This is a genomic window from Capnocytophaga felis (assembly GCF_009684755.1).
GTDB lineage: Bacteria > Bacteroidota > Bacteroidia > Flavobacteriales > Flavobacteriaceae > Capnocytophaga > Capnocytophaga felis.
In genome coordinates this window covers 230,687-346,029 of record NZ_BLBC01000005.1, presented here as the reverse complement: position 1 = coordinate 346,029, position 115,343 = coordinate 230,687, and the positions used below count along the sequence as shown (strand labels likewise).

Sequence of the window (115,343 nt, the reverse complement as noted above, 5' to 3'; positions counted from 1 at the left end):
AATAAGTGATTGAAGATACATTGTGGCAGAAAAATCAAAAATATTTCCCTTTTTGAGGTTTTGGGTTAAATTCTCTAATTTTTCTTTTTGAAAAGGACTTAATTCAATGGTGTAAATTCCTTCCTTAACATAATCAAACGGGATTCCAAGGTTAAAATGGATATATAAATGTAATAATGAATGCATCGCAATGAGCTGCTCATTTTCGTCTTCATCTACACGTTTGCCCTCAACTTCCTCATCATATATGTTTCCCTTTTTCTTTGAGAAGAAACACGAAAAATAAGGTGTGTTAGGTGAAATGATATAAAGCGTATCGGGAGACATTACGTACTCTTTTTGGTCATAACCAATGATTCCGCCGTAATTTTTATTCCAATAAATTCTCCAATAAGGAAAAGCCATATCTGTTGTGTCCCATTTTCTTAATTGCCAATATCGGCAGCACCATAGCTTCAATCGGACAGAGGTAAAAACCTGTTCCACTTTTGAAGGGTCGCCACGTTGAGTCAAATTTTCCTTTCCCATTTTGAAAAAATGTTTAAAACAGATACAAAAATACAAAAATTATTCATTTTTCAATCAATTAGTTTTGAATAATTTTGTTCCATAATTCAAAATATACTTTAATGGAGACACATCAACTACCTAAATCTGTACAAAAAGAGATAGCTAAAGTAAGTGAAGTAGCACAATATTTGTGGCAACGCGAATGGGCTGAACGCAATGCAGGAAACATTTCAATAAACCTGACAGAGCATTTCTCTCCATCCGATTTTGATTATTTAACCAGTTATGTTTCGTGCAGGCAACTTCCTTTAGAGGCTGCTAACCAAACGTATTTCATAACAGGAACAGGCTGCTACTTGCGTTCGCTTATTAATAACATTGAGGAGGCGTCTTGCATCATTCACGTTAATGGTTCTGCTTCAGGATATGCAATTATCTGGGGAGGAAAAAGCAAGCCTTTTGCACCAACAAGCGAATTAATTTCACACATAAAGATTCACTGCTTTAATCAGAAATTTAAACCTACCTACAAGGCTGTTTTACATACACATACCATTGAATTAATCGTGCTAAGTCATCATCAGCTTTTCCAAGATGAAGCCAAATTCAATCATTCACTTTGGAAACTTTGTCCTGAAATACGCGTGTTTGTTCCCAATGGAGTTCATTGCTGTCCGTACGCTTTGTCCGGAACGGAGGCTTTAGCTGATATTACTATCGAAGGTCTTAAAAATCACGATGTTATTTTATGGGAAAAACACGGAGCTCTTGCTACAGGTGAAGATGTTGTAAAAGCTTTTGACTTTTTGGATGTTGCCAACAAAGGAGCCAAAATGTTATTGATGGCTTGGGCAGCCGGCTTTGAACCTCAAGGAATGAGTGATGAGCAATTAAATGAATTAGAAGTAAATTTTTTAAAGAAATAATTACCGAAAAAGGAACTTTTTCATAACCAAACCAAATTACCAACAACCAAAATTAAAATTAATTGATGAATCCGTTAGCTATCATTTTTGATTGTGGAGCAACTAACGTTCGGGTAGTGGCGATTAATATGCAGGGTGAAATCGAAGCCTTGCAGTCCTACCCGAACCAAACGGAGACGGATCCTAATTTCCCCGAAGGGCGGATTTGGGATTTCGATGCCATCTGGAACAAGCTGCTTCGAGCTTGTAAATCAGTAACAAGCCAAATTGATTCTAATCGTATTGTAGGAGTAACTACCACTACTTTCGGCGTTGATGGGGCTTTTGTTGATGCAGAAGGAAAATTATTATATCCCGTCATATCGTGGCAATGTCCCAGAACAATACCCATTTTGGATAATATAACTAAGTATCTTTCAGTAGATGAGTTATATACTGAATCGGGAGTGTTTCCGTATAACTTCAATACCATAAATAAGCTGATTTGGTTCAAGGAAAATCGTCCTGAAATAATTGACCAAGCCGAAGTATTTCTATTTATGCCTTCGCTTCTGAATATGAGACTTACGGGAGCTAAGTGTAACGACAATACAATGATGGGAACTTCAATGCTAACCAATGTGGCAAGTCAAAATTTTTCAGAAAAGATTTTTGAAAAGTTGCAGATTTCTCCGAATATTTTTGGGAAAATAGGAGCCTCGGGAGATGTGGTAGGAAAGGTAACTTCTTCTGCTTCAAAAGAAACTGGGCTTCCTGAGGGAACTCCGGTGTATCTCGCCGGACACGACACGCAGTTTGCTATCATTGGGTCAGGAGCGGATATTAACCAACCTGTATTGAGTTCGGGTACTTGGGAAATTTTGATGACTCGAAGTGAAAAAGCCACTTCTACTCCTCGTGAGTTAGATTTAGGAATTACTACTGAATTTGATGCCGAAAAAGGGAAATATAACATCGGAGTTAATTATATTGCTTCGGGAATGCTTGAGTGGATAAAACGAAATTTCTACGGAAGTTTATCTGGTTCAGAGTGTTATGAAACAATGATTCGCGAAGCCTCACAAATTCCTCAAGGAGCTGAAGGAGTGAAACTAAATCCTGATTTTTACGCTACACAAGGTGCTTCTGGCGGAAGTATCGAAGGACTCACTTTGCATACTACTCGCGGGCATATTTACCGAGCAGCATTGGAAGCCTTAGCTTTCAAATTGAAAGGGGCTTTGAATTCTGTTGAAAAAGCAGGTGATTTTAAAGCTGAATCTATCATTTGTGTAGGAGGAGGTTCAAAAAATGCTTTGTGGAATCAAATTCGTGCCGATATTTGTGGTGTTCCTGTTAAAGTTATTGAACAGAAAGAAACTACCGTTCTCGGGGCATCTTTCTATGTGTTTACTTCAGCAGGATTTTTTAAATCTATAAAAGAAGCTCAACAAACTATAAAGGAGAGTAACATTTTTTATCCTCAAAATACTTTTTAGTAGTTGAGGGCTGGTTACATCATCTAAAGATTGTATTTCCATATAGTTTAATAATTGCAGAGATAACCAACGATTTAAAATAAGCTAAAAGATAAATGAGAAAGGCACTGTTATTACCATTAGTTTTGATATTAAGTGTTTCGTGCTCCGTTTCTAAGCAGGCATTTGTCCATCCCAATAATTGGAAACTTGTTTGGGAAGATGATTTCGACAGAAAAGATATTTTTGCAACAGGAGTTTGGTCTAAAATTCCGCGTGGAACATCGGATTGGAATAATACGATGAGTCTGCACGAATCGCTCTTTGAAATAAAAGATGGTAATCTCATTCTTTTAGGAAAGCCCAATGATATTGATGTTAGCGATTCGTCAGAGTATGTTACGGGAGGCGTATATACCAAACACGGAAAATATTTTGAATACGGAAGGCTTGAAATTCGCTGTAAATTAGAAGCCTTGCAAGGTGCTTGGCCTGCCATTTGGATGCTTCCTAAAGAAGGGAAGTGGCCTCACGGAGGTGAAATTGATATTATGGAACGACTTAATTTTGATGCCTTTGCTTATCAAACTGTGCATACCCAATATACACAAACTCATAAGGACAATCCGCCACATTACGGCACGGCTCCCATTTATCCTGATACGTATAACGTTTATGCTGTGGAAATTTATCCTGACCAATTGCGGTTTTACATTAATGAGCATTTCACTTTCGCATATCCCCGCATTGAGGGGAATGAAGAGCAATTCCCTTTTGGGAAACCTTTTTATTTGCTGATAGATATGCAACTTGGGGGTAGTTGGGTAGGAGCTGTACCTCACTTTACCCAACCTGTGCGTATGTATGTGGATTGGGTACGCTATTATCGGGCTGCAAAATAGATTAGTAATGAGATAACAATAAAAAATATACTTGATAATATGAAAGAACGATTAATAGGGCGTTTGCCCAAAATTGGAATCCGTCCGGTGATTGACGGGCGTGAGCGTGGTGTACGTGAATCACTTGAAGTACAAACAATGAAAATGGCACAGGCTGCTGCCAAACTTATTGAAGAGAATTTACGTTTCCCAAATGGGCAAAAAGTGGAATGCGTCATTGCTGATACTACCATAGGGGGCGTTGCTGAGGCTGCAATGTGTGCCGATAAATTTCAACGGGAAGGCGTGGGCGTGTCGCTAACTGTAACGCCTTGCTGGTGTTACGGGACAGAAGTTATGGATACTGACCCACTTATCCCGAAAGCTGTTTGGGGCTTCAACGGAACGGAACGTCCTGGAGCTGTGTATCTTGCTGCTGCATTGGCGGGTTATTCTCAAAAAGGATTGCCTGCATTCGGGATTTACGGGCACGAAGTACAAGATGCAAACGATACTTCCATTCCCGAAGACGTACAGGAAAAAATTCTTCGGTTTGCCAAAGCGGGAATTGCCGTGGCGTATATGAAAGGAAAATCGTATCTGTCACTTGGATATTCTTCAATGGGAATTGCAGGTTCAATGGTGGATATTCATTTCCTGCAAGATTATTTCGGAATCCGAACAGAGTTTGTTGATATGATTGAAATTTTACGTCGTATTGATGAAGGGATTTTCGACCAAGAGGAATACAAAAAAGCAATGGAATGGACAAAAAAACATTGCAAAGAAGGTATCGATATTAACAAACCTCACAACAAAATTGATAATAAACGTAAGGAATACGAATGGGAAATGGTTGTGAAAATGACCATTATTATTCGTGATATGATGATTGGTAATCCTAAATTGAAAGAAATGGGCTTCGGAGAGGAATCACACGGACGAAATGCCATTGTTTCAGGTTTCCAAGGACAACGCCAATGGACGGATTATTTACCAAATGGTGATTTTGCAGAGGCTATTCTCAATTCGTCTTTCGATTGGAATGGCATCCGTCAGGCTTTTGTGGTAGCAACAGAAAATGATTGTCTTAATGGGATTTCAATGCTTTTCGGACATTTATTAACCGGAACGGCACAAATATTCTCAGATGTTCGTACTTATTGGAGTCCTGAGTCGGTGGAACGCGTAACGGGTAAAAAACTAACAGGAAAAGCCAAAGACGGGATTATTCACCTTATCAATTCAGGTTCAACTACATTAGATGCAACGGGCAGAATGCTTACTTCTGAAGGTAAAAATACAATGAAACCTTATTGGGAAGTAACAGAGAAAGATGTTCAGGCTTGCTTGGAAAATACACTTTGGCCTCAAGCTGACCACGAATATTTCCGTGGAGGGGGCTACTCATCACAGTTTAAAACCGTTGGAGAGATGCCGGTAACGATGTGCCGACTCAATTTGATAAAAGGAATTGGACCTGTGTTGCAAATTGCCGAAGGCTGGACGGTGGATATTCCTGATGAAATTCATAAAGTACTTGATGAACGCACCAACCAAACGTGGCCTACAACTTGGTTTGTTCCTCGTTTAGACCCTGCTAAGGATAACTTTAAAGATGTGTATTCTGTAATGGCGTATTGGGGAGCAAATCACGGAGCTATCTGCTACGGACACATCGGTGCGGATTTAATCACTTTGGCGTCAATGCTTCGTATCCCGATTCAGATGCATAATATTGCCGATAAAGATATTTTCCGTCCGTCAGCGTGGAGTGGCTTTGGAATGGACAAAGAAGGTTCGGACTATCGTGCCTGCCAAACTTACGGAGCGCTATATAAATAGATGAAATACGAAACCTTGTCAGAGTGAAAAAGCTTTGATAAGGTTTTTTATTTTTTGATATTCAATGGGTTTTCTTGTTGTTAAAGGCAAAACCTTAAAATAAAATCGGATATAGGAAAAGTAATTCGAAAGTAATAGATTGTATTTAAAAATATTTCGGAAGAATTAAGTGTTAAATTTTTTGAAAAATAGATTTTGTTTTTGTAGATTTGTGCAATTTTAAAATTATTTGGTTTTCAAATTTTTTAGAGTTGATAGTGATAAGTGAATTAAATCATAATTATTTAAAAATTTAATGTAAAAAATGTTTGTGAAAATATCTATTTTTAACATTTTGAGAGAGTGAATCAATATTATAGAACTATATTAACAACAATTTTTAAAATAACCAAAGTATGTTTAAACAATTATTTGCAACATTTGTGCTGATGCTCTTGGCGTTGCCACTGTCAGCACAGGTAAAGGTAACTGGAAAGGTTACCGATGAAAACAACAGTCCGCTGCCTGGTGCTAGCATCGTGGTAAAAGGGACTACAAGCGGAGTGAGTTCCGATTTCGATGGAAACTATGAAATCCAAGCCAAACAAGGCGATGTACTCGAAGTCTCGTTCATTGGCTTTCAAACCCAAACCAAAAAAGTAACGGGGGGGGGTAAATCATTAATTATCAACTTCTTACTAAAAGAAGACGCCCAACAACTCGATGATGTGGTAGTGGTTGGGTACGGAACACAGAAAAAAGAAAACTTAACAGGGGCAGTGGCTACTGTTGATGCCAAAGTTCTCTCTGACCGTCCTATTACAAAACTCTCTGAAGGACTTCAAGGGGCTGTTGGTAATTTGAATATAACTACAGGAACAGGGGGAGGAGAACCTAACGCTAACAAAAACATAAATATTCGCGGATACACAGGACTTGGGCGAACTGATGGTCCACTTGTTGTAATTGATGGAGTGCAAGGCGGTGATCTCAATACAATTAACCCAAATGATGTGGAAAGTATTTCCGTTGTAAAAGATGCAGCAGCAGCAGCTGTATATGGTTCTTCTGCACCTAACGGTGTAATCATCATCAAAACAAAACAAGGACGTAAGGGAACAAAAACGACTTTTTCTTATTCCAATAATTTTGGGTATGCTCAACCTATTGGAGTTCCTAAAATGCTGAACTCTCTTGATTTTGCTAATTTCTATAATGAAGCTGCTGCCAATGCGGGTCGTTCCCCTCTTTTTACAGATGAAGTTATTGATCGAGTTAAAGCCTATCAAGCAGGCACATTCCCTTATGAAACTGTTAAGCAGCCAGGTGAAAACAAATGGAGTGAGTGGATGGGGGCCAATGCCAATAATGATTGGTTTAAAATCTTATTAAAAGACATTTCATTATCTTCACAACATACGATGAGTGTAAATGGCGGTACTGAAGCAACAACATATTATGTAGGGATAGGAGTAAATAAAAAAGATGGACTTTTCCGTTATGGAAAAGATACCTTTACACGTTATAATCTGAGGACTAACATCACGACCGATGCTACTAGTTGGCTTACTTTTGGAGTGCGTTTGGCATATGCTCGTGAAAATTTTGATCGTCCTAATCGAGGTGGAAATTTAACTGGAAATAACTGGTTTCACCAAATTCCTAGAAAATTTCCAACAGTGCCTCTTTACTTACCTAATGGAGAATATTCACAACACAGTAATATTCCTTATATGGAGAATAGTCGCTTTGAGGAAATTTGGGATAAACCAACTCTGACAGGAGAGATTATTCTCAAACCTTTCAAGGGATTTTCTACAACGGTCAACTACACTTATACTGGATCTTTTGGTAATAACTTTAATCATTGGGGGACTATTTACGAAACGCTTCCTGATGGACAGAAAAGAGCTATGGAACATACCTCTATCAACTCTTTCAGTCGTTATTTCGAACGAAGGGAAGACCATACTTTTAATGCTTTTGCTAATTATGATTTTAGTTTGAGTAAACACGATTTTAAATTACTGGTTGGTTTCGTGGGAGAACGCTCTTCTTTTTTAGGAGCATCTGCTGCTAATAATAATTTGTATTCCGATTCTTTTCCATCGTTAAGTCTTACTTACGGGGCTTCTCCTTCGATATCTGATGAAATTCGTCATTTGGTAAGTGCAGGAATTTTTGGGCGTGTCAATTATAGTTATGATGATCGTTATTTATTAGAAATAGTAGGTCGCTATGATGGCTCGTCTAAATTTTTGGCAGATAGTCGTTGGCGTTTTTATCCTGGTTTTTCTGCTGGTTGGAATGTCCATAGAGAAAGCTTCTGGCCAGAAAGTGATATCGTTACCTCTTTGAAAATTAGAGGTTCTTACGGAAGTTTGGGCGATCAATCACTTTCAATTTATGAAAATAACTGGTATAAGAGAACATATCCTTTTTATCCTGATTTGGGAACCAGATCTCCTTCTGGAAGTAATTACCTTTTTGCAGGTGGGCGTGAAGCATATATAACGCTTCCAGGATTGGTTGATCCTACGCTTACTTGGGTTACTACCAATACAATTGATTTTGGTTTTGATGCTTCTTTATTCAAAAATCGTTTGTCAGTTGAGTTTGATTGGTATCGTAAAAACGTAAAAGATTACATAGGTCCCGCTGCTTTGCTTCCTAATACATTAGGAACGGGTGTACCACAGACCAATAGTGTTGGTTTCCGTACTGATGGTTGGGAGCTTACTTTAAATTGGAGAGATAGAATTGGTGAAGATTTTACTTATGGAGCAAAATTTGTATTGAGTGATTATCAAGGAATTGTTACCGAATATCCCAATGAAAAAAAATTTATAAACACTTGGTATGTGGGACAAAAAATGGGAGATATATGGGGTTATGAAACAGATCGTTATTTTACAGATGCAGCTGATGTAGCTACTTCTCCTGATCAAAGCAAAATACGTAAAAATTGGGGTGCAGGCGATATAAAATACAAAGACCTCAATGGTGATGGAAAAATTGATTGGGGACAAAACACTCTTGATGACTCAGGTGATAAGAGAGTCATAGGAAATAATACACCACGTTATAATTATAGTCTTTTGTTAGATGGTAGATATAAAAATTTTGATTTTAGTATTTTCTTACAAGGTGTTGGTAAGCGTGATGCTTGGGTAGGAAGTAACTACTTTTGGGGAATTACGGGTAGTGAGTGGCAGAGTTCTCCTTTTACAATACATTTAGAGGACCGTTGGACACCCAATACTCCTGATGGATATTTTCCTAAGTTTTATATGGATGGTAATATGGATAAAAATACTCAAGTGCAAACCAAATATTTGCAAGATGCAAGTTATTTGCGTATTAAAAACTTACAAATAGGATATTCTTTACCTAATGAGGTAATAGAAAAATTGAAAATGAGTAAATTTAGATTGTTTATAGGAGTAGATAATTTATATACATATTCACCAATGAAAAAACATTCGGTATTGGATCCGGAGTTATCTATCAACGATGCAAAGATTTATCCACTTCAACGAACTTACTCTGTTGGACTTAACTTAGAATTTTAATAGCTTAAAAGAATTTGAAATGAAAAATATATGTAAAATAATGATGTTGAGTGCAGTATTCGGTGTTTTTTCTGCCTGCCAGTTAGATGAAACCCCCAAAGATCATATTAGTGATGCTGATTTTTGGAAATCTGCTAATGATATGCGTTTGTATGTGAATAATTTTTATAATAATTATTTACCAAGTGATATTCAGACGTATTTTTCCGTTGGTCCTTATACTAAGGACGCTGACGAAGGTAGTGATAATATGATTAAAGTAGATTATGACCGAGATATTCTTAACGGAGAGCGAACTCTTCCTGCGAGTGATGGTAATTGGAGTTGGGGTAGTATCCGAAATGTAAACTATTTTTTAGGGAACTATCAAAAAGCTACTGTGAATTTTGATAGTTATAAAAAATATGTAGGTGAAGCTTATTTTTTTAAATCAATGCTTTATTTTTCTATGTTGAAAAAATATGGTGATTTGCCTTGGTACGAAAAAGCACTAACCACTCAAGATAAAGATGAACTTTATAAGGAAAGGGAGTCTCGTTATGAAATAGCTCATAAAATTATAGCAGATTTAAACAAAGCTATCGAATATCTTCCTACCAAAGCTGAAGGTGAAGCTTTTCGTATTAACAAAGAAATTGCACAGTTGTTAAAAGCTCGTATAGCTTTATATGAAGGAACTTGGGAGAAATACCATGCAGGTACCGTTTTTGGTGTAGCAGGCAAAGATGGTTCTGACTTCTTGAAGTTGGCTGCCGATGCCGCCGATGCTGTTATTAATTCAGGGGCTTATTCGCTTGATAATGTGGGAGTAGAAAATGGATATTGGTTATTGTTTAATCAAACAGATTATACATCAAGTAAAGAAGTTATGCTTTGGCGAAAATATAGTCCTTCTGATGGGCTTTATACTTTTTGGTCAAGATATTCACGACTCGGACTTGGAAAAGGATTTACCAAAAGTTTGATAGATAGCTATCTTTGTACAGATGGTAAGCCCATTTCAAGTAGCAACCTTTATAAGGGAGATATGAATTTGGTTAATGTAGTAACTAACAGAGACCCTCGTTTAAACCAAACAATGCAAGTGAATGATGATAAGCATTTTATCACACACAATTCGACTCCTCCCAATAAGTTTAAATATCCTGCTTTTTATGGACCTAATGAAGATAAATGCGTAACAGGGTATCAATTATACAAAGGGCATAATACAGATCAAACGCAACAAGAAATAGGAAAAGGTTCAGTGGGTTATATTTATTTCCGTTATGCAGAAGCCTTATTGATAAGTGCAGAAGCCAAAGCTGAACTGGGGACAATTACCCAATCAGATGTTGATAACACTATCAACAAATTAAGAAAACGTGTAGGGATGCCTGATTTAAATTTGAATGCCATTGACAAGGATACTAATTGGCAGTTCCCAACACTTTCTCCCATTATAAATGAAGTGCGTCGTGAGCGTCGTGTAGAATTAGCTATCGAAGGATATCGACACGACGATATTTGGAGATGGGCTGCTGCCGACGAACTTATCGTAGGCTGGAAGCCTAAGGGAGCTAAAAAATCTCAGTTTCAGTCTTTCATTAATGCAGATTTCACTCAACAAATCTACAATGCTTTATTAGAAGATGCGGATGGATATATAGATCCTTACCAAAAAACGCTACCTTCTGGGTATCAATTTAAATTAGGTAGAGACTACTTATTGCCTATTCCTACAGATCAGATAACATTAAATCCAAAACTGAAACAAAACCCAGGTTGGTAATAATTAATTTTTTAGCAAATAGATTTTTATTGATACAAAAAGGGGATTAGCAAAAGCTAATCCCCTTTTTGTATTGAAAATCTGAAGAACGCTATACTTAAAAAAGAATCTTTTCGAAATGCTTTGATTCGTTGTTATTATACCGTACAGAAACTTTAAATCATCTCAATATGTTCAAGCGGTTAATTTCTAATGTTTGTGTTAATGTTTTATTAACTGAGAATTATCTCTGTGGAGCCTATTGAAGCCTGTTTACAATTCTTAAAAGAATTTTGATTAATTCCGAAAGTTTTCTCTTTGAAAATTCTTTAAAAAAATGTAATTTTACGGCATATAAAATAAAACCAACCAAATGAAACCAAAAATATTAGAAAAAAAGTACATACTCCCCTTTGTACTAATAACGAGTTTATTTGCTCTTTGGGGATTTGCCAATGACATTACCAACCCTATGGTGGCAGCTTTTCAGACCGTGATGGAAATTCCTGTTAGCAAAGCCGCTTTAGTTCAGTTTGCCTTTTATGGAGGCTACGGAACAATGGCAATTCCTGCTGCCATTTTTGCACAGAAGTACAGCTACAAAAAGGGCATCTTGCTGGGGTTGTTACTCTATGCGGTAGGGGCATTGCTATTTTATCCTGCAGCACAATGGCAAGAATTTTCATTTTTCCTAATCTCACTTTATATTTTGACTTTCGGTCTTGCCTTTTTGGAAACTACGGCGAATCCTTACATTCTCTCAATGGGAAGCGAAATCACTGCCACCCGAAGGCTTAATTTGGCTCAGGCATTCAACCCAATGGGGTCTTTATTGGGAATGTTCGTGGCATCAAACTTTGTACTTTCTAACTTAGAATCGGACAAAAGAGACACAGCAGGAAATCTCATCTTCTCACAACTGCCAGAAGCTGAAAAACTTACCATAAAAACGCACGATTTGGGTATTATCAGTCAGCCATATATCCTTCTCGGAGGTTTTGTTCTGCTGATATTCATTATCATTGCTTTGACTAAAATGCCTCGAACACAAGGGAATATCAAAGAAAAACTCGACTTTTCAGGCAGTTTAAAACGGTTAGCTAAAAATAAAATTTATCGTGAAGGCGTTGTTGCACAAGTTTTTTATGTGGCAGCTCAAATTATGTGTTGGACGTTTATCATTCAATACGCAGAAAATATTGGGCTTAGTAAAGCTACTGCACAGCGGTACAATATATTGGCAATGGCAATTTTTCTTTCCTCTCGCTTTGTCAGCACATTTTTAATGAAATATGTAAAAGCTTCTATGATGCTTACTCTTTTTGCCGTTGGAGGGTTTGTTTCTATTTTAGGTGTTATTTTTATTGATGGAATGTTAGGCTTATATTGCCTAATTCTCACATCAGGATTTATGTCACTGATGTTCCCTACGATTTACGGTTTAGCTCTTGAAAAAACAGGTAAAGACACCGGATTGGGAGCTGCGGGCTTGGTTATGGCTATTGTGGGAGGAGCGTTAATGCCTCCTTTGCAAGGGAGTATTATTGATTTGGAAAGAATTGGAAATTTTGCGGCTGTGAATGTCTCTTTTGTGCTTCCGTTGTTGTGTTTTCTGATAATCGGAATTTACGGATTTCGAGTGTATTGCAGTGAAAAAGTAAGTTCATAATACTTTTAATTGTTTTTAAAGGTAAAATCTCTATGGAATTTTTTTCGTAGAGATTTTTTCATTTTTCAAGAAGTTGTTGTTTCTCTAATCCTTTCTTGCATAGCAAATTGTATTAATGAGAAAATAATTTGTCTTTTGCCTTAAAATCATTATTTTTGCCTTCTATTCATCAAAACAAAGAAAATTTATGGTTCGTTTGCAAATTGTTTTAGGATTTATTTTTTCGTTTATGGTTTCTTCGTTGTATTCGCAAGTAACTATTAATCAGGAAAATAATATTTCTGAATTGATGGAACTAAAAAAAGAAGTTGCTAAGAATGAAAGTGCTTATCAGATACAAATTTATAACGGAAACATCGCAGGAGCTAACGAGGCTTTGGCAAAGGTCAAGGAACAGTTAAAACAATATCCTTCTCAGTTAATTTTTGAAACTCCAAATTACAAAATCCGAATTGGAAGTTTCAGAACTCGTCTTGAGGCTGAAAAACATTTAGTTGAAGTAAAAAAAGTATATCCGGCTGCTTTTGTGATGGCTCCTAAAAAGTAGTTTCGGAGTGAAAATGTGAGGGATTGGCTATGTTTAAGAAAAATTCGCTTCGGTTACGTATCTTCTTGAGTATGACCTTTTTGATATTGATTGCTTTCGCTACGATTGCTGTGGTAATGATTCTTCAATATCAAAAGCAGGCGGTTGAGTATCACGATGAGCGGTTGATAGACAAAGAAAGCCAAATAAAAACACAAATTCACTATGTTCTTTCACAGACTACATATCCGGTTGAAACTTCATATATTTCATTGATTTTCAGGGAATCGATATATAATATTGCCAATATTTTAAATGTAAATTTTGATTTATACGACTTGAACGGAAATCTTCTGAAAAGTTCGCGTGCGGTACTTGGCGATAATAAAGACACTTTGAAAATTTCAAAGGATATTTTACAGAAACTCGCAACGGATATTGATAAGCGTTTTTCGGAACATAAAGAATTGGAGGGCAGAGGTTACCAAACTTCCTATGGTTATGTGAATGACTTGCAATTCAAGCCAATAGCCATCTTAAACATTCCTTATTTTGAGAATGATACATTTAACGAAAGGGCTTTGGAAGGGTCTTTGTATAATCTTTCTATGGTGTATTTTTCGTTGTTGGTTTTGGCATTGATTTTGGCATATTTTATTTCTTCTTACATAACTAAGTCATTGAAAACCATAGAGAAAAGACTTGAACGAACTCGGCTTTTGGAACGAAATGAAAAAATTATACTAAAATCACCAAGCACCGAAATAGGGCAGTTAGTAGGAGCTTATAATAGTATGATTGACGAAATTGAAAATAGTAAAGTGCTGTTAGCCAAGTCGGAACGAGAACAAGCGTGGCGAGATATGGCAAAGCAAGTGGCTCACGAAATTAAAAATCCACTTACTCCAATGCGGCTTTCACTACAAAGCTTTCAACGGAAATTCGGAAAGCAACCCGAAAATAGTGAAGAAGTAAACGAATTTTGTGAATCAATGATTCAACAGATTGATATTCTGAGTAATATATCAACTGCTTTTTCCGCTCTAACCAATATGCCGGACAAAAATGATGAATACTTTAATATCATCCCGATTGTTAAACGAACGCTGGATATTTTTGATTCTAAGTATATTACGTTTAATTGTGAAGAAAAAGAAATCATTGTTTTGTTTGATAAAGACCAAATGGGGCGTGTTGTAACTAATTTAGTGAAAAATGCTTTACAAGCTACTGAAGGTCAGTTTGATAGAAATATTTTGGTTTCTTTAAGCAAATCAAATAATTTTGTTGAATTATCCGTAAGTGATAACGGAGTTGGTATTTCTGCCGAAAATATGGACAAAATTTTTGAACCCAAATTTACTACAAAATCTACGGGAAGTGGTTTGGGGCTTGCAATGGTAAAAAGCATCGTTTCGTCCTACAACGGAACAATTTCCCTGACTTCCAAAGAAGGGGAGGGAAGTACATTCACCGTCCGATTGAAAAGTGAGGAAAGTTAAAGATTTTTTCTATTGCATTGATTTTCTGTAAGATTTCCACCATCTTTCGGGAATAATTCCTTGAGTAGCCTCGACATATTCTTTTTGATTGCAAGGCATTAATCCCAAAGGTAAATGATTCTGATGTCCTGAAAATTTATCGCTTCCGGGTTTCATCCACCAACGTCCAGTGGCATTGCTTTTGAAAAATTCAATTTGAACATCATCAATCGGGACGATATATTTTGTGTAATTGTCGTCATTTACAATGGGTAATTCTTTGATTCTGAAGTTGTATCCTTCATTGAAGTACCAAATCATTTCAGCTACTAATTCTGAGGCTAATTCTGTTTGTGGAATATCAAAAATTCCGTAAACTTGCACGTTGTTACTAATGCCTACATAACGAGAAATGGTACAAATTTCACGATTCGAAAAGCCATTTACATAGCCCGTTTCACTATTAATATCACGAGCCTGAACGCTTGTCATATCCACGCTTACAAGGTCTGCATCACGTGTTGCAGGTTCTATTGACGGGAGGTCGTTCACCACATTTCCTAATCGGTGAGCATCAAAACACATTTTGTCAAGCAAATCTAACTCTTCCTGTGCTACATAGTACGATTGATATCCTAAATTGGTGAAATCAAATAAGTTATTTGGAGTTTCGGTTAAAATTCTACTAAAATAAGAATTTTCGGAAAATAGTTCTTCCTCATCGTTGAAATCAAATTTGGCATCAACGCTTACCAAATTTACCATTTGCTCCAAATCGTCAAAACTTCGGTACAAAGCATACGTTAGGTGTTGTTCTCCTCCGACTACAATTGAGGTAATTCCTTTTTTTGTAAGATGACTAACCATCTCTTTTATAGCGAAATATGTGTCTTTTTCCGATGGGCTTTCTATCAAATTTCCTAAATCTGCCATTGTAAAATTCCAATTTCCCATATAAAGTGAATACAATTTTTTCCGAAAATCTGTCATTTTTCGGGTTGGACTTTCAATGCAGAAAAAAGCGACTTTTACTCCTTCCAAATCAGGTAATCCATCTTCCATAAGATGTTTTTTTATCTGAAAACCAATCTGTTGTTGTTTGTATACTTGCGAAGCGATTGAATCTGATATGGGTTGTAAATAAAATAATGGCATCTTTGTTAAAAAATTAATTATCAGCTATATTTTGAAAATCATTTTTGATAGAAATTAATAAAAGCCTGAAAATACGTGTTTTTCAAAATCAGACTAAGCCACAAAGTTACATTTTATTTTCAATTCGATTATAAATATCACAAAAAATAAATACTTTTGCTTTTGATAGAATTTAAAATTATGTATTGATGAAATCTATTCAAGATATCCGAAAAGATTTTCCTATATTGGAACGCAAAGTAAATGGTAAACCTCTAATATATTTTGATAATGCGGCTACTTCACAAACTCCTGTGCAAGTGATAGATAGCGTTGTGCATTACTATTCTTTTTTGAATGCTAATATTCATCGGGGAGTGCATACTCTTAGTCAAGAAGCAACTGATGCTTATGAAAAGGCTCGCATCAAATTGCAAAAGCATTTCAATGCAAAAAAGTCATCTGAAATTATTTTTACTTCCGGAGCTACACAAGCTATCAATTTGGTAGCCAATGGATATGCTTTAATTTTGAAAGAAGGAGATGAGATTATTGTTTCGGCATCGGAGCATCACAGCAATATTGTTCCGTGGCAGTTTACTTGTGAGAGAAGCGGAGCAACTTTGAAAGTCATTCCGATGGATAAAAAAGGCATTTTAGACCTTGAAGCATTTAATAAATTATTGAGTAATCGAACAAAATTAGTATGTGTACAGCACGTTTCCAATGCGTTAGGGAATATTCATCCTATTGAAATTATCATTAAAAAAGCTCACGAAAAAGGTGCTGTGGTATTGGTAGACGGAGCTCAATCTGCTCCACATATTCAAACTGATGTTCAGGCTCTTGATGTTGATTTTTATGTCGTATCTGCTCATAAAATGTATGGTACTACAGGAGTGGGAGCTCTTTATGGTAAGGAAGAATTATTAAGCAAACTTCCTCCGTATCAAGGTGGGGGAGAAATGATTAAAGAGGTTAAGTTTGAAGGCTCTACTTATGCCGATTTGCCACATAAATTTGAAGCAGGAACGCCTAATATTTGCGGAGGAATTGCTTTCGGGAGTGCGATAGATTATATTCACGAACTTGGAATTGAAAATATAGCAAATTATGAGCACAAATTGTTGGAATATGCCACCCAAAAGCTAAAAATGATTGATGGAATTGAAATTTACGGAAACGACGACCTTTCCAAACGAACAGCAGTTATTTCATTCAATTTGAAAGGAATACATCCGTATGATGTAGGCACGATTTTGGATAAATTAGGAATTGCTGTCAGAACGGGGCATCATTGTGCACAACCCATTATGGAGTTTTACAACATTCCGGGAACCGTTCGAGTGAGCTTTGCGGTCTATAATACTTTCGAGGAAATAGACATTTTCATTGAAGGACTCAAAAAAGCTCAAATGATGTTACAATAATACGAACAGAATCTCATATTTTTCTGAAAATAAAGACTTTAAAAATGAAAAATTTCCTTTTTTTTGTATTTCTTATATTGTTTCTATCTTGTAAAAATAATTCTTCAAAAACAAAAACAGATGCGATTGAAGCAGAAAAAATGCCTGAGTCAGAAAATATTTCTTTAACAGAAATTTCTGATAATGAAAATATTATTTCTGAAGAAGAAAAAATTGAGTCGCCTCACAGCGATTTTGTGAATATCAAAAGTCTGTCAAGTGATTTTATTTTAGACATCAAGTATGCTACAGAAGATAATTTTTTGAATCAAGCCGTGTATGATTGTCCTGAATGTTATTTGCGTAAAGCCACAGCAGAGGCTTTAGTTGCTGCAAATGAGGAGTTTAAATCTTTGGGTTTTCGGCTCAAATTATTTGATTGTTATCGTCCACTTTCGGTACAGAAAAAAATGTGGACAATTTTGCCAGGAACACATTACGTGGCGAATCCCGCAAAAGGTTCAAAACACAATCGAGGAGCTGCGGTGGATGTAACTCTGGTCGATGTAAATGGAAATGAGCTGGATATGGGAACTCCTTTTGATTTCTTTGGAAAAGAAGCTCATCATACTTACACAAATTTGCCAGAAGAAGTGCTGAAAAATCGGAAGTTGTTGAAAGATATTTTGCATAAGCATAATTTCAAATCAATTTATTCCGAGTGGTGGCATTATGAGTTTCGTCCTGAAATGAACTCAAAAGTAGAAGATTTTGTTTGGGAATGCCAGTAACTTCATTTCCTAATAAAAAATTAAAAGTCTTTTTTTTTCAAAAGAAAAACAGTAATTTCGTAGCTTGATAAGAGATTTTCATAAAAACGAAAAATGAAAAAATATACACAATATTTTACTTTAGTCTTTGTAATTCAGTTGTTTATTTTTGGGTGTACTCCTAATGCAAACACGTATTACAACCGACAAATGCAACCCATCGTTACGAAATACAATGTACTTTTCAATGGAGAAGAGGCTTTTGATTTAGGCTTGAAGGAGCTTCAAGAACAATATCAGGATAATTTCAGTGAGATTCTGCCTGTGGAGCCTATCAAAATGTCAGGAAAAATTCAATTAGATGGTATTGAAAATCCGAATTTTGAACGAGCAGAGGAAAAAGCTATCAAAACAATTCAGTTGCATTCAATGGTTTTTAAGGGAGTTCAGCGAAATTATAAAATTGATGATGCGTACGTACTGTTAGGAAAAGCTCGTTACTACAACGAACGCTTTCTTCCTGCCTTAGAGGCTTTTAATCATCTACTTACAAACTACGGAAAAAGTGAGCGTATCCCTGAAGCCGCGATTTGGACTCAAAAAACAAACCTTCGGTTAGGGAAAGATAAAATCGCAATAGAAAAACTTCACGAATTGCTATCTGTTGAAAAATTACGCAAGAATGACAAAGCAGAAGCCTATGCAACATTAGGGCAAGCATACATTAATCAGGAAATGTATCCTAATGCGGCTGAAGCTCTTTATCTGGCAGGAAAATACACTAAAAATAATCTCCTCAGAGGAAGATATTATTTCATTGCTGCTCAACTTTATGAGAAGCAAAAACAACGAGATTCGGCAGTGGTTGCTTATGAAAAAGTGATTGGTTTGAATTGGAAAATTTCACGAAAATTGTGGATGGAAGCCCAAGCAGGAAAAGCTCGTAATAAAGATTTTTCGCCCGAAGAGAAAAGTGAATATTTGAAATATTTGACAAAATTAGAAAAACGCTATGAACATAAAGATTTATTAGATGTTCTCTACTTCACACACGCTTCACTTATTGAGGAAAACAGCAAGGCAACTGCTGCCGATTTCTATCGTAAATCTTTGAAAAATAACAAAGAAAATAATCCTCTTAAAGCAAAAACACACGAACGATTGGCAGAAATTTTCTTTGAGCAGAAAGATTATACGGGAGCGTATCATCACCTGGACAGTACTTTGGCTTACATTCCGGAACATACCTTTGAGCGTCTTTATATTGAACGAAAAAAAGAAAATTTAGCTAAAATTACGGAACTGGAATATACTGTAAAACAAAACGATAGCATCATAAGAATCGCGAAATTACCAAAAGAAGAACAATTAAATTTCTTTCAAAAGCATATTGATTCTCTGCAAAAAGCAGTAGAACAAAAACAACTTGTGTCCTCATCAAATGACTTAGGTTCAGGTTTTTATGTTCAAAATATGCCTGAACAACAAGGAGGAAAGTTTTATTTTTACAATCCAATGGCGATAGCTTACGGAAAACAACAATTTCAGCAATATTGGGGAAATCGTGCTTTGGAGGACAATTGGCGTTGGTCTTCAAAAGAAAAAAATGTAGTTGTACAATCTTCAGAAGTTACTGAAAATGAAGAGAATATTTCTGACAGAAATTCTTTAACAGCTGAATTTTTCATCGAAAAGTTACCAAAATCAGAAGAGGAAATAATACGATTGGAAAAAGATAGAAATCAGGCTTTGTATCAATTAGGAGTTCTGTATAGGTCTAAATTTGGTGATGATGAATTAGCAATCAATCGTTTGGAGAAATTATTGAAAGTTAATCCTGATGCTAATCTGGAAGTAGCCGCACTGTATGAATTGTACAAAAATTATATTGATTCGGATAATTCAAAATCGGAAGATTTTAAGAATCAATTGCTTAATAAATTTCCGGAATCGGATTATGCAAGCATTTTGAAGGGGAACATATCTTCGCAACAACAGAAAGACCAAAAAGCTCAGGAACTTTTAGAAGCCCTTACCGCTGAATTTGAAAGTGGAAAAATTGCAGAAACATTGCATCGTTTGGAAGAGAATAGGCTTTCTTTTCACGAAACGGCTGTCGCTCCTAAATTGGAAATGTTGAAGGCTGATGCCGTTGCCCGCTTGTATGGGATTGAGTCGTATCGTCAAGTACTTGAGCAAATTACGATGAATTATCCTGAAACAGAGGAAAGTAAGCTAGCTAAAGAATTACTGGAAAAATTAAGTAATACAGAGAAGGAAGAGTTTGTTTCTGATGAAAAAACAAAGTCTTGGAAGGTGGTTATCGCCGGTACTTCTGCGGAAAATCGGCAAGAAATCAGAGTTCAGCTTGTTGAGAAGTTGGCTACGATTTCAGATAAAATTTCTGTGTCAGAAGATATTTATAATTCTGATGAAACTTGGCTCGTTGTTCACGGACTTCAAAATCGAAATACAGCAGAAAGCATTATTGAAAAACTACAAGAAATTCAAACAAATCATAAGTTTACTAACTTCGTCATCGCAACTGAAAATTATCGTTTAGTGCAAATTAAAAAGAACAAAGAAAAATATTTTGAGTACGAAAATAGTTTAAAAAAATAGAAATTCTGTATTGAAAAAGAAAAAGGCTATCGTTTAGGATAGCCTTTTTTATCATACCAAAAACTGAAACAAATCAGGTTTGTTGTTAAGGTAATCGCCGTAGAAATTGTGTTTTTTCATTCGGTCGATAAGAGGTTTTAGGTCGGATTCGTGTTTTAGTTCGATACCCACCACGGCAGGTCCGTTTTCACGATTATGCTTTTTGGAATATTCAAAATAAGTAATATCATCGGTTTTACCGAGTATTTCTGCCACAAATTCTTTCAATGCACCGGCACGTTGCGGAAAACGCACGATAAAATAATGCTTCAAATTGGCGTAAAGCAAGGCACGTTCTTTAATTTCTGCCGTTCGGGTAATGTCGTTATTGCTTCCGCTGATAACACAAACCACATTTTTACCTTTGATTTTCTCTTTATAAAAATCCAAAGCTGAAATAGCCAACGCTCCGGCAGGTTCCACCACAATGGCATCACGGTTGTATAAATCCAAAATGGTTTGGCAAACCTTGCCTTCGGGTACTAATACGATATCATCAAGAAATTGTCGGCAAATTGCAAAATTCAAATCCCCAACTTTTTTAACCGATGCTCCATCTACAAACTTGTCAATTTCAGTGAGTTCTACAGGTTTTCCTGCCTTTAAGGCTTCTTGCATTGACGGAGCTCCCAAAGGCTCAACCCCGATGATTTTCGTTTGGGGCGAAAGAGTTTTAAACATTGCCGAAAGCCCCGCCGAAAGTCCGCCACCACCTATGGGAACAAACACATAATCTACTGAGTTTTTAGCTTGATCTAATATTTCCAGCCCGATAGTTGACTGTCCTTCAATGACTTTTTCATCATCGAAGGGAGGCACGAAAGTCTTTTCGTTTTCTTTGGCAAATTGTATCGCTGCATAGTTTGAATCGTCAAAGGTGTCGCCTTGCAGAATGATATTAACATTCTCTTCTCCAAACATTTGCACTTGTTCTATCTTCTGCTGTGGGGTGGTTACGGGCATATAAATATCGCATTTGATGCCCAACATTCGGCAGGAAAGCGCCACTCCTTGTGCGTGATTTCCGGCACTTGCACAGACGATGCCTTTCTGCTTGTCGGTTTCCGATAAAGAACTGATTTTGTTGTAAGCTCCTCGTATTTTATAGGAACGAACCTGCTGTAAATCTTCTCTTTTCAGAAAGACCTCAGCTTCAAATAATTTGCTGAGTCGCATACTCTGCGAAAGTGGCGTAGTGGTTATCACGGATTTTATCCGCAACATTGCTTTTTGTACTTCTTGAACTTGTGGTATGTATGTCGTTACTTCCATATTTTCCATTTTGTTTATAGATTATTTTCCTAATTTGGTCGTGTTATAAAAAGTATGATGGAAGTTCTGATTGTCAGGCTGAACGAAGTCGAAGCCCTGTAATGATAAGGCTTCGACTTCGCTCAGCCTGACAGAAATACTCTCTTTGTTAAAAGTATTATACTTTTTGCAGCACTTCCCCTAATTTTATGTTTTAAAAAACTTAAAATCAAGAATATCATTTGATAAAAGTTACTATTTTATCCGTTTCATATCCGTCATATAAGCGCGCAAACGCTCTCCGATGATTTCTATCGGATGGTTTTGCAGAGCTTTGTTTATGGCTATCAATTCCGAATTATCCACTTTATTGGACGCTGAAAAATCGCGACCGATGATTTCCTTTTCCAACGTATTGATATAATCGGAAAGTAACGGACGACACGCATTATCAAAGAGATAATTCCCGTATTCAGCAGTGTCGGAAATGGTTTTGTTCATTTCGTACAATTTTTTGCGTGCAACGGTATTGGCTATAAGCGGTAGTTCGTGGAGCGATTCGTAATAAGCTGATTCTTCCTTCACTCCTGATTCGGTCATCACCTCAAAAGCTAATTCTACTCCCGCCTTTACGATGGCAACCAAAAGCGTTCCGTGGTCAAAATACGTCTGTTCCTCAATGGTTTTTGCGGTGGCAGGCGTTTGCTCGAAATCGGTTTGAGCGGTTTGGTTACGCCACAAAAGGAGATTTTTATCGTCATTTGCCCAATCTTCCATCATCGTTTTTGAAAAATGCCCGCTCAAAATATCGTCCATATGTTTTTCAAAAAGCGGACGCATCATTTGTTTAAGTTCTTCGGCTATGGCAAAAGCTCTAATTTTGGCAGGATTCGACAAGCGATTCATCATATGGGTAATTCCGCCGTGTTTCAGAGCTTCGGTGATGGTTTCCCAGCCGTATTGAATCAGTTTTGAAGCATACTCGGGAGTAATTCCTTCTCGTTTCATCTTGTTGAAAGCCAGCACAGAACCCGTTTGAAGCAATCCGCAGAGCATTGTTTGTTCGCCCATAAGGTCAGATTTTACTTCGGCAACGAACGATGAACGAAGCACGCCCGCAGTGTGGCTACCCAAAGCCACGGCGTAGGCTTTTGCCCACTCGAAACCTTTGCCTTCGGGGTCATTTTCAGGATGAACAGCAATTAAAGTTGGTACGCCAAATCCTCTTTTGTATTCTTCGCGAACTTCCGAACCCGGCGACTTGGGAGCGATCATAATTACGGTAATATCTTTGCGTATTTCGATGCCTTCTTCTACAATGTTAAATCCGTGTGAGTACGAGAGCGTTGCTCCCTGCTTCATCAAAGGCATAATGTTGTTAATCACGGAAGTATGTTGTTTGTCGGGAGTCAAATTACACACCAAATCCGCTGTGGGAATAAGCTCCTCAAAAGTGCCTACCTTGAAGCCGTTGGCTGTTGTGTTGGTGTACGAAGGGCGTTTTTGGGCAATGGCACACTCACGCAAAGCGTAGGAAACGTCCAAACCCGAATCACGCATATTTAATCCTTGGTTAAGTCCCTGAGCACCAGCTCCTACAATTACGATTTTCTTCCCTTTTAGTGCTTCCCCTCCTTGGCTGAAATCATTTTTCTGTAATAGTTCGCAAACGCCTAATTGTGCTAACTTCTCTCTGAAATTCAATGTATTAAAATAATTTTTCATTTTTTGTTCTGATTTAATTTAAAGATTTATATGGATTGTGTTCTTAAAAATATGAAGATATAGCTAACTTTATATAATTTGCCCTTTACTTCTGTTCTTTTGTCTTGAAACAAAAGAACCAAAAATTCAAGACTTTGGATACTCCGCTAAAAATCAATTCATTTTCGCTGAAAATCTCCAAACTTGCTCTCTTCGGTCGCTTCGAACAGTGGATATTTTCTACGCTTCATTCATTGATTTTCTTAACGCTTCGTCTCCAAGGTCGTAAACTTACTCTTGAAAAAACTGTTTTTCTCACATCATACTTTTTGAATTATCTCTACTATTTTTGGTTATCTACTTCATATTTGTTGAGCAAGGGCGATACGTTCATCTCTGCTTTGGAAACGGCAATACGAGCCGAGCCCGAAAATTGCATTATTCCGTAAGGTTTGAGTTCTTTGTAAAGCTGTTCGATGCTCTCTCGCGTACCTGTTTTCGATATGACATAAAAATCCTTATAAACTGCCGCTATGGTCGCGTTATTTCGCTGAATGATAGTTTGTACGGGAGCTTGTTCGTCAAAAAGTGATGTGGGCGACATTTTGAAAAGTGAATTTTCCAGCGAGATGATTTCTTCATCGGTGTGGTAAAATACCTTTATGATTTCGATTTGTTTTTCAATCTGTTTTACAATATGTTCTACCCATTTTTGTGTGGTGTGGGTTACGATAATCATTCGGAAAACATTGTCGATTTCGGATTTCGATACGTTAATGCTTTCCATATCAATGTGTCTTCTGAGGAAAATTCCCGTTACTCTGTTGAGCAGTCCGAGTTGATTTTCCGAATATATAGTGATGGTATATGTTTTTTGTTCCATATTTTACATTTTTACGTTTGAGGTTTAGAGTTTCAGGTTCAATGTTTAAAGTTTAGTTTCATTATTTATTTGAAACTTTGGTGATGTAAAAAGTATGATGTCTTATAAAACACGTGTTTTTGTCAGGCTGAGCGAAGTCGAAGCCTTATCATTACAGGGCTTCGACTTCGCTCAGCCTGACAATCAGAACTACCATCATACTTTTTATAACACGACCGAAACTTTGTTCGTTGTTCATTGTTCATTGATTTTTTATCGCAATCGTACTTCCGAAACCGAAGCCCCTGTAGGCACCATCGGAAAAACGTTGTTTTCTTTTTCGACACGAACTTCCAAGAAATACGCCTTGTCGGAGGCAAGCATTTCTTTGACCGCCTCTTCCAAATCTTTCCGTTGGGTAACCAATCGCGACTCAATGTGATAGCCTTCTGCAATTTTAATAAAATCAGGATTTACCATTTCGGTGGAAGCATAACGACGGTCAAAAAATAGCTCTTGCCACTGACGAACCATTCCTAAAAATTCGTTGTTTAAAACCACTATTTTCACGGAGATTTGCGATTGGAATATCGTACCGAGTTCCTGAATGGTCATCTGAAAACCGCCATCGCCGATGATTGCAACTACTTGTTTTTGAGGAACTCCAACTTTTGCCCCGATAGCCGCCGGCAAGGCAAAACCCATCGTTCCCAAACCTCCCGAAGTGATTTTACTACGAGTGTTTTTGAATTTGGCATAACGACAAGCCATCATTTGATGTTGCCCCACATCCGAAACGATAACAGCTTCTTCTTCTGAATGTTTGTTTATCAATTTGAGTACTTCTCCCATTGTAAGTCCTTCTTTTTCAGGATACAATTCGTTTTTGATGACTGTTTCATATTCTTCTTTATCGTATTTTTTAAATTCATCTCGCCAATGTGTATATTTTTTCTCTTCAATTAAAGGAATGATTTTCTGCAAGGCTTCTTTTACATCTGCCAAAACGGCAACATCGGTTTTTACGTTTTTGTCTATTTCGGCAGGGTCAATATCAAAATGTATGATTTTCGCTTGTTTGGCATATCTATTCAAATCGCCTGTAACACGGTCGTCAAAACGCATTCCGAGAGCGATAAGCACATCGCAGGCATTAGTAAGCATATTCGGAGCATAATTACCGTGCATTCCCACCATCCCGACGTAATTCGGGTGATTGGTAGGCAAGGCTGAGAGTCCCAAAATAGTTGTCGCTGCCGGAATATCTGCCTTTTCCAAAAAGGTTTTCAATTCATTTTCAGCTTGACCTAAAATGATTCCTTGTCCGAAAATTACATACGGTTTTTGTGCTTTATTGATGATTCGTGCTGCTTCTTCAATTTTAGTTGGGTCAATTTCAGGAATAGGTTTGTAGCTTCTTATTCCGTTACATTTTTTATAGTTGAAATGAGCAACTTGGTCAAACTGAGCACTTTTTACAATGTCGATAAGTACCGGTCCGGGTCTTCCGGAACGAGCTATATGGAAGGCTTTGGCAATTACCTCAGGTATTTCTTCTACTTCGGTGATTTGATAATTCCACTTGGTTACGGGCGTTGAAATCCCGATGATGTCCGTTTCTTGGAAGGCATCGGTTCCTAATAAGTGTTTGGCGACCTGTCCGGTAATACACACCAATGGCGTGGAATCGATTTGGGCATCGGCAATTCCGGTGATGATATTGGTAGCTCCCGGTCCGGAAGTTGCGAAAACCACCCCAACTCTTCCCGTAGCACGAGCGTAACCTTGTGCTGCGTGAATAGCTCCTTGCTCGTGGCGAGTGAGAATGTGCCTCAACTGATTTTGGTATTTGTAAAGTTCGTCATAAACGGGCATTATGGCACCGCCCGGATATCCGAAAGCCAAATCGACCCCTTCGGCTAATAAACATTTGATTAAAACTTCTGCTCCTGTCATCATATTTTACGTTTTAATTTTGATTCTATTTTGCGTTTTTCTGTTCAAAAAACCATTTTTGTTGTGTTATTTCCCTGACTAATTCCTCTTCTGTTGGTAAATAGTGAACATATTTTGTGGCAAATAACTGTGGATTTTGATGTAAAACAGAATATCTTGCCACCACACCATCGGTTTCTGTACAAAGTAAAAGCCCTATGGTTGGGTTATCGTTTTCTTGTCTTTTCAAATCGTCATACATTCTGACATACATATCCAACTGACCAATATCCTGATGTGTTAATTTGTTGGTTTTCAATTCTACAATAACAAAACATTTCAGAATGTAATTGTAAAATACTAAATCGATATAAAAATCGGAAGTTTCGGTTTTTATATGTTGTTGGCGGGCTACAAAAGCAAAACCTTTACCGAGTTCCAACATAAATTCTTGTAAATCATCAATCAAGGCTTTTTCTAACTCCATTTCGGTATAACTTTTTCCTACCGGAAGTTTCAAAAATTCCAATACTGTCGGGCTTTTTATAAATTCCTCAAATTGAAGATGTTTTGTGCTGTTTTGCATTTCCTCTTGTACTTCCGTTTTATTGGAACTCGCCAACAATCTATCATAATATAAGGTAGAAATGTTTCTGTCGAGGGTTCGTACAGACCACATATTTTCGGCAGCTTCGCTCAGGTAGTACATTCGTGCTTTTTCGTTAGAAACTTTTAAAACACGCTGAAAATGAGACCAACTCAATTGTGCGAACAGTGTTCGCACTTTTTGTTCGTCGGGGAAATACAGATAGAATTGCCTGATTTCCCACAGCGTTCTCTTGCTATATCCCTTTCCAAATTCTCGGGTAAGTTCCTCCGAGATGGTTTTGATAATTTCTTTTCCGTATTCGGCTCGGTTTTCACCATTTTGTTCTTCTTGCACAATTCGTCTGCCAATTTGCCAATAGGCTTCAACCATTGCCGAGTTGATAGCTGCATAAGCTCGTTGCCTTGCCTGTGATAGAATATTTTTTATTTCAGTGATGTAAGTCATTGTTTTACAGTTTTAATTTAGAATTCATCAGTAACACAACCTTGCGAGGCAGAACTCACCGTACGGGCATATTTGTAAAGCACGCCTCGCTTGGCAGTATCTTTTAGTGGTTTAGGAACGAAATGAGCTCGCCTTTGGGCTAATTCTTCTTCGGTAAGATGTACGTCAATGGTATTTTTTACCGCATCAATGGTAATCAAATCACCATCTTGTACCAATGCAATGTTTCCTCCGTTTTGTGCTTCGGGCGAAATATGCCCCACTACAAACCCGTGTGAACCGCCTGAAAAACGTCCGTCAGTGATGAGTGCCACTTTTTTACCTAAACCTGCTCCCATAATAGCAGAAGTGGGTTTTAACATTTCGGGCATTCCGGGACCTCCTTTCGGACCTTCATAACAAATCACCACGACTGTTCCTTCGGTTACTTCGCCTTTGGCAATTCCTTCATTAGCAAGGAATTCGCCTTCGTAAACTTTGGCCTTGCCCGTGAAGGAAAGTCCTTCTTTACCCGTGATTTTTGCCACAGCTCCTTCGGTGGCTAAATTTCCGTACAATATGCGGATGTGCCCCGTTTGCTTTATCGGTTTTTCGATTGGATGAATAATATCTTGATTTTCAGAAAGTGATGGAACTTCGGCAAGATTTTCGGCTATGGTTTTTCCGGTAACTGTCAGGCAATCACCGTGTAAAAATCCTTTTTCGAGCAGATATTTCATCACGGCAGGAATTCCGCCAATGTAGTGCAAATCCTCCATAACGTATTTTCCACTTGGTTTAAGGTCGGCTATGAAAGGAGTTTGCTCGCTCCATTGTGCGAAGTCGTTGATGGTCAGCGGAATTTGAGCTGCCTTTGCAATGGCTAAAAAATGTAGCACCGCATTGGTAGAACCACCCAAGGCTACGACTAATCGGAAAGCGTTTTCGATGGATTTTTTAGTAACAATGTCGGAAGGTTTGATGTCGTTTTCTTGCAGATAGCGTAGTGTTTTACCTACTTTGAGGCATTCCTGCTTTTTAGCATCGCCCGAGGCAGGCGTTGAAGAATTGTAAGGCAGACTCATTCCCAAAGCTTCAATTGCCGATGCCATTGTGTTGGCCGTGTACATTCCGCCACAAGCTCCTTCACCCGGACACGCCTTATGGATGACTTCTCGGTATTCGTTTTCGTCGATAGTGCCTGCAACTTTCTGTCCCCAAGCCTCAAAAGCAGAGACAACGTCTAACTTTTTGCCATTATGACAACCCGCGGCGATAGTTCCGCCATAAACCAATATGGAAGGACGATTCAGTCTGAGCATTGCCATCAAAGCTCCGGGCATATTTTTGTCGCAACCCACCACAGTAACCAAGGCATCGTAACACATTGCCTGCATTACCGTTTCAACCGAATCGGCAATAATATCTCTCGAGACCAACGAGTAACGCATTCCGTAGGTGCCCATTGAAATTCCGTCCGAAACTCCTATGGTGTTAAAAATCAACCCCACTGAACCGGATTGCTGTACGCCCTCCTTAATTTTCAAAGCTAAATTATTTAGATGCATATTGCAGGGATTTCCCTCATAACCCGTACTTGCGATGCCTACTAACGGTTTTTTTAGGTCGTCATCGGTCAGCCCTAAGGCGTGTAGCATTGCTTGTGCTGCGGGTTGCGTGTCGTCTTGTGTAACTTGCTTACTGTATTTGTTTAATTCCATATTTTAATGATGATTTCTAAATCAAATTTTTAAAAATAAAAAAACCTGCATCGGTTTATTTGATGCAGGTTTTTTTATTTCATTTACAGATATAAAGCCTCGCATCAATAGGTACTATTGATAATAATAAGGCTAATAATATTGTAAAAAAATATTCTTGTCATTTTTTGAATTTTCTGAGTGACAAAAGTAATAAAATATATTAAAACTCCAAATATTGTTGAAAATAAATTTTGAAAAGAATTGATTTTTTGCGTTTATCTTTTTTGAAACTTTTGAAAAATAATGGAAAGCGATTAGTATCTTTTTAGAATTTCCTAATGAGAAAAATAATTTAATAAAGTTATTGATTATAAGTGGTTTAAAAATAAAAAAATCGCAACACTTTCATTATAAAAGTATTACGATTTTTTGACGTACTCGGAGCGGGACAAGACACCCATATTTTGACCTTTTTCGTATTCTCTTTAAAATCAGTATTATTATTCTGTAATTCAATTTGTTGTGCTGAAATGAATTGTTACAAATAATACAAAATAATACAATAGAGTTGAAAGAAAAACAAAAAATGTTGGGAAAATGTTGGGAAAGATTTTTGAGAACTTGACAAGTTCAATAGGAACTATTACTTTTGTATCGTTTTAGAAAAGTAATATTATGCCGTCCGTTACATTTTTGGTCAAAAGTAAGACCAACCCTGCAACCATATACGTACGTTTGAGTGTTCAACGTGGAAAAGACTACATCAAAAAAACGGGATTTCTTATTAACCCCGACCAATGGAGTGCCAAAAAGAAAGAACCCAAACCCACAAGCCCCGAAAATAAAAACCTCGCAACCGACCTCAGCACTTTAAAACTATTCATTGAAAACAGTCTAAACCAAGCCCAGCAACAAGGCGACCCGATTAACGCCGATTGGTTACAAACGCAAATAGATATTTTTTTTAAACGAATAGACGACCCTAACAACGGGCAAAGTGCATTTATCCTTGACCTTATCGACTACATCATACAAACTGCACCCACACGCAAAAACGGGCGGGGTACGTTGGGACTTTCACAAAGTAGGGTTAAATCATATCAAACATTAAAAACCATTTTTACAACCTATCAAACCAAAACCCGAAAGCATTACAAGGCAAAGGATATTGATTTAAAGTTTGAACGCCTTTTTTTGGATTGGTTAATGAATGATAGACAGCATAAAGATAGTTACGCACTCAAACTAATGGACAACCTCAAAGCCGTTTGCAACGAGGCAAAAACATTAGGTATTGAGACAAGCCCGCAACTTCCGAAGTTAGCCAAAGGCACGCCCGAAAAAGAATTACCCATATACCTCAACCCTCAGGAACTTCAACAGATAAGAGACTGTAAAATAACAAGTTTGCAACTTCACAACGCCCGCAAGTGGTTGTTATTGGGTTGCCACTTAGGGCAACGAGGAAACGACCTTTTAAAAATAGACCATTCCGACTATGCTTATTTGGACAACGGCACGCCCGCCGTTACCATACGACAACAAAAGACGGGTAAAATAGTCATTGTACCAATCATTGAGGGGCTTAATTCCGAAATATTGGAAATCAAAAAAACAGGAATGCCACACCCCGTAAGCATTCAACGGCTTAACGAATATATCAAAGAAGTATGCAAGTTGGCGGGCATCAATACTCCAACGACACACACAAGGTCGGTACTGATTGACCGGAACGGAAACCCAATAGAGAAAGACGATAAAGGGAATTATGAAGACAAAGGCAACAAACGAACCGTAAAAGTAACCCTACCAAAATACGAGTTTATAACCTCGCACGTATGTAGGCGGTCGTTTGCTACCAACCTATACGGAAAGTTACCCACTACGATAATTAAGAACATTACGGGGCATTCTACCGAAGCAATGCTACTAAAATACATCGGAAAGAACGAAGCCGAAACCGCCCTCCAAATGGTCGATTTCCTAACCTCCAAACCCGAACTAATACAAGAACTGAATAAATTAAATATTAAATAGTTATGAGTAAATATATCGAAATAGACAACCTTAAAAACCGCCTTAATGAGTTGCGAGCCTTACAAAGTGAAAAAGTTGTAAAAGCCCTTGAAATAGAATATACTTACGAAAGCAATAAGATTGAAGGTAACACTTTAACCCTCCAGGAAACCGCCCTTGTCATTGAAAAAGGTTTGACCGTTGGAGGCAAAACCCTAAACGAACATTTAGAAGCAATAAACCACACCCACGCAATAGCATTTATCAAAGATATTGCAAAGGGTAACGAACCGATAACCGAACGCCTGATAACGGAAATACACGCCCTTATTTTGAAAGGCATAAACGACCGCAACGCAGGACGTTATAGAAGTGTACTCGTATTGATTTCAGGAGCAAAGCACGTACCCCCGCAACCCTTTGCCGTGCCGTTGGAAATGGAAAAACTTATGCAGTGGTACGACCTCAACAAAGACACTTTACACCCTATCGAGTTAGCCTCCGAAATGCACGAACGATTAGTAACCATACACCCATTTATTGACGGCAACGGACGCACTTCGAGGCTTTTAATGAATTTGATACTGTTGCGGTCGGGTTATCCTATTGCGATACTCAAAGGCGACACGGAAAGCCGTTTGAAGTATTACAGTGCTTTGGAAACCGCCCAAGTAGAGAACGACAAACGCCCCTTTATTGACCTGATTGCGGATAACGTAAGGCAAACCATCGAACGTATTATAAAGATTGTTGAGGGTTGAGGTATTGCGTAACCATTGCGTAACCATGTTTATACAAAAACGGCATTTCGTATAAATGAAAGAGTAAATGACTACATAAATGCAACATTAACGGGGTTTCTGTTACGGAAACCCCTTAAAAACCCGCCCTATGGTAAACATAGGACGTGAAAACCAATAAGTTAAGAGTAAACCCTTTGAAAATAATAATGTTTTAGAAAAGTTGAGGTATGGAAATTTTCAATAAGTTGAATACAGAATACATTTTGACTGCATATGAAATAACGAAAATAGCAAAAGAATATACAAACAACTATGACCAAGAAATGGTAATAGACCTTATTCAAAGTTTGAAAGATGAAATTCGCATAATGCAGGAATATTTTATATACTATTTTTTTGAAGAATTGAAAAAATGTAAAAATCAAGAAATTACAATGTATTGCAATGATTTTGCCATTCCTATTGCCATCGAGGATTTCGACCCTGAAAAAGAAGATTTTTATTATGGTAGTCAAACAGAAGTTAAAGATTTTTACACATACATTCAAAAGGCGGCGGATATAGAAAATCAAGGAATAGCAAGTGTAGTATCAGTGGTTTCAGGAGATATAAGTGACAAGTATGGGGAAAGATTTGATTTAACAGAATTGGAGTGCAAAATTCGTACTATGAGTGAGGTAAAATTCATAGGTAATGAAATTTTTGAAATTAATTATTATAATCTATTAGAAAAACTAATATCAGTTAAAACGAATTTTGAACCGCAACCTGCCCCCGTTGTTCCTGAACATCAATTACTCCCTAATTTTACGGAGCAAACGAATAATTCCGAACTGCAGCCTGACTTTTCGGAAGATACCGAACCCAAAGAAAAACTAATTTTACTTAATGAATTGGGGGTTATTGACTTTTTGAAAAGCAAAGCCCCGTTTAATACCTCAACCAACGCAATGGCAACGGCGTTAAGTGGTATTTTGGGAATTAAACAAAAAACGTTACAATCATATTTAAACCCAATGTTTAGCCCAAACGCAGGGCAACGAAACAACCCTTATGAAAATAAAGGGCTTGTTCAAAAAGTCCAACAAAAGTTAATTTCAATAGGCTACGAGGTTAAAAAATAACTTATTATCAAAACTTTACTGCATAAGACTTTCAGAAGTACCCAACTTTTGGAAGTCTTTTTTGTATCCGTTTTATTCGTTATTCACTTTTTTAGGTACTACCTAATTTTTACCTAATTTCTATTTGCACCATAAACAAATAATTTTTTTATGGAAGCAATACAATTTATTCAAATCACACCGCAAGAACTCAAAGAACAATTTTCAGAAGTGGTACAAACTCAAATCAACGAACTCAAAAAACATTTTCAGCCCAAAGCCCCAACGGAGTATTTAACCCGCCGTGAAGTGGCTAACTTGTTAGGCGTGAACCTTACCACCCTGAACAATTGGACACGCAAAGGCATACTAAAATCATACGGAATTGGCGGGCGGGTATATTACAAACGCCACGAGGTAGAAAACGCCGTTATTGAACTCAAAAACTAATGAATTATGAAAACAAACGTAGTAATGAAAAGTGCCGACCGCAATTTATTCGGCGTGATTATCAAGCAAAATACAAAGAACGGACAAAGCCTATCCGTTACCGACCTGATGAAAGCCTATCAAACTGCAAGATTTGAGTACGGGTGGTCTAATAGACAGGTAGAAGATATAGTAAAAACCAAACCTTTTCAAGAAAGGGTATATCATCTTTTAAATGAGAGAGGTGTCATAAAAATGAATATAATCAGTTTTATGCAATTCATTGAAAAATAGGGTGTTATAAAAACATTGAAAGGTTTAGGAGTTTGGAAAACCACAGGGCGGGGCGAAAACAAATCTACCTACGCCGACCCTTATATATGGGTGCTTTTAGCAATGGAATTAAACCCTTTGATTTATGCAAAGGTGGTAATTTGGCTAACCGACAGCCTTATTTTTAACCGCATATTGGCGGGGTCGGAATTTGCCCCGATGAATAGAGCCATTGCAACGATTATCAATGAGCCTAATTATGCTTTATACAGCCGTGAAATCAATAATAACGTATTCGGACGGCACGAAAAAGGCATAAGAGACACCGCAACCCGCACGCAACTACAACGAATTTCAGATATTGAAAAGTTTGTAACGCAAGCCATTGAACAAAAATTGATAACCTCCGAAAGTCAGTTATTAAAAGTTATTGGGGGATACAGCAAAACATAAAAAAAGAGGGCAAAAGCCCCCAAGTGTTTTAGAAAAGTTTTTGTGCGTACGAACGTGGCAAAGATACGGAAAAAAGTATAAAGTTTAAAGTTTCAAACCTTAAACGTTGAACCTCAAATAGTAAACATTAAAAACATATCAATATGGAAACATTAAACGGAGCAAACATACATCAGTTTGCCAAAATCGAAACATCAGACAAGTACAAAGAAGTAACGCACTTTGAAAAGATACACCAAACCGCAAATAGTCGGTACATTTTGGACTTTGCTAATATATCCGTACAACGAAATTTCAACAAGTCGGAAAATGTTGCCTTTTGGTACAAACCCGCACCCCGCAAACCCGACGGCACACGTGCCAAATGGGGCGAAGTACTGACGGGGCTTTTCAGAACCGCACACCCGCAAATATATTACGGGGATATATCGAGCAAAGACCATTACGGACGTTACAAAAAACATACGTTGTTATTTTTTGTATTCAATACCGACCGCACCAAATTAGCAATAGTAGAGTATCCGAATTATTACCCGATGGACGTAACGTTAGCAATTGCTATGATTTCAGTCGAAATAAAAAGATACTTCGGTTTGCAGTAGTTTAAAGTTAAAACCTTGAAAATATGGTAGATTTTATAAAAATATCCGTATCATACCCCGATAACGACAAACTGCATCGGATTTTGACAAGTGGAGCATTCCTATACGTGGAGCAGGAAACCGACCCATATACGGGCGAAGTAGTGAAAGAAGTGTACAAATACCACAATATGCGATTAAAGCCCTATAATGGGGGTTTTATCCTCAAAGGTAGTATTCATAAACTACATAACGAACTTATCGGAAATACACGTCCTGAGTGGACGGCAAAGTACAACGGCTTCAACGGAGACCGTTTTACACTTTCGGAAGTAGAGAATGTTATTAAACACCTTTGCAAGTTATTGAATGTCCAGGCGGGCGGTTGCGTGCTTCAAAATATTGAAATAGGACTAAACAATGTTATTCCGTTTAGTGCTTTTGATTTTTTGCAAGGCATTCAAGCACACCGCAATAACTTTGCCCCAACTATCAAACACGGACGCAATTACTTCGAGTTCGGATATAGTCAATACTATTTGAAACTATACAACAAAGGCAAACAGTATGGGTTATATGATGAAGTGGTAAGGGTTGAGGTTAAAGTAATAAAAATGCAAAAACTGCATAACGCAGGAGTACCCATACACACACTGGCAGACCTCAGCACTGACAACCTGGAAAAAGCCTTTGAAGTACTTACATCGGAATTTGAAAAAGTGGTTAATATTGATAATTCACTGCGGGCAAACGAACTTACGGAAAAAGATTTGATACGATTAAACGAACTGCGAAACCCCGCATTTTGGCAAAAAATGACCCGTGTACAAGTACAACGAGCAAAGGAGTTTTTAGAGGAATTAAACACGACTTTTTCGGACAATCAAAAGGGGCAAATTATACGAAAAATGCACCACGAAAAAGAGGCGATTTTTAACAATAAAATCACTCCGAAATGTTACAAAATTACCGACCCTGAAAATACAAACAAAAATGGGGTTATGTTACAAAATTACCCTTTAAGTAAACGGGAAGATTGTAACATCGAAAATTTAGACCTTGAAAAAATGGAAGTTTTAAGTTCTGAAAAAATGAGTTTGGAAGATGAAGAAAAAAGGGATAAAAAAACATTGATTTTTGAGGACAAAGAAAGCAAAAAAAACGAGGTAGAAAATTTGCCAAAAAACGGGGTTGAAAAAGTGAAAAAAACTTGTCCTGTTACGGGGGTTGAATTGACCCACGAAAATGAGGGGGCGAAGTACATCCGGACGGCAACTTTTTTGTATTTGAAAGAACACGACCCCGAAAGATATATTTTGCTTTGTTCGTACCTTTTGCCTCGAACAGGTTATAAACCCGTTCGGGAAAAAAATATCATAATGCACTTGTGTAAGCAAGTCCGGAATTTATACAACAACCCGAACAGAGGCAAAAAGTCGAAAAAACCGCCTTTGCAGAAATATTTCAAAAACCAACTTGAGTTGTTTTGAAATTTCAAGAACCAAAAACAAAGTTTCACTCAAAAAAGAGTAAAACTCTACAAAACGCCTCCAAACGAACACAAAGGGCGTTTTTTTGTGTTTTTGCCGTTGAGGTTATAAACACCCACCCGAAGCAAAGAAACCCCGAAAAAACAGCCCCTAACATTGGGTTTTAAACATTGACCCTTAGAAAATGATTTTTAACAGGTAAAAACCGCACAAAAACACATCAGATATACAAACCTACTTAAACACAAATAAAGTTAAAAAAAAACACCTAAAAACCGCCTTAAATTCGATGTTTAAAGTTTTTGGTATTCCATAAAATTATGAAAAACCCCATCAGTTACTACTTTACCGCCCCCCAAAAGACAAAAAGCAAGCAATCAAAAACCAAGTAAAAACCAACCGATAACCTAAAATTGTCGAAAAATTACCGACTATTGAAAGTAAGAAAAAAACTACATTTTTCATTGTTAGTTTGACATAAATACCTTACCTTTGCAAAATGATAATTTTTTAGTTTTAATCAATGAGAAAAGAATTAGGAAAATTATTACTTGATATAGTGAAGTATGTAGTTACGGCGGTTATAGTTTCGGATATTTTTACAGAGGTTGAAGGTTTGGAACTGTACATAACCGCAAGCATAACAACAACTATACTACTTATTTTTGGTCTGTTACTTGTGAAAGACCCAAAAGAAGAGAAAACGCAAAAAAATAAACCTAAAAAACGAAAATAGATATGAGTGGAGCAATTTATATGATGATTTATATATCAGTGGTTGCGGTGGTGGGTTATTTTTACTTTTACATTCGTGATAAAAAACAAAAATATACACACGACAATGAATAAGATAGCCCGCACAAAATTGAACTGGGACAAAATAGCAAAATTACCCACCGCCGACCAGTTATTAACTCAAAAATACGGGGAGGAGGGGACACCCACCCGCAAGGAGTTTACCGCCAAAGCAAAGGCGTGGTATTTTGCTGAACTTCTGAAAGAGGAACGCAAACAACTGAAAATAACACAAAGAGAATTAGCCGAAAAGATAGGCAAAAAACGGGAATACATCGCAAGCCTTGAACGTGGAGAAACCGATATGCAATTATCAACCTTTATCAGTATTGCAGAGGCGTTGGGGTTGAAGTTCGGGCTAATGTATCAGTAAATCAAAGGGGGCTAATTCAGTCCCTTTTTTATTTCTGAAAATGCACAAATTGCATAAAAAACCGATAAAAAGAGTTTTTTTTGAACCTTTGCAATGTTTCTAAAACTGAAAATATGAAAAGAACCGCAACAAAAACCTTTAAATGTCCCTTTATCGGGGCGTTTTTTATTTAAGTTTTTGTTTATCAGTCTTAAAGTGCGGATACAAAAAATAAAAGCACAAAAAAAAACATTGAGCAGATTACATTAAAAAAGTAACGTAGTGGTAAGTCTTAAAAACCTTTGCGTTTGAACTTTCAATAATATTCAATACCACCCACCATACAGAAGCAAAATATTTTACTTCGGGAATTATCTAATATATCTAATACGGAAAGTCCAAAAAAGACCCCTCAAACCACCCCAAAAAAACACCTGACAAAATGACTTTTTCCGAATTGTTGGGAAAATGTTGGGAAAAATGGAAATAAAAAAATCGCAACACTTTTATTATAAAAGTATTACGATTTTTTCGTGTACTCGGAGCGGGACTTGAACCCGCACAGGCATTGCTGCCCACTGGATTTTAAGTCCAGCGTGTCTACCGATTCCACCATCCGAGCCTTTTTTGCTGGCACAAAAAAGAGCGAAAAACGGGGTTCGAACCCGCGACCTCAACCTTGGCAAGGTTGCGCTCTACCAGCTGAGCTATTTTCGCATAAAATGTTTTTATTAAATGCAATCCTTATCGTATTGCGAGTGCAAAGATAAAAACATTTTTTTACTTGGCAAATATTTTTCTTCCTTTTTGTAAAATATTTTTCTTCCTGAAAAGTATTCTACATTCTTTCAGGAACTTGTATGCCCAACATAGCAAAAGCAGAAGCAATAATCTCACTTATTTTTTTACAAAGCGACACCCGAAACTCTCTTTTTGCTTCATTTTCTTCTCCTAAAATGGATACATTTTGATAGAAAGAATTGAAATCTTTTACCAAATCATATACATAATTGGCGATGATTGCAGGGCTATATGAGTCTGCTGCATTTTGCACCACTTCGGGGAAAAGTCCCATATTTTTAAGTAAGGTTTTCTCCTTTGGATGTAGTTCTGAAATCAATTCACTATCTGATTTTGAAACTCCTATTTCATTGTATTTGCGTAAGATAGATTTTATTCGAGCATAAGTGTATTGCACAAACGGACCAGTATTTCCTTGGAAATCAATCGATTCTTTTGGGTCAAAAAGAATGCGTTTTTTCGGGTCAACTTTCAAAATGTAGTATTTCAAAGCTCCCAAACCGATGGTGTGATATAATTTCCTTTTCTGATTTTCATCGTACCCGTCTAATTTTCCTAATTCTTGCGAAATTTCCTCAGCAGTTTGCTCCATTTCGACAATTAAATCGTCAGCATCGACCACCGTTCCTTCGCGGCTTTTCATTTTTCCGCTCGGCAAATCCACCATTCCGTAGCTTAAATGATACAGGTTTTCGGCCCAATCGTAGCCTAATTTTTTCAGAATTAAAAACAAAACTTTAAAATGATAATCTTGCTCATTTCCAACGGTATATACCATTCCTTTTACATCGGGATAGTCCTTAACTCGCTGAATTGCCGTACCAATATCTTGGGTCATATACACGGAAGTTCCGTCGGAGCGAAGTACTAATTTCTCATCCAATCCGTCGGCGGTTAAATCGCACCAAACCGACCCGTCTTCCTTCTTGAAAAAAACGCCTTTCTGCAAGCCTTCCTCAACGATGTCTTTTCCTAACAGATATGTGTTGCTTTCGTAATAATACGAATCGAAATCAACGCCTAAGTTTTTGTAAGTAGTTGAAAATCCGTCGTAAACCCATTGATTCATTGTTTTCCAAAGCGAAATAACTTGCTCGTCGCCGGCTTCCCATTTTCGGAGCATTTCTTGGGCTTCCAAAAATATGGGGGCTTGTTTTTCAGCTTCTTCTTTGGTTTTTCCTTCGGAAATAAGTTGCTCTATTTCAGATTTATACGCTTTGTCAAAAGCTACGTAATAATTCCCGACAAGTTTGTCGCCTTTTAATCCCGAATTTTCAGGCGTTTCGCCATTGCCAAACTTCTGCCAAGCAATCATTGATTTACAGATGTGAATCCCTCTATCGTTGATTATCTGAGTTTTATATACTTTATGTCCGGCTGCTTTTAAGATTTCAGCTACCGAATATCCCAACAAATTATTGCGGATATGCCCCAAATGTAACGGTTTGTTGGTGTTGGGTGAAGAATATTCGACCATTATCGTTTTTTTGGAATTCGGCTGAGCCAATCCAAAACGGCTTTCTTTCTCTATATTTTTCAGAAAATCAATGTAATACGAATCAGAAATTACTAAATTTAAAAATCCTTTTACTACGTTGAATCCGCTGACTTCTGCCACATTTTCTTGTAAAAAAGTCCCGATTTGCTGCCCGATTTGCTCCGGATTTCCCTTAATCTGACGTAACATTGGGAAAATCACAACCGTAACATCGCCTTCAAATTCTTTTTTAGTTTGCTGTAATTCAACGTTTTCAAGTTGAACGCCAAAAATTTGCTCAACTGCCTTTTGTGTATGTTGTTTTAGTATTTCTTGTAAATTCTGCATATCTGAAATATTTTTCATTATAGCCCGCAAAGATACATAATTTCCAAACGAATTTCTACCTTAAGCGTTTTTTATGAATGAAATAATTTTCTATTTTTGATTTTGAGGAGATGGTAATATATTGTAAATTAGTTTGTTAAAAATCTTCTTTTATAACATCTTCATATTCATACCAAAATTCTTCAAATTTGGACATTTTCTCATATAAAAACTCCATCGTTTCTCGCCAAGTATCCTTATTGTGAATGTTTACGTTTTCTTTTTGTACGTAAATGCGGCTGATTTCCTTCTTGTTATCCAAAAAATAACAATCCTCAAATATGGCATCAGGTAGATATTCTTCAAGAAGAATACTTTTTAAAGAAATTAGTTTTTCGTAATATAAAATTCTGTTACTTAATATGTTGTCTTCAATGTCTAAAGATACGATGGCTTTTTTTGTGTCAAAATAGAATTTAAAGCTAAAATCTTTTATTTTAGTGTTGTATAGCACCCATTTGCGAGGGAAAGATTTACCAAAAGAAATCCAGAAATCTTCACGCAATTTTTTTGCTTCTGCTTTGCTGTACATAAAAATTTAAAAAATATTTTTCGGGGTTTAGAACTTAACGTTTAATGCTTTTTGTTGTAGTTTTTCGTCTTTAATGAATTCAAAAATATATTGATTTTCAGTTTTGTAGAATATACCGTGATTGCCGTATTCGTCTTCTGCGAGATAAACATTAGGCAAAGAAGTTTGTTTTATTTTCAGAATTATTTTCGGAGTGTTATCAATTAACTGGAAGCCTAAGTTGTTGGGCTGAGCATACAACATTGTTACGTCATTAGATTTAGATTCCATCTTGCTTTCAGTTATGGTTTTTGCGGAAGAAATTGATAGAGTAGGAGTTTCGTGTTTGTGATTTTGCTTAAAAGTAGCCAATTTGTTTCCTGCAGAAAAAGCATCTCGAAGGGCTTCTTGATAAGCTTTTTTAAATTCTTTCTCCCTGCTTTTTCCTATTTCAGAAACAAAAACTTGTTTTCCTTTACAATCAGTTAGGGTTAATTGAAGTTTTGTAATGAACATTCCTGATGTATTTAAAATATTTGCTTTTAAATAGTTACAAGGATTTTGTGTGATTTCCTCAGGCGTTTCATTTTCAAAAAAGACTTTGAAATTTTCTTTTTCAAGAAGAAATTTTGTTAAGCTATTTAATTGAAAATCATCTGCTTTCTTTTGAAATTCAAATTGATTAGGGAGTATAACAAAAATATCGGTATTTTGCCCGAATCCTAAAAAGGGAAAAAATGCCATTAACAAATAAAAATAAGTTCTCATAAATTTGATGATATTTGAAAAATTTAGAGCAAAAATAAAAAATAATAATTTTCTTTCAAAAAAGTAATGCGAATTTTGATACTTAAAATCAGAAAAAGTGAATTTTAATTGAGAATATTGCATATTTGAGGAGCTTATAGGCTTATCAATTGCAAGATTTTAAAAAAAAACATATTTTTGCAATGAGATTGAGTAAGTGAATCGTGTTTTTATAAAAATATTATTTTTCGTCTTAGGACTGGTTGCCTGCAACAAAAAAGGAAATTCTGTTAAGGGCGACGTACTGTTATTTCCTGAAAATACACAAGTTATCTATCGGGTTAATCACAAAAATAATTTTTTAAGTGCTATTGAAAACAACGAATTTTGGAAAGAAAACAATCCTAAACCATTACGTTCTTACGAAACAAAATTGTTAAGAAGTCTTCCTACAGACCATAATATATGGGTTGCTTTTACCGCTTATAAAAATTTTTTCGCCATCACTAAAAAAGAAGAATCGGATACACTGAGCATTTGGAAAAATGCAAACACAACAATCCAAAAACAATCACAATTTGGCAAAGAATGGTATTACACGGTTGTAGATAACAGATTGATAATTAGTAATTCGTCAGAAATTGATTCATTTTTTAAAACGGAAGTTGAAGCTCAGGAAAAGTCTGAAAAACAAGCTGTCTTGGAGCAACTTCAAAAGATTGCCACAACTGATTGCAGTGCCAATTTATTTATGCAGAAAGAGCAAGCGAATCAGTTTTTTTCTCCTTTTTTCAAAACTGATATTACAAAACCATTCAAATATTGGCTTGCATTGGATTTGTTTTTGGAGGAAAACGATTTGAGATTCAGCGGAATGGCAGTTGCTCAAAACGATTACAAAGCAGATGTGTTATTGGAGGCAAAACCTCACGAAAGCAATCCTGCCGAAATAGTACCTTCGCACATTTTAGGAATGACTTCTTATTCCTTTGAAGATGCAGGAAAAATATTTCTTCCTGATTCGGTTAGTGCTTCTTTCCAAAAAACACTCAACGGATTGGTTTTTGCACAAACTATTGACGGAAAATTTGCGGCTGCTTCGTCTTTTGATGTAGATGAAACTTTACTACAACTGCCCATTTTATCTGAAGAACCACAAAGAGAATTTCCTGTTTATGAGTTAAATAAAGATTCTTCATTGGACTTTTTCGGCGTTTTTGAACCTAATTTTAAACCGAAATATGTTTCTGTACACAATGATTATTTGGTTTTTTCAAAAACAAAAGAAGTTCTTAGCTCGGTTATGAACGATATTGAACGAAAAAATACGCTTTCTGAAAATAAATCGTACGAATTGTTAGAAAAAAACACAGCCTCAAATATGAGTTTGACACGTGTTGCAAATTTGTACAATAGCAGTGAATTTCGTGAGAAATATCCTCAAATTGCTCAAAATTATCGTTGGGCTGTTTTTCAGCAAACTTGTCAGAATGAGTATTATATGTTTAATTTTGTGAGTAAAAAACAAACAAAAACTTCTATTACAGATAAGATTAAAGAACGTTTTCAATTTGCATTGGACGCAGATATGATTACTCCTCCTGCCATATTGCTCAATCACAGGACAAAACGCAGAGAAATTGCTGTTCAAGATGAAAACTATGACCTCTATCTGATTGGAAACAATGGGAGTTTGTTGTGGAAAAAGAGGTTAGATGGTAAGATACAAAGTCCTATTTATCAGGTAGATTTGTTTAAAAATGGCTTTTTACAGATGGCTTTTACAACGGAACATTCTATTTGGGTGGTGGACAGAAATGGAAACAATGTGGCTCCTTTTCCTAAAAAATATAAAGGTAAAATAACTCCGCTTGAAGTGTTTGATTATGATAAGAATAGAGAATACAGATTCCTCTTTGCAGAAGGGAAAATATTACATATGTTGGATAAAAAAGGCAATGTTGTAGGCGGCTTTTTAAGGAAGAATACCGATGCAGCTCCGCTGTTTACTCCGAAACATTACCGAGCAGGAGATAAAGATTTTTTAGTTTATCTGTCTGATAATGGGAAGTTTAACGTTCTGCATCGCAATGGTGAAATTCGCATACCGATTCAGGGAAAATACGATTTTTCAAATAATCCGCCATTATTTTTTGATAATCGATTTTTGTTTTCAACCCAAGACGGAAACCTCACTCGCATAGACTTAAACGGAAATATAGTTAAAACGGAAAGGAATTGGGATAGAAATCATTATCTGATTGGAAATCAATATACAACATCGTTTCTTTCAGGAAATACATTATCAATAGGAAGTGTAAAAATTCAGATTCCCGATGCAAGATATGATAAACAGAAACTTTTTCGGGTGCGAGGTGTGAATTATGTTTCGGCAAACGATGTTCAAAATCAGAAAGTTTACTTGTGGAATGAGCAAGGAAAACTTATGCAAGATTTTCCTTTAGAAGGAGTTTCTCCGATGGATATGGATGTTGATTTGGATAAATCTATTTGGGTTGTTTTTGGGCTGACCAAAAATCGGGTAAGTGTATATGAAATGAAGGAGTTGAAATAATTTGCTGATTTTAAGTTTTTTAAATAGAAGTTGTTATGTCTCGAATTTTAGCGATAGATTATGGAAGTAAGCGTTGTGGAATTGCTGTAACAGACCCGTTGCGTATTATTGCCTCAGGGCTGACTACGGTTGCAACAACGGAATTGATTGTTTTTCTGAAAAAATACATCTCTGAAGAAAATGTAACAGAAATAGTTGTGGGGCAACCTAAACGAATGAATAATGAATCTTCTGATATTGAGATGGAAATTCAAAAAAAAATAGAACTTCTTGAGAAAGAATTTCCTGAAATAACAATCGTTCGTGAAGATGAACGATTTACTTCTAAAATGGCATTCCAATCGATGATTGATAGCGGATTGAAGAAAAAACAACGCCAAAATAAAGCCCTAATCGACGAAATTAGTGCAACTTTGATTTTACAAAATTATATGAGTAGAAAGTAGGTTGTCAGTTTTTTTATTATTTTTGCCAATTGTTTATAAAAAATGGTTACAATGAAAAACTTTGTAGAAGAACTTCGTTGGAGAGGAATGATTCAGGATATAATGCCTGAAACAGAGCAACATTTATTGGAAGGAATTCGTTCAGCGTATGTTGGGATTGACCCCACAGCCGATTCATTACATATTGGACATCTGGTGGGAGTGATGATTCTCAGGCATTTCCAAAACTGTGGGCATAAACCTTACGCTTTGGTTGGAGGAGCCACAGGAATGATAGGCGACCCTTCCGGAAAATCAGTTGAAAGAAACTTGCTCACAGAAGAAGTTTTGGCTCACAACATCGAAGGAATCAAAAAACAATTAGCTAAATTCTTGGATTTTGAAAGTAAAGAACCTAATAAAGCAGAGCTTGTGAATAATTACGATTGGATGAAAAATTTCTCATTTTTGTCCTTTATTCGTGATATTGGCAAACATATTACAGTGAATTATATGATGGCGAAGGATTCTGTGAAAAAACGTTTCGACCCGAATGAAAATACGGACGGAATGTCGTTTACTGAATTCTCATATCAATTGATTCAAGGTTATGACTTTTTGCATCTTTTCCGAGAGAAAAACTGCACGCTTCAAATGGGAGGTTCTGACCAATGGGGAAATATCACCACGGGAACTGAAATGATTCGCAGAATTGCAGGAGGGAAAGCTTTTGCAATGACTTGCCCGCTTATCACTAAAGCAGACGGAACAAAATTCGGGAAATCCGAAGGCGGAAATATTTGGCTCGACCCGAAGAAAACATCGCCGTATAAGTTTTATCAATATTGGATAAATACTTCCGATGAGGACGCTGAGCGATATATTAAAATCTTCACGATGCTTCCCAAAGAAGAAATTGAACGTTTGACAGCAGAACATAAACAAGCTCCTCATTTACGAGTGTTGCAAAGTAAGCTGGCTGAGGAAATTACAGTTTTGGTTCACGGAAAAGAAGAATTGGAAAAGGCAATTCAAGCATCGAAAATTTTGTTTGGAAATTCAACATCAGATGACTTGAAAAAATTGGATGAACAGACTTTTCTTGATGTTTTCGATGGAGTTCCTCAAGCTGAGCTTTCTCGTGCAGATATCGAAAAAGGATTGGATATGATAGCCATACTTTCTGCTAAAACTGAATTTATAAAAAGTAATTCCGAGGCTCGCAGGGCATTGAAAGAAAATTCAATTTCAGTAAATAAAGAAAAAGTATCGGAAGATTACACAGTTACAGAAAAAGATTTGATAAACAATCAGTTTGTTTTGCTTCAAAGAGGTAAGAAAAATTATTTTGTAGTCAGAATAACATAAATAAGAATAATAAAAGCCACGAATTGAAAATTCAGTTCGTGGTTTGTTTTTTTTAATAAATAAAAAAATAACACGATGTCAAACTCTTGGAAAACAGCGATTGTAGGAACATTAATCCATTTGTTTTTAGGCACAGTTTATGCTTGGAGTTTTTTTCAAGTTCCAATAATGGAAAACACAAACTGGAACAATACCGAGACCACAATGGCGTTTAGCTTAACAATTTTGACATTAGGAATTACGGCTTCTTGGGCAGGACGAAAATTGGGAGTTTATAAGCCACAGAAACTGACAATCGCAGGAGGAATTTTATTCGGATTGGGGTATATTTTAGCTTCGTATGCTTTGGAAAGTGTAAATTTATGGCTGTTTTATCTTTGTTTTGGACTGATAGGAGGATGTGGCTTGGGACTTGCGTATGTAACTCCGGTTGCTGTGGTTAGCCGATGGTTCAATAAAAATCAAGGGTTGGCAACAGGAATGGTGGTGATGGGTTTCGGATTGGGAGCTTTTATGATGTCCAAAATATTAGCTCCGCTTTTTTTTGAACTAACGGAACAAAATGTGGCTTTGAGTTTTCGATATTCAGGAATTTTGTTTTTAGCGGTGATTCCTTTATTGGGAATGTTTTTAAAGTTTCCTCCTCAAACTGAAGTGGTTTGTGCGGAGAAAGAAATTCCTGAGTCAGAAAGTTCGAGTAAAAAAACGATTCTGATATGGTTGATTTTTACATTGAACATTATCGTAGGAATGATTTTTTTATCTTTTCAATCACCTCTTCTTCAGGAGCTTATTCAAAAAGAAAGACAGGTTGATAAAGAATCTTTAATGCAAGCGGGGGCAACTTTAATTGCTGTAAGTGCATTTTTTAACGGAATTGGACGCCTTGTTTGGGCAAGTTTGTCGGATAAAATAGGGCGTATCAACACTTTCAGAATGCTCATCGGGTTTGAAATAGGATGTTTCATTTTGCTGATTTTTTCTCAGAATGTGATTTTGTTTTCCGAATTGGTTTGCTTAGTACTTCTCTGTTACGGAGGAGGTTTTGGGATATTACCTTCTCTTGTTAAAGATGAATTTGGAAAAGCCAAAATGGCTAAGATGTATGGAAAAATGCTGACGGGTTGGGGAGTTGGAGGTTTAGTGGGAACACTAACCACTGCTTTCTTGAAAGATACATTTAATGAAAATGCAGGCGTTTACGTGTTTGTAACGGGGCTTGCGGTTTCGGTTGTAGCTTTTTTGTTGAGTTTTTTGATAAAATCGAAAAGATAGATTAAAAATAAAAAACCCTCAAATTTTGAGGGTTTTTATTGTTACTTCTGTTAGTCTAATCTGACGAAATTACCATTTAAATCGAAAATCAAATCTCTTTTGAAGCCTACAAGCTCTACTTCATAGGAAGTAGCTTTCTTCTCAATGCTGTTGAAAGCGTATCTTGAGTAGTTTGCTTGTACATATCTTGTTATTGCAGCAGGAATGAATCCTGTTGGAATGGATTGTCTGTCAGGAGCATCAACATTAATCCAATTGCCATTTAAGTCAAAATCAATATCAACGCCATTAGCCAAGTCGTATTCTACTTTGTTAGATTCTACTTCAATTTTTTTCACAGCAATCGAAGGGAAATAAGTAGCTAAGAAATTATTAGCATTTGTTTGAACCACTTGAGGAACTGTTCCTATGATGGTTGTGTTTCCTATTCCAGCATTTCCATTTCCTCCGTTGTTATTGTTTGCTCCGATAGGCTGTCCGTTAGCATCGAAATGAACATCATTTTTGATTCCTACAAGCTCTACTTCATAACCTGTAACAGTTTTTTCAATCCCATTGATAGCATTGTTAGGATAAATTGTTTTTAAGTGATTAAGAATACTTTGAGGAATAAAAGCTGTGTTTGATAAAGCTTGTCCGTCGCGAGCATCAACATTAATCCAATTACCATTTAAGTCAAAATCAATATCAACGCCATTAGCCAAGTCATAATCTACTTTGTTAGATTCTACTTCAATTTTGATAACCGCAATCGAAGAGAAATAAGCAGCCAAGAAATTATTGGCATTTGTTTGAACCACTTGAGGAACAGTTCCTATAATGGTAGTGTTGCTTGTTCCGGTACTTCCGTTTCCTCCGTTGTTATTGTTTGCTCCGATAGGCTGTCCGTTAGCATCAAAATGGATATCATCTTTGATTCCTACAAGTTCCACCTCGTAACCTGTTCTTTTCTTCTCAATGCTGTTGATGGCATTGTTAGGATATGTTTTTGTTACGTGGGTAATGATGCTTTGAGGAATGAACTCCATTGAAGTAACTAAAGCAGATAAATTCTGTCCGTCACGTGCATCAACTTTAGTCCAATTTCCATTTGCATCAAAGTCAACTTCCACTCCGTTGGATAAATCAACAGAGTACGTTCCATTGCTCTCATTTTCTGTTCTGACAACATTAGCATTGCTGAAATATTTGCTAACGAATGACTGTGCCGTAGCTGGCAAGTTATTGTAAGGGATTACATCATCCTTGTCGCAAGAAAAAGCCATCAGAGACGTTGCAAGAGCAACAATAGCCAATTTTGAAAAAAGTTTTCTCATAATTATGTAAGATTTAATTTTTTTAATTTTAGTTTTCTATTATTTTTTAAGTCCGGTAAAATTTCCGTTTTTGTCAAAAGTTAGTTCTTGAGCCAAGCCTACAAGCTCTACTTCATAGCCGGTTACCGTTTTTTCAATACTATTGATGCCATTTTTTGGATAGTTTTGGGCTATGTATGAAGTGATTGCGTTGGGAATGAACGACGTGTCGGCAAGTGTTTGTCCATCAGCGGCACTTACGCTTGTCCAGTTTCCTTGTGCATCAAAATCAACCTCTGTTCCGTTTGTAAAACGAACGTCATAGCTTCCATCATTGTCTTTTACAGTCTGAGAAACTTTCAGCCCGGAAAAATGTTTGCTGATAAACGCTTGTCCTACGTTAGGAACGTCATTGATTCCTACTACTTTATCATCACTTCCACCGCAAGAAACCAAAAACGATACCAAGGCAAATATGTACAATATATTTTTTTTCATAACTTTCAAATGTTTAAGATTTAATCATCAATTCTTAAGAATTTTCCAGCACGGTTGAAATCTAAATCAAGTCCATTAGAAAGTTCTATCTCATATCCGTTTTTACGTTTTTTTATTTCTTTCACAAAAGTATTTGGGAAATTTTTCTGTACGTATTGAGCTATTCCAGCAGGGATAATTTTGGCAGGAATTTCATTTGTTCTTGATTTAACTTCTTCCCAATCTCCATTTGAGTAAAACTCCACTTCCGAACCATCATTGAAAATAACTGTGTATTCTTTTTTCGATAAATAATCAGCGTCCACCCAAACAGAAGCAATGTCTCCTTCTGAAAAATGTTCTTTAATAAAAGATTGTGCTTTTGCTGGTAATTGATTGAAGGATATGAATTTATCATTTTGTGCAGATGCAAAAGTTACGCTAAATAAAGCAACTAATAATGTCCCGATTTTTTTGAATGTTCTCATATAATAAAAATATTTATTTGTTTACAGAGGCAAAAGTATATCCGGATTTGGGAAAGATTTAGGAATGCAAATAAATGTAAGAAAAAAAAATAATTTTTTAAAAGATAAATGAAAAAAAGCACTTTTGAGAAAAAGTGCTTTTTTGTTCAGAAAGAGGAATTTTAGTTCGTAAATAACAACTCACGATATTTTGTTAGTGTCCAAAGCTCGTCATCTACCATTGTTTCCAATTTATCACAATGATAACGAATCTCATCAAAATAAGGTTTTACTTTATTACAATAAGCATTGGCTTTTTCCTCTGCGGTTGTTAGTTTGTTTGCCTGTTTTCGGGCTTCAATCATAGCATCTACTTTACTGTGAATCATTTTAATATGATTTGAAATGCGTTTGATTAGCTCTATTTGTTCATCGGCAACTCCTTGATAATCATTTCCGAAGATTTCCTTTAAGCCCTTCACGTTTTCAATAAGTGTATTTTGATATCTCACTGCGGTTGGAACTACGTGATTTCGAGCAATATCTCCTATTAAGCGACCTTCGATTTGAATGTTTTTTTTGTATTCTTCCAATTCAATTTCATAGCGAGCTTCAATCTCAACTCGGCTCATTACTTTCATTTCTTCAAACAGAGCGATGGCTTTTTCCGAAATATTGGCCTTCAGGGCTTCAGGAGTGGTTTTATTATTGCTTAATCCTCTTTCTGCGGCTTCTTTTTCCCAGGCTTCGCTGTATCCGTCGCCTTCAAAACGAATTTTTTTCGATTGTTTGATGTATTCACGCAACGCATTGAAAATCGCTTCGTCTTTTTTAAGTCCTTTATTTTCAATTAAATAATCTACTTCTTTTTTAAATTCGATAAGTTGTTTGGCAACAATTGTATTTATGACTGCCATTGGTTTTCCACAGTTTGCTTTGGAACCTACGGCACGAAATTCAAATTTATTTCCGGTAAAGGCAAATGATGACGTTCGGTTTCTGTCGGTATTATCCAAAAATAAATCAGGAATTTTTCCTACAACGTTGAGTTTTAGTTCTGTTTTTTCTTCTGGAGAAAGTTTTCCTTTAGAAACATCTTCCAATTCATCTAAAACTTTGGTTAGTTGTTCGCCAATAAAGACGGAAACAATAGCAGGAGGAGCTTCATTTGCTCCCAAACGATGGTCATTACTTGCCGAAGCCACTGAAGCTCTGAGTAATTCTTCATATTCACAAACGGCTTTTATCGTACAGATGAAAAAGGTCAAAAACTGTAAATTTTTCATTGGAGTTTTCCCTGGAGCGAGCAAATTTACGCCGGTATCAGTGGCTAATGACCAGTTATTGTGCTTACCTGAACCATTTACGCCGGCAAAAGGTTTTTCGTGGAAAAGAACTACAAAGTCGTGACGTTCAGCAACTTTGTTCATAACGTCCATCAATAATGAATTTTGGTCAACAGCTAAGTTGGCTTCTTCAAAGATGGGAGCCAATTCAAACTGATTGGGAGCAACTTCATTATGTCTTGTTTTTGCAGGGATTCCCAAAAGCAAGCATTCGTGCTCTAAATCACGCATATAGCTCAGTACGCGGTCAGGAATTGAACCGAAATAATGGTCGTCCAGTTGTTGCCCTTTGGCAGCTTGTTGTCCTAAAAGTGTACGTCCGGCAAGTACGAGGTCGGGGCGTGTATTTGCTAAGGCTTTATCTACTAAAAAGTATTCCTGCTCCCAACCCAAAGTAGGAGTTACTTTCGTTACATTTTTATCGAAATATTTAGCTACTTCTGTTGCGGCTTGGTCAATGGCAGTCATTGCTTTTAGTAGAGGAGTTTTATTGTCGAGAGCTTCTCCTGTGTATGAAATGAAAATCGTTGGAATACAAAGAGTTGTTCCATAAACGAAAGGCGGAGAAGTTGGGTCCCAAGCAGTATAACCACGAGCTTCAAAAGTGTTTCGGATTCCTCCATTCGGGAAACTTGATGCGTCCGATTCTTGCTGAACCAATTGCCCGCCACCAAATTTTTCAATGGCTTTGTCTCTTCCTACAGGTTCAAAAAAAGCATCGTGTTTTTCAGCAGTTGTTCCTGTTAATGGTTGAAACCAATGTGTGTAATGTGTTGCTCCTTTTGAAATTGCCCAATCACGCATTGCAGCAGCTACTTGGTCAGCCACTTTGCGATCAATTTTTATTCCGTAATGAATTGAGTTCATCACGCTTTCAAAGGCTTCACTGGTCATATACCTACGCATAGCCTCTTCGTTGAACACATTTTTTCCGAAAAGTTCGGAACGTTTTCCTTTTTCTGTTATTACTACTGGTTTTCTTGAACCGACTTCTTTTAAAGCATTAAATCTTAAATTAGGCATAAGTGTGTGTTTTTATAGGGGCAAATGTAAAAATAATATAATAAATTGCAATGAATGCCCTGTGAAAAAGATGGGGTTGAATTGAAAATTTATGGTTTTGTTCACAATTGCACTGTAAAATGGATTTCCTTATTAAAAATTTTTAGTGCATATATAAATGTAAAAGGTGTTTTCTTTACTGCAAAAGAACATAGCATTATGATATATTTTTTGCCTTTGTAAAATATTGTTGTACTTTTGTGATTCAAAACAAATAAAATATAGGCAATATGTTGCAACTTACTTTTGTTAGAGAAAATAAAGAAAAGGTTTTAAGCGGACTTAAAAAACGAAATTTCAAAGATTTACATATCATTGATGAAGTTGTTGAGTTGGATGAGAAGCGAAGGGCTACACAGGCTGAATTGGATAGTGTTTTGGCAGAATCTAACGTCATTTCTAAAGAAATTGGAGAGTTGTTTAAATCAGGGAAAGCATCTGAGGCTAATGCTTTGAAAGAGAAAACAGCAGAGTTAAAAAGTAAATCAAAAAATCTATCCGATTTATTAGCTGAAATTTCGGAGAATTTAAACGGATTGCTATATCGTATCCCGAATATTCCTAATGATTTAGTTCCTTTTGGGACATCCGAAACGGATAATGAGGTAGTTTTTGAAGCCGGTGAAGTTCCAAATTTGAGCGAAAATGCTTTGCCTCATTGGGAGTTAGCCAAAAAATATGACATCATTGATTTTGAGTTAGGAGTGAAAATTACCGGTGCCGGATTTCCGGTATATAAAGGAAAAGGAGCTAAGTTGCAACGTGCTTTAATCACTTATTTTTTAGATAAAAATACAGAAGCAGGCTATCAAGAATTTCAAGTGCCACACGTTGTGAATGAAGCTTCAGGTTTTGGAACCGGGCAACTTCCTGATAAAGAGGGGCAAATGTATCACGTAGGGTTAGACGATTTATATCTGATACCCACTGCCGAAGTACCTGTAACTAACTTTTTCAGAGATACGCTACTTTCAGAAAGTGATTTCCCGATTTGTTGTACGGCGTACACACCTTGTTTCCGCAGAGAAGCAGGCAGTTATGGAGCTCACGTACGCGGGTTAAATCGTTTGCATCAGTTTGATAAAGTGGAAATTGTGCGTGTGGAACACCCTGATAATTCGTATAAAGCACTGGATACGATGGTAGAACACGTAAAATCCATTTTGAACGAACTAAAATTACCATATCGTATTTTACGGCTTTGCGGAGGTGATTTAGGTTTTACTTCGGCATTGACCTATGATTTTGAAGTTTATTCTACGGCTCAACAAAAGTGGTTGGAAATCAGTTCGGTATCTAACTTTGAGACTTATCAAGCTAATCGATTAAAATTGCGTTACAAAGATGCCGACGGAAAAAATAAACTGGCTCATACCCTTAACGGAAGTTCATTGGCGTTGCCTCGCGTTTTAGCCGGAATTTTGGAAAATTATCAAACCGAAGATGCTATCGTAATTCCGGAAGTGTTGCGTAAGTACACCGGATTTGATAAAATAGAACTTAAAAAATAGCATTAATTTTTCATTGGTGGGAAAGCCTGAAGTTGATTTAAAAAAGTCAATTTCAGGTTTTTAATTTTTGTTCGATTCAAAAAAAGTTATTTAAAAACATTTCATAAAGTATTTTTTATTAAATTCGCACTCTTAAAATAATCTCGATTCTTTGAAAAAAGGGAGATTGTTCAATTACAGTGAATTAGAAGTTAGAAGAAAATGAAATTTAAAGAGTACAAAAACTTGGATTTATCCAAAGTGGCGGAAGAAATTTTAGCCTTTTGGAAGGAAGAAAATATATTTGAAAAAAGCATCAAAACGCGTGAGGGTGAGGAGTCTTTTGTGTTTTTTGAAGGACCGCCGTCAGCCAATGGGCTTCCGGGTATTCACCACGTGATGGCACGTGCCATTAAGGATATTTTCTGTCGTTATAAAACTCAAAAAGGATTTCTGGTAAACCGAAAAGCAGGCTGGGACACGCACGGACTTCCTGTGGAGCTTGGCGTGGAAAAAGAATTGGGCATCACCAAAGAAGATATCGGGAAGAAAATTTCGGTGGAAGACTACAACAAGGCTTGTAAAGAAGCCGTAATGCGTTATACCAACATTTGGAACGACCTTACCGAAAAAATGGGCTATTGGGTAGATATGGAAAATCCGTATATTACCTACAAATCCAAATATATGGAGTCGGTGTGGTGGCTTCTCAAACAGATTTACGACCAAGGACTTCTGTACAAAGGCTACACCATTCAGCCTTATTCCCCAAAAGCGGGGACGGGACTTTCATCGCACGAACTCAATCAGCCAGGGTGCTACCGTGATGTTTCCGATACTACGATTGTGGCTCAATTCCGTGTGAAAACTTTTTCATATCAGCTTGTAAATCAATTCAAAGATTTAGGTAGAAATGTGTTTGTGTTGGCTTGGACGACAACTCCTTGGACACTTCCGTCAAATACGGCTTTGGCTGTGGGTAAAAACATTGATTATGTGTTGGTTAAAACTTTTAATCAATACACTTACGAGCCGATTTATGTGATTTTAGCAAAAGATTTAGTATCAAAACAATTCGGAAGCAAATTTGCCGAAGGCGAAAATTCTGAAATATTTAACCGAATCGAGCAAAAATACAACGAAATCCCTGATAGAGAAGACGCTCTGGATATTATCAATGTGGCGATTGTGCAAACCAGCGAAATGAAACACGCCAAAATTCCGTATCAAATCATAGCCGAATTTAAAGGCTCGGATTTGGAAGGAACTACCTACGAGCAACTGATTCCGTGGTTTTTACCTGCTGAAAATCCTGAAAATGCGTTCCGCGTGATTACAGGCGACTTCGTAACCACCGAAGACGGAACCGGAATTGTACATATCGCTCCTACTTTTGGTGCTGATGACGCTCGTGTGGCAAAAGAAAACGGAATCCCGCCAATGCTCATCAAAGATGAAAATGATAACCTTGTGCCATTGGTAGATTTGCAAGGGAAATTCGTAAAGGGTGAAAATGTTCCTGAAATTTTCGGCGGAAAATATATCAAAAACGAATATTATGATAATCCTAATGAAGCTCCCGAAAAAAATTGGGATGTGGAATTGGTGATTCTGTTAAAAACTGAAAATAAGGCATTTAAGGTTGAAAAATACGTCCACAGCTATCCGCATTGTTGGCGTACTGATAAGCCCGTGTTGTACTATCCGCTTGATTCGTGGTTTATCAAAATTACCGATGTAAAAGACCGCCTTTTTGAGCTGAATAAAAACATCAATTGGAAACCGAAAGCCACCGGCGAAGGGCGTTTCGGAAATTGGTTACAGAATGCCAACGATTGGAATTTGTCGCGTTCCCGTTATTGGGGAATTCCGCTTCCGATTTGGCGTACCGAAGACAAAAAAGAAGAAATTATCATTGGTTCTGTGGAAGAGTTAAAGGCTGAAATTCAGAAGTCTATCGCCGCAGGATTGATGAGCGAAGATACGTTTGCCGATTTTCAAGTAGGAAATATGTCCGATGAAAATTACGAGAAAATTGACCTGCATAAAAATGTAGTAGATAAAATCGTTTTGGTTTCAGCTTCGGGCAAACCGATGAAACGTGAAAGTGATTTGATTGACGTTTGGTTCGATTCGGGAGCGATGCCGTACGCACAATGGCACTATCCGTTCGAAAACAAAGAAATGGTGGAAAATACTTGGAAAACAGCCGATTTCATTGCCGAAGGAGTTGATCAAACACGCGGTTGGTTCTATACTTTACACGCCATTGCTGGATTGGTTTTCGATGGAATTTCATACAAAAATGTGGTTTCCAACGGATTAGTATTAGATAAAAACGGACAAAAAATGTCCAAACGTTTAGGAAATGCCATCGATCCGTTCACCACTTTGGAAGAATACGGAGCCGATGCCACTCGCTGGTATATGATTTCCAATGCCAATCCGTGGGATAACTTAAAATTTGATTTAGAAGGAGTTGCCGAAGTGAGACGTAAATTCTTCGGAACGCTTTACAATACATACTCGTTCTTTGCTTTGTATGCCAACACGGACGGATTTACTCACCAAGAAGATGAAATTCCGTTGGCGGAACGTCCTGAAATTGACCGCTGGATTCTGTCAGAATTACACACGCTTATCCAAAAAGTTGATGAAGCGTTTGCCGAGTATGAGCCTACGCGTGCCACTCGTTTGATTTCGGATTTCGTGCAAGAGCATTTGAGCAATTGGTACGTACGTTTGTCGCGTCGTCGTTTTTGGAAAGGCGAATACGAGGCGGACAAGATTTCGGCATATCAAACGCTGTACGCTTGCCTTGTGAATGTTGCCAAATTGATGGCTCCCGTAGCTCCGTTCTATGCTGATAAATTGTACAGAGATTTGATGGCAGGAACTGGGTGGGAATCCGTTGAAAGTGTGCATCTTACCGAATTTCCGAAAGCTAATACATTGCTTATCAACAAGGAGTTGGAAAGCAAAATGGAAAAGGCTCAAAACATTTCGTCATTGGTGCTTTCACTTCGTAAAAAGGAAATGATAAAGGTGCGTCAGCCGTTGCAAAAAATAATGATTCCGATTATGAGTGAAGTGGAAAAAGCCGAAATTGAGGCAGTTGCCGACCTTATCAAATCGGAAGTAAACGTAAAAGAAATCGAGCTTTTGGAAGATGCATCAGGCGTTTTGGTGAAGCAAATTAAGCCGAATTTCAAAACCTTAGGTCCTCGTTATGGTAAGGATATGAAATTGGTTGTTGCTGCCATTCAGCAGTTTACGCAAGAAGATATTCAAACCATTGAAAAAAATGGTGAAATTATTGTGAAATTAGCAGAAAAAGACGTACCTTTAAGCATTGAAGATGTCGAAATCACAACGCAAGACATTGAAGGTTGGCTGGTGGCAAGTTCCGGAGGTTTGTTGGTGGCATTGGATATTCACATCACGGATGAACTTAAAAAAGAGGGAATTGCTCGTGAGTTGGTAAACCGAATTCAAAATATCCGTAAGGACAGCGGTTTTGAAATTACGGATAAAATCAATATTCGTTTGCAAAGTGATAAAGCCTTGGAAGAAGCCGTTTCGGCGAATTTGCAATATATTAAAAATGAAACGCTTACCAATGAACTTTTCTTTGTGGAAAACCTTTCAAGCGAACTGATTGAATTTGATGGTGTTACAACGAAAATTATAGTGGAGAAGGCGTAAAATGAGTGTAGGGTAAGTTTTCTTTTAAAAATCAATTTGATTGTATTTTTAAATTTAAACAAAAAATTATTGAAAGACTTGAAAATTGGGAATTTGTTGATTACCAAAAAACACTTTTAGATTTGGTGTTTGGTAGTTTTTTGACCGGAGTGTTGTTGGGGCTTTTGTTTATGCGAAATCGGTACATTTTCTGATTTTTTTGATTCCAGCGGTTTTGATTTGGAGTATTATTTTTCTGAAATTGGGAAAACATATCAAAAATGTTTAACGACACAAAAAGAAATAATTATGGAAGAAAACGTTAGAGTTCGATATTCCGATAAGGAATTAGAGGAGTTTAAGGCTCTTATCGAAGAAAAAATTAAAAAAGCTCAAGCAGATTTGGAACTTCTCAAAAGTGCATATATGAATAGTGCAACAAATGGGACAGAAGATACTTCGCCTACTTTTAAGGCTTTTGAGGAAGGTTCAAAAGTGACAAGTAAAGAAGAAAACACAACTTTGGCAATCCGTCAAGAGAAGTTTATTCGTGACTTGAAAAACGCACTCATCCGAATAGAGAATAAAACTTATGGAGTTTGCAGAGTAACAGGTAAATTGATTGATAAACGACGTTTGCTTGCTGTTCCTCATACTACTTTGAGCATTGAAGCAAAAAACTTACAATAATTTCAAAGAAAAGTCAGATAGAATTGAGTTATTTCTCAGTTTTATCTGACTTATTTGCAAAAAATTAATCCTCGATTTCTACCAAAATGGGGCAGTGGTCGCTGTGTTTTGCTTCAGGAAGAATCAAAGCACGTTGCAGTCGGTTTTCGAGAGGTTGTGCTACTAAGTTGTAATCAATACGCCACCCTTTGTTATTGTTTCGGGCATTGGCTCGATAGCTCCACCACGAGTAATTGTGAGGTTCTTTGTTGAAATGACGAAAGCTGTCAATGAATCCACTTTTCATAAAATTGTCCAGCCATTCACGTTCTACGGGCAGAAAACCAGAAACATTCGCATTTCTTATAGGATCGTGAATATCAATGGCTTTATGACATATGTTGTAATCTCCGCATATGATTAAATTTGGGTATGATTTCTTTAATGAATCAATATACTTTTGAAAATCAGCCATAAAGGTTAGCTTGAAATCTAATCGGTCAATATTTGTTCCTGATGGTAAGTAAAGGCTCATCACGGAAACTGTTTCAAAATCGGCACGGAGTATGCGTCCTTCAATATCCATATAATTAATGCCGCTTCCTATCTCAACGTGATTGGGTTTAATTTTTGATAGTATTGCAACTCCGCTATATCCTTTTTTTTCAGCACTATGCCAGTATTGATATTTATAGCCCAACTCTTCAAAGGCTGTTTTTTCAATTTGTGATTCTAAAGCTTTGATTTCTTGTAAGCAAAGTACATCAGGATTGGCACTTTTTAACCACTCTATGAGTCCTTTGGTCATTGCGGCACGTACACCATTTACATTGTAAGATATGATTTTCATCAGAGATTTGTTTTTGATAATTATTTTTGGGGAGGCAAATGTAATATATTTTAATTAATAAGATATGATGCTTATGAAAAATAAAAAAGGAAGGTCAATGCCTTCCTTCTCTATTTTTTGTGTTTTTTCTTAGTAGAACAAACTAAGACTTTCTTTTATCTCAGCCGAATTTTTAAGAGCATTCAAAACTTCTTCTGAAGCACGCCCTAATTTCAGTCCTTCTAATGTTTTTACGTATGAGTTATAGCTATCAATAGCAGGAGCTTTTGCGGTAGAAGTTACCTCAATTACGTACACTCCATTTTCTCCTTCAATTGGTTTTGAAATCTGACCTTGTTTCAAAGCGAAAGCCGTACCTACAACTTTTGGCTCGCGTCCTTCACCGATGATTGTAGGGTTGTTCATTGATAATCCCGTAGCTGTTTTCACTTCACCTTTGTTTGCAGAAGCGATGGCATCCAATGAACTTCCTTTAGCTTTTCCTGCAAGGATTTCAGCTTTTTTCTGACGGATTAAGATTGGTTTTACAAAAGGAGCAGCGTCCTGAACTGAGCTAATTCCTTTTTCGCCTTTTTTGGTAAGTTGAGCAACAATGTAGTTTCCTCCTGATGTAAATTTACGAATATCACCAACTTTGCTCTCTTTCTGGAAGACCCATTGCACAATGGCACGATTATTTCCCAAACCGATGATATATTCATCATTTTGTTTAAGATTATCCGCACGAAGTACAGATAAATCCGATTTTTTTGCAACTTCTCCAAAGTTTTTAGCATCAGCCAAAGCGTCGATTTCAAATTTTGAAACCTTTGAGAATAACTCATTTAATGTAGCTTCCGAAGGCTCAATTTTGCGTGTGATGGTTGCAATTTGAACGGCATCGGTTTTTTCTGTAATTTTTACAATATGAACGCCAAAGTCTGTTTCAACTATGCCGATATGCCCTGTTGGATTTGAGAAAACAAATTCTTCAAAAGGCTTAACCATTCTTCCTTTCGTGAAGAATCCTAAATCACCACTACTATAAGCAGCTCCGGGCTCTTCGGAATTTTCTCTTGCTAATGCAGCAAAATCAGCATTGGGAGCTTGTGCAAGGGCTAATATTTCTTTGGCCTTAGCTTGTGCTTCCTCTTTGGTGCGAGTAACGTTCTGATTTGCAGCTTGGCTTCCTGTGTAAGGAATCAAAATATGACTTGCTTTTACAGCTCCGTTAGTTTCTTTGGCAAGCATACGTGATAGTTTTAGGCTACCTCCGTCTTCATATGGTCCGAAAACTTTTCCTACAGGAAGTGTAAACAGAGTGTCGGCATAGCCAATAGGCAATTGATTTTTTGTTACAAACAAAGAATCATAAGGAGTATCAGAATGCTTATCTACAAACTCACGAATATTAATTGTTTTTGCAAAACCTGCAATTGTGTCATTTGAATTGGTTTGGCTGTTGAAAACAATTTCAGGAGAAAGTAGTTTATTTAAAGTCTCTTTACTTTCTTGAATATCAGCCTCTGAAGCTTTTTCGTTTACAACGATGTATTGGATGTTGCGGAAAGCTTCTTGCTTGAATTGTTTTTCGTGTTTGTTGATGTATGATTTTATTTCACTGTCGCTTACGGTAATTGTGCTGTCAGGAATTGAGCTATATTGCAGGGCAACAAACTTGATGTCAGTTTTATCTTGCTCTTGATGGTAAGCAATTTCTGCTTCGGCATTAGTAACTCCTAATCCTCCACGAATCAGACTAAAGTACATTTGTTGTTTTGCTCCTTCAATAAGAGCTTCTTCCTGCATTTTCCATTGTTGATAAGCTTGCGGATTGCTTGCTTTCAGGGTAGCTAAGTAGCTGATGAATTTTGAGGGGTCAAAAACACCAAACTCATTTGCAAATTCTTGATTTTGAGCTAATGGGCTTTTTGATAGAATTGAAATGATTTGGTCTTTTTCAACACTCAAACCTAATTTTTCAAATTGTTGTTTTAAAAGAATGTTACGAACGTTCTGTTCCCAAACATATTTCGCGGCTTCAATGGTGCTTGCTTGTCCGTTTGAATTTTGAATAGTAGCTTCTACTTGGTAGCGGAAAGCATCAATGGAAACATCTTCTCCGTTAACGGTTCCTACTTCTGTAGGGTGCGAATTGCTGAACCTTCCCGAACCAATGAAGTCAGAAATTACAAAAGCAAATAATGCCAACCCGATAATTACGATGAGGAATACTGTACGGTTTCTAATTTTTTCAAGAACTGCCATCTTTCGTTATCTAATTTTTAGTATTGTTAATTTAGTCGGCGAAAGTAATACTTTCTGAGCAATAATAAAAATATCTTTTAAAGATTTTTTAAAAAAGGATTTTCTTAACTTCCTTGACTAAAGTGAAATTCGTTTGTTTTAAGAGTAGGATTAGCCGAATTATAACCTTTGTTTAGTTACAAAATGCTACTTAAAGCGAAGTTTCGATTTTAAATTTTAAATAATTCCTAAAAAGCAAAGCTAACAAAGGTGTTTTATAAGTCGTTTTTTATATATTTGCCTTTTTAAATTCTAATTTTTTTATGAAAAGATTTACAGTTATTGTTTTTATTTTAGTAGGATTTGGCATAGTTCAGGCTCAAAATGCAAGTGTTGAAAAAGATCTTATAGGTGTTCAAGCCGGGTTATTCGGAGCAAATGTTTACAATGAACATAAGCTTTCTGATGCGGTCGCTTTGCGTTCGCAATTGAGCTTACACGGAGGTTTTTGGACAGGAACAATGTATGAAAAGACAGGCTTTTTGCTAATTCCTGCTGCTTCACTTGAAGGTAAATGGTATTACGGATTAAATCGTCGTGTGAAAAAAGGAAAAAACATCAAAAATAATAGCGGAAACTATTTTTCACTTCGTGCTGAATATTTCCCTAATTGGTTTATCATCTCCAATTATAATGATTTATCCAATGATTATAACTCTATTAGCATAATGCCCACTTTCGGTATTCGTCGTAGCTTTGCCAGAAATTTCAATTATGAATTTAACGTTGGATATGGATATTCGCAAACACTCGGGAAAAATCCCAATAGCAAAGGAGGTGCTTTTTCATTGAGTTTCAAAATAGGATATGATTTCTTTAAACGATAAAATAAAACTAAAAAATATAAAATATGAATAAAAAACAACATTCTAAAGTTTGGAATGAAATTAAGGCTAACGACTCTTGGTCGATGTTTAAGATAATGGGTGATTTTGTAAAAGGTTATGAAAAGCTAAGTGAAATAGGTCCGTGTGTGTCAATTTTTGGCTCGGCACGTACCAAACCCGATAGCAAATATTATAATCTGGCTGTGGAAATTTCAGAAAAAATCGTGGAATCGGGCTTTGGTGTAATTACAGGAGGCGGACCCGGTATTATGGAAGCCGGAAATAAAGGAGCCCGTCAGGGGAATGGTTCGTCAGTTGGGCTGAATATCGATTTGCCTTTCGAGCAACACGATAATCCGTATATTGACAGAGATAAAAATTTAAACTTCGATTACTTTTTTGCTCGTAAAGTAATGTTTGTCAAATATTCACAGGCGTTTGTTGTGATGCCTGGTGGGTTTGGAACGATGGACGAGCTTTTTGAAGCCATCACACTTATCCAAACGCAAAAGATTGATAAATTCCCAATTATTTTGGTGGGAAGTGAATTCTGGCAAGGATTAATTGATTGGTGCCAAAAAACACTTTTAGAGGAATTCCAAAACATTTCTCCTGAGGATATGTTCCTTTTCAAAATTGTTGATACGGCAGATGAAGTTATTGATATTATCGAAAAATTCTATTTGAAATACAATTTAAGACCTAATTTTTAGTAAATTCTATGAAATCAAAATTACCAATTTCAGCAATTGTAGGCACAGTCTCTGTGGTGGTTATCATTATTGTAGTGATGATGTTTGGTTTGCCAATCTATAACGTATGGCAACAAGAAATGGCAGGAAAAGCCGAAATGGCAAAAGCCGAACAAAACCGAAAAATTCTTATCGAAGAAGCCAAAGCTCGATTGGAAGCCGAAAAACTTAACGCTCAAGCCGAAATTGAGAGAGCAAGAGGTATGGCAGAGGCAATGAAAATCGAAAACGGAACGCTTAACTCGGTGTATAATCAGTATTTATTTATCCGAACGCTCGAAAAATTGGCAGACAAAGGCAATCTTCCGCAGATAATTTATATGCCTTCGGAAGGATTAGTTCCCGTGATGGAAGTCTCTAAAAACAAAACAGAATAAGGCATCAATCGGGTAAAATAATGTCGTAACTAAATAGTCAAACCTCTGCTTGCGTTGTTTGGAGTGGTAACTATTTAGTCATAATTACCTAAGGATTGCAGAAAAATGCAATCATTTAGTTAAAGGTTTCTTCAGAAAGAAGATGTAAATAACTTTTTAGTCGTTAGCTTCTGCAAGGTGAAGCTGTTAATGACTAAAAAATCAGGAGGTGATGTAAAAAGTATGATGTCTTAAAAAAGAAATTTTTTTGTCAGGCTGAGCGAAGTCGAAGCCTTATCATTACAGGGTTTCGACTTCGCTCAGCCTGACAATCAGAATTACCATCAGAACTACCATCATACTTTTTACAACACCACCAAAAATCATAAGTCGAATTACTCAAAATTTATATACAATGAAACGATTATTAACAATAGTACGTGTTTCCGAATTGGCAGATATAGCTCATCGTTTGGTAGGGCTTTTTCATCAGGAAAATGATTTACAAACAGATGCTTTTTTGAAAAATCTGTTTACGAAAATTGATACACAGGCTACGGCACTTTCGGTGGCTATCAAAAAAGAAGTTGCCGTTTCCAAATTGGAAGAAGCGGACAATCTGCGTGACGAAACGATTATGAATTTAAGTAACATATTGCTGGGGTATCGCTCGATGCGTTCGCCTGAAATCCGTGAAAATGCCGAAAAACTATATGCTGTTTTTGAGCGTTATGGGACGAAAATCACACGTGAAAACTATTCGAGTGAATCGGCACATATCGAATCGCTTTTACGAGATTTTTCCGCTGCCGAATTGCAGGAAGCTATCGGAAAACTTTTGGGAGTATCCGATACGATAGAGGAGCTTCGCACCCGTCAAACGGCTTTTCATACCGAGCGAATGGCGTACGAAAAATCCCTTTCCGAACAAGAATTCGACGAGTCGGCAACAGCACTGAAAAAACCTTTATTGGGGCTTATCAATGCAAAATTGATTAGTTATCTGGCTGCTTTACAGGAAGAAAGTACTTACGCTAACTTCGCAAAGGTGGTTTCACAAGTAATTGATGATGCCAATGTAACCATCAATCGGCGAGGGAAAAAGTAGCTTTTTGTACTTAATTACAGGTATGGGTAACCTGTTCATACTGAAAAATATAAAAAATAAATCAATGACGATACAAATGATGAAATACGTAAAACTTTTACTTTTACTCTGCTCGGTTTCGCTTTACGGGCAACAGGGCGGAATGTGGATTCCTTCGCTTTTGGAAGGAATGAACGAAAAAGAAATGCAATCGTTGGGAATGAAAATGTCGGCTGCCGATATTTACAGCGTCAATCATTCCTCTTTGAAAGATGCCGTACCGCACTTTGACGGGGGTTGTACTTCCGAAGTCATTTCTCCAAAAGGATTGCTCCTTACCAATCATCACTGCGGATATGGCGAAATTCAGTCGCATTCCTCTGTGGAAAACGATTATTTGGCTCACGGCTTTTGGGCAAAAACGCTGGAAGAAGAGTTGCCTAATCCTGGTGTAACTGCAACGTTTATCGTTCGTATTGAGGACGTTACTTCTGCCGTATTAAAAAGCACAGAAGGTGTTGCAGCTGAGGACGAAAAAGCCAAAATCATTGAAAAAAACATTGCTGAGTTGGTGAAAAATTCACCCAAAGAAGCGTGGCAGGAAAACCGCGTACGAGCTTTTTACAACGGAAACCAATATATTTTGTTCGTGGTGGAAAACTTCAAAGATGTGCGTTTGGTGGGAACTCCGCCGTCTTCCATCGGAAAATTTGGCTCAGATACAGATAATTGGGTATGGCCACGACATACGGGAGACTTTGCTCTTTTCCGCATCTATGCCGACAAAAATAATCGTCCTGCCGAGTATTCCAAAGACAACGTACCTTACACGCCCAAGCATTATTTCCCAATTTCGTTAGACGGAATTTCGCAAGACGACTTTACGATGGTTTTCGGATATCCGGGGCGTACGCAAGAATACCTTCCGGCGGTTGCCGTACAGCAAATCGTTGAGGTTTTGAATCCTGCTAAAATCGGGATTCGTGATGTGGTACTAAAAGTACAGGACGGATATATGCGTAAAGACCAAGCCATTAAGATTAAATATGCTTCCAAATACGCCCGCGTGGCAAACTATTGGAAAAAATGGATTGGCGAAAGTCAGGGACTGAAAAAATCCGATGCAGTGGCATTAAAGCAAAAGCAGGAAGAGCGTTTCAAAAGCAACGTTCAAAAGGGTGGAAAACAAGCAGAATACGGGCATTTGCTTTCGGACTTTTCTAAAAAATATAAAGAAGTTGAGCCGTACGCTTTAGCGAATGATTTATTCAGTGAATTTATGTTGCGAAACATTGATTTGCTTACCAACGGCTATCGCATTTGGCAATTACAAAACATTCTGCAAAGTCGTGGCGAGCAATCTTTTAATGACAGAAAGAAAAACTTGCAATCAACCTTCAAAGGCGTATTCAAAGATTATGAAAAAGCCGTGGATAAAGATGTGTTTGAAAAAGCCGTGGTGTTCTATGCTGAAAATATGCCGAAACAATTTCTGACAGAAAATTTGCAAAACTTCAACGCAAAAACGCTGGCGGAAAATCTTTATGAAAATTCATTATTAGCTACCGAAGCGGGCGTGGAAAAACTACTGGCAGCTTCACCCGAAACGTTTGCCGAACTTATTAAAAACGATGTAGGTATGCAGTTTGTTTCCGAGTTGATAAATAGTTTTGCTAAAGAGGTTGCTCCAACCTATGGGCGTTTGAATGCGGATATTGAGGCTTTGCAACGTACGTATATGAAAGCCATTTTAGAGTTTTCAAAACCTGAGGATAGAATTTTCCCTGATGCAAATAGTACATTGCGTGTTACTTACGGAAAAGTAAAAGGGTACGCTCCTGCCGATGCCGTGTATTACAGCCCTGTAACCTATTTGGAAGGCGTGATGGAAAAATACGTTCCTGGCGACTACGAATTTGACGTTCCGCAGAAATTACGTGACTTGTATGAGAAGAAAGATTTTGGAGCTTACGCTGACAAAAACGGCAAAATGCCTGTTTGTTTCATTGCTACGAACCACACCACAGGCGGAAATTCGGGAAGCCCTGCCATCGATGCACACGGAAACCTTATCGGTTTAAACTTCGACCGCGTGTGGGAAGGCACAATGAGCGATATTCATTACGACCCTGAAATCTGTCGTAATATTATGGTGGATATTCGCTACGTATTGTTCATCATTGACAAATACGCCGGAGCCAAACGCCTCATTGATGAGATGAAGCTCGTCCATCCGAAGAAAAATGCGTCTTCATCCAAAAAATCAAAAAGAAAACGCAGGTAAAATATAAATACGTTTTACATCAGGAGGCGTTCGCATTAATCAATGCGAACGCCCTCGTTGTTTAACAGAGGCACTCGCACATAAGGAAACAATTCTCTAAATTTCAAACATCTAAAAGTTAATGAGAAGTTAAATTACTTTGATTGTCAGATAAAATATCCGTATTTTTGTAGGTGAGGAATTAATCTTTTCACAAATACTTTGAGCCTATGAAACAGCACCAATTATCTTTTGAAGACATACTTACTTAGAGTATCTTTTAACTGAATCACACATTAAATCCTTCATAATAAAAGCAGGTTCAGGTTATTTCTTCTATAATCTAAAACTTCACAAATATGAAAAAAATATTTTTTTATTTATGCATCTCATTATTCACCTTAATAGGTTGTAATAATAAGGAAGAAACCCCTACTAAGCAGAAAGATAAAGAAGCTACAAAGGAAAGAATTCGTAACATCTTAATTAGCAATGGTGTTGATGAAAGTAGCATACATTTCTTCGATGCTACGGAGGCAGACAAAAAGAACGCTATTGTTATATCTTCTCTTGAAGAATTTGAACAAATGATGAAAGAGGGTAGAAAGCGGGATTCTATTTCAAGAAAAGAATACAACGAATTTTTAAAGAGAAGAAAAGCAGACTCCATCAATAGGAATAATCAAAAAAAATCTCAATAATAAAGGATTAGAAAAAGAAATTCTGCTTCTTTGATAGATTTTTTGAAATATATTACATTCGATATTACAACGAGAGTTCTCAAATTAACTAATGTGATAACTCTCGTTTCTCGTTAAAAACACTTGTCCAAAAAGTAATAAATTGTAACTTTGCAGAGTTTTATTTATTATCGAAAAATATATCACAAATTATGAAACTTAATAAATATATCGACCACACACTTTTGAAAGCTACGGCTACTGTTTCCGAAATTGAAAACCTTTGTGCAGAAGCCGTGAAGTATGATTTTTTTTCCGTTTGTGTAAATAGCGGATATGTGTCTTACGCAAAAGAATTTCTGAAAGGAACAGAAATAAAGGTATGTAGTGTTGTCGGTTTTCCGCTTGGGGCAATGAGTACGGCTGCAAAAGTGTTTGAAACTGAACGAGCTATTGCCGATGGAGCTGACGAAATTGATATGGTAATCAATGTAGGTTGGTTGCAATCGGGCGAGGTTGAGAAAGTGCGTGAGGAAATAGCTCTTATTAAAAAAGCTTGTGGGAATAAAGTGTTGAAAGTCATTTTAGAAACTTGTTATTTGACTGACGATGAAAAACGTTTGGCTTGTGAGCTTTCAGTAAAAGCAGGTGCTGATTTTGTAAAAACTTCCACCGGATTTGGCTCAGGCGGAGCAACTATTTCCGATGTCCAACTTATGAAAGAAGCTGTAAATGGGAATGCAAAAATAAAAGCTTCCGGTGGCGTTCGTGATTTTCAAACTGCAAAACAATACATTGATTTGGGAGTAGAACGCATTGGGACTTCTAACGGAATTGCCATTGTAACAGGAGGAAAAGGTGAGGGATATTAATCTGATATTGTTATAAATATGATAATTTGGAAAATTGTTTTATGATGTCCGAATTATCATATTCTTGTTTTTTAATGATAAAATAGGGATGAATACAGTAGATGTCATATTGCTGATTTTTTTAGGATTTGGCTTAATTCGAGGTCTTTGGAGAGGAGTGATTGTTGAGCTGGCTTCACTGCTTGCTATCATTTTGGGCATCTATGGGGCAATTCACTTTTCGTTTTACATAGCCGGAATTTTGAATCAATATTTTTCGTTGGATAAATCTACAACAGAAGCCCTTTCGTTTGCCTTTACATTGATATTGATTATGTTAGCTGTGATGCTATTGGCTAAATTCCTTACCACGCTGGCAGAATCGGTATCTTTGGGATTTTTAAATCGACTTGCAGGAGGAATTTTCGGAGTTTTAAAGATAGCCGTTATTGCAGGGACATTGTTTTTGGTTCTTGAGAAAACGTGGCAAATAACAAAGTGGATACCGGAAGAAACACTTCTAAATTCAAAGCTATATGAGCCTATAAAAGCTATAGGGAATCTTTTCTATGCAAATGTTTTCTAAAAAATATGTAAATATATTGATGAGTTTTGTTAAAAATGGTGAAAATGAATTTTTGTGAAGTTATATTTAACAATATCTTTTGATATATACTGAGTGAATTGTATATCTTTGCGACGATTTTTTATTAGAAATAAAGTGATTGTCTTAAAAAAATGACGTAGAGGAACAACTTTGTTAATGAAAGTTTAATGACGAAAAGGAAAAGAGGCAAGTTTATTATACATTGAAAAGAAAAACAAACAGATTTTTGGGAAAGTAATGTTGTAAGGGAGGAGAATCAGATGAACTTTTGGGACAAAATCGCCAAAACCGAGAATCAAAATTATTGTCTTTAATTTACTACTGTGAGCAGTTCTGCAAAAAGTGATTGTGTATCACAAAAAATTACAAATTTCTTTCCTTGAATTATATTCAATTTTAAAAATCTATCTTTGTGTGAAAAGATAAAGAAAGTTTTTTCTGCTTTTTGATGTATTTTCAATAAAGAATTGAGCTATAATTGATTGTTTTTAAATATAAAAGAATGAAAGAAACAGATATTATAATCATAGGAGCAGGTCCCACGGGGCTTTTTGCCGTTTTTGAGGCGGGATTACTCAGATTAAAATGCCATCTGATTGATACATTACCACAACCCGGAGGGCAATTGGCTGAATTATATCCTAAAAAACCGATTTTTGATATTCCGGGATACCCAAGCGTGGGAGCAGGAGAACTCGTTGATAATTTGATGGAACAAATCAAACAATTTCAACCTGAATTTACGCTTTCGGAAACCGCCGAGCATATAGACAAACTTGATGATGGCACCTTTATCGTAACAACCAATAAAGGTACTCAAATCAAAGGAAAAGCAGTAGCCATCGCAGGCGGATTGGGTACATTTGAGCCACGAAAACCTGAACTTCAGAATATTGCTGATTATGAAGAAAAAGGAGTTGAGTATTTTGTAAGAAATCCGGAGCAATACGCAGGAAAACGTGTGGTAATTGCAGGGGGAGGAGATTCAGCTTTGGATTGGAGTATTTATCTTGCAAATATAGCGAAATCAGTAACTTTGGTTCATCGTCGAAACGAATTTCGTGGAGCTTTGGATTCCGTAGAAAAAGTAAAAGAACTTAAAAATGAAGGAAAAATCAATCTGATTACTCCTTGTGAAGTTATTGAAATAAAAGGAAATGGAAAGGTAGAATCACTCATTTTAGAAAAAGAGGGAGTTCGACAAGAAGTAGAAACAGACTATTTCATTCCATTGTTTGGGCTTACGCCGAAATTAGGACCCATCGCCGATTGGGGGCTTGAAATTGAAAAGAATGCAATTAAAGTGAATAATGCACTTGACTATCAGACAAATATAGAAGGAATTTACGCCATCGGAGATATTAATACATATCCGGGCAAATTGAAATTAATTCTTTGCGGATTTCACGAAGCAACATTGATGTGTCAAAGCATTTACAATCGGTTAAATCCGGGAAAAAAATATGTTCTGAAATATACAACAGTAGCGGGAGTTGATGGTTTTGACGGAAGCCGTAAGGAAGCTGAAAAAGCTGTGGTAAAATCAATAGAATGAGATATTTAAAAAGCATATAGAGTACTAACGAAAGATTAATGATGATGAGAGAAATAAATAAATTTTACTTATTCCTACTGTTCACAATAAGTATAACTACGCTACAAGCTCAAACAGATACAATAAGTCCTAAAAGATTGTCAATCAAAGGAAAAGTTAAAAAAATTGAAGATTTTTCCTATTTTTTGGAGGCGAATCCGAAGGGAAAGAGAACCATCGATGGGAAAAGATATAATATCTATCCTTTTGTTGAAGATTGGAACATTGAGAAAAACGAATCAAAGTACACAAAAACTAACGTTTCATACGAATTTGACAGAACAGGAAAGAACACGAATTCAGTTAGTTATTATGCAGAAGGGAATCCTTTCGGAAAAGTTGAGTTTCTGTATGATTCTACAGGAAAGTTGGTTAAAAGCCAAACTAATTTCAACGTTTCTGACGGAAATTTTGTCGTTAATAAGCAGTACACCTATGATGAGAAAAAACGTTTGGTGCAGATTGAAGAACACGAGGGAAGTCAGTTGCTAAAAACGGTTGTTTTTACCTATGATGATTTAGGAAATTGCATAGGAAAAAGCAAGAAAACAGGTAAACCTATATTTTCTGAAGAACAGTTTCACGACGCTGAAAATCAAACTGTTGATTTGGAGAATCAACCTCGTATTGAATATACGAAAAACGAAACATTCAAGTATAACAAGCACAGAAAGGTTACTTTCTCGGAGGAGTCTTTTCCTGAGCGTCAGGTGTTCTTACGTACAGAAAATCAGTACAATAGACAAAATAAATTGGTTAAAGCTAAATTTGTAAACCAAGAAAACGAAGAAACGGTCTGCTCTTATGAATACGATAAAAACGGAAAGCTCGTACGTACAGTTTGCTCAGCCGAGGACAACCCTGATGTTTACTTGGAAATGACCATTCTTTACAAACCTTCCGGTAAGGTGGAAACCATAAAAAGCAAAACAGGTGTAATTTCGAAAAAAATATTCAGTGAAAACGGTTTGCTGGAACTCCACAGAACTCCGGAATTTGACCATCAGTACAAATATTCTTTCGACAAAAAAGGGAATTGGAAAGAAGCTGTACTTTACGAAAATGGAACTCCTTCTAAAATTAGAATCCGAAAAATTGAATACTATTAAAAATGAATGATATTAGCCTGAAAATAACGGATCGTGATGGTGTACTGTACGAGTTGAAAGCTCCCACAGATATGAATATGAACCTGATGGAAGTAATGAAAGCCTACGAAATTGCTCAAGATGGGGAAATTGGCGTTTGTGGCGGTATGGCAATGTGTGCTTCGTGTCAGTGTTATGTACAAAATGATGTGCCTCTACCTGAGAAATCTGATGAAGAAGAGGCGATGCTTTTTGAGGCATATCACGTGAAAGAAAACAGCAGGTTAGGCTGTCAAATCCCTATTACGGAAGAAATTAACGGTTTGGAAGTCATCTTGGCTCCATATCCATAGAAAGTAATATTTTACGATATAATACAAGCTCAAAACTCAAAGAAATTTTTGGATTTTGAGCTTTAAATTTTTTGATTTATGTTTGATGTGTTAATCATCGGAGGTGGTGCAGCAGGTTTTTTTACAGCAATTAATTGTGCTGAGAAAAATCCTCTTTTAAGAATAGGTATCATTGAGAAAGGAAAAGATGTACTTACCAAAGTAAAAATTTCAGGAGGGGGACGTTGCAATTTAACCCACGCCGAGTTTATTCCTCAAAACTTAGTAAAAAACTACCCGAGAGGAGAGAAGGAGCTGCTAAGCCCATTCCATCGATTTATGTGTGGCGATACAATAGAGTGGTTTGAAAACAGAGGCGTACATTTAAAGACAGAACCTGACGGACGCATTTTTCCTGCTTCAAACAGCTCACAAACAATTATTGATTGCTTCATACGACTATCAAAACAATTTAAAATAGAATTATTAACCTCCCAAAATGTAACTCGGTTTTTCCGGTCGGAAAACGGTTGGGAAGTATCAACAAACGCCCGAACTTTCTTTACCAAAAAATTGGTTATAACTACCGGAAGCAATCCGAAAATTTGGAAATTATTAGCAGAATTGGGACATACCATTGTGCCTCCGGTTCCCTCTTTGTTTACATTTAACACCTCGGACTTATTTATAAAAGATTTGGCGGGAATTGCAGTTATGTCGCAAGTTATGCTTCGAGATAATGAAGGGAAGTCCTTGAAAATTAAAAGTATAGCCCCTTTGCTAATTACTCATTGGGGATTTAGTGGTCCTGCCGTATTAAAACTTTCAGCGTGGGGAGCAAGGATTTTGGCAGAAAGAAATTATCAGTGCATCTTGGAGGTAAATTGGCTGGTTAATGACTCAGAAGAAATTCATACGGAAGAAGTCATTTCTTTATTACAGAAGATAAAACAAAATCAACCTCGAAAAATGTTACAAAACACGAGCATATTTAATCTTCCTAAACGGTTGTGGAATAGATTGTTAGAAAAGGGAGGGGTGAACCCAAACGAACTTTGGTCAGAGGTAAGTAAGGCTCAAATTCGTCATTTGGCACAGGCACTGACATCTTCTCAATTCAAAATAGAGGGAAAATCAACTTTTAAGGAAGAATTTGTTATTGCAGGAGGAGTTTCTCTATCTGAAATCAATTTTAAAACTTTTGAAAGTAAATTATTAAAAGATTTGTACTTGGCAGGAGAAGTTATTGATGTTGATGCCATTACAGGAGGATTCAATTTCCAAAATGCGTGGACAGGAGGATATTTAATAGCTCAAGCCATCGTGGATAAATTAAATACAAAATAAAAAAAACAGCCCAATATATTTTAAAAATTAGGGCTGTTTTTCATCATTCAACTATGAAAACAAAATTTATTTTGCTATGTTCACGGCTCTTGTTTCTCGAATAACCGTAATCTTAACTTGTCCCGGATAGGTCATATCCGTTTGTATTTTTTGTGAAAGATTGAATGAAAGTTCAGCAGCTTTATCGTCACTAACTTTTTCACTTTCAACGATTACACGTAACTCACGACCTGCTTGAATAGCATAGGCTTTTTTAACTCCTTGGAAAGAAAAAGCTGCATCTTCCAAGTCTTTTAAACGCTGAATGTATGAATCTAACACTTGGCGTCTGGCTCCAGGTCTAGCTCCGCTGATGGCGTCGCAAACTTGCACAATAGGCGAGAGGAGTGAGGTCATTTCAATCTCATCGTGGTGAGCTCCAATAGCGTTGCAAACTTCAGGTTTTTCCCCGAATTTTTCTGCCCATTCCATACCTAATATTGCGTGAGGTACTTCAGTTTCAACTTGTGGCACTTTCCCGATGTCGTGCAGTAATCCCGCACGTTTTGCTAATTTTACGTTTAACCCTAATTCAGCTGCCATTAATCCGCATAATTTTGAAACTTCACGTGAATGCTGGAGCAAATTTTGACCATACGAAGAACGATATTTCATACGTCCAACGCATTTGACCAATTCCGGATGCAGTCCGTGAATTCCTAAATCAATTACGGTACGTTTACCGATTTCTACGATTTCATCTTCGATTTGTTTGGTCGTTTTTTCTACAACCTCTTCAATACGAGCAGGATGGATACGTCCGTCCGTAACCAGTTTATGCAATGAAAGCCTTGCAATTTCTCTGCGAACAGCATCAAAGCAAGATAAAATAATTGCTTCAGGAGTGTCATCTACAATAATTTCAACTCCGGTAGCAGCTTCCAAAGCACGAATGTTTCGCCCTTCACGCCCAATGATACGCCCTTTGATGTCGTCGGACTCCAAGTTGAAAACAGAAACACAATTGTCAATCGCTTCTTCTGTTCCTATTCTTTGTATTGTGTTGATAATTATCTTTTTAGCTTCTTGTCGGGCGGTTAATTTAGCCTCTTCAATGGTACTTTGAATGTAAGCCATTGCATCAGCCTGTGCTTCACTTTTTAGTGAATCTGTGAGCTGTGTTTTTGCTTCCTCTGCTGAAAGTCCAGAGATTAGCTCTAATTGTTTTACTTGATTTTTATGTAAACGCTCAATTTCCTCTTGCTTTTTATCAATGTTTTGTAGGCGTTGGTCAGCTTCTTTGTTTTTGTTTTCTAAATCTTCTTTAAGACGCTTGTTTTGAGCTAATTCGTTGGAAACTTGTGATTCTTTATCACGAATACGTTTTTCGGCTTCCGCCATTTTTTTGTCTTTACTCGCAATTACTTTTTCGTGTTCAGACTTCAATTCCAAAAATTTCTCTTTTGCTTGTAAAATCTTATCTTTTTTGATGTTTTCTGCCTCATTTTTTGCGTCTTTTAGCAGTGTACTTGCTTCTGTTTGAGCATTCGTGATGATTTTCGAGGCGTTTTTCTTTTCTAAAACTTTTGCGATTGCAAACCCAATAACTAATCCGAAAATGGTTGCAACTACAATTCCTAATATAAGTGTCGTCATTTGTTAATAAAATTATATATAAAAAAAGCCTACATTGATAAGAGTTTTGTAAACTCCTAAAACAGGTTTAGGGCTACTGAGTTGGTCAAGTATCCGTTCTGGGACGGCTCGCTTTAACAACTCCACTTACCCTTTATTAAGTTGTAAATGTTGAGTTTACCAAAAAGTGCAATCAATGTAGGCAGTAATTTTGCTATTCTAAAGAACTTATTTTGTTTAAATGATAGAATCTATCATTTTATTAATATTTTCTAATTTTTCTTTAATTGTTAAATCTTGATTACTTTCATCAATTTTAGCTTGTTCAATTTGTGTAGCTAAAACGATGGTACACATAGCCAAAGCATCTCTTTTATCTTTCAATTCATAGTTTCGTTCAAAATTATGAATCATTTCATTAATTTCCTTCGCAGCCTTTCTGAATCCCTCTTCCTGCTGTGGTTCTATGACCAATGGATAAACTCTATCAGCGATGGAAAGCTTTATTTTCAAGGTATTATCCATTTTTGAATTTTATTTTGAAAGTTGAGCGATGCAAGCGTCAATTTCCCGAATTAAAGCGTTTATTTTTAATTTTGCTTTTGTTTTATTCTCATTACTGCCAAGAATACTATTTGCGATTTTTGCGGCTTCGTTTTTTTCTTTCCAAACCAAAACTTCTTTCTCTAAAATTTTTTTTTCCTGAGTTAGTGTTTCAATAGTTTGGATAAGTTTCTGGTTTTCAGATTTTAATTTATCTACTTTCCCTTTCAAAGAAGTCGCCTTTTCCTCAAGTAACTCCACCAAATTGCTGATATTACTCATTGCAAATTCTTTAATATTCTCTGGTTTGCAAAGTTAAAACAGAAATATGTAAAAAGCAATTTTTTAACAAACTAATTATTTTTTTGAAGTTTTATCACGAATCAATAGAGTTTTTACTTTTCAAGTAATTGCATAATATTTAAGGCTTTATCTACCGAAGTAATTCGCTCAAAGATTAACAACAACCTAAGCCCGTTGCGGGTTTCTTTTTCCTGCATTTTGCATCGGTCGGGGAAGTGTTGTACGAATTGCAATACCTTATGAAAACGTGGACTTTGGTAAAACGGACTTTGTTGGTCGGAAATAAAATAGCCTGTCATTTTTCCGTTTTTCATCACTAACTTTTCGATGCCCATTTTGGTCGCAATCCATTTTAGGCGTACGCTATTGAGTAAATCAACGGCTTGCGAAGGCAGTTGCCCGAAGCGGTCAATCAGATTCGTTTCGTAAGTTAATAAATCGGTTTCCGAAGTGATGTTACTCAGTTCATTATAAAGGTTTAAGCGTTCGGCAACTCGGTTTATGTATGTGTCGGGGAACAAAAGTTCAAAATCACTGTCGATATGCGTATCACTTAGGTACGATTTGTCTTCTTCTTTGGTTTGATACAAGTCGGAAAATTCGTTTTCTTTCAGTTCTACGATGGCTTCTTGCAGAATTTTCTGATAGGTTTCAAACCCGATTTCGTTGATGAATCCGCTTTGTTCGCCACCGAGAAGGTCGCCCGCCCCGCGTATTTCCAAATCCTTCATCGCGATGTTAAAACCACTTCCCAAATCGGAAAATTGAGCAATGGCTTGTATGCGTTTTCGGGCATCGTCCGACATTGCCACAAACGGAGGTGTGATAAAATAACAAAACGCTTTTTTGTTGCTTCGTCCTACACGTCCACGTATTTGATGCAGGTCAGACAAACCAAAATTATGAGCGTTATTGATGAAAATCGTATTGGCGTTAGGCACGTCCAAACCACTTTCGATAATAGTTGTAGCTACCAACACGTCATAAGCTCCGTCCATAAAGGCGAGCATCGTTTCTTCGAGCTTTTTGCCGTCCATTTGTCCGTGTCCGACAGCAATTTTGGCATCGGGGACGAGCCTTTGCAACATTCCCGCTACTTCACGGATATTTTCAACCCGATTGTTGATGAAAAATACTTGTCCGCCTCGTTGAATTTCGTACAAAACGGCATCGCGGATAATTTCTTCATTAAAATGGATAACCTGACTGTCAATCGGGTAACGGTTTGGCGGAGGCGTGTTAATGACCGATAAATCTCTGGCTGCCATCAGGCTGAATTGCAACGTACGCGGAATTGGCGTTGCGGTAAGCGTCAGAACGTCAAGGTTTTCTTTCAATATTTTGAGTTTGTCTTTCACGCCCACACCAAATTTTTGTTCCTCATCAACAATTAGAAGTCCTAAATCTTTGTATTTAACGTTTTCGTTTACAATTTGATGCGTTCCGATGATGATATCAAGCGAACCTTTGGCAAGTTCCTCCAAAATATTTTTTTTCTCTTTCGCTGTGCGGAAACGATTTAAGTAATCAATCCGAACGGGGAAATCTTTCATTCGGTTGCTAAATGTCTGATAGTGTTGAAATGCCAAAATGGTAGTCGGCACAAGCACAGCTACTTGTTTGCCGTTATCAACTGCTTTGAAGGCAGCCCGAATGGCAACTTCCGTCTTTCCGAAACCAACATCGCCACATACGAGCCTATCCATCGGTTTTTGACTTTCCATATCGGCTTTTACTTCGGCAGTAGCTTTGCTTTGGTCGGGCGTGTCTTCGTACAGAAACGATGCTTCCAATTCGTTTTGCATATAACTGTCGTGAGCAAAGGCAAAACCGCTGGCTTCCTTCCGCTTGGCGTAAAGCTGAATGAGGTTAAAGGCGATTTCTTTTACTTTGGCTTTAGTCTTCTGTTTCAAGGCTTTCCACGCTCCCGAACCCAATTTGTAAATCTTTGGTGGTTTGCCGTCTTTGCCGTTGTACTTGGTGATTTTGTGTAGGGAATGGATGCTTACAAAAAGTACATCGCGGTCGCCATAAATGAGTTTGATGGCTTCTTGCATTTTGCCCTCTACTTCAATTTTTTGCAAGCCGGCGAATTTCCCGATGCCGTGGTCGATGTGTGTAACGTAGTCGCCAACAGTGAGTTGAGTAAGTTCTTTGAGCGTAATGGCTTGCTTTTTGGCATATCCGTTTTTCAGGTGAAATTTATGATATCGTTCAAAAATCTGATGGTCGGTAAAGACGTTGATTTTATTGCCCGAATCCACAAAACCGCTGTGGAGCGATAAAATGGCGGTCTGATAATATACTTTTTGTTCCATTTCCTTAAAGATATCGTCAAAACGTTTGGCTTGTTGCTCGGTGGAACAAATAATATAGTTAGTGAAACCTTCTTCGTGCTTTTCGTTCAAATAAGCGATGAGAAGCTCAAACTGTTTGTTAAAAGCGGGTTGCGGACTGGTTCTGAATGTGATGATTTCGGACGGAAACAATGAATTTGCCCCTGAAAATAAACTTTGGAAGGTTTTTATCTGCTCGGTTAGGGTTGAACTTTGGCAAAAAAGCATTTCCGGAGCAAGATGTTTGACTTCTTTTGACATTTTATCGTAAATATCGACTGCTTTTTGAAATAAACGGTCAATCTTTGCCTGAAAAGCGTCAATATCTTTGCCTATGAAAAGCGTTTCTTTTGAGATATATTCGAGAAATGACTGGCGGACTTCTTCACTCTCTTTATTTTCCACATTCGGAATGATAGTAATTTGAGAAAGCTGCCGTGTAGAAAGCTGAGTTTCCACGTCAAAGGTTCGGAGGCTTTCAACTTCATTTCCGAATAATTCAATACGGTAAGGCTCGTTATTGGAGAATGAAAACACGTCCACAATACCGCCACGTACGGAAAATTCTCCGGGTTCGGTAACGAAATCGGTTCGGTTAAAATTGTATGTGAAAAGCATTTCGTTGAGAAAATCCAGGGGCAGAACATCTCCTTTTTTGATTTTTAATGTGTTCTTTTCGAGTTGTTTGCGTGTGATTACTTTCTCAAAAAGAGCTTCGGGATAACTCACTACAATCAAGGGCGTTTGCTGTGAGCCTAATCTGTTTAACACTTCGGCACGAAGCAACACATTGGCGTTATCCGTGTCCTCAATTTGATACGGGCGTCGGTAACTGTCGGGGAAGAAAATTACGTTTTCATCGCCTAACAAACTTTCCAAATCGTTCAAAAAATAAGCTGCTTCTTCTTTATCGGAAAGCATCACGAACAAATTTCGGTTTGTGTTTTGATAAAGATTGGCAATGATAAAGGATAACGAAGCTCCTGCCAAATGATTAATAGTTAAACAGCGTTCGCCTTTTTCTATTTTTGAAAGTAATTGAATGTATGATGTATTCTCAGAAATTTTTTGAAGAATGGGATTCGTTTTCACAAAAATTTTTCTGCAAAATTACTATTTATTTTGGGAATGAACCAAAGTGAAATCGGTTTTTTATTTGAAAAAAGATGAAGAAGGAAAAAATATTTTGAAATTTCTACATTGATTTTTCTTAGGATTAAGCTCGCTTTTGAAAGAGCTAAAAACTAACAAATTAAAAAAGAATGGTTTCTTTTTTTTGCAGTTCGCGTTTTTTTCTTAACTTAGCCGAAACAAATAGTAACGTAAAAGAAAATGTTTATAGCTTTTGCGTTGTATCATCAAACTTAAATAATTAATTACAATGGGAAAAGGATTTTTTAAAGTGCCGAAAGCCGTAAATGAGCCGGTAAAATCATATGCGAAGGGAACGCCCGAACGAGAGGCTGTTCTCAAAGCGTATAAAGAGTTATGGAATAGTACTATAGATGTTCCTCTGTATATTGGAGCGGAACAAATCAGAACCGGTAAAACCAAAAATATGACTGCCCCGCACAATCATAAACACGTGGTAGGTACATATCATCTTGCGGAGAAACAACACGTGGAGAAGGCAATCGCAACTGCGTTGGAGGCTCGCAAAAAATGGGCGGCTCTTTCTTGGCAAGAGCGGGCTTCTATCTTTTTGAAAGCAGCCGAACTCATCGCGGGACCTTACCGAGCAAAAATCAATGCCGCAACTATGATTGCTCAATCAAAAACCGTACATCAGGCTGAAATCGACTCGGCTTGTGAATTGATTGATTTCCTTCGTTTTAACGTGGAATTTATGACGAATATCTACAATGACCAACCTATCTCCACAGATGGCGTTTGGAATCGGGTGGAATATCGTCCGTTGGAAGGATTCGTTTATGCAGTTACGCCGTTTAACTTTACGGCAATTTCAGGTAATCTTCCGGCAAGTGCTGCCCTAATGGGGAACGTAGTTGTCTGGAAACCAAGTAACGCCCAAGTATTTTCGGCAAACGTAATTATGCAAATTTTCAAAGAAGCCGGACTTCCTGATGGGGTAATCAACTTCATCAATGGCGACGCTGCAATGATTACCGAAACGCTTCTTGCCAGCCCTGATTTCGCCGGAATTCATTTCACCGGGTCAACAGGTGTTTTTCAAGATATTTGGAAAAAAATAGGCAATAACATTCACAATTATAAGACCTATCCAAAAATTGTAGGCGAAACCGGAGGAAAAGATTTCATCGTAGCACATCCGTCGGCTATTTCCAAGCAAGTAGCAACGGCAATCACACGCGGAGCATTCGAGTTTCAAGGACAAAAATGTTCGGCAGCATCAAGGGTATATCTTCCCAAATCGAAAGCCGATGAAATTTTAAATTTTGTGAAAGAAGATGTACTTTCTTTCAAGATGGGAACTCCGGAGAATATGGAAAATTTCATTACTGCGGTAATCAATGAAAATTCCTTTGATAAATTGGCAAAATATATCGACCAAGCAAAAAAAGACACCGATGCCGAGATTTTTGTTGGGGGCGGTTATGATAAATCGGAAGGATATTTTATTGAACCTACGGTTATTGTAACTACAAATCCGAAATATACAACTATGGAAACGGAGCTTTTCGGTCCGGTGGTAACAGTATATGTATATGACGATAACAAATGGGAAAAAACACTCAAATTAGTAGATGAAACTTCGGAATATGCACTTACAGGTGCTGTTTTCTCGCAAGACAGATACGCTCTTAGTCAAGCAATAAAGGCGTTGGAAAATGCGGCGGGGAACTTCTATATTAATGACAAGCCAACCGGAGCTGTGGTAGGGCAGCAGCCTTTTGGTGGAGCTCGTGCTTCGGGGACAAATGACAAAGCAGGTTCAGCTCAGAACTTATTGCGTTGGGTTTCACCTCGATTGATTAAAGAAACTTTTGTTCCGCCTGTGGATTACCGCTATCCATTTTTAGGTTAGTCAGTTTGCAAATAAATAAATCTTTGCCAAAACGCATTTGGCAAAGATTTATATCAAAAAAGATACAATACAACTTTAAAAATCATCTTCACGAAACAGAAAATAGCGTACAAAACTTCAAAAGACTATTTCTTGTTATAAAAATAGCAGAAATGAAATATAAAATCATTTTCTCGGATTGAGAAATGATAAAATAAATTTGATTGATGAAATCTCAATCTGAGAAAAGGTAAAAAGAAATAAAAATATATTTTTTCAGTATGAGATTTTGTAAACTGAAATACATTTGTGATTTCTCGATTTGAGAAATTGTAAAATAGATTCAGTTTCTGGTTTCTCAACTTGATATGACTTGTTTTAGATATTTTTCATCTTATTTTTAATCATAATTATTATCAAAATTATAGTAAAGATTATAAATCATCTTAAAAATATATTTTCATAATTATTATTGTTTGTTTCTTGATGTGAGATGACAATAATTCAACTAAAAAACTTACTTTTTAAAAAAATATATAACTATGAAAAATCTTAAATTGACAACCATTCATCTTTCCGGATTAAAGAATACGGAATTTGCCCAATTATTAGTGCGTTTTTTTGAGGATTTTGAAAAATCGGGATTGGATTTGGAAACAGATGAGGATTTCAAACGATTGTTTGAGCTTATCAAAACCAAAAAACCTACCTTTGATGAAGCTATTGACCAAGTTAGAGGTAGCGAAGAGTCCTATAAAATTAAAAAAGCCGATAAAGAAAGAGATAATTTGCTTAAATCACTTCGTTCGGCTACAAATGCTTATAAGTATTCAAACAATCAAAAAGAAAAAGATGCTTTTGCAACCGTTAGTTTGCTTCTTTCAGAATATAAGAACGTAGAAAATGACGGATATGAACAAGCTACTTATCGTTTGTCAAATCTCACCGAGCGATTGCAAAATGAAGAATATAAGGAAGCTGTTAAGGAATTATCTTTGGGTAAATTTGTTGCAAATCTGGCTGAAGCTAATAGAAAATTTAATGAAGTATTTTCTATTCGCTCTTCCAAAGCAATACAAAAACCATCTTACAATGTGAAAGAGCTTAGAAAAGAGCTTACCAATATTTATAAAGATTTAGCGGACTATACTTTTATTTTGGCTCGTATCCGTAATGATGATTTCTTCACAAAAGCACTCGGGGTTATTAATAACGGACGTAAATACTTTGCAGATACAATCATAGCTCGGCGTAATGCTGCTAAAATGACCTCAAAAAAGGATAAAAATAAGCCCGAATCATAATAAAAGAATCTATTTTAAATCGAAATTTGATTTTATCTAATTCTTTTAAAGGCTTTAATAAGTGAATTTTAGGTATATGATTTTTATTTAATCATTTCACATCACTTATTAAGGCTTTTTTATATTATTTAAGTTTGAATGTTTTTGATTATCGTCAGTTCGAGTGCATTTTATCGAAGTGCACGCAGATAAAATGTGTATCGAGAACTATTAATCCTAAATCGATTTGTTTCACTGTGTTTAAAAAATAATTTGGGATAATGAGAATTAAAAATATCTATTTTAGATTATATTTTATTAAAGTGAAATATAGATAAAATGTGTATTGAGAACTATTACTCCTCGATACGATTTGTTCCACTTTGTTGCACAAATCACTCGGAGTGACGGGTATAGAAAAAATTTAATTTTTATATAAATCAATCTTGAAAATGATTTTGTATGGTTAAATAAAAATATATTTACTTTATCATAAAATGTTTTACCTTTTACATTTACAAGAGAAGATTTTTTCAAGTAGGAATAAGGCAAACTAAAAAGAAATCATTTTTTCTCAAAAAGGAAAATAGTAAAATAAAACCTACTTCTTAAGATTGGAAGTAGGTTTTTGTTTATTTTATTGGTAATGATTGTTTCTCGACAGAAGATTTCTTCAATCGTATGATTTTGAGCAATTAATTTCCTATGTTTTTGATGATATCAATGTTTATTTCCGCAGAAAGTTTTCCGGCTTCAACAACGAACTTTTCGTAGGAAGAGGCATTCCCTTCGCCGGCTTTATCGGAAATGGCTCGAAGCATAATAAACGGAGTTTTTAGCAAATAGCAAGTCTGTGCGATGGCTGCAGCTTCCATTTCAACTGCTTTGGCTTCGGGGAAGGTATTTTCAATTTGTTGTAGGCGTTTGGGGTCGGAAATAAAGGAATCTCCGCTTACTACCAGTCCGCAATGTAATTGATTACTGTGTTTTTCGGCTACGGATTTGGCTAACTGAAACCATTTATCGTCAGGAAAGTATGCGGCTGGCATCTGTGCTTGTTGCCCGATTTCATATCCGAATGCGGTAACATCAACATCGTGATGGCGAACCTCGTTTGCCAAAATAATATCGTGAACGGAAGATGTTCCCAATCCGCCTGCAGTTCCGGTATTGATAATCATATCAGGGTGGAAGTGTTCAATGAGTAAAGTTGTTCCCACAGAAGCACTTACCTTTCCTATTCCCGAAAGAAGCACTACAACGGATACGCCGTGTATTTTCCCCTCGTGAAACGCAAACGAACCGATTGTGGTGGTTTTAATATCGTTTAATTCTTTCTTTAACGTGTTTATTTCGAGCTCCATCGCTCCTATGATACCGATTTTCATTTTTGATTGAGGATATTTTGGGCTGAGATTTAATCGTTTAGTTCTTGAAATCCTTTTGTCATAAATGTTTTGACCTTATTGTTTTCGTTGTAAACCAACAGCACGTTTAGTTCGGGGTGATGCTCTAAAAAGGACTTTGTTTTTTCCAACCCCAGCACCATAAACATTGTAGCGTAGCCGTCTGCATACATAGCCGAGCTTGTTATTACTGTGGCACTTAATAAGTTGCTTTGTTTTGCCAGTCCGGTTTTAGGGTTGATGGAATGCACGAATTTTTCGCCCGTCAGGCTGTCAGTCCATATTTTTCGATAGTTTCCTGAGGTTGCCAGTCCTTGGTTTTCAAATTTCACGGTAGTAATCAGGTCTCTTTTTTCTGAAGGGAGGGTAGGGTCTTCAATGCCGATAGTCCATTTTTTATTTTCGATGGTGTTTTTGCCACTGAGGAATAATTCTCCGCCAACTTCCACGATAAAATTGTGAATGTTTTTGGCTTTTAGAAAATCGGCGATTACATCTACGGTGTATCCTTGGGCAATGGCATTGAAATCAAAGAAGATGGCAGGATTTTCTTTCTCAATGTATTTTTCTTCGGTTAATCTCACTTTGTGAAAACCTACAAAGTTTTTCAGGCTGTCGATTTCTTTTTGAGAAAGCTTGTTTTGAGTTTTGTTCTTCCCGAATCCCCAAGCGTTTACCAGTATTCCTACCGTAGGGTCGAATAATCCTTCGCTTTCTTGCCATATTTTTTGAGAAGCCAGGAAAACTTTTTCAAAATGCGAGTCTATTTTTACTTTTTCACCCTGATTAATCTTTGAAATAATCGATTCAGGACGATAGGTGGACATTGACATATCAATAACTTCCAAAATGGAATCAATGGCGGGCTTTAGATTTTCGTCGCTGTTGGAAATGTATTTAATTCCGTACGTGCTTCCTTGTGCTTCTCCTTTGATAATAAGTGTTTTGTCTTTTTTTGAAGTGCAAGAAAGTAAAACAGTCAGAATTACAAAGAAAAGTATTTTTTTTATTCCAAAAATAGATGTTTTCATTAAAAAATTTCTAAAAGTCCTTTGAAATTCACTTGATAAGGTTTGTTTTTGTAAATGGGAAATTCCTCATTCTCAATATTGGTAAGTCCCACACCAGCAAAATAAGCTTTAGCATTGTGCGTTTGAGCGTGTTTCTTGACAATTTGCATCAGAGCGGGGTCGTATGCATCGGGGTCATCTCCGTAAGGAATAGCCCGCACAATGATGAAATGTTTCTGATTTTTTTTATCCACACAAACAAACTGCGGATCTTTCTTTAATTGGCTGTTTACCAGAAGAAATTCCCAATGTAACTCATCGCGTAAAGCTGTTCCTACAATATTCATTGCCAAGTTGTGTAGTTCCTGACCAGTCAATGGAATCGCCGACATTTTTATACGTTTTTAGCTATTTGGTTCAATCCGAAAACAATTAATTTTTCAACTGCTTGTTTAGTATCTTTAGTGAAAGTTCCGTTAGTTCGATTGGCGATGATTACATTTAGGGAAACCGCTTGATGTCCTAACAACTTTGATAAGCCGTAAATTGCGGAAGTTTCCATTTCTAAATTTGTCATTCTGAAGTTATTATGTTTGAAATTGTGTAGTTTGTCATTCAATTCAGAATCTTGTACAGCCAACCGAAGTACACGTCCCTGCGGACCATAAAAACCGGGAGCCGTTCCTGTAATACCTTCAAAAACTTCAGAAGTGAGTAGTTTTTTCTTCAATGTTTCGCCACAAGCCACAATGTACGGACGCCCTTTATGTTCGTTCCAATTAGTGTGTTTTATGAAAGCATCTTCAATTTCTTTTTCTGTAACCTGATGAATATCACAATATGAGTGTAGCATATTGTCCATTCCCAATCCGTGAGACGAAAGTACAAAGCTATCAACCGGAATATCAGCCTGTAATGAGCCCGAAGTTCCAAAACGGATGAAATTCAACGAAGTAAGTTCTTTCTTAGGTTGTCGCGTTTCTAAATCAATATTGAAAAGTGCATCTAATTCGTTGATAACGATGTCAATATTATCAGGACCAATTCCCGTAGAAATCACCGTTAGGCGTTTTCCTTTGTAAGTTCCTGTATGTGTGCAGAATTCTCTTTTTTGTACTTGATGTTCAATTGTATCAAAATGAGAACTAATGCGTGCCACTCTATTCTGGTCGCCAACCAAAATGATGGTCGTTGCTACTTGTTCGGGTTTTAAATTCAGATGATAAATGCTTCCGTCAGGATTTAAAATCAATTCAGACTCTCGAATCATATTTTGTTGTATTAATGATGTTATTTGATTTTGAGATAAATAGGCTATAATTTCAGGATTTTATTCGACGTGTCGTAATATAAGAAATTATATTTTAAACTACCTCCTAAGTATTCATTTTCGTTGCGTAAAACGGAATACATATTTGTTTCGTTTTTCAAAACGCTCTCTCCTTGAAGATTGATTTTTAGAGGATTTAATGAAGAAAACAAAGGTTTAAGTTTTTCTATAATTCCTTCATATTGCATTGCAGAGTAACCAAAGTTAGGCTGAATTTTAACCAAATGGTTGATGAATAAATTTTTATCTCCTTTAAAGTCAATAGATTTTTTAAGTGTTTCGTTTTCAATGATATTCAGACCGTTTTTTACGGAAGGAAATCTTTTCAAATGAATTTCAAGAATTGAAGGAAGTGCCGTAAGATTGGTTTGTGTGTTTTTGATGTAATTTTCTAATTGTAAAGGAGATTCACTACAATAAAGTTGCCAAATATAATCAGCATATTCAACGTCATCTTGGTTGAAGAAAACCCGATTTTCGTATTTTGTTTTCAGTTCTTTTTGTGTTGGTTTGCTATTTGTGTGATTTATCCACGAGATTTGTATGTTTTTTCGGTATTTTTTTAACCAACTCATTATGGCAATCATATTTATTTGGCTTTGTAAGCTTTCATCAAACCACAAAACTGCTTCATCTTGTGTTTTTTGATTGCATAAATTCCGATATTCTTTCAGTACACTCTCAATAAAAGAAGATTTTCCGGTTTTGTACTCATTTTTGAAGAAATTGTAACGATTTTTCCAAAAATTCTCACTACCAACATCTGTAGAAGTTCTTCCTTCGCAAAGCATTTCATTCCAAGTAATTACTTCTGAATTTGTATCCATTTTTTTTAGTACTTCAGAAGCATTTTTGTTCCCTATAATGTGTAGTACTTTTCGCATAATCGTGATTTTTTTAGTTTATACGCATTGGCAAACCTACGAAAAAAAATAATTGGTTGGTCAAAATTTTATGCTTTTTAGCATTGTTAAATTTTTATTGATGAAAAATTTTTAAGGTCTTCTTAGTAAAGAAATTTTTCTTAATGTTTTTATTATTAGTGTTTTATGGTGATTTCTCTAACTGAGTTCAGAATGAATTATTGTGCCAATGATTTTTTATTTGTTAATGAGATAAAACTTATAAAATTGATTGGAAAACATAAAATTTTATTAAAAAAATGATATTTGTTATCAAAAGTTGTATATTTGTCCTGTTTTAATTGAGGAAAAAATCTATGGAAAAATTTGGTGACGTAATTGATGTAAATACTCCCGTTCTTATTTGTTTTTTTGCAGATTGGCACGAGGCTTCAATGCATATGAATGCCGTTTTGAGAGAGATTCTTTCAATAATGGGTAATCGTGTGAAAGTTGTTAAAATAGATGTAGATAAAAATAAAGAACTTACAAAGGCGCTGAAAGTGAACGGGTTGCCTACACTTATCATTTATAACAAAAGAGAACTCGTTTGGCGAGGAGAAGGCTTTCACGATAGTGATATAATTTCCTTAGAGTTGAGTAAATACATAAATTAGATTGCAAATTTCCAAATCCTTGAAAAAGCAAAATATAAAGTACAACAGCCGTTATTGGTTGTTTTTTTTTTGCCTTTTCAACTTAATTTTCTAATTTTGCATACTGAAGAATAATTTTCTTTGACTCTAACAATCAAATATTTAAATTAGTTGAATCTTCAAATATTATGAGTAATACAATTACAGCTACCAATTTTAGTTTTCCTGGTCAAAAGTCAGTGTATAAAGGAAAAGTGCGCGAGGTTTATCATCTTGAAAATGACCTTTTAGTGATGATTGCTACTGACCGCCTTTCGGCTTTTGATGTGATTATGCCTAAGGGAATTCCGTATAAAGGTCAGATTTTAAATCAGATAGCAACCAAGTTTATGCAACAAACTGAGGATATTGTCCCCAATTGGCTTATCGCAACTCCCGATCCCAATGTGGCAATAGGACATCTGTGTGAACCGTTCAAAGTGGAAATGGTAATCCGAGGTTACTTGGCAGGGCACGCAGCACGTGAGTACCAAGCTGGAAAGCGAAAACTTTGCGGTGTGTCTCTTCCTGAAGGAATGAAAGAAAATGATGTTTTTCCACATCCGATTATCACACCTGCTACCAAAGCTGATTGTGGGCAACACGATGAAGACATTTCAAAGGAAGATATCATCGCAAAAGGAATTGTGAGTGCTGAGGATTATGAAGTTTTGGAAAAATACACATACGCACTTTTTGCACGAGGAACAGAAATTGCAGCTAAACGAGGGCTTATTTTGGTTGATACCAAATACGAATTCGGAAAAACAAAAGATGGAAAAATTGTATTGATTGACGAGATTCACACCCCCGATTCTTCCCGATATTTTTATAAAGAAGGCTACGAGGAGCGTCAGCGAAAAGGTGAACCACAAAGACAGCTTTCAAAAGAATTTGTTCGTCAGTGGCTTATTTCCAACGGATTTCAAGGAAAAGAAGGACAACAAGTTCCTGAAATGAGTAATGAATATATAAACACTGTATCAGAACGTTACATTGAACTTTATGAAAATATAATGGGAGAAAAATTTGTTAAAGCCAATATTTCAAACATTGAAAAACGTATTTATGATAATGTGATGAATTATTTGAAAAAGTAGTAATTTATAAGAGAATAAAATTAATTGAAAGCTCAATACTTGAAGTAATACACTTCAGGTTTTGGGCTTTATTTTTAGAAAAATGAAAACAAGAGTAACAGAAATTTTCAACATAAAATATCCTATTATTCAAGGAGGAATGGTTTGGGCGAGTGGCTGGCGATTGGTGTCAGCGGTTAGTAATGCTGGAGGTTTGGGATTGCTTGGAGCGGGTTCAATGTATCCGGAAATACTTCGGGAACACATCCAAAAATGTAGAAAAGCAACCGACAAATCTTTCGGGGTAAACATCCCGATTATGTATCCTGACATCGATAAATTGATGGAAATCATTATTGAGGAAGGGGTGAAAATTGTTTTTACTTCGGCAGGAAATCCTGAAATTTGGACATCGGTACTTCAAAAAGAAGGAATAAAAGTTGCACACGTGGTAAGTAGTTCAAAATTTGCATTGAAAGCTCAAAATGCAGGTGTTGATGCCATCGTGGCGGAAGGATTTGAAGCCGGAGGACATAACGGACGTGAGGAGACCACAACTATGACACTTATTCCTTCGGTGAAACGGCATAGTAACGTTCCGCTTATTGCTGCGGGAGGTATTGGCACGGGTAGGGGAATGCTTGCTGCAATGGCTCTCGGAGCCGACGGGGTGCAAATTGGTTCTCGTTTTGTTGCAACCGATGAGGCTTCTTCCCATATCAATTTCAAACAACGTGTTTTGGAGGCAGACGAAGGAGATACAATTCTTACTTTGAAAGAATTAGCTCCCGTTCGTTTGTTGAAGAATCCGTTTTATGAACAAGTTTTGGAACTTTATCGCAAGGGAGAGGCTTCCGCTGAGAATATCAAGAAACTTTTAGGAAAAGGACGCACTAAAAAAGGAATGTTTGAAGGTGATTTGACGGAAGGCGAGCTTGAAATCGGTCAGATTGCTTCTGTGATTGATAAAATACAACCTGTTTCGGAGGTTTTTCAGGAAATCATAGATGAATATAACGTTGCTTTATCGGGATTGAATCAACTCGGAAAGCTTAACATTTAAAAACGTTTTGTATTTTAGATTGTTTTCTAAAAAAAATATCTGTACCTTTGGAACTCAGATTATACCGTTTTTTAATTTAAAATCACTTAAAAGATAAGATATATGAGTTTTCCAACCGATTTAGAAATCGCACAAAATGCGAAGATGCAACACATTAAAGACGTTGCCAAAAAACTGAACATCAACGAAGACGATTTGGAGCAATACGGCAAATACAAAGCTAAATTGCCGCTCACGCTCATCGACAAGGAGAAAATCAAGAAAAACAAACTGATTTTAGTTACCGCCATCACGCCCACACCTGCGGGAGAAGGTAAAACAACCGTAAGTATCGGGCTTACCGAAGGGCTCAACAAAATCGGGAAGCAAGCCGTGGCGGTTTTACGCGAACCCAGCTTAGGTCCTGTTTTCGGGATTAAAGGCGGAGCCGCGGGCGGAGGCTACTCGCAAGTAGTTCCGATGGAGGACATCAATTTACACTTCACCGGAGACTTTTCTGCTATTGAAAAAGCCAATAACCTGCTTGCCGCTGTTATCGATAACAACATCCAAAGCAAAACGCATTCCATCGGGATTGACCCACGCACCGTTGTTTGGAAACGCGTGATGGATATGAACGACCGTGCTCTACGCCAAATCGTTATCGGGCTTGGCGGAAGTGCAAACGGCATTCCCCGAGAGGACGGATTCAACATCACGCCCGCTTCCGAGATTATGGCAATCCTTTGTCTGTCAGAAAACTTCTCGGACTTGAAACGCCGTATCGGAAACATTTACGTCGGAAAGAAATTCGATGGTTCCCCCGTTTTCGCTCGTGATTTAAATGTAGTGGGAGCGATGGCTTTGCTCTTGAAAGATGCCATCAAGCCCAATTTAGTTCAGACTTTGGAGAATAATCCTGCCATTTTACACGGCGGACCTTTCGCCAGCATCGCACAAGGGACGAACACAGTTTTGGCAACGAAGATGGGAATGTCGCTCAGTGAATACACCATTACGGAAGCCGGTTTCGGAGCCGATTTAGGGGCTGAAAAGTTCTTGGACATTAAGTGCGTTTCTGCGGGAATTGCCCCCAACGCTGCGGTAATCGTTGCCACAGTGCGTGCATTGCGTCACCACGGAGGTGCCGTGAAGGAGGAATACAATATCCCAAGCCTCGAAAAGGTGAAAAAGGGCATCGGGAATTTAGAAAAGCACATCGAAAACGTGCAGAAGTTCGGCTTGAAGGCTGTCGTGGCAATCAATAATTTCCCCAATGATAGCGAAGAAGAAATCAAGTTCATTCAGGAAGTGTGTCAGCAAAAAGGCGTTAAAGCCATCGTTTCCAAAGGATTTGCACAAGGTGGCGAAGGAACAAAAGAGCTTGCCCAAGCTGTGGTAGAAATTGCCGAAAGTGGAGAAAGCAACTTCAAACCGTTGTATGACCACGCCATTTCCATTGAAGAGAAAATCGAAACGATTGCCAAAGAAATTTACGGAGCAAGTAGCGTGAATTATACTTCAAAGGCTCGTACCCAGCTGAAAAACATTAACAAACTTGGTTTCGACAAGATGCCTGTCTGTATGGTAAAAACGCCAAAATCATTAAGTGATGATGACAAGAAGTTGGCACGTCCTACCGGTTTTGAAGTAACGGTACGCGAGTTCGAGTTTGCTTCGGGTGCAGGTTTTGTCATTCCTATTTTGGGAGATACGATGCGTATGCCGGGCTTGCCAAGCGTTCCCGCTGCCGAAGGAATGGATATTGATGATAATGGCGTTATTACCGGACTTTCTTAAAAGAAGCATTACAAAATGGGTAAGAGGGATTAGCAATTAGTAGTTAGTGAATAATCTTTAGTAATTAGTGATTAGAAAACGGGAAACATTTCTCTCTTACTAAAGAAACTGACTTTTGTTTTAATCCTTATTCCTTATTTCGTAAGAGATATAAAAATAACATTCGTTAATTAGTTAATTATAAGTTAATTGATTAGCGAATGTTTTTTTTATTTTATAAATTTGCCTATCGATAGTTCCTAAATCATAGTCAATACTAAAAATAGTAAAAACCTAAAAGTTATGACCACGAAGAAATTTGCCAAATATTTGGAAAAACAATGCAAAGGAATAATTAATTTTTCCTTAGAGCCCATCTTTGAGGAATATATCGCCAATGTAAACGGCAAACGTGTAGGCGTGGTTTACAAAGAGAAATTCTATGTGATGTATGCTCCTGTTTTTGATAAATTCAAGAAAATAATGCCTGATGCAGTTCCTGTTAATCCGTTTGGGTGGGCATATTACAATCTTGTTGAGATAGAAAACCTTGAAAATACAGAAAAACTGAAAGAAATAGTGTTGGCTGTTTATGATGATATGTATTTTAATAAGGAATTTGTTGCAGATATTTCATCTTATTTTCATAGTTATCAAAACTATCCTGATGTAATTAAGCATATATATGATAGTCATATTACTTTCCTTCGTTTCTGTTATGACAAAGGATTATTGAAGATAAACTGGGTTGATGGAGAGAATAGAATTTTAAAATTTCACTTTAACAATAATGATTTAACTGAAGACGGACATAAAATATTTCTTGATTTATATAGAAAATGGCTGAAATATAATGAAAAAAATGATGAAAGGTCTGAAATCAGGGGTAAAGATGTAAAAATATTGGAGAAATATTATCAGGAATTGATATAAAATACTATTTTCAATATAGAATATAGTGAAAAATATATTGACTAAGTCTTGGGGAAGCTTTCCCGAGTGATGGGAAAGATAAGAAATGCTTTGGGAGAGATGGATTATGTATTAGGAAATATTTACTAAAGAATGGGAAAGATAGAAAAAGCTTAAGGAAAGATGATTTTTAAAGAAAGTTATCTTGAATATATAGAAAGTTATTTAAATTTATTGTATAATCATTAAAATTATTTGTTATGCCGAAATCGTATGCTGAAAAAATGGCACAACTTAAAGTGCTGATTGACGGATTAAGAGAATCAAAAGATTCCCTACCTGCGGGAATTACAGAAGAAGCTATTAACGAGTTGGAAAACTTACGAAATGAAGTGGAACGCCTCAATAGTGAGCAAGAAAGTTTAAAGGCTGAACTGAAAAAGAAGACCGAAGAATCCAAACAAAAGATGAAAGATATGGATGAACGTTCGTCCAAGATGCGAAAACGTATAAAAATTGATTACGAACAATCTTTATGGCGTAAATACGGAATAGATGATAAGAGATAGTTAATGGTCAATCTGAAAACATTAAAAATCCAAGATTATGAAGGAATTATAATCTTGGATTTTTCTTTTTTCTATATCGACTGAAACAATAAGGAGCATTTCCTATTGTTTTTTCAGAATGACAACTTAAAACTGAAAGTAGATAAAAGGATGTAAATCTGCCGAATAGGCTTGGTAACAAATGATAACCACAACGATGGCAATAGCTCCTTTTACGGCGAGATGACTTTCGGAAAAGATATGCTCTACTTCATCTTTCCATCGCTGAGGAAGCCAATGGGCGATGTATCCGATAAGCATAACAAAGAAAACATCTTGATAGTGTACCAGTACTTTCCAAGCGGAATCCCATCCCATATTATTATTCACTTGGTCGAACCATTGGGCGATAGATTCCATATCTTTGCCACGAAAGAAAATTCGTGTGAAGGTAATGAATGCAAAAGTGAAAAGTATTTTCCAAGCTGTGGCAAGCCAATGTGAGGATTTTTCATAAGGACTTATCTTTCTCCAATACTTGTAAACGAGAATTCCCACTCCGTTTAATCCTCCCCAGATAACGAACTTCCACGAGGCACCGTGCCAAAGCCCCCCGATGAGCATCGTTAGCATTATGTTGATGTTGGTAACCACGTGGCGTTCTATGCTTCGGCTTATGTACATCAATCCCGAAACGACGATGAGAATGAGTCCCACCAAAAGCGTGAAGTAAAGGTTATTGGCGGCAATGACAACTCCTACGATAAAGATTAACGAGATGATGACCGTCCCGACCGAACTGCTGCGGTTGCCTCCCAAAGGAATGTAAAGATAATCTTTCAGCCAAGTGGAAAGAGAAATGTGCCAGCGTTTCCAGAAATCGCCGCAGTTGATAGCTTTGTAAGGTGAGTTGAAGTTGATAGGAAGCTCAAAGCCCATAAGCAAAGCCAAGCCGATAGCGATATCGGTGTAGCCGGCAAAGTCTCCGTAAATTTGCAGAGAGTAACCGATTAAAGCCATCACGTTGGAGAATCCGGAGAACATAGCCGGATTATCGAAGACTTGGTCTAAGAAATGCATCGCTATGAAATCGGCAAAAATCATCTTCTTTATAAGTCCTTTCAGAATCATAAAGGTTCCTTTGTTGAAGGCTTTGGTTGTAACTTCAGTTTTTTTGATGATTTGAGGTACAAAATTCTCTGCACGAACTATCGGACCGGCAACTAATTGTGGAAAAAAGCTTACGTAAAATCCAAAATCAAGAATGGATTTAAGCGGAGCTGTTTTTCTACGATAAATATCAACCGTGTAACTTATCGTCTGGAATGTGTAAAATGAAATACCAACCGGGAGAATAATCGTATCCGCTCGGAAATATCCCTGCGAATCAAATCCGTTTGCCCAATACGCCAAGTAATTAAACACCTGATGATTTCCATTAAAAAGAGCGTTGTAGGTATCTGTAAAAAAGTAAGCATATTTAAAATAAGCCAAAACGCTTAGATTAATAATGACGCTGACAGTTACCGCAATCTTTCGTTTATGTTGCTGCGTTTGTTGGTAAATATAATTTCCTAAAAGGAAATCTGTAATGGTACTGAAAAGAAGCAGAAGGATAAACAATCCGCTTGCCTTGTAATAAAAATAAATACTCGCAAAGAGCAGGAAAAGATTCCTAAGACGTTTTCTTGGATAAATGAAAGCAAATACAGTATATACAATAGCAAAGAATATCCAAAAATCAATTCGGACAAAATTCAACGGACTTTTTTCATCAAAAGAAAAGAAATTTGTAAGAAAATCCATACTTATTTAATTGCCATTATATCGTTATGCAGATGCTGGAAGAATAATTCTGAGATGATTTGCGTTCCTTTTGGTTTTAAATGCACATAGTCAGAGGCAGCCATTCCTTTTTCCACCCAAGCTACCATTGAGTTTTCGCCTCCCATTGCTTCGTAAATGCTCCAGAAAGCAACGCCGTGTTTGACGCATTGATTTTTCATTTCCTCATTGAGCTTGATTAGAAAGGGATAAGTAATCATCTTTCCGTTTTCGGAAGTGGACATATCGCCCGGACCTATGACAATCACGCTGGCATTGGGGTTGCTTCGTTTTACCCATTTGATGTTCTGCATTAACGAACGGACGTAATCGGTAATTTGTTTTTCTTGTGAGATATATGGTACGGTGTTCCCTCCGAACTGAAAAATGAAGATGTCGGGCTTTCGTTCAACAGACATTTGTCGGAAGTTTTCGTGATTAAGCCTTGTGAAAATCCTTCCCGCTTCGCCTCGCATCGCAACATTATCCATACGTACGCCTTTTGCCTCATCGAGCGTGATGCCGTAGAAGTCGGGGCTTGTAACGCCTTCGAGTTCCACTTTGATTTCCTTCGGAGTTTGGTTGAAATCCAGTTTGAAGTTGTGATAATTGCCATCTGTTTTCAAGAAATCTTCTTTTAAAAGTTTTCCATCTTGATAGACGGTTATCTTTGTGGGGCGGGAACAATTCCCGTAGTGTAATCCGAATTTCGTAAACTTCCGCAAACGATTATAAGCCGTTGAGGAAGGTTTAACGGTAAAAGAGGCTTTTTTCACGGTGATGGTGTCAGAAGGATTATAATCCGTGAAACGTGAAAGCGTGGCATAAAGACCATACTTTTGATGTGGGACTTTTTTCCTTTTGAATCGGTCAAATGACGCATATCTGAGCCAATTAGAACTTGCCTGAATGTTTACACTATTTTGAGTATATGCAACTTTAATGGGGATAAATCCGGGTCCGCCACCTCCAAAGAGAGCTTGAAAACGATTGCGGACATATACGGTAATGCGGTCGCCTTCTATCTGAGAGTCTCCGTAATGAATAATTTGGCAATTAGGTTGTTGCAGCTTTTCTTTTAATTGAGATATAAATTCCGTAGCGTTTTCCGGATAGTAAATCTTTCCTTCCAAATCGTTCTCTAACGTGAAATTTTCCTTTTCATTGGAAGAAGCAATCGAATCTGTTTTCGCCGGAGGAGTTTTCTCTTTTTCCTGTTTCTTTTTTGTAACTTCCTCAATAATTTGATTGGCTTTCGAGTTTTTGGGAGAGTTATCCTTTAATAAAATATCGGATGTCGGGTATTTTATCATTGTGTTTCCCAATACAATCCCTTCCTTAACAGCACCTTGCGAGGTTTTATATTGCCCGCTTAGGAAAGTAACTGCAAAAAGTGCCAACAACACACCAATAAAGAAGATGGCTATTTTCTTAGGATTCATTCTTTTTTCTAATTTTTGAAACTGCGAAGGTACATTTTTTTAGTTATTTACAAAATTTTTGATGGATGGAAAAGAATATAAGGTGTTTGTAAGGAATTTGTACAACGCCCAAACCCTAAACAAGGTAGAAGCAATTGTTTTTGAGTAATCCGCATTAATGAATAATGAATTATCCCATTAATTCTTCCCATTCCAGCATTAATTTCTCTAATTCTTTTTTCTTTAACTCATAACTTTTATAAAAATCATCATTTTGGACTTCTTGCCCCATTTGGAGATTCATTTGTTCCAATTCGTTTTCAACGTCGGTAATCAGATTTTCAATTTTGTTAATCTTGTTTTGTATTGTTTTCTGTTGTTTTTGTTGCTCGAAAGACAGTTTTTCTTTCTTTTCCACGTTTTTTACCTCTGGGGAGATGTCTTTATTTTGTTCAATCTCTCGGAAATTTTCAGCGGCTCTCTGTTCCAAATAAAAATCAATGTCGCCCAAATATTCTTTGATGTTTTTATTTTTGAATTCGTACACTTTGTTTGTTAATCCTTGTAGAAAATCACGGTCGTGGGAAACGATAATGAGTGTTCCTTCAAAGTTTTGTAGTGCTTTTTTCAGAACATTTTTTGATTTGATATCCAAATGGTTAGTAGGCTCGTCCATTACCAGAACGTTAAAGTCCGAAAGTAACATTTTAGCCAAAGCCAAGCGATTGCGTTCCCCTCCTGAAAGTACTTTTACTTTTTTTTCCACATCGTCGCCCCGAAATAAAAAAGAACCTAAAATGTCCCTGATATTCATTCGGTTACTGTCATTAGCTGCGTGGAACATTGTATCAACTACGCTCATCTCTCCATCCAAATATGTTGCTTGATTTTGAGCGAAATAACCTAACTGAACATTGTGCCCCAATTTGATGTTTCCTTCAAAAGGAATTTCACCGATAATCATTTTGGCTAATGTTGTTTTTCCTTGTCCGTTTTGTCCTACAAAAGCAATTTTGCTTCCTCTTTCTATCAGTAAATTAATGTTTTGCAAAACTTCCTTTTCTCCATAACTTTTGTAGGCGTTTTCGATTTCCAAAACTACTTTGCCCGGAGTAACCGAAACGGGAAAACGAACGTTCATCACGGCATTGTCTTCCTCATCAACTTCAATGCGTTCTATTTTGTCTAATTTTTTGATAAGTGATTGAGCCATTGAAGCTTTTGTTGCTTTTGCTCGAAATTTTTCAATGAGTTTTTCTGTTTGCTGAATTTTCTTTTCTTGATTTTTCTGTGAAGCCAATTGCTGTTCACGAATTTCCTGACGAAGCTCCAAAAATTTGGAATAAGGTTTGGGGTAATCGTAAATTTTTCCAACAGAAATTTCAATGGTTCTGTTCGTTACATTATCCAAAAACATTTTATCGTGCGATACGATAACCACAGCTCCTGCATATGTTGTTAAAAATTGTTCCAGCCAAATGATGGATTCAATGTCCAAATGGTTGGTAGGTTCGTCAAGTAACAGAATATCATTGTTTTGCAGAAGTAATTTTGCCAGTTCAATTCGCATTCGCCAACCTCCTGAAAAAGTATCAGTTTGTTTTTGAAAATCTGAACGTTGAAAACCAAGTCCGAGCAATACTTTTTCCGTATTTCCTTGATATTGATAGCCTCCGATAATATCGTAACGATGTGTAATTTCGCTGAGTTTATCAATTAAATTATGATACGATTCGCTTTCGTAATCTGTTCGGAGTTCCATTTCACTATGGATTTCGTCCATTTGGTTTTCCAAACATTTTATTTCCTGAAAAGCTTGGTAGGCTTCTTCCAAAATAGTTCTTCCGTTTTCAAAATCAATATCTTGCTTTAAAAAACCGATGTTTACCTCCTTATCTGTGGCAATAGTTCCTGAGTCGGGTTTGAGTTCCTTTGCCAAGAGTTTCAACATTGTAGATTTTCCGGCTCCGTTTTTTCCGATGAGTCCCACGCGGTCGCCCGCATTAAGCATAAAAGCGACATTTTCAAACAAAAACTCTCCCTGAAATGAAACAGATAAATCGTGTACGTTCAGCATATATTGATTTTAATGAAAAAAAAATTCAGCGGGTGCAAAGATAGTCATTAAACTCAAATAAAAGAAAAGTGATGAGAAAAAATATCTCATTTTTAACTCTTTACTATTTTATCTTCATCTAAATAAATTAAATATTTGCCGATAACCTCCCAGCCTAAATCGGAAAGGATGTTGGCGTAGGTTTGCATTTGTAAATGATGCTTTTCGTTGGGTTTTCCTGTTTTATAATCAATAATTACAGCTTGTTTGTTTATCGGATTGAATGCAATTCGGTCAGGGCGGAAGAATTTTCCTGATTTATCAATGAATTCTTTTTCAATGAAGTACGTATAATTTTCAGAAAAGAATGCACTAATTTTTTCATCTTGTATTAATTTTAAAAGTTGTTGCAGAACAATTTTATACTGCTCATCGGTGAGCAGACCTTCTGCCAAAGCATTTTTTAGGACGGGTTCCAAATCAGATTGATAAACAACTTTTGCAAGAAGCTCGTGCATTAAGTTTCCTTTCTCAATAGATTCTTTTCGGGAAGTATCCCAAAGCAGTGAAGCTCCTGTAGCAATTTTATAATTAGGCGTTGCCCAACCTTTTTGAAAATAAATCAATCTTTCTGTGGCTGATGTTTGTTTTTTGTCCTTCACAGGAAAAACAGGACTTCCGAATTCGTATTTTAAGTAATCATCATTCCATTGTCCTTTCTCTTCGATAAAACTTTTAAAAAGAGAACCGTATGTTTCAGATTTTGTATCGGATTCTGTGTTTTTCTTTTCAGCAGTTTTTGGTAAAGATGTGATTACATATAAAAAAGATTCCGGACGTGTCATCGCCACGTAAAGAACGTTAATTTGGTCTAATAAATGTTGCTCGTGATGCTGACGAATAATTTCTTCTGCTTTCGGCTCGAAATTTACAAGAGATTTATTTGTTTCTACCAAAAGAGTATCAAATCCGCTGAAATCTTTCTTTGAAACAGGATACCAAATTGTTTCGTTACGCGATTCGATGAGTTTACTATCTGCGAAAGCATAAATAATAACGGGAGCCGACAAACCTTTACTTTTATGAACGGTCATTATGGTAATCGCATTCAAACCTTCCGGCAGACTTATGCTTAACTTTTCTTTCTCTTCTTCCCAAAATGTTAAGAATTCCGATAATCCACCCTTGTGTGTATTTTTGAAATCAAATATCAAATCCAGAAAATGCGTGAGGTAAGCATCTGATTTTCTTGATAAATCAAAACAATTTATAAGCAAAGTAACTCCTTCATACAAGGAATGTGAATGAAACTCATTTGCAGAAAAATTATGGTCGGCAAAAAAAGTTTCAACAGGCTCATTCATATATTTTGTAATGAAATTATGCACCTGCTCAATGCTTTTAAGTCCTGCATACTCAAAAAGCATCTTAACCTTAAGTTCCTGACTATTTTTATTATGCAATAAATGCAACAACGAGATTAAAAATTGTATGGAAACGATGTTCTTGAGCAATAATGAATCAGGAGAAATGATATTCTTTCCTTTTGAAGACAAGAAAGAAGCAACCGCAGAGCCTTCTCTGTTTGTGCGAACCAAAATGGTAATATCTTTATCTTCTGCTCCCGATTTGTTGGCGTGATTGATTGTTTCAAAAATTGCGTTGCAGTACGTTATTTCTCTTTCGGTGAAAATATCAAAAATACTACTTTCGTCAGAGGTATTTTCTTCAAAATCTTCTGCCGGGTCGGTTGCTTTCAAATCTACAAACTGAATGCTTAAATATCCTTCCGGCAAAAGTTTATTTCGTTTTGTTTCAGGATAATTCTGCATTGCATTTAAGTACAACTCTCTGTATTTTTCCGATTGAAACTTGTTTGCAATGAAACTAAAGAAATGATTGTTGAAATTGATAATAGTTTCAAGGCTTCGGTAATTATCTTCCAAATTTATGGTTTGCCCTTTGATGAAAAAAGGATTTTCTTCATTGGAATATAAGCTCATAAATTGTTCTGCCTTTCCGCCACGCCATCGGTAGATGGATTGTTTCGCATCTCCCACCAACAATAAACTTCCTTTTTGTTTTGCGATGCTTTCACTTTGCACGGCATTTAAAATAAGCGGAATAAGGTTTTTCCATTGCAAAACGGAAGTATCTTGAAACTCGTCAATGAAATAATGCCTGTAACGTTCACCGATGCGTTCGTATATGAACGGAACAGGCTGAGAAGCGATTTCGCCGGAAATAACCTCATTAAATTCCCAAATCGGTAAAATATTTTCTTCGTCTTTTATGAGTTCTATTTCATTTTGAATACGATTGAGCAAGGCTAAAGGCACAACAAATCGAAGTGCATTTTTTGAGAAGTTAAACAGACCAAAGGCTTCCTTAACAGATAAAAAATAAGAGAAAATCTGTGGCTGAAGGCTGTCAATTAAATCTGTATCCAAAAATTTTGCATTAGTTTTGGCGTATAAAGGTTCTGTGGCTAATTTTTCTTGCCAGGCAGCTCCCCAAGGAAGTTCTCGTTCCGGATTTTCATTAAGTTTTTCAAAAAAATTATATACGTAACTGCCTTTAAAAGCAGATTTATCCAAATTATTTTCATCTAACAGATTTAAAAATGAAGCGGCTGTTTCTTTTATTGTTGCAACCGATTCATTTTTTTTCTTGAATAAATTCTTTTTTAAGGCTTTGAAATCTTCTAAATCTTTCTTCTTTAAATTGCTGAGTTCCCAATGATGATTTTCATTAGTAAGCATACCAGCTACTCGAAAAAGTTCTCCGGCAATATCCCAGTTTTTATCTTCTTTTATCTTATCGTTTGAAAATTCTGTAAGTAAATTTGTTAATTCATCATCAGTTCCTGCCAGATTTAGTAAGTTATCAACTGCACGTTGCAATAATGTTTTGGCATCTAACTGAACTTCAAAAAATTGATTCAGGTGCAAATCAAAAGCAAAGCTGCGAATTAGTTGGTGATTAAAACCGTCGATGGTACTGATATTAAAAGAAGCATAATTGTGCAGAATGTGTTTAAGTACGTCTTCCGAACGCATTTTCAGCTCCATTGGTGCAAGTTTCAGCTCTTTACAAAGTTCTTCAAACATTGCATCGGGTTCAGAAAGGCTTTTTTCATCTGAAAATAGTGTGAGATATTCTATAATTCTGTTTTTCATTTCAAAAACAGCCTTGTTTGTGAAGGTTATCGCCAATAAATTTCTGAATAAATCAGGATTTTTGCTCGATAAGATGATTTTCAAGTATGATTTGGCAAGACTGTACGTCTTCCCGGAACCCGCAGAAGCATTATAAATGGTATAAGAAGATGAAGATTGCATACTAAAATTTTGGTGCTAAAATACGAAAAAAGCATTGATAAATAAAATTATTTGCTTTAGCTTATCAATGATTTACAATGTTTTATTTTTTAAAAATATCGATTCTACAGATGTTTATAGCAAAAAAGTAAATTGATTTGTGTGTGTTTGCAAAACTTGTAAAAAATAAATTTTTTAAGTCGGATTGTTTGCAATCTTCCGTAAATAAAAATTTTTGAAGAAAGACGCTTTGCAATCTTGCATAAAAAAAAACTTTTTTAAAGAGGATTGTCTGTAATCTTGTTTCAAAAACTTTTTTTAATGACAGACGCTCTGCAATCTTAGTATAAAAAAATATTTTAATAAAGGATTGCAAACATTCCTAATTTGAATTTCATAAAATTATGTTTTAGGCAGACGTGTAATTCTTAAAATATTGTCAATTAACAAAATAAATCTTGAAATGGCTCGTTTTTTGCTGTATGTAAATTACATAATTATAAACTTAATCGATATGGAAAAATTAGTAAAAATCAAAAACATTTATTTAACAAGGTTGAATAATGCACAGTATTTACACTTTATGATTGAAGTGGAAAAGTTAGTTAGAACCGCTACGCTGGAAAAACTGCAAATAAGCGAAAAATTATTTCAAAGATTGCAGGAAAATATCAAAATTCTAACAGAAAAAGCGTACGAAAACCGTTCCGAACAACAAACCAAAGAGTTACTGAAGCTGGATAAAGAACGTGATAACATTGTCAGATATGTGTTGGCAAATATTCGTAACGAACGCAAGTCATACATCGTTAAACGCAAAGAAGCTGCCGAAAGCCTATATGAAGCAACTAAAAATTACAAGAATGTGCCTTCAATGGGATACAAAGAAGAATCAGTTGCTATTCGTGCCTTATTAAGCGACCTTGCCATAGAAAAAAATGCGAAAGACATCACCACATTAGGGCTTACTGCAACATTGGAACATCTTAAAACTTTGAACGAAAACTTTGAAGAACAATTGGGCGACCGAACTTTTGTGCAATCTTCCAAAGAAACGGGAAGTACGAAAAAGATTCGTAAAGAAACCAATCTTATTTATGATGAAATTGCTTTGAGAGCTCAATCGCAAAGCATTGCAATTCCGTCAGAAGAGGCAACTACTTTTGTTACGGTGCTTAACAAACTTATTGAGGATTCTTTAATTTCAAGTCGTTCCAAACAAAAACCTGACTCTTCGGAATAGATAGGAAACAAGCTGTAAAAAAGTAAATGTATTTAAAAAAAGAAATCAAGCTAAGTGGATCATAATTATGAATGCTACTTAGCTTGATTTTTTATGTAAATAACAAATTATTTGAATCTTTGTTTTACAAAATTGTAAGTTTTATTTTTTTTCAAGAAGAATTGTTGGAATTACAATCCTAATTGAGTGAAAAGCTCAACGATTTTTTTGTTTGACGGTCTTGGAGCATCTGCACTAACGATTTTTCCTTCGGTGTCAATCAAAATAAAACGCGGAATACCTGAAATAAGGTAATTTGTTACGAAATCAGATTTCCAATCATTATCTGCAATAAGTTGCGTACCTACCAAACCTTGGTCAGTAACAAATTGTTTCCATTTTTCGTAATTTCTTTTTTCATCAACCGAGATGCTCACGAATTCAATGTTTTTTCCGTGATATTGTTTTTCAAGCTCTTTTAAATGAGGAATTTCACCAATGCAAGGACCACACCACGTAGCCCAAACGTCCACATAAACTACTTTTCCTTTAAAATCCTCAAGCGAAGTAGTTCCCCCTTTATGATTTTCAAAGTTGAAAGAAGGAGACGGGTTGCCGGCTTCTAAGGATTTGATTTTGTTGTAGCGTTCGTTAAGAACTTTTTTGAAATCCTCGTTTGAAACATTGCTAAGCAAATCATTATAGAAAAAGTCCAAAGTTTTTGCATCAGGAATGCCGCCACTCATTATTTGAGATGATGCGATGCTGTTTTTGATGTTTCTGCTTTTTATTTTTTTGAAATTCTCAATGATAAGGTCTCTGTATATTTTTTCAGAGTCTTCATCGCTCATTTCTCCTTCAGCAACTCCTTCGGTTTTCTTTTCGTACTCATCAGAGACGTTTTTTTCAAATTTTGACATTGCAAGCTCGGCATATCTTGGTGAAAAATTAAAATCAGCCTCGTTGTCAAAATCAGTTGTTGTTACTTTAGGGAAATTATCAGAAACTTTAAAGTCGTTATTTTTGATAAAATATCCGTGATAAAATTCGTAGTTCGCAAGCCAGTAATCTTTTCCGTAGTTGATGTTTTTTAACTCGTTTTCTTTAAAATCAGCAACAGAAGGCGTAATTGCGTTAAGCATTTCCTTTTGCTTATTTGTAAGCTCGTTCACTTTGTTGAGAAATTCGGTCTCCTCAAATGAGTACAGATGTTTTCCCAAAGCTCTTAATTCCTCACCTGTTGTTTTGTCTTTATCGGCAAGGTAATTGTTTTCCACAGCCAAATCGCCCGTGTATGTAATAGGTTCCATCGTCTCATTATCTGTGCTGAAGGATACGTTTTTGCCTTTGTGCAGATAAATATTTTTACGACCTATTCTGTACATACCATTGTGTGCAATATGCAATGTGTCAGAAAATGACCCATCGGCATTGATGGCAATTTCTTTTTCAAAGTCGTGGCTTTTTACAGTAATCTTTTCGCCTTGTGGTTTGGCAAATTTTCCTGAAAGAACGACGTAATCAGGTGCTTTTTTTTCGCACGCTTGGAGCAAAATAACAGCTAAAAGTGCGGTGATACTTCTTTTCATATCAAATAAATTTATGAATTATAATGCCACAAATTTACAAATTGTTATTAAATAAAAAAGTGTTTTTCGTATTATCTGATGATAAAAATATGAAGATTTATTTCTTTTTTGGAAATTCTCGATTTATTTACAAGTCGATGTTTCATTTTTCATCAAATTGAAAGATTATTTTTCAAATGAAAATTTGTCGACTTACTTTTATAAATTTAAAAAAGGAAGGTTATAGCCCGTTAATATCGTCCTTCTTTCAAAATGTAGCTGTAAGAATTGTTATTACAAAGATGACAATTTCAATAAGCTCGAAAGAAAAATTCTAAATCATACGTTTATCTCTACCTGAATTATTATCAGTAAAATGACGATATTTTGCTGTTTGTTAGATGTATTTTGTTGTGGTAATGTGTTTTTGTTTTGTTTCGAGATGAAAATAGTATTTTTTGTGAGGATTAATTTTAAGAAAGTTATTTTTTACAAAAGCAGATTTAAAAAACATTTAAAATAAATTGCCGATAATTTGATAAGAAGAATTTGTAAACGAGATGATTTGAAAAAAATGTTTTGAAGTAGTTTTTTCTTGCAAATCACCAGCCGATAAAAAGGGAAGAGGGGTTTAAAATTTTTTGCCAACTACCGAAAGAGATTGGCTTTGTTTTGCTTAGCATTTAACTTGTCTATAATTTTAGCAGACAGATATAAAAGTAAATCCCAAACACATAACTTTTTTGGTTTATGCATTTGGGATTAATTGATTGTATGTAAAAGTTTTAAGCTATTTTTTTCCGTTTACCTTGCTGATGTATTGTTCCAGAGCCATTGTCATAGACGGAGTTTCAGGCGACGGAGCTTTTATATCGATAACAAGCCCGGCTTCTTCTGCCGCTTTTAATGTGGAATCGCCGTACACAGCAATTCGTGTCTTTTTTTGGCTGAAATCAGGGAAGTTTTTGAATAAAGACTCAATTCCTGCCGGGCTGAAAAAAGCCAAGATGTCATATTTAAAATCTTTTATTCCTGATAAATCACAATGAACAGTTTTATAAAAAGTAGCTCTTTCCCACTTGATTTTCAGGTCGTTTAATGCTTTTGTAATTTCGGGCTTTTGTATGTCCGAACCAGGGAATAGGAAATTTTCGTCTTTGTATTTTTTTAGTATAGGCAACAAGTCCGAAAATTCTTTTTTGCCTACGTATATTTTTCTTTTTCTGTAAGTTATGTATTTTTGCAGATAGAATGCAATAGTTTCGGATTGGCAAAAGTATTTCATTGTGTCAGGAACTTTAAAACGCATTTCCTCCGCAATTCTGAAATAATGATCTACTGATTTTCTGCTGGTTAAAATGATAGCAGAGAATTTTGTCAAATCGATTTTCTGCATACGAATGTCTTTGGCAGTCATTCCCTCAACCTTGATAAAAGGAATAAAATCTATTTTGACTTTTTGATTTTCAATAATTTGAGCGTAAGGTGAACCTTCCATTTTAGGTTCCGGTTGTGAAACTAAAATTGTTTTTACTTTCATAAAATTGTTCTATTGTTCGTCTAAGCTTAATTATATCCTATAAAAGATATGAATAAAGCAAATTAATTTCTATAAAAAATCACTTTTATAGATTAAAAATACGTAAGGTGCTATTTCAAAGGTGCAAAGATACAAAATAAAATAAACAATGTAGGGTTTTATTGATTTTTGATTCATTTTAATTATGTTAATCCAGCTTAAAATGTTGATAATTAGTAGTGTTGTCAGAAGTGTGTAAAAGTAAATTTTATGTAATGAAGTTGAGTACATCAGAAAAAATAACAATGTGATTATCAAAACTGAAGCATAACTGGAATAGGCAATTCGGCTAAAAATATAAATCTTGCTAAATCCTTTTAGTTCAAATAAATAGCTTATCCATTTTTGAAACAATAACTTAGCCGATAAAAAACACAAAATAGTAAAAGCTATATCCAAAAACAGAAATCCCGTACTTGGAGAAAGACTTATATCAAAAAATTGTCCCCAAATGTAGAAAAACAAACTCAGCGAAAACCATTGTAAAAAAAATGAAATTACTGTGAAAAGCTGTACTTTCCGTTCTTTCTTCTCATAAATGATAATATATTTGTTATTGAAAGGAAGTTTTAGATATTCTGAAAAATGATGCGGATAAGCGGCTTTCAGAAGAGCAATTATCACAAAAATGAAAAGAAAAAGCGGGAATACCCAAGATAAGAATGCTTCTTGCAATAGTTTGGATTCCAATGTTTTATTTAATTTATGGGGTTGATACTTTCCAATGAGTCAATAATCGGAATTTCATCATCAGAAGGGATTTTCTCTGTTTGGTGCGATTTTTTAGAAAATTCGTCGCGTTCTTTCTGCAGTCGTACATCTACACGTTTTATGATACTATCATATTTTTTAGGGAAAGAAGCGTAGTAAATCATATTTTCTACAAAAGAAAGACTGTCTATTCCGTGTTTTTTATAAATAACTTCATCAACATTGAAGTTAACGGTATCCATTAGTTGATAATCTACACTTTTTATGGCGTCAAATACAGCTAAATCGTACATTAAACTCTCCATTTCCGTTTCAGAAAGCAATTTTTCTGGCTTGGAGATTATATTTTCTCCGCACGATGTTAATAAAAGTGCAAGTATGATGTGAAAATACTTTAATTTCATAAAGGTTAGCGATTGAAAGTGATTCGCATTCCTTGCGGAATTGGATTTACTTTTCCGTTTTCATAAACTAAATTTCCGCCGACAAAGGTAGCAATTATTTTTGAATGAAACGTATCGCCCTCAAAAGGTGACCAACCGCATTTGTATAAAATATTTTCTTTGCGTACTTGCCAAGGGCTATTCAAATCGACCAAAACCAAGTCGGCAAAGTATCCCTCACGAATAAATCCTCGGTCTTTTACTTCAAACAAAATGGCGGGATTGTGGCACATTTTTTCTACGATTTTTTCAATGGAAATTTTTCCATTTCGGGCATTTTCAAGCATAGCTACGAGAGAATGTTGTACCAACGGACCTCCTGAAGGAATTTTTGAATAAATGTCATTGTGTTTTTCCTCAAGTGTGTGGGGGGCGTGGTCGGTGGCAATCACGTCCAATCTGTCATCTAACAAGGCTTTCCATAAAGAAGAGCGGTCGTTTGCAGTTTTTACGGCAGGATTCCACTTAATGAGGCTTCCTTTTTTTGCATAATCTTCATCGGAAAACCATAAGTGATGTACACATACTTCAGCTGTTATTTTTTTGTTTTTCAGAGGAATGTCATTTCTGAAAAGTTCTGTTTCTTGAGCTGTGGAGAGATGAAAAACGTGTAGTCTTGCCCCTGTTTTTTCTGCTAAACGAATGGCTTTTGATGAAGAAAGAAAACAAGCTTCGTGGCTTCGGATAAGCGGATGTTTTTCTATCGGAATGCGTTCACCATAACGTTGTGTGTACAATTCCGTATTTTTGCGAATGGTTTGTTCATCTTCACAATGAGTAGCGATAACCAAGTCAATATTTGAAAAAATATTTTCAATGATTTTTTCGTCATCTACTAACATATTTCCCGTTGAAGAACCTAAAAAAAGTTTTATACCGACGCAAGCATTACGGTCTAACCGCTTGAGTTGTTCTAAGTTATCGTTCGTTCCGCCAAGAAAGAATGAATAATTTGCAAAAGACGTTTTGGAAGCAATGGCAAATTTTTCTTCCAATAATTCAATGGTTGTAGTCTGCGGAATGGTGTTAGGTTGCTCAAAAAATGTTGTTACACCACCTGCCACAGCTGCTGCACTTTCCGTAGCGATGTTAGCTTTGTGTGTGAGTCCAGGTTCGCGGAAATGCACTTGGTCATCAATCACACCGGGGAGTAAATATTTCCCGTTAACGTCGATAATTTTGTAATTATTTTCGGCAGAAATTTCAGAACCAATTTTTTCTATGCGATTCCCATTGATTAATAGGTCGCCTTTAAAAATCTGATTCTCGTTAACTATATATGCGTTTTTGATAAGTGTTTTCATAAACCTGAAAAAAAATGAATAAATTACGCCAAAGATAGTGAATTATTCTTTAGAACACAAGTTTTCTAAAAAAAGCTAAATAGTAGAATTGTTAAATAAATGCAAATTTAGAAATGTCGCGTTTATGAAGGGTTTGTCGTAACTTGTTTCAAATAAATAACTTAAATGAAGTTGAATTGCTGTTTTTTTTGATTCGCCGATAATGGAATTCTTAAAATTTTGTGATATTATTATTTGGTATGTTTTATTTGCTATATTTGTGCCAAGTAATTTAAATATAAATAGATGAAAATGAAATTTTACACATTTATTATCACGTTGTTTTTGGTGCAAATATCTTTTGCTCAAGAAGATACAACAATCCCGAAGGATACACTAACCACAGTGTTGCCTGCTACTAAAACTGAAGCTGAGTTAAAGGCTGAAAAAGAGAAATTAAAAGCTGAACAAAAGGCTCAAAAAGAAAAAGAGAAGGCTTTGAAAGCTGAGGAAAAAGCCAGAAAAGCAGATGAAAAGGCTAAAAAGCAAGCTGAAAAAGCGGAACAAAAAGCTAAAAAAGCCGAGGAAAAAGCGAGAAAGGCTGAGGAGAAAGCCAGAAAAACCGCTGAAAAAAATAAACAAAATTTGGCTAAGGCTAAGCAAGAGGTTTTAAAAATAGAAACTCAAATCAAGAAGAAAGAAAACGAATTGGCTCGCGAGCAAAACAAATATAATGTGAAGCAGGCTAAAGGAAATCTTTCTCCAAATGATGAGGCTAAGTATAAAGGTAAAATTCTTAAAAAAGAACAGGATATCAATAACTTGCGTCTTAAGTTGATAAAAGCTCAAGGAAAAGTTAATAAATATTCTGAATAATAACCATTACAAAAGAACGAAAAGGTCGCTTAAATAGGCGACCTTTTATTTTACCATTGAATTGGGGATTTTCCTACAGAGGTCAAAAAATCATTAGCTTTGCTAAAGTGTTTATTCCCAAACCAATATCCTCGATTGGCACTTAGTGGTGATGGGTGTCCGGAGGTTAAAATACAGTGTTTGGAAGCGTCAATTAAAGCAGATTTCTTCTTTGCATATCCGCCCCAAAGCAAAAATACTACCTGATTGCTTTTTTCTGAAACCACACGAATAACCGAATCGGTAAACGTTTCCCAGCCCTGATTTTGATGGCTTCCTGCTTGATTTGCACGAACCGTCAGTGTAGCATTCAAAAGTAAAACACCTTGTGAAGCCCATCGTTCTAAATTTCCGCTAATCGGATAAGGAATGCCCAAATCTTGTTCAATTTCCTTGAAAATATTAATGAGTGAAGGCGGATGTTCAATGCCGTCTTGTACGGAAAAACAAAGTCCATTTGCTTGATTTACACCGTGATATGGGTCTTGCCCTATTATTACCACTTTTACATTTTCAAAAGGACAGTGTTCAAAGGCTGAAAATATTTGACTTCCCTTTGGGTAGCAAACCCCTTGAGCATATTCATTTTTTACGAAGGTGACTAATTTTTGAAAATAATCTTTTTCAAATTCCGTTGATAAATGAGCTTTCCAAGAGGGATGAATGTTTACTTCCATTTTTTTAATATTTTTGCAAATTAAAGTTCAAAAGTAAAGATTAATTTTTGAAATATAAAATTTTCAAATTTACATTATTATAAATGATTCATTCGAAAACACTTGAAGATTTAGAATTTGGTACAGTATTACACCAAATTTCTGAAATATGCCAAACCGAATTGGGGAAAAAGTATGCCTTGCGAGTCAAGCCTTTTGAGGATAAAGAAACATTACTTTTCGCTTTGCAACAAACCAATGAATATCTGTCTTCTTTTCAGAATAATAACGTAATTCCCGCTCACAGCTGTGAAAAAGTAACGGCAGAGATAAAACTCCTTCAGATTGAAAATACTACGCTTGAAATTGCAGGTATTCGAAGGCTTTATACTTTGTCGCAAACGGTAAATACACACATTCTTTTCTTCCGTAAGTTTAAAGAATTATATCCAGTATTACATCAAACTTCGGAAAGCATTGAGCATACTACTGAAATTGTAGAAGCTATTGAAAAAATAATTGATAAGTTTGGAGAAATCAAAAATGAAGCATCTCCTACTTTGGTTAATATTCGTAAGGAAATCAGTCAGTTAAAAGGTAAAATCAACGAAAGCTTTAACAGAGCATTGGCGGAATACAATGCTTCAGATTACTTAGATGATATCCGTGAAACCGTGGTAGAAAATCGCCGTGTGCTTGCTGTTAAAGCGATGCATCGCCGAAAGGTACACGGAACAGTGTTAGGAAGCTCAAAAACAGGAAGTATCGTGTACATTGAGCCGAAGCAAACCGAAATGTATTCTCGTGAGCTCACTAATTTACTTTATGATGAAAAGGAAGAAATTCAGCGAATTTTAAAGCAGCTTACTGCGTTTTTGAGCGAATTTGTGTCGCTATTCAGAGATTATCAAAGTTATGTTACGGCAATAGATATTATTTATGGAAAAGCAAAATATGCTTTGAGTATGAATGCGTTACTTCCTGAAATTACCGATGAGCGAGTTTTGGATTTGAAAGAAGCGTATCACCCGTTACTGTATCTGAATAATCAAACAAAAGGAAAGCCTACTTATCCGCAAAATATTCAACTTTCTGATCAATCTCGAATTATTGTCATTTCAGGTCCCAATGCGGGGGGGAAAAGTATTACATTGAAAACCATAGGGTTATTGCAACTAATGCTACAAAGTGCGATGCTTGTTCCTGTACATCATCGGTCAAAAATGTGTTTGTTCAGTAGGATATTAACCGATATTGGAGATAATCAATCCATTGAAAATCATTTGAGTACATATAGCTATCGGTTGAAAAATATGAATTATTTTTTGAAGAAATGCAATGCCGAAACTTTGTTTCTGATTGATGAATTCGGAACGGGAAGTGATCCTGAATTGGGTGGAGCTTTGGCAGAAGTATTTCTTGAAGAATTTTACCATCGGAAGGCATTTGGCGTAATTACAACACATTACGCTAATTTGAAGATACTCGCCAATGAACTTCCGCACGCTACCAATGCAAATATGTTGTTCAATGACAAAACGTTAGAACCTATCTACAAACTTATTGTAGGTGAGGCAGGTAGTTCATTTACTTTTGAGGTGGCACAAAAAAATGGAATTCCGTTCGGGTTGATAAATCGGGCTAAGAAAAAAATTGAAAAAGGAAAAGTACGTTTTGATGCTACCATCGCCAAGTTGCAGAAAGAACGCAGTAAAATGGAAAAAACTACTGAAAATCTGAAAGATGAAGAAATAAAAGCCCGAGAAGAAGCCAAACGTTTGGAGGAATTGAACGAAAAAGTAAAATCCAAATTGGTAAATTATCAAGAATTGTACGACCAAAATCAACGAATGATTTATTTAGGAAATAAAATTGATGAGGTTGCCGAGCGTTATTTTTATGATGGTAAAAAACGTGCGTTAGTTTCTGATATTTTGCGAATTATAGAAGCTGAAAATGCTAAACGAAAGCAAATTTCAAAATTAGAAAAGCACAAACAGAAGGAACAAAAAAAGAAAACAGAAGAGGAAGTTCATAAAGAAATGGAAGCCATCCGCATACAGAAAAAAGCCGAGAAAAAAGAAAAACTAAAACAAGAAAAAGTTGCTAAAGAAAAAATGCAACGAGCTTTGAAAGTTGGTGATCGTGTGCGAATTAAAGATAGCAGAAGTGTGGGAAGTATCGACAAAATTGAAAAAGATAAAGCCTTAGTAAATTATGGTATGTTTACCACTTCTGTTGCTCTGTCCGAACTGGAATTAGTAGAGAAAAAAAGTTAAAAAAGTATTTTTTTGTTTAATCCATTTAAGTTGTTGATTATTAGTGTTTTTATTTGTTTTGATGTCTGATTTTAGTTAATGAAAGGTTAAAGTTGTTGCGTGTTTTATTCTATCGTAGTAATTTAGCACTCGTTAGTTTATAATGGGACGGGAGTTCCAGAACTAAGTTTTTTTCATGCTATATTAGATTTTAATTAAATTATTAGAGAATAGGCTGTCGGGGAGATAGCCTTTCTTTTTTTTGTAAAGTTCAAAAAATACACACCTGATGTGTGTAAAAATTATATGCTTTTTGTGTAAATTACACATATTTCTTCAGTGTGTAAAAGATGTTTTTAAAATTTCATTCCTTCTTTTTGTATTGATATACAGTTTTTTATGAAATTGTTTTGAAAGTAGTACGGATTTGGTACGCTTTTTTCAATATAGATAATGCAAGCAAAAATTCAGGTATTATGACAACACAGAATATAACATCATCAGGATTAAATAAACTATCAAATGTGAATCCAATAGTGATTTATGATGGTATAATGGAAATGATTTTTCAAGAAGAAAGTAAATCTTCAGAAAAAGTTGTCAGACAAAGAAATATGTTTGCAATTGTAGGGAAGACTTACGAAAAGTTTAAAAAAATTTTAAGAATAAGCAAGTAATAGCATAAGATTGGTATAAATAAGATTAGTACAAAAAACAAAAAATTAGAAAAAAATTACTCATTACAGTCAATTGATTGTTAAAACAAAAAATTAGAAAAAACTAAATTACAATTAAAATCTTTACTAAGCAGAAAAAAACAATTACTTAAATTAAAAATTAAAACTTATGAAAAAAACTTTGTTTTTAAGCGTATTGGCGTTAGGGAGTATGACGGCCTTCGCACAGAAGAGTGATGTAAACACAGAAAGAGCAGCTGTAGTGTCTGTTCAAGAAGAAGAGTTTACAGAAATTGAAAAGGATAAACTGCCAGTAGCTGTGGTTGAAGCCTTCGAGAAAACTTACGATGGAGCAACTATCAAAAAAGCGTATGTAAATGCAAAAGAAGAGTACAAAATCGAGGCTGTGGATAGCAACTCAGAAGGTTTTGTTACTTATTTTGACAAAGATGGAAATTTGTTGAAAAAAGATAATTAGGAGTTAGTAGTAGTATTTATATGCATTGTGAGAAAAGGACTTTCTGTTTGAAGAAAGTCCTTTTTTTGGTAAGAAAAACGCTCCTCTCGGAGCGTTTTTCAGTTTTTTATGAAAAAAGAATTCTATTAAAAGTATCACTTGGTCGCATTGCTGCAAATGTTTTCTGTTCATCAGGGAAGTAATAACCGTTTATAGTTATGGTTTTTCCTTGTACTTCGGCAAGTTCTGAAACGATACGTGTTTCATTCTCTTTTAATTGCTTAGCTATCAGGGTGAATTCTTTTGCCAAATCAGCATCTTTCGTTTGTGAAGCTAAAGCTTCTGCCCAATAAAGTGCTAAGTAAAAATGGCTTCCGCGATTGTCCAACTGACCTAATTTTCGTTGTGGAGATTTATCGTTTTCTAAAACTTTTTCAGTAGCTTCGCCAAGCGTATTGGCTAAAACGAGAGCTTTTTTGTTGTTAAAAGTGTTTGCTAAATGTTCGAGTGACACTTCCAAAGCTAAAAACTCTCCAAGTGAATCCCAACGCAAATAATTTTCTCCCAAAAATTGCTCAACGTGTTTTGGAGCAGAACCTCCGGCACCCGTTTCAAACAATCCGCCTCCGTTCATAAGTGGCACAATAGAAAGCATTTTAGCACTTGTACCCAGTTCCAAAATAGGAAATAAATCTGTTAGATAATCACGCAAGACATTTCCTGTAACTGAAATAGTGTCTTCGCCTTTTACCAAACGTTTTAGAGTGAAAAGTGTCGCTTCTTCCGGTGGAAGAATTTTGATTTCCAATCCGTTTGTGTCGTAATTAGCCAAATATTTTGTTACTTTTTTAATAAGTTCGGCATCGTGAGCACGTTTTTCATCTAACCAAAAAATAGCAGGTGTTTGTGTTGCTTTGGCTCTTGAAACAGCTAATTTAACCCAATCTTGAACAGGAGCGTCTTTTACTTGGCACATACGCCAAATGTCTCCAACTTCTACATTATGAGATAAATACACAGTTCCATCTTCTCCGATAACGTTTACTACGCCATTTTGTGGGATTTCAAAAGTTTTGTCGTGTGAGCCGTATTCTTCTGCTTTTTGAGCCATTAAACCAACATTCGGAACTGTTCCCATTGTGGTAGGATCAAAAGCTCCGTTTTCTTTGCAAAATTTGATAACTTCCTTATATACACCAGCATAGCTACTATCTGGAATTACAGCCAAAGTATCTTGTGTTTCTCCTTTTGCATTCCACATTTTTCCTGAGTTACGAATCATCGCAGGCATTGAGGCGTCAATGATTACATCACTCGGAACGTGCAAGTTAGTGATTCCTTTGTCAGAATTTACCATCGCCAAAGCGGGAGCATTTTCCAAAGCTGTTTCAATGTCTTTTTCTATTTTTTCTTTTTCCGAAGTCTCTAAATTAGCAATTTTTGCAAGGATATCTCCAAATCCGTTATTGGCATCTACTCCTATTTTTTTGAATGTATCAGCGTGTTTTTCAAAAACATCAGTAAAGAAAGTACGTACAGCGTGTCCGAAAATGATGGGGTCAGAAACCTTCATCATTGTGGCTTTCATATGAAGTGAGAACAAAACTCCTTTATCCTTAGCTAATTGCACTTGTTCTTTTAGGAATTCAAGCAAGGCTTTTTTGCTCATTACTGCCGCATCGATGATTTCGCCTTGTTGCAAAACGGTCTTTTCTTTCAGAACAATTTTTTCGCCCGAAGTTGTCGTTAATTCAATTTTAACATTATCAGGCTTCTCCATTATAACGGATTTCTCACTATGATAGAAATCTCCTTCCGACATTGTGGCGACTTGTGTTTGCGAATCTTTTGACCAAGCTCCCATACTGTGTGGATGTTTTTTAGCGTAATTTTTTACGGCTTTCGGAGCTCTTCGGTCTGAATTTCCTTCACGAAGTACGGGGTTTACAGCACTTCCTTTAACTTTGTCGTAACGAGCCTTGATGAGTTTTTCGGCTTCCGTTTTGGGTTCTTCGGGGTAATCAGGGAGGTCGTAACCTTTTGATTGTAATTCTTTTATGGCTGATACTAATTGAGGAACAGAAGCACTGATATTAGGAAGTTTAATGATATTGGCTTCAGGCTGAGTTGCTAATTTACCCAATTCGGTTAAGGCATCTTCCACCTGTTGTTCTTTCTTTAGAAAATCAGAAAAATTAGCCAAAATACGACCAGCTAATGAAATGTCTTTTAATTGAATATCAATTCCAGATGATTTTGTAAATCGCTGAATGATAGGCAACAAAGAGTGCGTTGCCAAAAAAGGAGCTTCATCTGTTTTCGTATAAATAATAGTTGCTTTTTTGGACATATTTATGTTATTTTTATTTCGTAAGAAACAAAAGTATGGAAAATAATTTGAATAAAGTAATCTTTCGAAACAAAAATCGAAAAATAAGATTCGTTTAAATCACTCGTGATACGGTTAATCCGTCGCGGATAGGCAAAAGTACAGTTTCTATACGTGAATCTTCTTTTAATTTTTGATTGTAGGCCAACAGAGCTTTGGTTTGTTTGTCGTTTGATTTGACTTCTTCTACCACTTTTCCGCTCCAAAGCACATTATCTGAGAGAATTATTCCACCAGAATTCATCTTTTCGATGACTAAATCGAAATAATTGGCATAATTTTGCTTGTCGGCATCGATGAAAACCAAATCAAAAGTCATTTCCAATTTAGGAATAATGTCAATTGCCTGTCCTAAATGTTGGATAATTTGTTCTCCTTTTCCGCTTCGGTCAAAAAATTCTCTTTGTAAATCCTGTAATTCTTCTTTTATATCGATTGTATGTAAAATTCCATCTTTTTGCAAACCTTCTGCCAAGCAAAGTGTGGCATATCCTGTATATGTTCCGATTTCCAAAATAGTTTTCGGCTGAATAATTTTTGATAGTAAACTTAATATACGTCCTTGAAAATGACCACTTAGCATTCGT

At 36.3% G+C, this 115,343-nt stretch carries 92 protein-coding genes, 2 tRNA genes and 1 other RNA gene (2 of these 95 running past the window's edge); 54 read left to right on the top strand and 41 right to left on the bottom strand.

From position 1 onward, the window contains the following. Positions 1-528: the 5' portion of a helix-turn-helix domain-containing protein gene (locus GN105_RS02780; protein ID WP_155283916.1), read on the bottom strand. It extends 378 nt beyond the left edge of the window; only the first 528 of its 906 coding nucleotides appear in the window; it begins with the start codon at positions 526-528; the stop codon falls past the left edge of the window. Between the two features lie 101 nt (positions 529-629). Between GN105_RS02780 and rhaD the strand changes: the two genes are divergently transcribed. The 9 genes from rhaD (at position 630) to GN105_RS02735 (ending at position 14,617) form a co-directional block, all read left to right on the top strand. Then, a complete protein-coding gene (gene rhaD / locus GN105_RS02775) occupies positions 630-1,436 on the top strand; it encodes a rhamnulose-1-phosphate aldolase (protein WP_095895291.1) in 807 nt (268 codons plus the stop codon). A 65-nt stretch (positions 1,437-1,501) separates the two neighbouring features. Further along, positions 1,502-2,914, top strand: a complete 1,413-nt coding sequence (gene fucK, locus GN105_RS02770) for an L-fuculokinase (protein ID WP_155283915.1) — start codon at positions 1,502-1,504, stop codon at positions 2,912-2,914. A gap of 95 nt (positions 2,915-3,009) precedes the next feature. Next, complete coding sequence (locus GN105_RS02765; protein ID WP_155283914.1) at positions 3,010-3,795, top strand: glycoside hydrolase family 16 protein; 786 nt, start codon at positions 3,010-3,012, stop codon at positions 3,793-3,795. 39 nt (positions 3,796-3,834) lie between these two features. After that, a complete protein-coding gene (locus GN105_RS02760; protein WP_155283913.1) occupies positions 3,835-5,619 on the top strand; it encodes an L-fucose isomerase in 1,785 nt (594 codons plus the stop codon). Positions 5,620-6,014: 395 nt separating this feature from the next. Continuing rightward, positions 6,015-9,170, top strand: coding sequence for a SusC/RagA family TonB-linked outer membrane protein (locus GN105_RS02755; protein ID WP_155283912.1), 3,156 nt, complete (start codon positions 6,015-6,017; stop codon positions 9,168-9,170). Between the two features lie 19 nt (positions 9,171-9,189). After that, positions 9,190-10,941 carry a RagB/SusD family nutrient uptake outer membrane protein gene (locus GN105_RS02750; RefSeq protein WP_155283911.1) on the top strand — a complete coding sequence of 584 codons (1,752 nt, stop codon included), beginning with the start codon at positions 9,190-9,192 and terminating at the stop codon, positions 10,939-10,941. Between the two features lie 352 nt (positions 10,942-11,293). Further along, positions 11,294-12,589 (top strand): L-fucose:H+ symporter permease, encoded by a 1,296-nt coding sequence (gene fucP, locus GN105_RS02745; protein WP_155283910.1) that lies wholly within the window; start codon positions 11,294-11,296, stop codon positions 12,587-12,589. Between the two features lie 187 nt (positions 12,590-12,776). Beyond that, positions 12,777-13,136 carry an SPOR domain-containing protein gene (locus GN105_RS02740; RefSeq protein ID WP_155283909.1) on the top strand — a complete coding sequence of 120 codons (360 nt, stop codon included), beginning with the start codon at positions 12,777-12,779 and terminating at the stop codon, positions 13,134-13,136. Between the two features lie 29 nt (positions 13,137-13,165). Further along, entirely contained in the window at positions 13,166-14,617 is a 1,452-nt protein-coding gene (locus GN105_RS02735; RefSeq protein WP_155283908.1) for a sensor histidine kinase, read from the top strand. 9 nt (positions 14,618-14,626) lie between these two features. Here the strand turns inward: GN105_RS02735 and GN105_RS02730 are convergent, their stop codons facing one another. Further along, positions 14,627-15,751 carry a formimidoylglutamase gene (locus GN105_RS02730; RefSeq protein WP_155283907.1) on the bottom strand — a complete coding sequence of 375 codons (1,125 nt, stop codon included), beginning with the start codon at positions 15,749-15,751 and terminating at the stop codon, positions 14,627-14,629. 188 nt (positions 15,752-15,939) lie between these two features. On the opposite strand from GN105_RS02730, the gene GN105_RS02725 reads away from it, so the two are divergent. The 3 genes from GN105_RS02725 to porW all read left to right on the top strand — a co-directional run bounded on the left by GN105_RS02725 (position 15,940) and on the right by porW (position 20,531). Then, the gene (locus GN105_RS02725) at positions 15,940-17,160 is read left to right on the top strand and encodes an aminotransferase class V-fold PLP-dependent enzyme (RefSeq protein WP_155283906.1); all 1,221 of its coding nucleotides are present in this window, start codon (positions 15,940-15,942) and stop codon (positions 17,158-17,160) included. Positions 17,161-17,204: 44 nt separating this feature from the next. Further along, positions 17,205-17,930 (top strand): M15 family metallopeptidase, encoded by a 726-nt coding sequence (locus tag GN105_RS02720; RefSeq protein ID WP_227978804.1) that lies wholly within the window; start codon positions 17,205-17,207, stop codon positions 17,928-17,930. 93 nt (positions 17,931-18,023) lie between these two features. After that, positions 18,024-20,531, top strand: coding sequence for a type IX secretion system periplasmic lipoprotein PorW/SprE (porW, locus tag GN105_RS02715; protein ID WP_155283904.1), 2,508 nt, complete (start codon positions 18,024-18,026; stop codon positions 20,529-20,531). 51 nt (positions 20,532-20,582) lie between these two features. On the opposite strand, the gene ilvA is transcribed toward porW, so the two are convergent. From ilvA to ilvD, 6 genes are all read right to left on the bottom strand, one after another. Further along, a complete protein-coding gene (gene ilvA, locus GN105_RS02710; RefSeq protein WP_155284312.1) occupies positions 20,583-21,842 on the bottom strand; it encodes a threonine ammonia-lyase IlvA in 1,260 nt (419 codons plus the stop codon). Positions 21,843-22,076: 234 nt separating this feature from the next. Continuing rightward, on the bottom strand, positions 22,077-23,546 hold the full coding sequence (gene ilvC / locus GN105_RS02705; protein ID WP_155283903.1) for a ketol-acid reductoisomerase: 1,470 nt from the start codon (positions 23,544-23,546) through the stop codon (positions 22,077-22,079). A gap of 322 nt (positions 23,547-23,868) precedes the next feature. Then, complete coding sequence (ilvN, locus tag GN105_RS02700; RefSeq protein WP_155283902.1) at positions 23,869-24,408, bottom strand: acetolactate synthase small subunit; 540 nt, start codon at positions 24,406-24,408, stop codon at positions 23,869-23,871. A 252-nt stretch (positions 24,409-24,660) separates the two neighbouring features. Next, a complete protein-coding gene (ilvB, locus tag GN105_RS02695) occupies positions 24,661-26,343 on the bottom strand; it encodes a biosynthetic-type acetolactate synthase large subunit (RefSeq protein ID WP_155284311.1) in 1,683 nt (560 codons plus the stop codon). Positions 26,344-26,368: 25 nt separating this feature from the next. Then, a complete protein-coding gene (locus GN105_RS02690) occupies positions 26,369-27,376 on the bottom strand; it encodes a PDDEXK nuclease domain-containing protein (RefSeq protein ID WP_155283901.1) in 1,008 nt (335 codons plus the stop codon). A gap of 17 nt (positions 27,377-27,393) precedes the next feature. Continuing rightward, positions 27,394-29,076, bottom strand: a complete 1,683-nt coding sequence (gene ilvD, locus GN105_RS02685) for a dihydroxy-acid dehydratase (protein WP_155283900.1) — start codon at positions 29,074-29,076, stop codon at positions 27,394-27,396. A gap of 657 nt (positions 29,077-29,733) precedes the next feature. Here ilvD and GN105_RS02680 point away from each other — a divergent pair. From GN105_RS02680 to GN105_RS02635, 10 genes are all read left to right on the top strand, one after another. After that, positions 29,734-31,095 carry a tyrosine-type recombinase/integrase gene (locus GN105_RS02680; RefSeq protein ID WP_155283899.1) on the top strand — a complete coding sequence of 454 codons (1,362 nt, stop codon included), beginning with the start codon at positions 29,734-29,736 and terminating at the stop codon, positions 31,093-31,095. A gap of 2 nt (positions 31,096-31,097) precedes the next feature. After that, complete coding sequence (locus GN105_RS02675; RefSeq protein WP_155283898.1) at positions 31,098-31,835, top strand: Fic family protein; 738 nt, start codon at positions 31,098-31,100, stop codon at positions 31,833-31,835. 209 nt (positions 31,836-32,044) lie between these two features. Next, positions 32,045-32,941 (top strand): hypothetical protein, encoded by an 897-nt coding sequence (locus GN105_RS02670; RefSeq protein ID WP_155283897.1) that lies wholly within the window; start codon positions 32,045-32,047, stop codon positions 32,939-32,941. Positions 32,942-33,091: 150 nt separating this feature from the next. Further along, on the top strand, positions 33,092-33,370 hold the full coding sequence (locus tag GN105_RS02665; RefSeq protein ID WP_155283896.1) for a helix-turn-helix domain-containing protein: 279 nt from the start codon (positions 33,092-33,094) through the stop codon (positions 33,368-33,370). 6 nt (positions 33,371-33,376) lie between these two features. Then, positions 33,377-33,643 (top strand): hypothetical protein, encoded by a 267-nt coding sequence (locus tag GN105_RS02660; protein ID WP_155283895.1) that lies wholly within the window; start codon positions 33,377-33,379, stop codon positions 33,641-33,643. A gap of 15 nt (positions 33,644-33,658) precedes the next feature. Further along, complete coding sequence (locus GN105_RS02655; RefSeq protein ID WP_155283894.1) at positions 33,659-34,075, top strand: hypothetical protein; 417 nt, start codon at positions 33,659-33,661, stop codon at positions 34,073-34,075. 143 nt (positions 34,076-34,218) lie between these two features. After that, positions 34,219-34,677 carry a hypothetical protein gene (locus tag GN105_RS02650; protein WP_155283893.1) on the top strand — a complete coding sequence of 153 codons (459 nt, stop codon included), beginning with the start codon at positions 34,219-34,221 and terminating at the stop codon, positions 34,675-34,677. A gap of 23 nt (positions 34,678-34,700) precedes the next feature. Beyond that, positions 34,701-36,146, top strand: a complete 1,446-nt coding sequence (locus GN105_RS02645) for a hypothetical protein (protein ID WP_155283892.1) — start codon at positions 34,701-34,703, stop codon at positions 36,144-36,146. A gap of 523 nt (positions 36,147-36,669) precedes the next feature. After that, the gene (locus GN105_RS02640; RefSeq protein WP_155283891.1) at positions 36,670-36,882 is read left to right on the top strand and encodes a DUF6722 family protein; all 213 of its coding nucleotides are present in this window, start codon (positions 36,670-36,672) and stop codon (positions 36,880-36,882) included. Between the two features lie 105 nt (positions 36,883-36,987). Beyond that, positions 36,988-37,314, top strand: a complete 327-nt coding sequence (locus GN105_RS02635) for a helix-turn-helix domain-containing protein (protein ID WP_155283890.1) — start codon at positions 36,988-36,990, stop codon at positions 37,312-37,314. Between the two features lie 515 nt (positions 37,315-37,829). Here the strand turns inward: GN105_RS02635 and GN105_RS02630 are convergent. The 5 genes from GN105_RS02630 to GN105_RS02610 form a co-directional block, all read right to left on the bottom strand. Beyond that, a tRNA-Leu gene (locus tag GN105_RS02630) sits at positions 37,830-37,915 on the bottom strand. Between the two features lie 22 nt (positions 37,916-37,937). Then, positions 37,938-38,010 (bottom strand) — tRNA-Gly (locus GN105_RS02625). Between the two features lie 121 nt (positions 38,011-38,131). After that, a complete protein-coding gene (gene argS / locus GN105_RS02620) occupies positions 38,132-39,919 on the bottom strand; it encodes an arginine--tRNA ligase (protein ID WP_155283889.1) in 1,788 nt (595 codons plus the stop codon). 136 nt (positions 39,920-40,055) lie between these two features. Then, positions 40,056-40,490 carry a DUF4268 domain-containing protein gene (locus GN105_RS02615; RefSeq protein WP_155283888.1) on the bottom strand — a complete coding sequence of 145 codons (435 nt, stop codon included), beginning with the start codon at positions 40,488-40,490 and terminating at the stop codon, positions 40,056-40,058. A 27-nt stretch (positions 40,491-40,517) separates the two neighbouring features. Next, positions 40,518-41,237: a hypothetical protein gene (locus tag GN105_RS02610; RefSeq protein WP_155283887.1), complete on the bottom strand. Its 720-nt coding sequence runs from the start codon at positions 41,235-41,237 to the stop codon at positions 40,518-40,520. A gap of 196 nt (positions 41,238-41,433) precedes the next feature. On the opposite strand from GN105_RS02610, the gene GN105_RS02605 reads away from it, so the two are divergent. From GN105_RS02605 to GN105_RS02590, 4 genes are all read left to right on the top strand, one after another. Then, positions 41,434-43,791 carry a hypothetical protein gene (locus GN105_RS02605; RefSeq protein ID WP_227977334.1) on the top strand — a complete coding sequence of 786 codons (2,358 nt, stop codon included), beginning with the start codon at positions 41,434-41,436 and terminating at the stop codon, positions 43,789-43,791. Between the two features lie 35 nt (positions 43,792-43,826). Then, positions 43,827-44,237, top strand: a complete 411-nt coding sequence (ruvX, locus tag GN105_RS02600; RefSeq protein WP_155283886.1) for a Holliday junction resolvase RuvX — start codon at positions 43,827-43,829, stop codon at positions 44,235-44,237. 51 nt (positions 44,238-44,288) lie between these two features. After that, complete coding sequence (gene tyrS, locus GN105_RS02595; RefSeq protein WP_155283885.1) at positions 44,289-45,584, top strand: tyrosine--tRNA ligase; 1,296 nt, start codon at positions 44,289-44,291, stop codon at positions 45,582-45,584. A gap of 75 nt (positions 45,585-45,659) precedes the next feature. Continuing rightward, positions 45,660-46,859: an OFA family MFS transporter gene (locus tag GN105_RS02590; protein WP_155283884.1), complete on the top strand. Its 1,200-nt coding sequence runs from the start codon at positions 45,660-45,662 to the stop codon at positions 46,857-46,859. A gap of 50 nt (positions 46,860-46,909) precedes the next feature. Here the strand turns inward: GN105_RS02590 and GN105_RS02585 are convergent, their stop codons facing one another. The 4 genes from GN105_RS02585 to GN105_RS02570 all read right to left on the bottom strand — a co-directional run bounded on the left by GN105_RS02585 (position 46,910) and on the right by GN105_RS02570 (position 51,467). Next, positions 46,910-48,175, bottom strand: coding sequence for a PepSY-like domain-containing protein (locus GN105_RS02585; protein WP_155283883.1), 1,266 nt, complete (start codon positions 48,173-48,175; stop codon positions 46,910-46,912). Between the two features lie 39 nt (positions 48,176-48,214). Continuing rightward, the gene (locus tag GN105_RS02580; RefSeq protein WP_155283882.1) at positions 48,215-48,652 is read right to left on the bottom strand and encodes a PepSY-like domain-containing protein; all 438 of its coding nucleotides are present in this window, start codon (positions 48,650-48,652) and stop codon (positions 48,215-48,217) included. A 20-nt stretch (positions 48,653-48,672) separates the two neighbouring features. Beyond that, positions 48,673-49,119: a PepSY-like domain-containing protein gene (locus GN105_RS02575; protein WP_155283881.1), complete on the bottom strand. Its 447-nt coding sequence runs from the start codon at positions 49,117-49,119 to the stop codon at positions 48,673-48,675. Between the two features lie 161 nt (positions 49,120-49,280). After that, a complete protein-coding gene (locus GN105_RS02570) occupies positions 49,281-51,467 on the bottom strand; it encodes a glutamine synthetase III family protein (protein WP_155283880.1) in 2,187 nt (728 codons plus the stop codon). 269 nt (positions 51,468-51,736) lie between these two features. Between GN105_RS02570 and serS the strand changes: the two genes are divergently transcribed. The 3 genes from serS to GN105_RS02555 all read left to right on the top strand — a co-directional run bounded on the left by serS (position 51,737) and on the right by GN105_RS02555 (position 57,370). Next, a complete protein-coding gene (serS, locus tag GN105_RS02565) occupies positions 51,737-53,017 on the top strand; it encodes a serine--tRNA ligase (RefSeq protein ID WP_155283879.1) in 1,281 nt (426 codons plus the stop codon). A gap of 201 nt (positions 53,018-53,218) precedes the next feature. Further along, entirely contained in the window at positions 53,219-56,701 is a 3,483-nt protein-coding gene (gene ileS, locus GN105_RS02560; RefSeq protein ID WP_155283878.1) for an isoleucine--tRNA ligase, read from the top strand. Between the two features lie 288 nt (positions 56,702-56,989). Continuing rightward, on the top strand, positions 56,990-57,370 hold the full coding sequence (locus GN105_RS02555) for a TraR/DksA family transcriptional regulator (RefSeq protein ID WP_095897107.1): 381 nt from the start codon (positions 56,990-56,992) through the stop codon (positions 57,368-57,370). A gap of 64 nt (positions 57,371-57,434) precedes the next feature. Here GN105_RS02555 and GN105_RS02550 read toward each other — a convergent pair whose 3' ends face one another. Both GN105_RS02550 and GN105_RS02545 read right to left on the bottom strand, forming a co-directional pair. Continuing rightward, entirely contained in the window at positions 57,435-58,199 is a 765-nt protein-coding gene (locus GN105_RS02550) for an exodeoxyribonuclease III (protein ID WP_155283877.1), read from the bottom strand. A gap of 129 nt (positions 58,200-58,328) precedes the next feature. Beyond that, positions 58,329-60,446, bottom strand: coding sequence for a peptidylprolyl isomerase (locus tag GN105_RS02545; RefSeq protein ID WP_155283876.1), 2,118 nt, complete (start codon positions 60,444-60,446; stop codon positions 58,329-58,331). Between the two features lie 302 nt (positions 60,447-60,748). Here GN105_RS02545 and GN105_RS02540 point away from each other — a divergent pair, with 302 nt between their 5' ends. From GN105_RS02540 to GN105_RS02485, 12 genes are all read left to right on the top strand, one after another. After that, entirely contained in the window at positions 60,749-61,312 is a 564-nt protein-coding gene (locus GN105_RS02540; protein WP_155283875.1) for a hypothetical protein, read from the top strand. A 23-nt stretch (positions 61,313-61,335) separates the two neighbouring features. Next, entirely contained in the window at positions 61,336-62,025 is a 690-nt protein-coding gene (locus tag GN105_RS02535) for an LOG family protein (protein ID WP_155283874.1), read from the top strand. Between the two features lie 8 nt (positions 62,026-62,033). Then, positions 62,034-62,441: a hypothetical protein gene (locus GN105_RS02530; RefSeq protein ID WP_155283873.1), complete on the top strand. Its 408-nt coding sequence runs from the start codon at positions 62,034-62,036 to the stop codon at positions 62,439-62,441. A 394-nt stretch (positions 62,442-62,835) separates the two neighbouring features. Next, entirely contained in the window at positions 62,836-63,528 is a 693-nt protein-coding gene (locus GN105_RS02525) for a DUF6261 family protein (protein WP_155283872.1), read from the top strand. A gap of 79 nt (positions 63,529-63,607) precedes the next feature. Next, a complete protein-coding gene (locus GN105_RS02520) occupies positions 63,608-65,791 on the top strand; it encodes a S46 family peptidase (protein ID WP_373279390.1) in 2,184 nt (727 codons plus the stop codon). A gap of 338 nt (positions 65,792-66,129) precedes the next feature. Then, complete coding sequence (locus GN105_RS02515) at positions 66,130-66,471, top strand: hypothetical protein (RefSeq protein WP_155283870.1); 342 nt, start codon at positions 66,130-66,132, stop codon at positions 66,469-66,471. Positions 66,472-66,662: 191 nt separating this feature from the next. After that, positions 66,663-67,322: a deoxyribose-phosphate aldolase gene (deoC, locus tag GN105_RS02510; protein ID WP_155283869.1), complete on the top strand. Its 660-nt coding sequence runs from the start codon at positions 66,663-66,665 to the stop codon at positions 67,320-67,322. An 88-nt stretch (positions 67,323-67,410) separates the two neighbouring features. After that, complete coding sequence (locus GN105_RS02505; protein WP_155283868.1) at positions 67,411-67,887, top strand: CvpA family protein; 477 nt, start codon at positions 67,411-67,413, stop codon at positions 67,885-67,887. 523 nt (positions 67,888-68,410) lie between these two features. Then, positions 68,411-69,463 (top strand): NAD(P)/FAD-dependent oxidoreductase, encoded by a 1,053-nt coding sequence (locus GN105_RS02500; protein WP_155283867.1) that lies wholly within the window; start codon positions 68,411-68,413, stop codon positions 69,461-69,463. 137 nt (positions 69,464-69,600) lie between these two features. Beyond that, positions 69,601-70,611, top strand: a complete 1,011-nt coding sequence (locus tag GN105_RS12840) for an RHS repeat domain-containing protein (RefSeq protein ID WP_173014954.1) — start codon at positions 69,601-69,603, stop codon at positions 70,609-70,611. Positions 70,612-70,613: 2 nt separating this feature from the next. Beyond that, entirely contained in the window at positions 70,614-70,943 is a 330-nt protein-coding gene (locus GN105_RS02490; RefSeq protein ID WP_155283865.1) for a 2Fe-2S iron-sulfur cluster-binding family protein, read from the top strand. A gap of 78 nt (positions 70,944-71,021) precedes the next feature. Continuing rightward, positions 71,022-72,269: a BaiN/RdsA family NAD(P)/FAD-dependent oxidoreductase gene (locus GN105_RS02485; protein WP_155283864.1), complete on the top strand. Its 1,248-nt coding sequence runs from the start codon at positions 71,022-71,024 to the stop codon at positions 72,267-72,269. A gap of 66 nt (positions 72,270-72,335) precedes the next feature. On the opposite strand, the gene rny is transcribed toward GN105_RS02485, so the two are convergent. The 5 genes from rny to mfd form a co-directional block, all read right to left on the bottom strand. Continuing rightward, complete coding sequence (rny, locus tag GN105_RS02480) at positions 72,336-73,904, bottom strand: ribonuclease Y (RefSeq protein ID WP_155283863.1); 1,569 nt, start codon at positions 73,902-73,904, stop codon at positions 72,336-72,338. A gap of 50 nt (positions 73,905-73,954) precedes the next feature. Next, positions 73,955-74,060: non-coding RNA, 6S RNA (gene ssrS, locus GN105_RS02475), on the bottom strand. A 60-nt stretch (positions 74,061-74,120) separates the two neighbouring features. Then, positions 74,121-74,408 (bottom strand): cell division protein ZapA, encoded by a 288-nt coding sequence (locus tag GN105_RS02470; protein ID WP_155283862.1) that lies wholly within the window; start codon positions 74,406-74,408, stop codon positions 74,121-74,123. Positions 74,409-74,417: 9 nt separating this feature from the next. Further along, positions 74,418-74,708, bottom strand: a complete 291-nt coding sequence (locus GN105_RS02465; protein ID WP_155283861.1) for a hypothetical protein — start codon at positions 74,706-74,708, stop codon at positions 74,418-74,420. A 113-nt stretch (positions 74,709-74,821) separates the two neighbouring features. Continuing rightward, positions 74,822-78,157, bottom strand: coding sequence for a transcription-repair coupling factor (gene mfd, locus GN105_RS02460; RefSeq protein WP_173014953.1), 3,336 nt, complete (start codon positions 78,155-78,157; stop codon positions 74,822-74,824). A gap of 289 nt (positions 78,158-78,446) precedes the next feature. Between mfd and pruA the strand changes: the two genes are divergently transcribed. Together pruA and GN105_RS02450 are read left to right on the top strand one after the other, a co-directional pair. Next, entirely contained in the window at positions 78,447-80,072 is a 1,626-nt protein-coding gene (gene pruA, locus GN105_RS02455; protein WP_155283860.1) for an L-glutamate gamma-semialdehyde dehydrogenase, read from the top strand. Positions 80,073-80,593: 521 nt separating this feature from the next. Beyond that, positions 80,594-81,355, top strand: coding sequence for a DUF6261 family protein (locus GN105_RS02450; RefSeq protein WP_155283859.1), 762 nt, complete (start codon positions 80,594-80,596; stop codon positions 81,353-81,355). Positions 81,356-82,029: 674 nt separating this feature from the next. Here the strand turns inward: GN105_RS02450 and GN105_RS02445 are convergent. Genes GN105_RS02445 through GN105_RS02425 form a run of 5 tightly spaced genes read right to left on the bottom strand, consistent with a single transcriptional unit; the run spans position 82,030 to position 85,964 of the window. Continuing rightward, complete coding sequence (locus GN105_RS02445) at positions 82,030-82,722, bottom strand: 5'-methylthioadenosine/adenosylhomocysteine nucleosidase (protein ID WP_155283858.1); 693 nt, start codon at positions 82,720-82,722, stop codon at positions 82,030-82,032. 29 nt (positions 82,723-82,751) lie between these two features. Then, the gene (locus GN105_RS02440; protein ID WP_155283857.1) at positions 82,752-83,771 is read right to left on the bottom strand and encodes an FAD:protein FMN transferase; all 1,020 of its coding nucleotides are present in this window, start codon (positions 83,769-83,771) and stop codon (positions 82,752-82,754) included. After that, positions 83,771-84,142, bottom strand: a complete 372-nt coding sequence (locus GN105_RS02435; protein WP_155283856.1) for a DUF8840 domain-containing protein — start codon at positions 84,140-84,142, stop codon at positions 83,771-83,773. Before GN105_RS02435 ends, GN105_RS02440 begins: the two co-directional genes overlap by 1 nt. A gap of 2 nt (positions 84,143-84,144) precedes the next feature. Continuing rightward, on the bottom strand, positions 84,145-85,020 hold the full coding sequence (locus tag GN105_RS02430; RefSeq protein WP_155283855.1) for a nucleoside phosphorylase: 876 nt from the start codon (positions 85,018-85,020) through the stop codon (positions 84,145-84,147). Positions 85,021-85,064: 44 nt separating this feature from the next. After that, on the bottom strand, positions 85,065-85,964 hold the full coding sequence (locus GN105_RS02425; protein ID WP_155283854.1) for a DUF1835 domain-containing protein: 900 nt from the start codon (positions 85,962-85,964) through the stop codon (positions 85,065-85,067). 335 nt (positions 85,965-86,299) lie between these two features. On the opposite strand from GN105_RS02425, the gene GN105_RS02420 reads away from it, so the two are divergent. The 6 genes from GN105_RS02420 to GN105_RS02395 all read left to right on the top strand — a co-directional run bounded on the left by GN105_RS02420 (position 86,300) and on the right by GN105_RS02395 (position 91,998). Then, a complete protein-coding gene (locus tag GN105_RS02420) occupies positions 86,300-86,599 on the top strand; it encodes a thioredoxin family protein (RefSeq protein ID WP_155283853.1) in 300 nt (99 codons plus the stop codon). A gap of 167 nt (positions 86,600-86,766) precedes the next feature. Then, complete coding sequence (locus tag GN105_RS02415; protein WP_155283852.1) at positions 86,767-87,717, top strand: phosphoribosylaminoimidazolesuccinocarboxamide synthase; 951 nt, start codon at positions 86,767-86,769, stop codon at positions 87,715-87,717. Between the two features lie 82 nt (positions 87,718-87,799). Continuing rightward, complete coding sequence (locus GN105_RS02410) at positions 87,800-88,759, top strand: NAD(P)H-dependent flavin oxidoreductase (RefSeq protein WP_155283851.1); 960 nt, start codon at positions 87,800-87,802, stop codon at positions 88,757-88,759. 102 nt (positions 88,760-88,861) lie between these two features. Then, a complete protein-coding gene (locus tag GN105_RS02405; protein ID WP_155283850.1) occupies positions 88,862-90,538 on the top strand; it encodes a formate--tetrahydrofolate ligase in 1,677 nt (558 codons plus the stop codon). 282 nt (positions 90,539-90,820) lie between these two features. Further along, complete coding sequence (locus GN105_RS02400; protein WP_155283849.1) at positions 90,821-91,450, top strand: hypothetical protein; 630 nt, start codon at positions 90,821-90,823, stop codon at positions 91,448-91,450. Positions 91,451-91,689: 239 nt separating this feature from the next. Beyond that, positions 91,690-91,998 carry a membrane-binding protein gene (locus tag GN105_RS02395; protein WP_155283848.1) on the top strand — a complete coding sequence of 103 codons (309 nt, stop codon included), beginning with the start codon at positions 91,690-91,692 and terminating at the stop codon, positions 91,996-91,998. 126 nt (positions 91,999-92,124) lie between these two features. Here the strand turns inward: GN105_RS02395 and GN105_RS02390 are convergent, their stop codons facing one another. From GN105_RS02390 to GN105_RS02375, 4 genes are all read right to left on the bottom strand, one after another. Next, positions 92,125-93,783, bottom strand: coding sequence for an MBOAT family O-acyltransferase (locus tag GN105_RS02390; RefSeq protein ID WP_155283847.1), 1,659 nt, complete (start codon positions 93,781-93,783; stop codon positions 92,125-92,127). Between the two features lie 2 nt (positions 93,784-93,785). Then, the gene (locus GN105_RS02385; protein ID WP_155283846.1) at positions 93,786-95,243 is read right to left on the bottom strand and encodes an SGNH/GDSL hydrolase family protein; all 1,458 of its coding nucleotides are present in this window, start codon (positions 95,241-95,243) and stop codon (positions 93,786-93,788) included. 169 nt (positions 95,244-95,412) lie between these two features. Next, entirely contained in the window at positions 95,413-97,299 is a 1,887-nt protein-coding gene (gene abc-f, locus GN105_RS02380; RefSeq protein ID WP_155283845.1) for a ribosomal protection-like ABC-F family protein, read from the bottom strand. A 92-nt stretch (positions 97,300-97,391) separates the two neighbouring features. Further along, positions 97,392-100,619, bottom strand: coding sequence for a UvrD-helicase domain-containing protein (locus GN105_RS02375; protein ID WP_155283844.1), 3,228 nt, complete (start codon positions 100,617-100,619; stop codon positions 97,392-97,394). Between the two features lie 493 nt (positions 100,620-101,112). Between GN105_RS02375 and GN105_RS02370 the strand changes: the two genes are divergently transcribed. Then, entirely contained in the window at positions 101,113-101,841 is a 729-nt protein-coding gene (locus GN105_RS02370; RefSeq protein WP_155283843.1) for a DUF6261 family protein, read from the top strand. Positions 101,842-102,011: 170 nt separating this feature from the next. Here the strand turns inward: GN105_RS02370 and GN105_RS02365 are convergent, their stop codons facing one another. The 5 genes from GN105_RS02365 to GN105_RS02345 form a co-directional block, all read right to left on the bottom strand. Further along, positions 102,012-103,409 (bottom strand): TlpA family protein disulfide reductase, encoded by a 1,398-nt coding sequence (locus GN105_RS02365; RefSeq protein ID WP_155283842.1) that lies wholly within the window; start codon positions 103,407-103,409, stop codon positions 102,012-102,014. Positions 103,410-104,178: 769 nt separating this feature from the next. Further along, the gene (locus GN105_RS02360) at positions 104,179-104,928 is read right to left on the bottom strand and encodes a uroporphyrinogen-III synthase (protein ID WP_155283841.1); all 750 of its coding nucleotides are present in this window, start codon (positions 104,926-104,928) and stop codon (positions 104,179-104,181) included. Between the two features lie 69 nt (positions 104,929-104,997). After that, a complete protein-coding gene (locus GN105_RS02355) occupies positions 104,998-105,657 on the bottom strand; it encodes a DUF4271 domain-containing protein (RefSeq protein WP_155283840.1) in 660 nt (219 codons plus the stop codon). Positions 105,658-105,665: 8 nt separating this feature from the next. Beyond that, the gene (locus GN105_RS02350; protein WP_155283839.1) at positions 105,666-106,082 is read right to left on the bottom strand and encodes a DUF4296 domain-containing protein; all 417 of its coding nucleotides are present in this window, start codon (positions 106,080-106,082) and stop codon (positions 105,666-105,668) included. Positions 106,083-106,087: 5 nt separating this feature from the next. Beyond that, a complete protein-coding gene (locus tag GN105_RS02345; protein WP_155283838.1) occupies positions 106,088-107,425 on the bottom strand; it encodes a dihydroorotase in 1,338 nt (445 codons plus the stop codon). Between the two features lie 291 nt (positions 107,426-107,716). Here GN105_RS02345 and GN105_RS02340 point away from each other — a divergent pair, with 291 nt between their 5' ends. Next, positions 107,717-108,280: a hypothetical protein gene (locus tag GN105_RS02340; protein WP_373279388.1), complete on the top strand. Its 564-nt coding sequence runs from the start codon at positions 107,717-107,719 to the stop codon at positions 108,278-108,280. Between the two features lie 50 nt (positions 108,281-108,330). Here the strand turns inward: GN105_RS02340 and GN105_RS02335 are convergent, their stop codons facing one another. After that, complete coding sequence (locus tag GN105_RS02335; RefSeq protein ID WP_155283836.1) at positions 108,331-108,996, bottom strand: uracil-DNA glycosylase; 666 nt, start codon at positions 108,994-108,996, stop codon at positions 108,331-108,333. A gap of 83 nt (positions 108,997-109,079) precedes the next feature. On the opposite strand from GN105_RS02335, the gene GN105_RS02330 reads away from it, so the two are divergent. The 3 genes from GN105_RS02330 to GN105_RS02320 all read left to right on the top strand — a co-directional run bounded on the left by GN105_RS02330 (position 109,080) and on the right by GN105_RS02320 (position 112,388). Next, positions 109,080-111,254 (top strand): endonuclease MutS2, encoded by a 2,175-nt coding sequence (locus GN105_RS02330; RefSeq protein ID WP_444542101.1) that lies wholly within the window; start codon positions 109,080-109,082, stop codon positions 111,252-111,254. Positions 111,255-111,709: 455 nt separating this feature from the next. Further along, positions 111,710-111,910, top strand: a complete 201-nt coding sequence (locus GN105_RS02325; protein ID WP_155283835.1) for a hypothetical protein — start codon at positions 111,710-111,712, stop codon at positions 111,908-111,910. Positions 111,911-112,079: 169 nt separating this feature from the next. Further along, positions 112,080-112,388: a hypothetical protein gene (locus GN105_RS02320; RefSeq protein ID WP_155283834.1), complete on the top strand. Its 309-nt coding sequence runs from the start codon at positions 112,080-112,082 to the stop codon at positions 112,386-112,388. Between the two features lie 106 nt (positions 112,389-112,494). Here GN105_RS02320 and GN105_RS02315 read toward each other — a convergent pair whose 3' ends face one another. Beyond that, a complete protein-coding gene (locus tag GN105_RS02315) occupies positions 112,495-114,717 on the bottom strand; it encodes an NADP-dependent isocitrate dehydrogenase (RefSeq protein WP_155283833.1) in 2,223 nt (740 codons plus the stop codon). Positions 114,718-114,811: 94 nt separating this feature from the next. After that, positions 114,812-115,343, bottom strand: partial view of an O-methyltransferase gene (locus GN105_RS02310; protein ID WP_155283832.1) — the 3' portion only. It continues 110 nt past the right edge of the window; only the last 532 of its 642 coding nucleotides appear in the window; the start codon falls outside the window, past its right edge; the stop codon is at positions 114,812-114,814.

Bases quoted from the DNA above. Each gene is read 5' to 3' on its own strand.
- rhaD (WP_095895291.1), top strand. From the start codon at position 630: ATGGAGACACATCAACTACCTAAATCTGTACAAAAAGAGATAGCTAAA.
- fucK (WP_155283915.1), top strand. From the start codon at position 1,502: ATGAATCCGTTAGCTATCATTTTTGATTGTGGAGCAACTAACGTTCGG.
- GN105_RS02765 (WP_155283914.1), top strand. From the start codon at position 3,010: ATGAGAAAGGCACTGTTATTACCATTAGTTTTGATATTAAGTGTTTCG.
- GN105_RS02760 (WP_155283913.1), top strand. From the start codon at position 3,835: ATGAAAGAACGATTAATAGGGCGTTTGCCCAAAATTGGAATCCGTCCG.
- GN105_RS02755 (WP_155283912.1), top strand. From the start codon at position 6,015: ATGTTTAAACAATTATTTGCAACATTTGTGCTGATGCTCTTGGCGTTG.
- GN105_RS02750 (WP_155283911.1), top strand. From the start codon at position 9,190: ATGAAAAATATATGTAAAATAATGATGTTGAGTGCAGTATTCGGTGTT.
- fucP (WP_155283910.1), top strand. From the start codon at position 11,294: ATGAAACCAAAAATATTAGAAAAAAAGTACATACTCCCCTTTGTACTA.
- GN105_RS02740 (WP_155283909.1), top strand. From the start codon at position 12,777: ATGGTTCGTTTGCAAATTGTTTTAGGATTTATTTTTTCGTTTATGGTT.
- GN105_RS02735 (WP_155283908.1), top strand. From the start codon at position 13,166: ATGTTTAAGAAAAATTCGCTTCGGTTACGTATCTTCTTGAGTATGACC.
- GN105_RS02730 (WP_155283907.1), bottom strand. From the start codon at position 15,751: ATGCCATTATTTTATTTACAACCCATATCAGATTCAATCGCTTCGCAA.
- GN105_RS02725 (WP_155283906.1), top strand. From the start codon at position 15,940: ATGAAATCTATTCAAGATATCCGAAAAGATTTTCCTATATTGGAACGC.
- GN105_RS02720 (WP_227978804.1), top strand. From the start codon at position 17,205: ATGAAAAATTTCCTTTTTTTTGTATTTCTTATATTGTTTCTATCTTGT.
- porW (WP_155283904.1), top strand. From the start codon at position 18,024: ATGAAAAAATATACACAATATTTTACTTTAGTCTTTGTAATTCAGTTG.
- ilvA (WP_155284312.1), bottom strand. From the start codon at position 21,842: ATGGAAGTAACGACATACATACCACAAGTTCAAGAAGTACAAAAAGCA.
- ilvC (WP_155283903.1), bottom strand. From the start codon at position 23,546: ATGAAAAATTATTTTAATACATTGAATTTCAGAGAGAAGTTAGCACAA.
- ilvN (WP_155283902.1), bottom strand. From the start codon at position 24,408: ATGGAACAAAAAACATATACCATCACTATATATTCGGAAAATCAACTC.
- ilvB (WP_155284311.1), bottom strand. From the start codon at position 26,343: ATGACAGGAGCAGAAGTTTTAATCAAATGTTTATTAGCCGAAGGGGTC.
- GN105_RS02690 (WP_155283901.1), bottom strand. From the start codon at position 27,376: ATGACTTACATCACTGAAATAAAAAATATTCTATCACAGGCAAGGCAA.
- ilvD (WP_155283900.1), bottom strand. From the start codon at position 29,076: ATGGAATTAAACAAATACAGTAAGCAAGTTACACAAGACGACACGCAA.
- GN105_RS02680 (WP_155283899.1), top strand. From the start codon at position 29,734: ATGCCGTCCGTTACATTTTTGGTCAAAAGTAAGACCAACCCTGCAACC.
- GN105_RS02675 (WP_155283898.1), top strand. From the start codon at position 31,098: ATGAGTAAATATATCGAAATAGACAACCTTAAAAACCGCCTTAATGAG.
- GN105_RS02670 (WP_155283897.1), top strand. From the start codon at position 32,045: ATGGAAATTTTCAATAAGTTGAATACAGAATACATTTTGACTGCATAT.
- GN105_RS02665 (WP_155283896.1), top strand. From the start codon at position 33,092: ATGGAAGCAATACAATTTATTCAAATCACACCGCAAGAACTCAAAGAA.
- GN105_RS02660 (WP_155283895.1), top strand. From the start codon at position 33,377: ATGAAAACAAACGTAGTAATGAAAAGTGCCGACCGCAATTTATTCGGC.
- GN105_RS02650 (WP_155283893.1), top strand. From the start codon at position 34,219: ATGGAAACATTAAACGGAGCAAACATACATCAGTTTGCCAAAATCGAA.
- GN105_RS02645 (WP_155283892.1), top strand. From the start codon at position 34,701: ATGGTAGATTTTATAAAAATATCCGTATCATACCCCGATAACGACAAA.
- GN105_RS02640 (WP_155283891.1), top strand. From the start codon at position 36,670: ATGAGAAAAGAATTAGGAAAATTATTACTTGATATAGTGAAGTATGTA.
- GN105_RS02635 (WP_155283890.1), top strand. From the start codon at position 36,988: ATGAATAAGATAGCCCGCACAAAATTGAACTGGGACAAAATAGCAAAA.
- argS (WP_155283889.1), bottom strand. From the start codon at position 39,919: ATGCAGAATTTACAAGAAATACTAAAACAACATACACAAAAGGCAGTT.
- GN105_RS02615 (WP_155283888.1), bottom strand. From the start codon at position 40,490: ATGTACAGCAAAGCAGAAGCAAAAAAATTGCGTGAAGATTTCTGGATT.
- GN105_RS02610 (WP_155283887.1), bottom strand. From the start codon at position 41,237: ATGAGAACTTATTTTTATTTGTTAATGGCATTTTTTCCCTTTTTAGGA.
- ruvX (WP_155283886.1), top strand. From the start codon at position 43,827: ATGTCTCGAATTTTAGCGATAGATTATGGAAGTAAGCGTTGTGGAATT.
- tyrS (WP_155283885.1), top strand. From the start codon at position 44,289: ATGAAAAACTTTGTAGAAGAACTTCGTTGGAGAGGAATGATTCAGGAT.
- GN105_RS02590 (WP_155283884.1), top strand. From the start codon at position 45,660: ATGTCAAACTCTTGGAAAACAGCGATTGTAGGAACATTAATCCATTTG.
- GN105_RS02585 (WP_155283883.1), bottom strand. From the start codon at position 48,175: ATGAGAAAACTTTTTTCAAAATTGGCTATTGTTGCTCTTGCAACGTCT.
- GN105_RS02580 (WP_155283882.1), bottom strand. From the start codon at position 48,652: ATGAAAAAAAATATATTGTACATATTTGCCTTGGTATCGTTTTTGGTT.
- GN105_RS02575 (WP_155283881.1), bottom strand. From the start codon at position 49,119: ATGAGAACATTCAAAAAAATCGGGACATTATTAGTTGCTTTATTTAGC.
- GN105_RS02570 (WP_155283880.1), bottom strand. From the start codon at position 51,467: ATGCCTAATTTAAGATTTAATGCTTTAAAAGAAGTCGGTTCAAGAAAA.
- serS (WP_155283879.1), top strand. From the start codon at position 51,737: ATGTTGCAACTTACTTTTGTTAGAGAAAATAAAGAAAAGGTTTTAAGC.
- ileS (WP_155283878.1), top strand. From the start codon at position 53,219: ATGAAATTTAAAGAGTACAAAAACTTGGATTTATCCAAAGTGGCGGAA.
- GN105_RS02555 (WP_095897107.1), top strand. From the start codon at position 56,990: ATGGAAGAAAACGTTAGAGTTCGATATTCCGATAAGGAATTAGAGGAG.
- GN105_RS02550 (WP_155283877.1), bottom strand. From the start codon at position 58,199: ATGAAAATCATATCTTACAATGTAAATGGTGTACGTGCCGCAATGACC.
- GN105_RS02545 (WP_155283876.1), bottom strand. From the start codon at position 60,446: ATGGCAGTTCTTGAAAAAATTAGAAACCGTACAGTATTCCTCATCGTA.
- GN105_RS02540 (WP_155283875.1), top strand. From the start codon at position 60,749: ATGAAAAGATTTACAGTTATTGTTTTTATTTTAGTAGGATTTGGCATA.
- GN105_RS02535 (WP_155283874.1), top strand. From the start codon at position 61,336: ATGAATAAAAAACAACATTCTAAAGTTTGGAATGAAATTAAGGCTAAC.
- GN105_RS02530 (WP_155283873.1), top strand. From the start codon at position 62,034: ATGAAATCAAAATTACCAATTTCAGCAATTGTAGGCACAGTCTCTGTG.
- GN105_RS02525 (WP_155283872.1), top strand. From the start codon at position 62,836: ATGAAACGATTATTAACAATAGTACGTGTTTCCGAATTGGCAGATATA.
- GN105_RS02520 (WP_373279390.1), top strand. From the start codon at position 63,608: ATGAAATACGTAAAACTTTTACTTTTACTCTGCTCGGTTTCGCTTTAC.
- GN105_RS02515 (WP_155283870.1), top strand. From the start codon at position 66,130: ATGAAAAAAATATTTTTTTATTTATGCATCTCATTATTCACCTTAATA.
- deoC (WP_155283869.1), top strand. From the start codon at position 66,663: ATGAAACTTAATAAATATATCGACCACACACTTTTGAAAGCTACGGCT.
- GN105_RS02505 (WP_155283868.1), top strand. From the start codon at position 67,411: ATGAATACAGTAGATGTCATATTGCTGATTTTTTTAGGATTTGGCTTA.
- GN105_RS02500 (WP_155283867.1), top strand. From the start codon at position 68,411: ATGAAAGAAACAGATATTATAATCATAGGAGCAGGTCCCACGGGGCTT.
- GN105_RS02490 (WP_155283865.1), top strand. From the start codon at position 70,614: ATGAATGATATTAGCCTGAAAATAACGGATCGTGATGGTGTACTGTAC.
- GN105_RS02485 (WP_155283864.1), top strand. From the start codon at position 71,022: ATGTTTGATGTGTTAATCATCGGAGGTGGTGCAGCAGGTTTTTTTACA.
- rny (WP_155283863.1), bottom strand. From the start codon at position 73,904: ATGACGACACTTATATTAGGAATTGTAGTTGCAACCATTTTCGGATTA.
- GN105_RS02470 (WP_155283862.1), bottom strand. From the start codon at position 74,408: ATGGATAATACCTTGAAAATAAAGCTTTCCATCGCTGATAGAGTTTAT.
- GN105_RS02465 (WP_155283861.1), bottom strand. From the start codon at position 74,708: ATGAGTAATATCAGCAATTTGGTGGAGTTACTTGAGGAAAAGGCGACT.
- pruA (WP_155283860.1), top strand. From the start codon at position 78,447: ATGGGAAAAGGATTTTTTAAAGTGCCGAAAGCCGTAAATGAGCCGGTA.
- GN105_RS02450 (WP_155283859.1), top strand. From the start codon at position 80,594: ATGAAAAATCTTAAATTGACAACCATTCATCTTTCCGGATTAAAGAAT.
- GN105_RS02445 (WP_155283858.1), bottom strand. From the start codon at position 82,722: ATGAAAATCGGTATCATAGGAGCGATGGAGCTCGAAATAAACACGTTA.
- GN105_RS02440 (WP_155283857.1), bottom strand. From the start codon at position 83,771: ATGAAAACATCTATTTTTGGAATAAAAAAAATACTTTTCTTTGTAATT.
- GN105_RS02435 (WP_155283856.1), bottom strand. From the start codon at position 84,142: ATGTCGGCGATTCCATTGACTGGTCAGGAACTACACAACTTGGCAATG.
- GN105_RS02430 (WP_155283855.1), bottom strand. From the start codon at position 85,020: ATGATTCGAGAGTCTGAATTGATTTTAAATCCTGACGGAAGCATTTAT.
- GN105_RS02425 (WP_155283854.1), bottom strand. From the start codon at position 85,964: ATGCGAAAAGTACTACACATTATAGGGAACAAAAATGCTTCTGAAGTA.
- GN105_RS02420 (WP_155283853.1), top strand. From the start codon at position 86,300: ATGGAAAAATTTGGTGACGTAATTGATGTAAATACTCCCGTTCTTATT.
- GN105_RS02415 (WP_155283852.1), top strand. From the start codon at position 86,767: ATGAGTAATACAATTACAGCTACCAATTTTAGTTTTCCTGGTCAAAAG.
- GN105_RS02410 (WP_155283851.1), top strand. From the start codon at position 87,800: ATGAAAACAAGAGTAACAGAAATTTTCAACATAAAATATCCTATTATT.
- GN105_RS02405 (WP_155283850.1), top strand. From the start codon at position 88,862: ATGAGTTTTCCAACCGATTTAGAAATCGCACAAAATGCGAAGATGCAA.
- GN105_RS02400 (WP_155283849.1), top strand. From the start codon at position 90,821: ATGACCACGAAGAAATTTGCCAAATATTTGGAAAAACAATGCAAAGGA.
- GN105_RS02395 (WP_155283848.1), top strand. From the start codon at position 91,690: ATGCCGAAATCGTATGCTGAAAAAATGGCACAACTTAAAGTGCTGATT.
- GN105_RS02390 (WP_155283847.1), bottom strand. From the start codon at position 93,783: ATGGATTTTCTTACAAATTTCTTTTCTTTTGATGAAAAAAGTCCGTTG.
- GN105_RS02385 (WP_155283846.1), bottom strand. From the start codon at position 95,243: ATGAATCCTAAGAAAATAGCCATCTTCTTTATTGGTGTGTTGTTGGCA.
- abc-f (WP_155283845.1), bottom strand. From the start codon at position 97,299: ATGCTGAACGTACACGATTTATCTGTTTCATTTCAGGGAGAGTTTTTG.
- GN105_RS02375 (WP_155283844.1), bottom strand. From the start codon at position 100,619: ATGCAATCTTCATCTTCTTATACCATTTATAATGCTTCTGCGGGTTCC.
- GN105_RS02370 (WP_155283843.1), top strand. From the start codon at position 101,113: ATGGAAAAATTAGTAAAAATCAAAAACATTTATTTAACAAGGTTGAAT.
- GN105_RS02365 (WP_155283842.1), bottom strand. From the start codon at position 103,409: ATGAAAAGAAGTATCACCGCACTTTTAGCTGTTATTTTGCTCCAAGCG.
- GN105_RS02360 (WP_155283841.1), bottom strand. From the start codon at position 104,928: ATGAAAGTAAAAACAATTTTAGTTTCACAACCGGAACCTAAAATGGAA.
- GN105_RS02350 (WP_155283839.1), bottom strand. From the start codon at position 106,082: ATGAAATTAAAGTATTTTCACATCATACTTGCACTTTTATTAACATCG.
- GN105_RS02345 (WP_155283838.1), bottom strand. From the start codon at position 107,425: ATGAAAACACTTATCAAAAACGCATATATAGTTAACGAGAATCAGATT.
- GN105_RS02340 (WP_373279388.1), top strand. From the start codon at position 107,717: ATGAAATTTTACACATTTATTATCACGTTGTTTTTGGTGCAAATATCT.
- GN105_RS02335 (WP_155283836.1), bottom strand. From the start codon at position 108,996: ATGGAAGTAAACATTCATCCCTCTTGGAAAGCTCATTTATCAACGGAA.
- GN105_RS02330 (WP_444542101.1), top strand. From the start codon at position 109,080: ATGATTCATTCGAAAACACTTGAAGATTTAGAATTTGGTACAGTATTA.
- GN105_RS02325 (WP_155283835.1), top strand. From the start codon at position 111,710: ATGACAACACAGAATATAACATCATCAGGATTAAATAAACTATCAAAT.
- GN105_RS02320 (WP_155283834.1), top strand. From the start codon at position 112,080: ATGAAAAAAACTTTGTTTTTAAGCGTATTGGCGTTAGGGAGTATGACG.
- GN105_RS02315 (WP_155283833.1), bottom strand. From the start codon at position 114,717: ATGTCCAAAAAAGCAACTATTATTTATACGAAAACAGATGAAGCTCCT.